The following is a 113,776-nucleotide window of genomic DNA, read 5'->3' on the forward strand; positions in this document are numbered from 1 at the left end:
GCGCGGGGTGTGCATATTACGCTTTCCCGCTTCAGAGTCAAGCGTTTGTTTTGCTTTTCTCTGCTGACCCGGCGGCTTGCGTGCCGTTGTTCCGTGTCAGTGGAGGCGCATTATAGGGAGTAATTCCGAACCTGCAAGGATAAAGTGAAAATTATTTACTGACCGCTCATTTTCCAGGCAAATCACATCCCAGACCTCAATTTTCGCCTGGTTTTTAAACAAAAACGAGCCGCAAGCGGCCCGTTTTTGCGTTTTGTGACTTACTGCACTGCCACAATGCGATCGTCGTTGGCTTCCAGACGAATAACTTTGCCCGGAACCAGCTCCCCAGAGAGGATTTGCTGTGCCAGCGGGTTTTCGATCTGCTGCTGGATAGCACGTTTTAACGGACGCGCACCATAAACAGGATCGTAACCATTCTCGCTCAGCAGTTTCAGCGCATCGTCGGAAATGTGGATTTCATACCCACGCTCTTCCAGACGTTTGTACAGACGCTGCAACTGGATCTGCGCAATCGACGCGATGTGTTTCTCGCCCAGCGGATGGAACACGACCACTTCATCAATACGGTTGATGAACTCCGGACGGAAGTTTTGGCTGACCACACCCAGCACCAGATCTTTCATATGGCTGTAATCCAGCTCACCGAAGCGTTCCTGAATCAAATCGGAACCCAGGTTCGAGGTCATGATCACCACCGTGTTACGGAAGTCGACCGTTCTTCCCTGCCCGTCCGTCAGACGCCCATCATCCAGCACCTGCAACAGAATGTTAAACACGTCAGGATGAGCCTTTTCCACTTCATCCAGCAGGATGACGGAATAAGGACGACGACGAACCGCTTCCGTCAGGTAACCGCCCTCTTCATAACCGACATATCCCGGAGGCGCACCGACCAGACGCGAGACGGAGTGTTTCTCCATAAACTCGGACATATCGATACGCACCATTGCGTCATCGCTGTCGAACAGAAAGTTAGCCAGCGCTTTACACAGCTCGGTTTTACCGACACCGGTTGGCCCCAGGAAAAGGAACGAGCCGATTGGACGATTCGGATCGGACAGCCCCGCACGGCTACGACGAATGGCGTTAGATACCGCTTCGACCGCTTCGTTCTGTCCAATGACGCGCTGATGCAGATCCTGCTCCATACGCAGCAGTTTCTCACGTTCGCTTTCCATCATGCGAGCCACAGGAATGCCCGTCCAGCGCGCCAGCACTTCGGCAATCTCGGCATCCGTCACTTTATTACGCAACAGACGCATGGTTTTGCCTTCCGACTGCGTGGCGATCTCAAGCTGTTTTTCCAGCTCAGGAATCTTGCCGTACTGTAGCTCGGACATCCGCGCCAGATCTCCTACGCGACGGGCCTGCTCAATGGCAATTTTCGCCTGCTCCAGCTCCGCCTTGATTGTCTGGGTGCCAGAGAGGGAGGCTTTCTCAGCTTTCCACTCTTCTTCCAGCTCAGAATACTGACGCTCTTTCTCGTCCAGTTCTTCGTTAAGCATATCGAGGCGTTTCTTACTCGCTTCGTCAGACTCTTTGTTCAGCGCCTGCTGTTCCAGCTTGAGCTGGATAATGCGGCGATCGAGTCGGTCCAGCTCTTCCGGTTTCGAGTCAATCTGCATACGGATGCTGGACGCCGCTTCATCGATAAGGTCGATGGCTTTATCCGGCAACTGACGGTCGGCAATGTAACGATGCGAAAGCGTCGCCGCCGCAACGATGGCCGGGTCAGTGATCTGCACGTGATGGTGCAGCTCATAACGCTCTTTCAGACCACGCAAAATAGCGATGGTATCTTCAACGCTTGGTTCAGCGACAAACACCTTCTGGAAGCGACGCTCCAGCGCGGCATCTTTTTCAATGTACTGACGATACTCGTCCAGCGTAGTGGCGCCGACGCAGTGAAGTTCACCACGCGCCAGCGCAGGTTTCAGCATGTTCCCGGCATCCATTGCGCCGTCAGCTTTACCCGCGCCCACCATGGTGTGCAGTTCGTCGATAAACAGGATGACGTTACCTTCCTGTTTCGCCAGATCGTTCAGCACGCCTTTCAGACGCTCTTCAAATTCACCGCGGTATTTCGCCCCGGCCACCAGCGCGCCCATATCCAGCGCCAGTACGCGACGGCCTTTCAGCCCTTCGGGCACTTCGCCATTAACGATACGCTGCGCCAGCCCTTCAACGATGGCGGTTTTACCGACGCCAGGCTCACCAATCAGCACCGGGTTGTTTTTGGTACGACGTTGCAGTACCTGGATAGTCCGACGAATTTCTTCGTCACGGCCGATTACCGGGTCAAGTTTGCCCTGCTCGGCACGTTCGGTCAGGTCGACCGTAAATTTCTTCAAAGCCTGACGTTGGTCTTCGGCTCCCTGGTCGTTCACGCTTTCACCTCCGCGCATTTTCTCAATCGCCTGGGTCACATTAGCGGTGGTTGCACCGGCGGATTTCAGCAGGTCGGTTAAGGTACCGCGTGATTCAAGCGCCGCCAGAACAAACAGCTCTGACGAAATAAAGTTGTCCCCACGTTTTTGCGCCAGCTTGTCGCAAAGGTTCAGCACGCGCACCAGATCCTGCGACGGCTGCACGTCGCCGCCGGTACCTTCTACCTGCGGTAAACGGCTCAGCGCCTGATCGATGGCGGTGCGTAACTGGCCGGCATTAATGCCAGCGGACGTTAATAAAGGACGTACCGATCCCCCTTCCTGATTCAGCAAGGCGCTCATTAAATGAAGAGGTTCGATAAATTGGTTGTCGTGCCCCAGTGCAAGGGACTGGGCATCGGCGAGAGCAAGCTGGAATTTATTAGTAAGACGATCCAGACGCATAACTCCTCCCATAACAGGTCAAATTTGCTACTGGAGATTAAATGAGGTCATCCCTCAATTATTCAAGGTTAATAACCTGAATTATGTGAAAAGAAAACGGCGCGTACCGGATCGTCTTGATTCTTTAGGTTATATCAGCCAAATGAAACTTGCCATACGACCTGTCGTCTTGTCGCGGCGATAGGAGAAAAAATCACCCTTTTCGGTGAAGGTACAGCGATCTCCGCCGAAGATGTGGGTCACGCCGACGTTATTCAGGCGCTGGCGGGCAAGCTGATAAATATCGGCCAGATATTTATCTCCGGAAGCCACAAACGCTTCGACCGCTTGCGGATCTTTTTCCATAAAGGCATCCCGCACTTCGGGCCCTACCTCAAACGCCTGCGGGCCAATCGCCGGGCCAAGCCAGGCGATGAGATTTGCAGAATCGTCATGGAAGCAGGCAACGGTCTCTTCCAGCACGCCTTCGCACAGGCCTCGCCATCCGGCGTGGGCAGCAGCCACTTCAGTCCCTGCCTGATTGCAGAACAACACCGGCAGGCAATCAGCAGTCATCACCGCGCAAACCGTTCCCGGCGTATTGCTGTACGAAGCATCGGCGCGCTTAGACGCATAGGGCTCCCCCGTCAGCTTCAGCACCGCTTTACCGTGCACCTGCTCAAGCCAGACCGGTTTTGAAGGAAGGTTTCCCGCAGCAAAGAGGCGTTTACGGTTCTCTTCAACGTGCTCCAGGTTATCACCACAGTGCGCACCGAGGTTCAGTGACTCCCACGCGCCCTGGCTCACGCCACCGATACGGGTTGAACTACAGGCGGCCACGCCTTCAGGCAGTGGCCACTCCGGGACAATCAGTTTGGTCATAACCAGTCCACGTGATCCTTATGTTCTTCGAAATCTGCGCGCATCGCGTCGATAAGTTCCACCATATCCTGTGGGATCGGCGCATGCCATTCCATCTGAATTCCGGTGATTGGGTGGTAAAGACGCAGCATCGTCGCATGCAGCGCCTGGCGATCGAATTTACGCAGCACGGAGATGAATTCATCCGATGCGCCCTTTGGTGGACGCGGACGACCGCCGTAAACCGGGTCACCCACCAGCGGATGGGTAATATGCGCCATGTGCACGCGGATCTGGTGAGTACGCCCGGTTTCCAGACGCAGACGCAGGCGCGTATGAATACGGAAATGTTCCATGATGCGGTAGTGGGTTACCGCCGGTTTACCCATCGGGTGTACGGACATATGCTTACGCTTGGTTGGGTGACGGCTGATAGGCTCTTCCACCGTGCCGCCAGAGGTCATATGACCAATCGCCACCGCTTCATACTCACGGGTAATTTCGCGCAATTGCAAAGATTCCACCAGGCGAGTCTGAGCTGGAACCGTCTTCGCCACCACCATCAGACCCGTGGTGTCTTTATCCAGACGGTGAACGATACCGGCACGCGGTACGTCGGCTATCGGTGGATAATAATGAAGGAGAGCGTTAAGTACCGTACCGTCAGGATTGCCCGCGCCCGGATGAACAACAAAGTCGCGCGGCTTGTTGATGACCAGAATATCGTCATCTTCGTAGACGATATCCAGCGGGATATCCTGCGGCTCGAAGCGGACTTCCTCTTCGATTTCAGCATTGATGGCGACAGCTTCCCCACCAAACACTTTCTCTTTTGGTTTGTCCCAGATCTTGCCGTTTACCAGCACGCGCTGGTCAAGGATCCATTCTTTTATGCGTGAACGCGAATAATCAGGGAACAATTCGGCCAAAGCCTGATCTAAGCGTTGACCGAGCTGATTTTCGGAGACTGTTGCGGTGAGTTCTACTCGTTGTGCCATAAACTGCTTCTTCGTTTAACGTTGGGTTTTACGGCTTTGCCGTTTAATATAGTGTGCTATTGTAGCTGGTCTTAATCGGGAGCAGGAACTGAGTTTCTCCCGGACAAACATTTGAGGAAAGTCAAAACGTCATGACGCGCATGAAATATCTGGTGGCAGCGGCCACGTTGAGCCTGGCTTTGGTGGGCTGCTCCGGTTCGAATGAACAGGTCCCTGACAATCCGCCGAATGAAATCTATGCGACTGCACAACAAAAGTTGCAGGACGGTAACTGGAAACAGGCGATAACGCAACTGGAAGCGTTGGATAATCGCTATCCGTTTGGCCCGTATTCGCAGCAGGTACAGTTAGATCTTATCTACGCCTACTACAAAAATGCCGATCTGCCGCTGGCTCAGGCAACCATCGATCGTTTCATGCGTCTGAACCCTACCCATCCTAACATCGATTACGTGATGTACATGCGCGGCCTGACTAACATGGCGCTGGATGATAGTGCATTGCAGGGCTTCTTCGGGGTGGATCGTTCCGACCGTGACCCGCAACATGCGCGTGATGCTTTCAATGACTTCTCCAAACTGGTGCGTAGCTACCCGAACAGCCAGTACATTACCGATGCCACTAAGCGTCTGGTATTCCTGAAAGATCGTCTGGCGAAATATGAGTACTCCGTTGCGGAATACTACACCCGCCGTGGCGCATGGGTTGCCGTGGTTAACCGTGTAGAAGGCATGCTGCGTGATTATCCGGATACCCAGGCCACGCGTGATGGCCTGAAGCTGATGGAAAATGCGTATCGCCAGATGCAGATGACGGCTCAGGCTGACAAAGTGGCGAAAATCATCGCCGCGAACAGCAGCAACACCTGATACCGCTACAACGCATAACGGCAGCCCGCGGGCTGCCGTTTTTTTATTCTTTCACACTTACGCTGAAGCGGTTTAGCTTCAACACATCCATTCAACTATGACCGCAATTGTTGGCTTCGACAAGGTAAATCTCACCTCTTCCTGCCCTGCCTCACAAAAAAGATTCCCTGACAAAAACCGACAAAATAACGTGATCTAAATCACACATTTTGACATTAGGTCGGGTATGCTGGAATCACCAAGACGGAAAGACAAGAGGTAAAATTTATGACAATGAACATTACCAGTAAACAAATGGAAATTACTCCGGCAATCCGCCAGCACGTCGCAGACCGTCTCGCCAAACTGGATAAATGGCAAACACATTTGATTAATCCACATATCATCCTGTCCAAGGAGCCGCAGGGTTTCATCGCTGATGCAACTATCAATACTCCAAACGGCCATCTGGTCGCCAGCGCAAAACACGAGGATATGTACACCGCAATTAACGATTTGATCAACAAGCTGGAACGGCAGCTCAATAAAGTGCAACACAAAGGTGAAGCACGTCGCGCCGCAACCTCGGTGAAAGACGCCAGCTTCGCGGAAGAAGTTGAAGAAGAGTAATCCTCTAAAATTGAGTGTACCGACAACGCGCCTTCGGGCGCGTTTTTTATTGACAGGATCAAAACAGTGCAGGTACTTTAACCCTATCAATTTCAGGATGACCTTATGAAACAGACGCCGTTTTTCTTCGCATTCTTTTTTACCTTCCCCTGACCGGGAGGCGTTTCGTCGTGTGATAAAGAATGCGAAGACGAACAACAAGGCCTCCCACACCGGGAGGCCTTTTTTATTGATAACGATAAAATGAGACAGACAACACTATGACACCGGAAAACCCGCTCCTGGATTTACGCGTAAAAATCAGTGCACTCGACGAAAAATTACTGGCCCTGCTGGCAGAACGCCGCGCGCTCGCCGTTGAAGTGGGCAAAGCCAAGCTCGAGTCCCATCGGCCGGTGCGCGATATCGATCGCGAACGTGATTTACTGGAACGGTTGATTCAACTCGGCAAAGCGCATCATCTGGATGCGCACTACATCACCCGCCTGTTCCAGCTCATCATCGAAGACTCCGTTCTGACGCAACAAGCCCTGCTCCAGCAGCATCTGAACAAAACCAACCCGCACTCTGCTCGTATCGCTTTCCTCGGCCCGAAAGGGTCCTATTCTCACCTGGCAGCTCGCCAGTACGCAGCCCGCCATTTCGAAGAGTTTATTGAGAGCGGCTGCGCGAAATTTGCAGACATTTTCAACCAAGTCGAAACCGGCCAGGCAGATTACGCCGTAGTGCCTATTGAGAACACCAGTTCCGGTGCCATCAATGATGTTTACGATCTGCTCCAGCACACCAGCCTGTCGTTAGTCGGCGAGTTGACTATCCCTATCGATCACTGCGTGCTGGTCTCTGGCTCAACCGATCTGAGTCAGATCGAAACGGTGTACAGCCACCCGCAGCCGTTCCAGCAGTGCAGCCAGTTCCTGAACCGTTATCCGCACTGGAAAATTGAATACACCGAAAGCACCTCGGCGGCGATGGAAAAAGTGGCGCAGGCAAACTCTTCTGCCGTCGCGGCTCTCGGTAGCGAAGCGGGCGGCGCGCTGTATGGCTTACAGGTGCTGGAACGCAATCTGGCCAACCAGACGCAGAATATCACCCGTTTCGTGGTTCTGGCCCGCAAGGCCATCAACGTGTCGGACCAGGTCCCGGCGAAAACCACCCTGCTGATGGCGACCGGCCAGCAGGCGGGTGCGCTGGTTGAAGCGCTGCTGGTGCTGCGTAATCACAACCTGATCATGACGAAGCTGGAATCCCGCCCAATACATGGCAACCCGTGGGAAGAAATGTTTTATCTCGACGTTCAGGCCAACCTGGAGTCTGCGTCCATGCAGAAAGCCCTGCGCGAACTGGGCGAGATCACACGCTCCATGAAAGTGCTGGGCTGCTATCCGAGCGAAAACGTGGTCCCGGTCGATCCGGCTTAACGTTCGATAAAGCGGCTTTTCTTCATCCCTGCCACATTTACAGGCAGGGTGAAGATGGCACCGGAAAGCGGATATTTCGCCAGCTCCTCCGCCTCCATATTTTCCCGCGTGGTGGTGATAAACAGCGTTTTCATATCGTCGCCGCCAAAGCAGACCATTGTCGGGCAGCGTACCGGCAGCCGATACTCTTCCAGCTGTTCGCCTTGCGGTGAAAACCGTGCGATACGCCAGCCGTCAAACAGTGCGCTCCAGTAGCAGCCTTCCTCATCCATTGCCGCACCGTCGGGTATACCTTCTCCCTCGCTAAACCGGCGAAACTCTTCGCGCTTACCGGGTTCTCCCTGCTCATCAAGCGGCGTACGGTAGATCACGCCGTTCGGCGTATCAGAAGTAAACATCCACCGTTTATCAGGACTAAACGCTAAACCGTTATGCCCGTGAATATCGCACTGGATCACTTGCGGCGTCAGGTCGTTGTCGATACGCATCAGCATGGCGCCGTTATAATCTCCCGGCCCCCAGAACGTGCCCGCATAAAACCGTCCCTGATGATCGGTACCGCCATCGTTAAAGCGTGCAAGCTGCGGGTTGGACGGGTTATCGCAAACCTTACGCTGGAGCAGGCCGTGTTTATCGGTCAGCCAGATGGCGTTTCGCATCGCGACGATAAATCCGCCGCGTTCACGCAGGGCAAAACACCCAACTTCTTCATGGAATGAGAGCACCGAGTGCTCTGCGGTGGGCAGATGGTACCGATGGATCTCCCCTTCCAGGATATCCGCCCAGTAGAGCGCCTTCTCTTCTGCACTCCACGTCGGGCATTCGGGCAGATGCCCGGTATAGTTCAACAGCAGCTGCGGTTCAGCCATGACAGTTCCCCAAAATGAAAAAAGCCAGCAATGCTGGCTTTCAGTATATACATCATCGCATTACTGGCGACTGTCATTTGCCTGGCGCAACAGCGTGCGGCTTTCACTCTGGAATCGCGTGGCGTAATCACCGAACCAGTGCTCCACTTTACGGAAACTGTCGATAAAGGCTTGTTTATCGCCGTGTTCCAGCAAGGTGATCGCTTCGCCAAAACGCTGATAATAGCGCTTGATCAGCGCCAGATTATTTTCAGACGACATGATGATGTCGGCGTAAAGCTGCGGATCCTGGGCAAACAGTCGCCCGACCATCGCCAGCTCCAGACGATAGATTGGCGAGGAAAGCGCCAGCAATTGTTCAAGCTGAACGTTCTCTTCCGCCAGGTGCAGCCCATAGGCGAAGGTTGCAAAGTGGCGCAGCGCCTGAATAAACGCCATGTTCTGGTCATGCTCTACCGCGCTAATGCGGTGCAAACGTGCTCCCCAGACCTGGATCTGTTCCAGGAACCACTGGTAGGCTTCCGGCTGCCGTCCGTCACAGTAAACCACTACCTGCTTCGCCAGGCTTCCGCTGTCCGGGCCAAACATCGGGTGTAACCCAAGCACGGGGCCAGTGTGCGCCGCCAGCATTGCCTGTAGCGGACCATTTTTAACGGAGGCCAGGTCCACCAGTATGCAATCTTCCGGCAGCGGAGGAAGTTTCGCGATTATTTGCTCCGTCACATGGATCGGCACGCTGACGATAACCATTCCGGCGTCTTTCATCAGCTCCGGCGCGTGCGACCAGTCCTCTTTCTCCAGAATACGCACCTGATAGCCAGAAAGCGTCAGCATTTTCTCAAACAGACGCCCCATCTGCCCGCCACCACCGACGATAACCACCGGGCGCAGCGACGGACAGAGGGTTTTGAAGCCCTTGTCGTTTTCGCTGGAATAGGACTCCCGCATCACGCGACGCAGGACGTCCTCAATCAAATCAGGTGATACGCCCAGGGCCTGCGCCTCTTTACGGCGGGAGGCGAGCATAGAGGCCTCACGCTCCGGAACGTAAATCGGCAGTCCGTATTTACTTTTAACCTCGCCGACCTCAGCAACCAGTGCCATGCGGCGCGCCAGAAGATCCAGCAACGCCTTATCCACTTCATCAATTTGATCGCGTAATGCGGTCAATTCAGCAACCATAACTACCCTCTTATGCCAGACGCGTCGCCAGCTGGCCGTTCAAATCTTTGTGGATCTCACGCAGCAGCGCATCGGTGGTTTCCCAGCTAATGCAGGCATCGGTGACCGAGACGCCGGGCTTCATCGCGCTACGCGGCTGTTCCGATGACTGATTGCCTTCATGAATATTACTTTCAATCATCAGGCCGATAATTGAACGGTTGCCATCTTTAATCTGAGCAATCACAGATTCTGCAACCGCAGGCTGGCGACGGTAATCTTTATTCGAATTACCATGACTGCAATCTACCATCAGCGCCGGACGCAGTCCCGCCTGTTCCATCTCTTTTTCACACTGCGCGACATCCGCCGGGCTGTAGTTTGGCGCTTTACCACCGCGCAGGATCACATGCCCGTCCGGGTTGCCCTGCGTTTGCAGCAGGCATACCTGGCCCGCCTGGTTGATCCCGACAAAACGATGGGGCATGGCGGCGGCGCGCATGGCGTTAATCGCCGTGGCCAGGCTGCCGTCGGTACCGTTTTTAAAACCAACCGGCATAGACAGGCCAGACGCCATCTCGCGGTGGGTTTGTGACTCGGTGGTGCGCGCCCCAATCGCAGACCAGCTAAACAGATCGCCGAGGTACTGCGGGCTGTTCGGATCCAGCGCCTCGGTTGCCAGCGGCAGCCCCATGCTGACCAGCTCTACCAGCAGGCGACGCGCAATCTTCAGGCCGGCTTCCACATCAAACGAGCCATCCATGTGCGGATCGTTGATCAACCCTTTCCAGCCAACGGTCGTACGTGGCTTCTCAAAATAGACGCGCATCACCAGATAGAGGCTATCGCTGACCTCCTCCGCTAATGCTTTAAATCGACGAGCGTACTCAATGGCGGTTTCAGGATCGTGAATAGAGCAAGGACCACATACCACCAGCAGGCGCGGATCGCGGCCAGCGATAATGTCAGAAATGGTCTGGCGCGAGTGCTCAATCTGAGCTTCCTGCGCGACGCTCAGCGGGAATTCCGCCTTCAGTTGATCCGGGGTGATTAACACCTGTTCGTCAGTGATATGTACGTTGTTCAGCGCGTCTTTTTGCATGATTGCGATCCTGTCAAACTCGTTTGCGATAGTGGTTTTCCTCGAAGAGGTGACACAACGATATCACATTAAGTAAAGATTTCAATCCAAAATACGTACATATTACTTTACACCAACCCTTTAATTGCAAAAATAATGGCCTAAAATCGTAAAGTTAAAATTACACACGCACGCCTGTAAGCCAGGCTATGCTCACAAAAAGGAGAATAGCCATGCGTTCAATTGCTTTTATGTTGTTGTCGCTGATTTTGTCGGGTTGCCAGATCAATCCTTATACTTTTCAGCCTGACTGGACCAGACCGGACTGGTTCACGGCCGGTAAAGAAGACGCTATGAATGGTGTTCCGGTTAAAGATAACCAGGCTCTGGCCGATAGTTTTAATGACCCTCAGGTTGATCGAGCGGAATATCTTCGTGGCTACGCTGACGGACAGAAAAAAATATGCGAAGAGGGCTTTATTCACGCCTGGGGATTAGCGGGCAAATCATTTCCTGCCAGCTGCGATGCAACTGAAAATGCAGTAAAACTGCATGAATCCTGGCAACAAGGATTGGATGAAAGTATGCGTTCCAGCAGGCTTAATTGAGCCTGCCTTAATTCCTCTGAATATAGCTCACTGTAAGATTTAGCTTAGGTCAAAACAGGGATATTTCTGACATAATGACGGCTTTGATAAACAATGGTATTCTGCCGACAATTCTTAAGGACATCTATTTCCGGGGCGGTTTGGCGGATTCTGATGAGAAATGCAATCTTGATCGCTTTGCTCCGACTCCCCCTGGCGCTAATACTGTTCATTTTAGTAGCCCCTGCAACGGCAGGCTCGTTCACGGAAACGGATAAATCAGTACGTTCGATTGTTTCTGGCATTGTGAGCTACACCCGATGGCCAGCACTGTCCGGCCAGCCTAAGCTCTGTATTTATGCCTCTTCCCATTACAGACAGGCGCTCAGCAGTGAAGATGAACACAACCCGTTGCCCTATAGTCCTGTCATTGTGCACAGCGATCGGGAAGCACTCGCAGCAAGGTGTGATGCCCTCTATTTCGGGAGCGAGTCGCCGGCAAAACAACAGGAAATAATAAATCAATATCAGGGCCAGGCGTTGCTATTAATGTCAGAACAAAATCCTGAATGCGTTATTGGCAGCGCATTTTGTCTGATAATAGAGCACAACCTCGTCAGGTTTTCCGTAAATCTGGATGCGCTGGCGCGCAGTGGCGTAAGAGTCAATCCGGATGTATTAATGCTCGCACGGAATAAGAAGCATGAATAAGGAAGTCGCACCAACACCGCGTCCGACGTTTAAAAGAACGTTGCGACGAATCAGCATGATAAGCGTCATTATAACGATGACGTTTATATGGTTGCTGCTGTGTTTCGCTTCCGTGGTGACATTAAAGCAATACGCGCAAAAAAACCTCGAACTTACCGGCGCCACCATGAGCCACAGCCTTGAAGCCTCTCTGGTGTTCAACGATGCCGTGGCGGCAAATGAAACGCTGGCGACCCTCGGCAAGCAGGGGCAGTTCGCCGTGGCGGAAGTGCTTAACGCACATCATAAACGGTTTGCCTGGTGGTCATGGAACCCGGCGGATAATACCGACACGCTGGGCGCGCTGGTCAACCGGTGGTTGTTCCCTGTTCCTGTCGCACAGCCCATCATACATAATGGCAATGTGATTGGCGAAATTCGTCTGACCGCGCGAGACAGCCTGATTAGCCACTTTATCTGGCTCTCATTTGCGGTCCTCACCGGCTGCATTCTTTTTGCCTCTGCCGTCGCATTGACCATCACCCGCTCGCTACATCATGGCATGGTTGTTGAAATGCAAAACATCACTGACGTTGTGCATGACGTTCGCACTAACCGCAACTTCTCTCGCCGGGTAACGGAAGGCCGCATTGAAGAGTTCCACCAGTTTGGTGAAGACTTCAACAGCCTGCTGGATGAAATGGAAGAGTGGCAGCTCAAGCTACAGGCGAAAAACGCTCAACTGTTGCGTACCGCTATGCACGATCCGCTCACGGGGCTTGCAAACCGCGCCGCGTTTCGCAACAACATTGCGGCATTAATGAACGACGCTTCAGCAAAAACCAATTCTGCCCTGCTCTTCCTGGACGGTGATAACTTCAAGGTTATCAATGACACCTGGGGTCATGCCGCGGGTGACTGCGTACTGATCGAAGCCGCCAAAAGGATGGTCGAGTTTGGCGAAAAACGTCATCAGTCTTACCGTCTTGGCGGCGATGAATTTGCCATGATCCTTTACGGGGTCCACACCGCACGTGAGGTCGAATTTATTTGCGCTGCGCTGTCGCAGCAATTTATCCGTCCGTTTGATCTGCATAACGGGCACACAGCATCAATGTCCCTCAGCATTGGCTTTGCTCTGGCGTGGGAAAATGCCTCCGTTGAAGCATTACTGGAGCAAGCCGATCGCAATATGTATCTGGTCAAAAACCAGCGTTCGAAAACAATATCCTGAAAGGAAGACGATATGTTAAAGCGATACTTTGCGCCGTTAATACTGGCATCACTGGTAATGTCCGGATGCCAGTCATCCCCTGAAGGGAAATTCACGCCAGAGCAAATTGCGGCCATGAAATCCTACGGCTTTAACGAACTGAATGGCGACTGGTCTCTGGGCCTGTCGGATAAGATCCTGTTTGATAAAAATGACGCCAGGCTGCGCCCGGAAAGTGAAACGCAGATCCAGACTATGGCCTCACGCCTGGCGGCAACCGGTCTGAACCACGCCAGGATGGATGGCCATACGGATAATTATGGCGAAGAGAGCTACAACGAAGCGCTTTCGTTAAAACGTGCCAATGTTGTGGCGGATGCCTGGGCGAAGGGCGCGAACATCCCGCGCAGCAATCTCACTACGCGGGGCTTAGGCAAAAAATACCCTGTCAGCAGCAACCGCACTGCGCAGGGGCGCGCTGAAAACCGCCGGGTTGCGGTAGTCATCAGCACGCCTTAAGGCTATTTAACGGATGTTCCGGCGAGCGACACGCCTGAAACCGCTCGCCAGCGCAGCCAGTCAATCACAATAAAGACCGCCAGACTGACGCCCATTACCGGCAACGCCAGCCCCAGCAGGAGGCTTATCAGGAACGACACTCCCCTTCCCCACAGCGGCAATGCCAGCCAGCTTTGACAGAGCGTCTGTACCGGGTTCGCGGCTGACGTTGCAGGGCGACGCATCCACCACATCCGGTATCCCCAGATAATCAACACACACAGCGCAACGCCAAACGCGATGAGCAGCAGCTGATTTGCCAGACCAAACAGGATCCCCATATGGAAATCCACGCCCCAGCGGGTGAGTTTAGCCATCAGCGGGAAATCCCCGAAGCGAGTGCTGTCCAGCACCTTCAGTGAGTGGGGATCCACGGCAACGGCATCAACCTGCGTAGGCCAGCGGCGATCGATTTCCGTCACCGTCCAGGCCTGGTCGACCCTGCTTGCCGGACGGATCTCAACGTTGTTCGCATCAATCCCTGACTGGCGGGCGACCTGCAATACGTTGTCAAAAAGCGACAGTTTGACTGGCATTTCAGGCATCGTCATTCCCCCGTGATGACCACGATGTTCGGCGTGTTCATCCCTCATTTCCGGCGCACCGGAAAGGGTGGTGTTTACCTGCGGCGTCAGCCAGTTCATCTCTGCACGCAGCTTATCGACGTTGCCACCGGCCCATTGTGACCAGGTTAACCCGGTGACTGAGAACAGCAGCATTCCCGCCAGTAACGTCCAGCCTAAGATCACATGCAGGCGACGACGATTCTGGAAACGATTGTTAATACGGCGCTTCGGTCGGGTGTAGAACCACAGCGCGATCCCGCCCAGGGCAGCAACCCACATCCACGAGGCGGCTAACTCGCTATAGAGGCGCCCGATGTTGCCCAGCATCAGCGAGGTATGCAGATAATCGATAGTCTGACGCAGCGGTAAAATCCCGCTGGTGCCGTACACGGTCATATCCCCTCGAATCTCAAGGCTGGTGGGATCAATAAAAATAGCCCGATGCTCGGAGGGACCCAGCGCCGGGTCGGCAAACATCACGCGGGTCGTTTCGCCCTCTTCCAGCCCCGGACGAACAGCATGTAAACGCAGCGCTGAACCCACGGCCTTTTCCGCCACGGCAATTTGTTCAGCAAGAGGCTGCGCCTCACCCACGGCCTCCGTGTGGAGTGCATGATGGTACAGCGCATGTTCAAGCTGCGGCGTGGCGACGTACAGCGTTCCGGTCAGCGCTGCGAAGAAGATAAACGGACCGACAAACAGCCCGATATAGAAATGGAGGCGACGCAGCAGGTTTCCCCATGCCGCGCGCGGAGTGCAGGTAGTCATACTTTTCCTTTTTAAGGCAAAAAGTGAGTGATTTTGTTTTAAAGGGAGAAAGCAGACCGACGCGGCGGCGCGCGGGTATCGGGGTAAAGCCAGGGGAAAAAGTGCCAGTGGCTGACCGCCTGACGAGGCGGCTTCACGCGCAGCCGCTGCAACACCACGCTGAGCAGAACGATAAGCGCCAGCATCACGCCCGGCACATGCGCTAACAGCACGCAGTAGCCGCATGCTTCCGCATGGTCAACTGGCATGGAATGCGGCATATCACCATGATGCTCGTCCATCGACATCATGCTCATGTCGTGGTGCATGCCCGGCATGGCGCTCATGGGATCTTTTTGCAGCGAGACGGAGATCAGCGGCGCCACGACGATCAGCAGGATCGCAAACAGCGCGGTCAATGCCGCTGCGCGTTTCCAGCTATGCTGATGTAGTACGTTATCCACTTACCCTCCACCCAAGAGGCGAACATTGTAAATGATTTATGACGGAAGGGTTAACGCGAGAGGTGCGATGGGATAAAAAAAGGGCCAGCCTTTCGGCCAGCCCTTTCTAACAGGATGTCGCTTAAGCGAATCTTAGTTCAGACGCTCTTTAATACGAGCAGACTTACCAGTACGCTCACGCAGGTAGTACAGTTTAGCTTTACGTACAGCACCACGACGTTTAACAGCAATGCTGTCAACTACCGGAGAGTGAGTCTGGAAGACACGCTCAACGCCTTCGCCGTTGGAAATTTTACGAACAGTGAATGCAGAGTGCAGACCGCGGTTACGAATAGCGATAACCACGCCCTCGAATGCCTGCAGACGTTTTTTGGAACCTTCAACAACCCATACTTTCACTTCCACGGTGTCACCTGGACGGAAGGAAGGTACGTCCTGCTTCATCTGCTCTTGTTCAAGTTGCTTAATAATGTTGCTCATAATTTAATCTCTTATCCTGGGTAAACTGATATTCGGGTGCGTATTACGCATTCCCATCATGTTCATGCTGCTGGTGCACGTGTTCAGTTTTGAACTCGGCCAGCAACTTTGCTTGCTCTTCAGTCAGAGCCAGGTTTTCCAGAAGTTCAGGTCTTCTAAGCCAGGTTCGGCCCAGCGACTGCTTCAAACGCCAGCGACGTATCTCGGCATGGTTTCCAGACAGTAACACTGCCGGGACCTCCATCCCTTCTAACACTTCAGGACGAGTATAGTGTGGACAGTCCAGCAATCCATCGGCAAAGGAATCTTCCGTTGCCGAAGCTTCATGGCCCAGAACCCCCGGAATAAACCGGGCGACGGAGTCAATCAGCGTCATTGCCGGTAACTCACCACCGCTGAGAACGTAATCGCCGATAGACCATTCTTCGTCAATCTCGGTTTGAATTACACGCTCATCTATCCCTTCGTAGCGACCACAGACCAGAATCAGCTTTTGATTCGTCGCCAGTTCGCTCACGCCCGCTTGATCAAGCTTGCGTCCCTGAGGTGAAAGATAAATCACCTTCGCGCCTTCACCTGCCGCGGCTTTTGCTGTGTGAATGGCGTCCCGTAAGGGTTGCACCATCATCAACATCCCCGGTCCGCCGCCGTAAGGACGATCGTCCACGGTACGGTGCCGGTCGTGCGTGAAGTCACGAGGACTCCAGCTCTGGATGCTCAGCAGGCCATTCTTTACTGCCCGGCCAGTTACCCCGTAATCGGTAATCGCGCGGAACATTTCAGGAAACAGGCTAATTATGCCAATCCACATAGCGCCGTCTTTTACCGTTTATCCGGAGAATTTAAAAACCAGGATCCCAATCTACTTCAATGGTTTGAGTAGTGAGATCGACTTTCTTGATAACCTGTCCATCGAGGAACGGAACCAACCGCTCCTTGATGCCAAATGCATCTTTCAGGTTTGCCTTAATGACGAGAACGTCATTTGACCCGGTTTCCATCATGTCGATGACTTTCCCCAGGCTGTAGCCTTCAGTGGTCACTACCTGGCAACCCATAAGGTCTTTCCAGTAGTAGTCACCCTCTTCCAGCTGTGGCAACTGCGACGAATCCACGACAATTTCACAATTAGTCAGCGCATTCGCGGCATCACGATCGTCAATGCCTTTCAGCTTGATGATGATGTCCTGATTGTGGTGACGCCAGCTTTCCAGCTCGACCTCTTCCCACTTACCGGCTTTCTGGATAAACCAGGGCTGGTAATTAAAAATGCTATCAGCGTCTTCAGTGGAGGAAAACACTCTGAGCCAACCACGGATACCGTAGCAAGAACCCATTTTTCCCAATACGATCGGTTCAACAGGTGCTTTATTGCTCATCATGACCACCGTGACAGATTAAGCTGCTTTGTTTGCTGCTTTGATCAGCGTAGCAACGCGATCGGAAACAGTAGCGCCCTGGCCAACCCAGTGAGCGATACGATCCAGATCCAGACGAGTTTCTTCTTCTGCGCCAGCGGCCAGTGGGTTGAAGAAACCAACGCGCTCGATGAAGCGACCGTTGCGTGCATTACGGCTGTCAGTCACAACAACCTGGTAGAACGGACGCTTTTTAGCGCCGTGACGAGCTAAACGAATAGTTACCATAACATCCTCTTGTGTGAATAAAACAACCGGGCCCCATCGAGGAACGGAGCCCGGGTGTCATATTAAAAGCCCGAAAATTTTACTCATTTTCGGGCAAAAAGCAATCTCAAAAGCGATTAACGCCCAGGAAAACCGGGCGGCATCATGCCTTTCATGCCGCGCATCATCTTCGCCATGCCGCCTTTCTTCATTTTCTTCATCATGCGCTGCATGTCGTCGAACTGTTTCAGAAGGCGGTTAACGTCCTGCACCTGCATGCCGCAACCGGCTGCGATACGGCGTTTACGGGAACCTTTGATGATTTCTGGCTTCGCGCGCTCTTTCAGCGTCATCGAGTTGATGATGGCCTCCATACGCACCAGCACTTTGTCATCCATCTGGGATTTGACGTTGTCCGGGATCTGGCCCATGCCTGGCAGTTTGCCCATCAGGCTTGCCATGCCGCCCATGTTTTTCATCTGACGCAGCTGCTCAAGGAAGTCGGTCAGATCGAAACCGTCGCCCTTTTTCAGCTTGCTGGCGAGTTTTTCCGCCTGCGCGCGGTCAACCTTGCTTTCAATATCTTCGATCAGCGACAGCACGTCGCCCATGCCGAGGATACGGGAGGCAATACGATCCGGATGGAACGGCTCCAGCGCTTCGGTTTTCTCGCCCACGCCGAGGAACTTAATTGGCTTACCGGTAATATGGCGAATAGACAGCGCCGCACCGCCGCGGGCATCGCCGTCGACTTTGGTCAGCACCACGCCGGTTAACGGCAGGGCTTCGTTAAACGCCTTTGCGGTGTTCGCCGCATCCTGACCGGTCATGGCGTCAACAACAAACAGGGTCTCTACCGGATTGATAGAGGCATGCACCTGCTTGATTTCGTCCATCATCGCTTCGTCAACGTGCAGTCGACCGGCGGTATCCACCAGCAGCACGTCGTAGAATTTCAGCTTCGCCTCTTTCAGCGCCGCGTTAACGATATCGACAGGCTTCTGCGCCACGTCGGACGGGAAGAAGTCTACGCCAACCTGCTCGGCCAACGTTTCCAGCTGTTTGATCGCCGCCGGGCGATACACGTCCGCCGACACCACCAGCACCTTTTTCTTGTGCTTTTCGCGCAGGAATTTCCCCAGCTTACCGACACTGGTGGTTTTACCCGCACCTTGCAGACCCGCCATCAGCACGACGGCCGGCGGCTGAGCCGCCAGGTTAAGCACCTGGTTCTCTTCGCCCATCGCCGAAACCAGCTCGTTACGGACGATTTTGACGAACTCCTGACCCGGAGTCAGGCTCTTGTTCACTTCATGGCCAACCGCTTTCTCTTTCACGCGGTTGATAAAATCACGCACGACCGGCAACGCGACGTCTGCTTCCAGCAGCGCCATGCGCACTTCGCGCAGCGTTTCCTTGATGTTCTCTTCGGTGAGGCGTCCACGGCCGCTGATGTTGCGCAGCGTGCGCGACAAACGATCGGTTAAATTATCAAACATTGTCTCTCGCCTGGGGTAGAAACGTTAGGTCGCTTAAGCGACACATACACAGAATTTTGCCGGAGTATAACATGAAGGCGCCTTTGTTGTTATGCAACGGTTGGAGCAGGCGTCACGTAACGTTATACTGCTTCTCTTTCTTATTAAGACAACTGTCGACGCCTATATGCCTGTTTTCGCACTGATCGCCCTTGTTGCCTACTCTGTCAGCCTCGCGCTGATCATTCCTGGCCTGCTGCAAAAAAACAGCGGCTGGCGGCGCATGGCTATTCTTTCGGCAGTGATCGCACTGATTAGCCATGCGTTTGCGCTGGAATCACGCATCATTCCCGGCGACGGCAGCGTGCAAAATCTGAGCGTACTGAACGTCGGCTCGCTGGTCAGCCTGATGATCTGTACGGTCATGACCATTGTCGCGTCTAAAAACCGTGGCTGGCTGCTGCTGCCGATAGTCTACGCCTTTGCGCTGATCAACCTGGCGTTAGCCACGTTCATGCCCAATGAGTTTATTACTCACCTGGAAGCCACGCCGGGGATGCTGGTGCATATTGGCCTGTCGCTGTTCTCCTACGCGACGCTGATCATCGCCGCCCTTTACGCCATGCAGCTCGCCTGGATTGACTACCAGCTGAAAAATAAAAAGCTGGCGTTTAACCATGAAATGCCGCCGCTGATGGTGATTGAGCGTAAGATGTTCCACATCACCCAGGTCGGTGTGGTTCTGCTGACACTGACGCTGTGCACGGGCTTGTTTTATATGAAGAACCTGTTCAGCGTGGAGAATATCGATAAAGCGGTCCTCTCCATCATCGCGTGGTTTGTCTATATTGTCCTGTTATGGGGCCATTATCATGAAGGCTGGCGCGGTCGCCGCGTGGTCTGGTTCAACGTAGCGGGTGCGGGCATTCTCACGCTTGCCTATTTTGGTAGCCGCTTCATACAGCAATTTGCTGGCTAAGTAACAAAAGGAGTTCCCCCTGGAACACATCTCTACCACCACGCTGATCGTCATTCTGGTCATCATGGTGGTCATCTCCGCTTATTTCTCTGGCTCTGAAACCGGCATGATGACGCTGAACCGCTACCGGTTACGTCATCGCGCCAAGCAGGGTAACCGTGCCGCGCGTCGTGTCGAAAAGCTTCTGCGTAAGCCGGACCGGCTGATTAGCCTGGTGCTTATCGGTAACAACCTGGTCAATATTCTCGCCTCTGCACTGGGCACCATCGTCGGGATGCGTCTGTACGGCAACGCAGGCGTGGCGATTGCCACAGGTGTGCTCACGTTTGTGGTGCTGGTGTTTGCGGAAGTGCTGCCCAAAACCATCGCCGCGCTTTACCCGGAAAAAGTCGCCTACCCGAGCAGCTTCCTGTTAGCACCGCTGCTTATTCTGATGATGCCGCTGGTCTGGCTGCTGAATATGGTGACACGGGTGCTGATGCGCATGGTGGGTATAAAGGCAGACGTCACCATTAGTAGCGCGCTCAGCAAAGACGAACTGCGTACCATCGTGAATGAATCCCGCTCGCAGATCTCCCGCCGCAATCAGGACATGCTCCTGTCGGTGCTGGATCTGGAAAAGGTCAGCGTTGACGACATAATGGTGCCGCGCAATGAAATCGTCGGGATTGATATCAACGACGACTGGAAGGCCATTGTCCGCCAGCTGACGCACTCCCCGCACGGGCGTATCGTCCTCTATCGCGATTCCCTCGACGATGCCATCAGCATGCTGCGCGTGCGCGAAGCCTATCGTCTGATGACTGAGAAAAACGAGTTCACCAAAGAGGTGATGCTGCGCGCCGCCGACGAAATTTACTACGTGCCGGAAGGCACCCCACTCAGCACGCAGCTGGTGAAGTTCCAGCGAAACAAGAAGAAAGTCGGCCTGGTGGTGGATGAATACGGCGACATACAGGGGCTGGTGACGGTCGAAGATATTCTGGAAGAGATTGTCGGGGACTTTACCACGTCAATGTCGCCTTCCCTTGCGGAAGAGGTCACCCCGCAAAACGACGGGTCAGTGCTTATCGACGGCAGCGCCAACATTCGTGAAATCAATAAAGCGTTCAACTGGCATTTGCCGGAAGACGAAGCGCGGACGATGAACGGTATGATCCTGGAAGCGCTGGAAGAGATCCCGGCGGCAGGCACGCGCGTGCGCATTGAACAGTATGATATTGATATTCTGGACGTTCAGGACAACATGATTAAGCAGGTGAAGGTCCTGCCCGTTAAGCCTCTACGCGAAAGTATTGCCGAATAAAATGTAGGCCGGGTAAGGCGAACGCCGCCACCCGGCACTACAGGCAGCACGTTATGCTTTCGCTTTCGCCACGGTCACCATCGCAGCGCGAATAGTACGACCGTTCAGGGTATACCCTTTTTGCATCACGCCCAGCACGTTACCCGCGGTAACGTCTTCGGATTCAACCATCGCAATGGCCTGGTGAACGTTTGGATCCAGCGGTACATCCGTATCGGCAATCACTTCAACACCGAACTTACGCACCACATCCAGCATGGATTTCAGCGTCAGCTCAATGCCTTCAATCATCGCCGCGTTATCCGGGTTAGCTTTATCCGCCACTTCCAGCGCGCGATCCAGGCTGTCGATCACCGGAAGCAGTTCGTTGACGAATTTCTCCAGCGCAAATTTGTGCGCCTTTTCAACGTCCAGCTCGGTACGACGGCGCAGGTTTTCCATTTCCGCTTTGATACGCAGTACGCCATCGCGTTCGCGATTCTGCGCTTCTACCAACTGAGCTTCCAGGGTGGCAATTTTTTCATCGCGCGGGTCCACCTGCTCAGCAGACGTGTCTGGCTCTACTGCCTCAACTTCATCGTGCTGTTCCGTGATAATTTCTTCAGGGGCTTGCCCCTCAGGCGTTTTCTGTTCTTTACTACTCATGAATTTCTCCGCGTTTTTCTGCATTCATCTCGCTAACTTCGCTTATTATGGGGATCAGTTTCCTGGATTCAAGGGAACAAGGCAGATTGTCATCATTCATCAGGCACAAGGACCTCCAGAAAATGAATAATCATTTCAGGTGTATTGGGATCGTCGGCCATCCGCGTCACCCTACCGCATTGACGACACATGAAATGTTGTATCGCTGGCTGTGTGGTAAAGGCTATGAAGTGATGGTCGAGCAGCAGATCGCCCAGGAGTTGCAACTTAAAAGCGTCAGAACCGGCACGCTGGCGGAAATTGGCCAGCAGGCGGATCTCGCCGTGGTGGTCGGTGGCGACGGCAATATGCTGGGCGCGGCGCGAACGCTGGCTCGCTATGATATTAAGGTTATTGGTATTAACCGTGGCAATCTCGGTTTCCTGACCGACCTCGACCCGGACAATGCGCAGCAGCAGCTGGCGGACGTGCTGGAAGGCCACTATATCAGTGAAAAACGGTTTTTACTGGAAGCCCAGGTGTGTCAGCAAGACTGCCAGAAGCGCATCAGCACCGCCATTAACGAGGTGGTTCTCCATCCCGGTAAAGTGGCGCACATGATCGAGTTCGAAGTCTATATCGACGAAATATTCGCTTTCTCGCAGCGTTCTGACGGGCTGATTATTTCAACCCCGACGGGGTCAACTGCCTACTCGCTTTCAGCCGGAGGCCCAATCCTGACGCCATCGCTGGATGCCATTACTCTGGTGCCGATGTTCCCGCATACGCTCTCGGCGCGTCCGCTGGTGATCAACGGCGACAGTACCATCCGCCTGCGTTTTTCCCATCGCCGTAACGACCTGGAGATCAGCTGCGACAGTCAGATTGCGCTCCCCATTCAGGAAGGTGAAGATGTCCTCATTCGCCGCTGCGATTACCATCTGAACCTGATTCACCCGAAAGATTACAGCTATTTCAACACATTAAGCTCCAAGCTCGGCTGGTCAAAAAAATTGTTCTGATTTTGCATCCAGCACTTTACTGTATATAAAACCAGTTTATACTGTATACAAACACAGTTATGGTTTTTCATACAGGAAAACAATTATGCTGGCACAACTGACCATCAGCAACTTTGCCATTGTTCGTGAGCTTGAGATCGACTTCCATAGCGGAATGACGGCGATTACCGGTGAAACCGGTGCAGGTAAATCCATTGCCATTGATGCCCTCGGCTTGTGCCTCGGCGGTCGTGCAGAGGGGGATATGGTGCGCACAGGCGCCGCCCGTGCCGATCTCTGCGCCCGCTTCTCGTTGAAAGACACACCTGCCGCCCTGCGCTGGCTGGAAGCGAACCAGCTCGAAGACGGACGTGAGTGTTTACTTCGCCGCGTCATCAGCAGCGATGGCCGCTCCCGCGGTTTTATCAATGGTACAGCGGTTCCCCTCTCCCAGCTTCGCGAGCTGGGCCAGCTGCTCATCCAGATCCATGGTCAGCATGCGCACCAGCAGTTAATCAAACCCGAACAACAGAAAGCCCTGCTTGATGGCTACGCAGGTGAGTACGCGCTTACTCAACTCATGGCGGAGCACTATCGCCAGTGGCATCAAAGCTGCCGCGAACTTGCGCAGCATCAGCAGCAAAGCCAGGAGCGTACCGCGCGCGCCGAGCTGCTGGAATATCAGTTGAAAGAGCTGAACGAATTTAACCCACAGGTGGGTGAATTTGAGCAAATCGACGAAGAGTACAAGCGTCTGGCCAACAGCGGTCAGCTGCTTTCCACCAGCCAGACTGCCCTTAACATGCTGGCGGATGGCGAAGACGTGAATTTGCAGAGCCAACTGTATAACGTGCGTCAGCTTGTGACCGAACTGACCGGCATGGACAATAAACTTTCTGGCGTACTGGAAATGCTGGAAGAAGCCGCGATTCAGATTTCAGAAGCCGGGGATGAGCTGCGCCACTACTGTGAACGTCTGGATCTCGACCCGAACCGTCTGTTCGAGCTTGAGCAACGCATCTCCCGTCAGATTTCACTGGCGCGTAAGCATCACGTAACCCCGGAAGAGCTGCCGAATTACTATCAGTCTCTGCTGGAGGAACAGCAGCAGCTGGACGATCAGGCCGATTCCCTTGAAACCTTGTCTCTGGCGGTCAATCTGCATCATCAGCAGGCGCTGGAAACGGCGAAACGGCTGCATGACGTGCGGCAACACTATGCGCTGGAGCTTAGCCAGCACATTACCGACAGCATGCATACGCTGGCGATGCCGCATGGGGTGTTCACCATAGATGTTCGCTTTGAAGAGAATCACCTGACGGCGGAAGGCGCAGACCGCGTAGAATTCCGCGTCACCACCAACCCGGGCCAGCCTTTGCAGGCGATTTCGAAAGTGGCTTCCGGCGGTGAACTGTCGCGTATCGCCCTGGCCATTCAGGTGATTACCGCCCGTAAAATGGAAACCCCGGCGTTGATTTTCGATGAAGTGGATGTGGGGATCAGCGGCCCGACCGCGGCCGTTGTCGGCAAACTGCTGCGTCAGTTGGGTGAATCGACACAGGTCATGTGTGTGACTCACCTGCCGCAGGTCGCCGGTTGTGGTCATCACCACTTTATCGTCAGCAAGGAAACCGATGGCGAAATGACGGAAACGCACATGAAGCCGCTGGATAAACGCTCACGCTTGCAGGAGCTGGCACGCCTGCTCGGCGGCAGTGAAGTCACCCGCAATACGCTTGCGAATGCGAAAGAACTGCTGGCGGCATAAACTTTTTCGGGATCTCAGGGTCATACAGAACAACAAAAACGCCGCCAGACCGGTTTCAAAGTGGGGCAAGGTCTATTATCATCGGCATATTACATATGAGCCGCGTACTGCTCGGGCCCGAAAAGGAATCAAATCACTATGCGCTGTAAAACGCTGACCGCTGCCGCAGCGGTTCTTCTGATGTTGACCGCAGGCTGTTCCACTCTGGAGAAAGTGGTTTACCGTCCTGACATCAACCAGGGGAACTACCTTACCCCTAACGATGTGTCCAAAATCCGCGTGGGTATGACACAACAGCAGGTCGCTTATGCCCTGGGAACCCCGATGATGTCCGATCCGTTCGGCACAAACACCTGGTTCTATGTATTCCGCCAGCAGCCTGGTCATGAAGATGTGACCCAGCAAACCCTGACGCTGACCTTCAGCAGTGCCGGCGTGCTGACCAACATCGACAACAAGCCTGCCCTGACCAAATAATCAGGCGTCAGCAACGCAAAAAGGTGCTCATTGAGCACCTTTTTTGTATCTGAATTCTTACGCAGAATCGTAGTCCCGGTAAGCGAAGCGCCACCGGGGGAGAAAGCGCTACTTACCCGATTTCTCCGCTCGCTGACGGCGCAGCTCTTTCGGGTCAGCAATCAGCGGGCGATAAATCTCAACCCGATCGCCATCCTTCAGCGCATCAGCAAGCTTTACCGGACGGCTATAAATGCCGACTTTATTCTTCGCCAGGTCAATATCACGGCGAAGTTCAAGGATGCCGGAGGCCCGGATAGCCGCCTCAACGGTGGCGCCCTCTTCAAGCGTCACGCGCTGCAAATACTGCTTCTCCGGCAGCGCATACACCACCTCAACAGCAATCTTATGCGACACTGTAAACCTCTTTGGCGCGGGTGGTGAACGCCTGAACCATATTCGAGGCCAGCTCTTTAAAAATACGGCCAAACGCCAGTTCGATCAGCTTATTGGTAAATTCAAAATCCAGATGAAACTCAATGCGGCAGGCGTCAGCGCTCAGTGGCGTAAACTTCCACCCACCCATCAGTTTTTTAAACGGACCATCCACCAGATGCATCAAAATACTCTGATTGCTCGTCAGGGTATTGCGCGTGGTGAACGTTTTGCTGATCCCCGCTTTGGAGACATCCACGGCCGCAGTCATCTGCGTCGGGCCGGATTCCAGCACCCGGCTACCGGTGCATCCCGGAATAAATTCCGGATAGGACTGAACGTCGTTCACTAACTGATACATTTGTTCCGCGCTGTAGGGAACAAGCGCGGTACGGCTAATCTGAGGCATAGCATTTTCCATGGTCACACAACAGACAAATAATAACATTTATCACCTGTTAAAAAAACGCTAAGCCTTATCTCGTGCTAAGATAGCGCGTTAGACCTCACAGGACGCAATGAGGTGACTTTTTAAAATCAGATTACCGACGGCTTTACGACACTTATGACGAAGAAAAAAGCACATAAACCTGGTTCGGCGACCATTGCGCTTAACAAGCGTGCTCGCCACGAGTATTTCATCGAAGAAGAATTCGAGGCCGGCCTTGCGTTGCAGGGCTGGGAAGTAAAATCGCTGCGTGCCGGGAAAGCCAATATCGGCGACAGCTACGTGATCCTGAAAGACGGTGAGGCCTTCCTGTTCGGCGCGAACTTTACGCCGCTGACCGTCGCCTCTTCACATTACGTCTGCGATCCTACCCGCACCCGTAAGCTGCTGCTGAACAAGCGCGAACTGGAATCCCTCTACGGACGCATCAACCGCGAAGGCTTCACCGTGGTGGCGCTCTCTTTGTACTGGAAAAATGCCTGGTGCAAAGTGAAAATCGGCGTGGCGAAAGGTAAGAAGCAGCACGACAAGCGTACTGACCTGAAAGCACGCGAGTGGCAGCTCGACAAAGCACGTATCATGAAAAACGCAGGACGTTGATTCTGCGCACTTATTGTACTATTCAATAAGTTAGCGTTTCGGGCTGGTGTCGAGGAAGTAAAATCTGGTATACTGAGTTCAACACTATTGGGGCTGATTCTGGATTCGACGGGATTTGCGAAACCCAAGGTGCATGCCGAGGGGCGGTTTGCCTCGTTAAAAGCCGCAAAAAAATAGTCGCAAACGACGAAAACTACGCTTTAGCAGCTTAATAACCTGCTAAGAGCCCTCTCTCCCTAGCTTCCGCTCTTAAGACGGGGATCAAAGAGAGGTCAAACCCAAAAGAGATCGCGTGGAAACCCTGCCTGGGGTTGAAGCGTTAAAACTAATCAGGCTAGTTCGTCAGTGGCGTGTTTGTCCGCAGCTGGCGTGCGAATGTAAAGACAAACTAAGCATGTAGTACCGAGGATGTAGAAATTTCGGACGCGGGTTCAACTCCCGCCAGCTCCACCAAAATTCTCCATCGGTGATTACCAGAGTCATCCGATGAAGTCCTAAGAGCCCGCACGGCGCAAGCCCTGCGGGCTTTTTTGTGTCTGCAATTTGTCCCGCGAAGTCCGAAGTGAACTAATTAAATCCGAACCTTTTAGGCACCTTGTTAGGCACCTCATAAAGCTATATTGTTTTTGAGGTGCCTAAAACTATGGAAACCCGGCAATGGCAAGACAAACTAAACCTCTCTCCGTTAAGGAAATCGAATCTGCCAAACCCAAGGAAGCGGACTATGTGCTCTATGATGGCGATGGCCTTGAGCTACTGATCAAATCCAGCGGGAGTAAAATCTGGCAATTTCGCTACATTCGCCCCATTACCAAAAAGCGAGCGAAAAAGAGTATTGGACCCTACCCGTCAGTTACGCTTGCCGATGCGCGAAGCTATCGGGCAGAATCACGTTCTCTCCTTGCGAAACAAATCGATCCTCAGGAACATCAGCAAGAACAACTGCGTAGTTCGCTTGAAGCCAAAACCAATACTTTCCAGCTCGTTGCGGAACGTTGGTGGAATGTGAAGAAAGCCAGTGTTACCGAGGACTATGCAGCGGACATTTGGCGATCTCTTGAAAGAGATGTTTTTCCTGCGATTGGTGACGTCAGCGTTACAGATATCAAAGCTCATACTTTGGTTCAGGCCGTGCAACCGGTTCAGGCCAGAGGAGCACTGGAAACTGTTCGCCGCCTGTGCCAGCGCATTAATGAGGTCATGATCTATGCCCAAAACACGGGGCTAATTGATGCGGTTCCTAGTGTCAATATTGGAAAGGCATTCGAGAAGCCGCAGAAGAAAAACATGCCCAGCATTCGTCCCGATCAGTTGCCTCAGCTGATGCAGACAATGCGAACAGCTAGCATTAGCCTTTCAACACGATGCCTGTTCATGTGGCAACTTCTTACCATTACCCGCCCTGCCGAAGCGGCTGAAGCCCGTTGGGAAGAGGTAGACATGGAAGCACGAGAATGGAAGATCCCTGCATCACGTATGAAAATGAACCGTGACCATACAGTTCCTTTGTCAGATGAGGCAATAGCTGTTTTAGAAATGATGAAGCCGTTAAGTGGCAATCGGGAATTCATATTTCCCAGCCGTATCAAACCTAACCAGCCAATGAATAGTCAGACGGTTAACGCATCACTCAAGCGTGCGGGCTTTGGCGGAGTGCTGGTTTCGCATGGCCTGCGATCTATCGCCAGTACGGCCCTTAACGAGCAAGGCTTCCCACCAGATGTGATTGAAGCAGCACTTGCTCATGTGGACAAGAATGAGGTGCGTCGTGCGTATAACCGCAGCGACTATCTTGAACAACGTCGCCCCATGATGCAATGGTGGGCGGATTTTGTAAAAGCCGCAGATAAAGGTATTTTATCCACAAATGGCGTTCAAAACCTGCGATTGGTTATTTAACTTTCAATCGATTGCGCCTGATAGGGCGCAAAACTTATAATTTTTTTGGCTTAAGAACTTTTTCATTCAAAGCTGTACCAAGCTCAACATTTTTCTTACCCCATAGCTGTATCTTACTTACTAGATTTTCTTCTTTTAAATCAATAAAGTTATTGTGTTTTTTTTGTTCCTCAATGAACAACCAAAGTGGTCGCTCAATTGCTTCTGCGGCATCAGTCCAGCGCTTCCATCCTCCCACGGCTTGAGGAGTAATTTGCAGTAATCGAATAGCCTCTTCTATTATTGGATTATAGACTTCCGCCTTGGTAGCCCCACCTTTCGCTGCGGCCTTAACTCTCACTTTATGGATTTTTCTCTCTTCATCAATAAGCTCACAGCACATACATGCGCCAGAACACTCATGCAGCAACGTGAGAGCGACATTTAGAGCCTGAATCGATCGCCGTTTGTCATAATTCCAGGCTGCTTTAGCCCATTGATACTCAATACCTGCCAGCAAGAGATTCAATCTGAAATTTTCATTCAGCCCTTTGATCCACCCATTAGCACGCAAGTGCGAAAGCTCAATATCTAACCGAGGCCTACACTTAACAATCGCATCGTCGCACATTGAGTAGTTACTCAACGCCTGACTCAAGAAATCACTAACTATCTGATTGTTATCATCTAATAAAGAAAGCTCATCTAGAATTTTATCACCAGCAGGCCATTTGTCTGATTTAATTTCTTGCTGCAAGCCATCACGCATTCTTACGTATTGCTCACAAATCATACCAAAACACCAGTTCAAATCATCCATATATTAATCAACCAGTTATCTGCATATGCCGTAAAAAAACTTTTTTATGGCAGCTATATTTTTTCACATGTTCGTAGAAGTTAACCTCAATCTCGTTCAAAACCAAACGATAAAGAGGAAGCCAAGATGATCACATCCAATGTAAGAATTTTACGTTTAAACACGATTGTCATTAAAACTGGCATAGCCAGATCCACCATTTACGACTGGCTAAACCCAAAATCACCAAGATACGACTCTTCTTTTCCTAAGCCACGGAGGCTTGGAAAGCAGTCTGTAGGCTGGCTTGAGTCAGAAATTGACGAATGGATCATTGAACGCGCTCAGGCCTCAAATGAAGCTTAATTTTTTATTACTCACAGGTTAAGAGGGAAAGTTATGTCACAGCGTATCACATACAGTACACCTAACAATACAACGGTTGAAACTCTCAGAAAATACAGCCGTTTAAAAAAATGCTCATTATCAGCTGTAATTTCATTGGCAACGGATGCCGTCGCGCCAGTTTTAGAAAAAATAATATCACATTATGATGAAGCTAATGAAATTGAAAACAATCTCTTTCAAGCTTGTTTCTTTTCCAAGAATAGACCAGTACGTAGCATACCTGTCAGGTCGCAAGAAGAGTATTACCTTGCCATTTGGAATACTTACATCAAATATAACATCGACAACCTTGACCACAATCTTTATAAACACAACTTGCCTAACAGAAGGATTGGGGAGAATGAGAAAAAAAAGATAATTGAAAATCAAGAAGGAATCATAGACAAATACAATGCTAAGAAAGGAATATTCATTTATTTAGACAGAAGGATCAACTATGCTCACAAGTTATCAGCTGGGTACTCAAACCTAATATTAATTAAAGAAACATCTTATGAAGATGTTTCCTTTGACTTCAGCAAAATGATTATCGCTCCTATATTAGACCTAATAACATTAGGAATAGATGAAACTGTCCGTCGAAAAAACGACAACAAACCTGTGCAGTGCATCTGCTGGATTCCAGTTTATTATATAAACAACAAGGCATTAATGATACCAGTAGTTCATGAGGACGATGTTTCTGCCTCAACGAAAAATGGAGGTAAAATCATTATTGTTGAACCATTCAAAGACGAAGTAAAAATGTAATTAATGATACCAATTTTATGTTTTTTTGGATAAATACATAACCCTACTAAATCGCTAAACTTAATAATGACACCAATATTAAGCAAAGCAGGGTACATTGCATAATGAAACACTAAGAACCCAACTTTCAATCACCTATGAGATTTTTATAGAAAACATGAAACTTCACATAAACAAATTGGTTAAAGCAGCAGGTCGCCCACAAGGTAGTAAATATTATAATTATATCCAACTAGCAAAGAAACGGGGTCTCACGCAGTCACAGACTGCAAAACATTTATGCATAAGTATTTCGACAGTGAAAAGAAATTGGGATGGTGCCGTAATAGATTAGCTTATTCTAACTAATTGCAGAGTAACTTCCACACAGTCATCACAGGCTGGGACTAACTTCATCTCAATTTTAGGTGTAGGTAAAGGTATTATAAGGGCCATATACCCTTGCTACTTATTAAGAGTTAGATAAGAGATATATTACGTGTCAGAACAGGATAGTATGTCCGTACTAATGTCTGATACCAGAATATACTCTTAACTCAGAATAAGTATAGCCCTGCATGTGTGACAACAACCAATACGGCCCCTGACAGACCGTAGGATCAACCACATAGGTTTATATTATGAACACATACTTAGGATCTCATGGATTACATAACGCAGACAATCTGGATAGAATACTTGAGGTGCTCGGCTATGCCACCGAACAATATACCAGCATTATGGCTGTGCGTGTTGATTTCCATTATCCTCCGATACTTGATAACGGAGATACCATCGGCTGTTTCATTAATCGTGAGCCTGGGGCAATATCTCGATCCATCAACTCACTAAAAGAGATACTTAAAAACAGTGAGCGTCGTAGGAGGCGTAACGGTGTCAGAGTTCATCCCAATACTCTGCGTGATGTATGGGCTAAGGAATTCAGCCAATCAGGGAAATGCCACTTCCACGTTTGCTTTTTATTCAACGAACAGGCTTACAACAAACTAGGCGATTATAATATCGACACCAGCTTACGCATGATGATCACCAGAGCCTGGTACAGTGCATTAGGATTGGAGCTGGAGGACTACCCAGGGCTGGTTCACTTCCCTGATAACTGCCGGTATATCTTGGACCGAAACTCAGCAGATTATATCTATGAGTACGGGGAGCTGATCCAACGTCTGGGCTATCTGACCAAACTTGACAGCAAAATTTACGAAGAAGGTGAACGCAATTTCGGCGGTAGTCACAAATAGTCATATGGGCAAGCCTTCCCAATCGGGAAGGCCTTTTTCACGTTAGGGATAAGTGATATGTCCTACAATCGCGCAGATGAGTCGATAATCGCTAACGTAGAAGATCTCCGGATTTTCAGTATCTTGCTCGCCGATAAAGAATACCCATGCTTTATCTTTCAGCCCCTTGCCTTTGGCTTCTATTGCCTCGGTACGGGCAGCCTCCAGCTCTTTACGAACCACGGTACGCTTGGCTTTTGACCAGCTAGCCCAATTGATGTAGATCTGGTAGCTTCGGGTAGGTTTAGGTTTACCTGACTCATCTTCCCCCCATTCACCAGACAAGGGAATGATGAGGTTTTCATCATTTTCAGTAAATTTATTCCAGAGCAGTGGTGCATAAAAGACCTTCGGCTCAGGGTAAGGTTGAACCTCATTCCGGAGCTTTTTAAATGCCGTCATGTAGATTTGGCCACTGATTCCGGGAACGTTAAGCGACATTCCCCGGTCATGCGGGAAACGGATGAAGGCACGGCAAATATTGCGAATAGCATTCACTTGACGCCGGGATTGTCGTTCGGGTGAATTACCTTCACCAGATTGTGAGGATGCTGAACGTGTCGAACTGGATTTACTTTCATCACCAGCGATACCTGGTTCAACAACCGGGCGCTGTTCAATCAACTTTAATCCTGAAGGCATTAAACCCGGAGCACTATCCAGTATGTTGCGGACACTCGCCTTCTGGCCTTGGCGAATTACTGTACTTTCAGCATCAGCATCACATTCATGATGATGTTGAATATGTCGTTTCTTTTTAAAATAGGCTCTGACTTTTTTATCTTTTTCCCATGCAGCAGGATGCATGGTTATACCACACCCCCAGCACACATAGCCTTCAGTATCAACGCTATCAAGCAACCACAGGTCCTCTGCTTCTACAATCTCACGGGTATGTTTATCACGTGCAGACTCCATTACTTTCTCCTTGTTAGGCTTTTAACCGTCATTCAAACCTCTGTTCCCTCTCACTATCTTCCCGTAACTCGCGTTCTTTTTGACGTTTCACCCACTTCTTCATTTTTTCGCAAACTACTTTCGCAGCCTTGGCGATATCTGGACGCTCATGTTGGCTCAGTGTACTGATAGTCCTTGATCTAGCTTGCATTATGTTCGCAAGGCTACCAGTCCAGGATGATGGAGTAATGCGCTCAGCAAAAGACTCCAGTACAGCTAGTGGCTCAGGTGACGCCTCTAGAAGTTCTATAGCCGTTTCGTGTATGGTCAGTGCACTCTGCTCATCATTTTTTGACCAAAGATTTATTCCACCAGCTACAACAGGCCAAACAAAGGGATCATTTCTGGCGCGGCACCATGCAATTAGAACGCTTGTATTTATTTTTGCCAGGGGATAAGTACGTAAGCCACCACGATCAATAAAGAATTGTCTTCTTTGCCGCTGTTCCTCAGTACCTTCAAAAATGCGATTGAGAAATGCTTCTGGCATCAATGCAGCAGTTGTAGCTATAGTTTTATGAAATCCAGACACATATCCATAATGTTTATCAATGACGCTGAATATTGTGTCCAACCACTCTATTTTTCTTGCGTCATTACCATCGAAACGCAATGCAGCATGGATAACTTGTTCCATGCGATAATCGATTTTTCCCCCTTGGTCTCTATCGCTGTTTTGAATCCTCTGGATAGCTGCTGCAAGACCGATTAATCGAAAGTCTGCACCGAGCGTATCTGTAGATTCATCTTTACCATGAAGCTTCATGGATAGTGCATCCAAAATAACATCGTCGCCGCTAACTTTATTTAGAAGGCACTTAGCAAGATCAAGTATACGGACTCTCGGTAAATTGGCGTATTGGTCTCGCCAGAGAATTGACTCATACATAAAAGGGCGAATGTCTGGATCGTCCAAATGCTTCATGCAGCGATCCAAATCATTTACTGTAAATTTTCCCCAAGGATGCAAGCCAACCAATACCTGTCGAAGTTCAGGATGCTGCGCACATTGGTCGAGAAACTTCTGTGCTAATGATGGATCGACAGAGTCAACTTCTTCGATGAATCCTCCAATAACTGCAAAGTCTTTGTTAGCATCTGGCTGTTTTTCAATTTGTTCAACAAGTCGCTGCCAGCCAATACGTAGATCATGTGCCCCTCGAGCAAGTCCTCGACCAAAGACAGCACGATAAGGCATTCCACCAATAGAGAACAGCTCTGCTCCTAACTCCTCAATCACATGATTTGATAAGGCAAAGTCTTGTCCTAATTGAAATGCTTTGTCTTCAAGGCGTTTTCGGGCTGCGGAATATCTATTGGTGTCCTCATGATCAAAATCTGCATCCAGTGCCCAATAATCATGATTTGTACTCAACACGTATGTCTGTATTGTTGGAATTAACGCAATGGGCTCCAACTCCTTCTCTAAGGCAGCAAGATTATCAGGCAACGGCTCAATATCATCTCCATCGCTACGCTTGGTATAGTCAAAATAGACCGTTGAACGAACTGCTTTCCAACCTTCCCCCCAAGGACTTAAAGCATTTAATGTACGGGCAGCATCGACGAGTTTGTCTCGCATTGCTTCTTGAAACCAAATTCCCCTGAATTTGTCAGCCAGGATTGATCTTGCAGGCCTTTCAAGCTCAGGATCTCCGGATGCCGCTAATTCGATAATGACGTCAATAAAGGCGCTGCGCCATTCGACAAGTTCGTCATAGTTGGGTTCATATCCATAGTCTCTTGGTCGAGCTCCAAACTCACCAACTCCAAACCCTGACCACGGTGGGCCATCCAGGGCAGTTGACAGCATCTTTAAGCCCAAAGATCTACGCGTAATAATGCTTGATGCAATGCATTCGTTCATTAAAGCAATACGCTGGCTTAGGGATGCATGAGTACCAGACAAATACGTCTGGAAAAACCTTGGGACCATGTTTCGAGCAGAATCCAGGTCATTGTTATCAGCTTCGTTCTCAGCCATTCGAATGAGAAGCCTGCCACATCGTTCAAAGGCGTTCGGTTCGTATGCCATCAATTGTAAAAGACGCAGAATACTACGTCGCTGCGGATTGTAGCCCGGTTCCATACCTTTGAAATCAGATGATGAGAGTACGACCTCAATTCTGTTGAGCAATGCTTCAGGTGCAACCGGTCCGATATACCCAAGTATTCGTAAAGAAATATCATTTAACTCGGCTATTCTTCCTAACATCCCTTTAGGCTGAAGCCAGGCTTCTACAATTTCTTTCGCAACAGGATGGTCATGCAACAACCCCAAGCGATGCGAAAAAGACATTAATAAACGCTCACAACCCGGAGCTTCAAAAGTCGCCCTAAGTTGATCGACGGGAATACTGTCGAGTGCGGATGCTGCCAATCTGTTAGCAATGGCATGAGGTAAGATAGCTCTCCAGTGAGATCTTTTCTGAACGATATGACGTTCCATCAGCTTCGTAACGGCTTTAAATAACTGGGTTCTGGAATACCCAAAGAGCGCCCCTAATATTTCCAGTTCGTCGGTAGCAGCATCTGGACTAGATACCGAGAATGAATACACCATTGACAATATTTCAGCTTGCTCCCGTAAATTACCATCAGGATGATTACGCTGTTCAAACAAGCGATTAAACAACTGCGCATCAGAAAGTAGAGCCAAACTCTCGCCTTCCTCCCCTCTCTCAGCTATAGCCAAAGCAACTCTTGCATTCCCATCTGCAAACTCAGCAATACGACGGGCATTATTCTGACCAATAGAAGGGAAGCGACGGATAAGAAGTTGCTCTGCCACCTCTGGACCATCTGTCTCAATATGGATGACCTCAGTTGTCTGTGGTTTGTCATCCCTAATGTCGTACTCGATTGTGATGAGGCTTACTTCTTTTCCTGCGGCTGATACCTTGCTGGCAAGCGAAGCATGGAGTTCTGATGGACAATTATCAAGGATCATAATTGCTCGTCGGTCCTCAGCGATCAGCTTATCAAGCATTGCTGTAGCCGACGGTACTGGCTCAGAGCCAGTATCAACATAAATAGCTACTGTCCGGTCAAGCGCATCTGTTCCAACAGTTTCATCAAAGAGCGCCTGAACGATCCGAGTCTTCCCAACACCGGACAATCCTGTAATACGAACCGCTTTATTCGTCGAACGGATAAGTGCTCGCATTGGGCTAATTGCTTCATCAATTTTGAGTTTTTGCCCCTTTCCCGACGGTAAAGTAATGGTTACACCTGAGGCTGAGATTAAAGTGTCTGTAACACCTTGTGGCGGATTGCTCCAAGCTCCGTAGGGTTGCCAGCCGGAATACCCTTGCCCAAGCTTCCCTTTTACCCACAGCATGACTGATGGATGTTGGCGCAGCCATTGAATGAGTTTGGAACGGTCGTAGAAATCAACATGAAGATTGCTTTTGTTAGGATCATCTTTTACTGCATCCCTCATCGCATTAAGACGATCTCTCTTTCCAGACGGAGAGCAATCATCACCCAGGCTGACAATGATGTAGCTGCCTTGTTTTCTGGCTTGTTCAGATATGATGGGTGAAAGCGTTTGGCAGGTGCTCATTTCCTTCTCAATTGTAGCCTTTGGCATTTTATGTTTCTTTGCCTGAAAGACCGTATTAGGCCTTACAAGAAAGCCTGGTTTCAGTTGTTCAACTGGAACTTGAACATGGATATCAATCCCTCCGTCAGGGGCTGTAATTGAACCAGACCAATTTACACATGCTGGGCTATAGCCATGCATTGCCACTTCAGCTTCTGCTAGCCGAGCTATCAGCTCTTCCAGCTGGATATCGGAGAGCCGAAGTAATTCGTCCTTTTCAATGTCAAAGATTGCCACGCCTTCACCTTAGTAAAAAATTTTTGCCATTATTCATACTTTGAGTTCACCAAAAACCGAGTAACCTCTATCCATTCTCCAAATATTCAGCTTTCATGCATCGTTCGTTTAGGTTGACATCCTGTGAGTAAGATTAAAATACAACTGACGTCATCTTCGTTTCCCAGATTTTATTCAAAATTATCAGCTTCACCTTTCTTGATTAGGGCATCAGATGCGGCAATAACTTCTTCTTTCAACTTCTCATGCCACAACCAGAGCACGGAGCTATATAGCAAACGTTGATCGTTTGGTGAAACTGAGATTATCGCCTGAGTGGCCTGTATTAAGGACAAGCTGGTGCACTGAATCGGCTCTAACAGCCCTTCATTAGATGGTCCGCATAGCAAGAGATCTTTATTTGAAAGCGATGTACCGAGCTTGAAGCCAATGCTGTCAATTCCTGCATGAATATACTGGTTGGCAAAGCCGTAGTGCGGTCGCAAAAAGTCCAGCTCGACAAATTCCTCAATATCACTAAAGCGAACCTTAGTTCTGGCACTGGGTTCTTTTCCTAAAGCTTTTGCGGCCCAACCTAATTCGTTGCCGAAACCCGCTTCATACTTACCAACGATATCATTTCTTTCGAGATCAAACCGACTTAAATCTTCTGGGGAGAAAGAAGTAAAACCCAACTCTTCACTATATTTATTATAGCGATTAGCAGCTTTTCGCCTCTGTATGCTCTGAAAATCCGTGAATCTTTTCGCCAGGTCTTCGTCGCCTTCTGCAATAAATATCAATATGGCCGTGGTTTCATGGAGCGTTCTCCAACGGGCCATTGCACCGTCTGCAAAGCCACCCTTTAGAAGATGAGATATCTCGCAGGAAACCTGGACAGCACGTGCGTGCAGTCGGGTGGTTATGTTCAGTTTTGCGGACCTTTCTCCAGAACCGGTGCGATACTCACTGTTTACCTCATTACTGATTTCAGTACACCCATAAATTAATGCATCCAGCCGCTTTAAAGGGGACTCCCATGTTGTAAATAGTCTTCCTGTAAATGCATCTAAATTTTCGTAGTGATCCTTTAATACCTCCCCTTTAGCCTCATCCAAATACTCGAACATTTTCAACGCAACTAAATGCTCTATGTCTTCAGAATGAGTATCTAACCACTCAGCCATCTCTGCGGGAGACATATTGCCGCTACCAGCCACATCCTGTATCTGAGAAAGTACTTTTTTGTTTAACAAGTTCAGTTCCTTAGAGAGGGTCAGCACTCCGTCGACGTAGTAAGTGGGCTTTACGTCGACACTAGCGGGGCATCAATACGGGAGTAAACGAGCAGACAACCAGCTTCTTCGATCCGCGAGTGAAGGCTACGTAGAGATGTCGGGCATCCATCTCCTCAGTGGCGGTTATAACGGCCACTTCCGCCTCTAGTCCCTTCAGCAACAGAGTACTACCAATGGCACGTTGCGCAAGGGGCCGAATCTCGTGTCGGTTTCGTTCGCGCTCCCGCACCGTGGCCTCGGCAAAGCTGCAACTCCCCTCCGCAGCTATTTGCATCGCGCGCAGACAGCAATACAACACATCCGGACGATAGACTCGGGCATTGTTTTGCCTGGTCAATGCGCGTAGTGCCTCGATGGCCAAGGGAAAACTTGGGGCATTAGTGAAAGCGAGCAGTGCGGCTTCTGCTTCAGTCGCTGGATTGTGTGCAGTCCCCCTGCGTAAGCTCTCCAGTCGGCGCTGCAAAACAGCTACTCCGACCTGCGTCATAACCTCTGCGGCAAACTCCACTAAACAAATCAGTGCGTCAGCAGACTGCAGGTTGAATGTCGTTCCAAACAACGTGAGGTCGGCGAGGTCGACGGGCTCTACTGCAGCAGCACCCGGTGTCTGACTGGCCATTTGCCGGCGGCCACGAGGGTTACGGCTATCGCCAATCACCAGAACGTCTCCTTCCCGCGTAACAGCCTGTGTTAACGCAGCGGTGAGCCGCTGCTGAATGGCAGTAGCCGGTTGCAACTCGACCCAGACAACCTCCGGCGGGGCCTGGCGTAAATCAATGCCACCTCCTGCTAGGAGTATTCGCCGACACTCCAGAAGCCATTGGCCAAATTCGGGCTTGCCTGCGTTCGTCCAGCGCCAGGGCTGGTTAAGCTCGCCGATAGCAGGAAAATGCGGAAGCACGTGGGTATTCCAGTCCACAAGCTGATTACCGCGAAAGCCGAAGATAGCCTGCATCGGGTCGCCAAGAACACATGTTGGAAGTACCATGGAAAGTGCTGTAACCAGATCGTGTTGCACTAAATTGCAGTCCTGGTACTCATCGACAATCAGATGGGCATAGCTTGCTGCGAGGACCTCATTGAGGTGCCCGCTTTGAAGTAAATGCCTGGCAGCCATGCGTATTGCTGGGTAGTCGGCTCCGGGATTCTGGAGCAGAAGGACAGCAGCAGCAACAGCGCTTCGCTGCGGAAACATCGCCACCAGCCGCATGGAAAAACCATCAATTGTGGCAATGTGGTAAGCCGAAGCGGGCACTCCGGCTTTTTGCATGCGCAGACGCAGTGTTGTAACACCCGCATTGGTATGAGTGAGGATGAGAACCGGCTTTGCCCCAGTATGTTGGGACAGTGTATCGGCGATCAGTTGCGTCTTGCCACAACCAGCAGGGGCCGTGATCGCGCCTCGACGAAAAGCGAATAAATTGTACTCAGGCGGCATGAGCCCACCGGTAGAGGCGAGTGATCATAGCGACAAATTCTGGCTCTGAGATTTGGCAATAGGGACCAAGAATATCGCGTGCCACATCCTCGAATTTGGTGACCGATTTAAACCAACCGTTTTTACGGTTACGCGCTGCCAGCCCCAGTAGTTGTCGCGTTGCGAGGGGATATGGCATACCTAGCTGTTGTCGCTGCAGCCGGATTTGGGCGAGAGCCAGTTGTCCGTTTGACTGAGTCTGGATATGCGCAGCCACCAAATCTTCTTCCACAAGGTCTATGGCTCGCTGAAGCAGAGCATCCACACCCGCATCCGGCAGACTCAGAAACAGTTCGTCTTCCAGAGCACGTCCTTCTCGCCAAGTGATGTACTCCCCACCAGCATCCACGTAGGCCTGTACGGTCGCCGCAGTGGGCGGCTTATCTGCATCAACCATGACCAATACCCGATAGCCAAGCTGGCGCAATGCGAGTCCGCGAACAAAGCACCGGTCAGGCTCTCCGCCGCCGACATTCACATATGCAGTCCCAGCGGCTAGCATCGACGCTCCGTTTATGTTCGTCCAGAAATGGTCTAGGCCACGAATTAGACCAACTTCACTGGCACCCTCGCAGACTATGACGCTACGAGCGAGAAACGCTTCCGGATCAGCCCTAACGGTGCTTTGAATATCATCAGCGACACCTACCTGGAGAACCTGATGTGCACCATCCGGAGACTTACGTACCACGAAGAGCTGATTGCCGTTAAGCTCGCGGACAGCGACCGGGGAATGGGTGGTTAGAAATACCTGGAGGGGTGGGGAATTTTCCTTCGCACCAAGGGAGTTCAACAATCGGGTAAGGCGATGCGGTTCCAGTCCGTACTCTACTTCGTCGACCAGAGCGACAGACGCCTGCTGTGTTGCTGCACTCTGCATTCCTGCGACCAGTAGACGAGATGAGCCTGTTCCCAGTGAGCGCAAGGGCACTCCTGTAGCATCGTGTAGCGCAATGGCTCCGTCGCCGATCGATACAGCGTGCGCGTCCAGCAATGCCTGGGTGCCGGCACCCACTGGCACGCCAAGTTCATTGGCTTTCTGGTTCACGATTTGCAGTGTTGCGGCCAGCTGTACACCAGCCTGACCGCCGAAACCGTTTCGGGCCTGGCGTGCCGCATTGGCCAATTCAGCGCCAAGATTTGGTCGTTCTGCGGTCAGTCGATTGAGTACCGAACCGCGTGTCCATGACAGGTTGGAACTAGCATAAGTCCCGAGCCGGGCTGGGGCTAACAGTAACCGATCCTTCCAAGCAATATTGCGCTCCTGCCCTTGTGCCTGAGCGCGCTGTGATACTAGCGACCAGACAGGCTCTAGCTCGCTATCCACTGTCAAACGTAAGCAAAGAACCGTTTCCAGACCCTGTTCAGGTTCTTCAGTGACTAACCCGTTTGCACGGTCGAAGGCCTGTAAATAATTTCCGTACGAATCCAAGCGCATCAGAGCATCGGGCAACGAACCAAGCGTCAGAGTGATGCTGATGGGCTGGGTGACATCCAGCCCATAAAAATCAGTATCGGCAAAACTGATATTGCGGCGGGCACCAAGGCAAAGGTCAATCGCATCGAGAATAGTAGTCTTACCGCTGTCTCCTGGGCCAATCAGGCAGTTGAGGCCTGGTGAAGGTAGCCAGTTCAATAAACGGATAGTTCGGAAATTCTGGATCTCGACTTTACAAATTCTGGTCACGGAGTTGCTCCTTAATTCTCATTTTCTTCATCTGCAACGTGATCGCGAAAGACATCCGTGAAGAAAATATACAGCGCAAAAAATATATTACGCTCACAACGAGAAAGGATCTAAACAGAGATATCTACCTTACTGTTTTATCTGATCGTTTCTTGATCTACACCTCAATCTTGTGGCATGTGCGAGGAACACGCGGTCCGTATTTTGCTCGTTAAGTGTGCGAGTAATGAAGAAACTCTAGTATTAGCCTTGCCTGCTTCTGGCATACAGCAGATAAACACGCAACTCTAAAGCGTCTACTGAGAGCGAAAAGCAAACCTTACGCAATCTTTTTAAAGGGATTTCTCGCTATGATGTTAAATACTATTACTTTGGTAGGTTTTAATCAGCGGGGAACTTGGTGTTATGAAGTCCAGAATCGGGCCAAACGGAGTGCATTTCTTCGATCGATATACAGGTTTGAACATCCTCTTAGACGAATTACACCCTCAGGGGACAGTTTGGTCGATGTCTCCCCGTCAAGTCTCAATAGCACTCACCAATCTTTGTGACCTCCACTGCGCACATTGTTTTGCGCCCAAGCACAAGGCATTGCTACATACTGACCAAGTGCTTACTTGGTTAAAAGAACTGGATACTGAAGGATGCCTCGGTATCGGATTTGGTGGCGGAGAACCAACACTACATCCTGATTTCGTCGAAATATGCAAACGTGCTGCTGGGGAAACTCATCTTGCAGTCACATTTACGACTCATGGTCACCGTCTGACCCAGCCATTGTTTCAAAACCTCAAAGGTTCGATCCACTTTGCGCGCATTAGCGTTGACGGGATAGGTCATACCTACGAAGAACAGCGTGGAAGGCAGTTTTCAAGTTTACTCAGAGGCATTGAGTCGATTGCGAAATTGTCGCCCTTTGGGATCAATATCGTGATAAATGAGCGTACCATTTTTGAGCTTGACGCAGTGGCTGAGCTGGCGCAACAGTTTGGAGCTAGTGAATTGCTGTTGTTACCTCAGCAAGCAACTAATGCAGTCGCAAGTATGGACGAATTGGTCGGCCGAGAGCTTCAAAACTGGGTCTCTAACTATAGAGGAAAGGTTCGACTTGCAGTAAGTGAGGCGGGAGCGTCAGGGCTCCCCATATGCGACCCTCTACCTAATGAGATAGGCCTTCAAGCCTACGCGCATATAGACGCTTCCGGGATATTGCGCACGAGTTCTTATTCAACCACAGGTATGTATATTGAAGAAACTGGTGTTATGTCCGCGCTTAAACGGCTTAGAAATACCTTAGAGATTGGACAAGGGACACAATCATGAAAATTTGGAACGGATACGGATCTGAACATTCGATGAACTTAGTTCTCATCGGAAAATTCAAGCAAGAGCAAGATGCAGAGAAGGTCGAGAAGGATATTAAAACGCTCAGTACTCAGGCGGAGAAAGATGAATGTTACTCGATCCCTTTTGATAAGCCAGAGAATCATCGGTTTTCAGATGAAATGCTCTCATTACTATGCAGCCTAAAACTCCACACTTTAGGACCAACCGATCTTGGTCAATTGGTGTCAGATCATCATCTAGATCGTGAAGGCGATAGAATAACAATAACGACTGATGAGGCAGAGGTATCCGCGTTCGTGAAGCTGTTTGTCGAGGCTGGAGCAAAGGTCGAGATTTTCTCAGCGCATGACTATCCGTCCGATTCCAGCGATGCCAGTTGACAGAGGATGCATTGATGCCTGAAGTAAATTGGAAAGTATTCAACGAACTGCCCGGTGCAGCAGATGTGAACTTCGAAAACCTTTGCCGCGCTCTGGTTCGCCGACACTATGGTCGTTTCGGTCGCTTTAAGCAACTCGCAAATCAGCCTGGGGTGGAGTTTCACCTCGAGCTGACGGAGCCTTGTGATCTCGGTGCGCCACCAGGCTGGATTGGTTGGCAATGCAAGTGGTATGAGCTGGTGAATGGACAAGATTTGGGAGCCTCCCGCCGCAACAAGATCATCGAAGGTATCGAAAAGACGCGTAAGCATGTCCCTGGAGTAACCAATTGGAAGCTTTGGACTCATCACACGTTAACAAAAGGTGATCAAGAGTGGTTTTTCGCGCTAGAGCGAGACCGCTTCCCCGAATTGAAGTTAGAACTGCTCACTGCTACTGATATCGAAGATCTTTTGGTCGGACCGGGAGCGCTTTTACGGGAAACCTACTTTGGTGAACTGGTTCTAACCCCAGAGCTAATTGCTGAGCAGTATAAGCTTGCCGTGGCTCCATTTAAGAACCGCTACCAGCCAGACGTTCATGTAGCGGTGGGGGCTGAGGAGAATATATTCAGGCATCTGTGCAGCCAAAACGCATGGGAATCTCTGGAAGAACTCTCAAACGCTTTAAAAAAGAATTATACGAGCATTGCTTCGGTTACTGAGCAACTCAAAATTGAGCTCAGGACTGAAGTTGAATTACTCCTGTCCCGGGTTATTGGGTTGACTGAGTTTATTGATGGTTTACACACAGCGCTCGGCAAAGGTGACTTTAACTCTGTACATCAAGCGTTGGTTTCAAATCCTCGTCAGCCGGTACGTTATGACAGGCTACTTTCGAAATTGCGTGGAGTTCGCTTTGACGGGGCTCCGTTAACCGCTAATTTGGTTGCAGATATTCACATGGTTTCGTCTGTTCTCCGCAGTCTGGAGCAGTCAATTGGTGCTCGGGCAGTTGCTGTACTTGCGGCGGCAGGTGAAGGTAAATCTGAACTTGCAGTCAAGGTAACCCAGCCAGAAGGGGAATTCCCAGGGGGAATCCTCCTATTGGGTAAGAATCTTCATTCAGGTCAAGGGCTTGATGATCTCGTAACTGCCTTCAAGATTTCTGGGAGGCCAGCAGAAAGTTTCGACCGCCTGATTGAGGCCGTAGATGCGGCAGGCCAGCGTGCAGGCAAACGCATACCTATTGTTATTGACGGTCTGAATGAGGCGGAAGATCCGAGAAATTGGAGGGATGAATTATCCCGAGCGGATGAGCTTCTAAAGAATTTTCCTTATGTCTTGTTAGTTGTCACTCTTCGCAATGAATTCGCCCAGATGTGTCTGCCTGAGGGGTTTCCCCAAGTTGAACATAACGGGTTTCAGGAAGATCCGAAGACAGCATTTGACAAGTACTTTGAGTACTACAAGATCGATGCTACCGATGCGGATCTACCAGTCGAACTCTTGCAGCACCCCTTAACACTGAGAATTTTTTGCGAAGTAGCAAATTCTCCTCGTCAGCATATTGTCGGAGTGGAAGCATTGCCCCGTTCGCTTGCAAGCCTGTTCGAAGCACATTTTAACAAGGTTGCCGCACGAGTCGCTGAGCTTTCACCGGCGATGCATCGCATTTATCAAGATGACGTTCAGGATGCACTACTGACGATCGCGGGTCTTCTTTGGGATAACAATGCGAGAAGTGTGGATTTTCAAGCTACACGGGCGGCAGTTCGGGATATGGGGTGGAACGATAGTATTATTCGTGCATTGGAGTCTGAAGGCATACTAGTTAGGACTATTTCTCAAGAAGGTAGGCAAGGAGTTGCGTTTGCATACGACCTAATGGCCGGACATATGATGGCGCACCACCTGCTCAGGAAGCCTGAGTTGGTCCAATGGTTAAAAAGCGATGAAGGGAGCGCGAAATTTAAATCTCATGGACCTGATTCGCATACCTTCGCTTATGACGTATTCCGGGCTCTGGTTGATCTGTATCCGCAACACTCTGGTAGGCGGCAGCTTTGGCAAGACTTGTCGGATGATATACTCGTTATGAACGCTCTGTTATTGACGACGCAATCGGACCCAAGATATATCGGGCGAGCTACTGTTGAACGATTTGCTCAAGCTATGCAGGAGTCGAAGCGATTTGCACAATTTGCCTTCGAGAAGCTACGGAGCATCAGGGCTGCACTAGCACATCCGTTTGATATGAGCTTTTTGCATGATGTGCTAATGGCGATGTCCAATACTCAGCGCGATCTTTTTTGGTCCGAGTGGATTCGTCAAAAATCTGAACAAGTTAAAGATGACTTAAAATTCTTGTCGACGAGATGGAAATTGGGTCATCTGGATGAGCGTGAACTTCGGAGAGTTCGCTGGGTGATGTGGACATTGACGACGACATCCAGAGCTTTGCGGGATATGGCTACCAAAGCCCTGTATGAATTTGCCATCAGGCGGCCAGAAGAGTTTTTCCGGTTGGCGATGGAGACAAATGCAGTTTCAGACCCATATGTCCCCGAGCGAGTGTTCGCCGCAGCCTACGGTGCAGTCCTGACCACTTGGTCGGATATCAATGCAGTAGAGTTACATGATGCGTTGCCACGGTTCGCTCGTGAGATTTACCAAACCATGTTTGTACCTGATGCTACAGCTCCTACTTGGCATGCGTTATATCAACAGTACTGCCTGGGAATCATTGCCATTGCAAGGATGGTAGATCCAAATTGTTTTTCAGAGGATGAAGCTGCTCATCTTGTTCCGCCTTTTAGCCATCTGCCTAACGTATTTAAAAGCATTCGTCAGTACGATACAGCAGTCATCAAGCAAGCGCAGAGCGCAGCGATTCGAATGGACTTCGGCAACTATACGATTGGGAGACTTATTCCACATAGATCGAACTACGATGACAGCAACCCAGAATACCAACAGGTGTTGAAGGCAATTATTTCTCGAATGCTGGTGCTTGGTTATGACCCTGAGCAGTTCGAAGCTATTGATCGGCAAATGTATTCCGGCTCTCGAATGGGAGAAGACAAACACAAAATTGATCGATATGGCAAAAAGTACGGCTGGATAGCTTACTTCGAGATGTGGGGACTGCGATACGCGCAGGGCCTCCTTTCCGAAGAACGCAGCGCTCGTCCATCGGACGCAGATATCGACCCGACGTTCCCGCTAGACGCTGTGAGCATTGATTTGCCACTTCCAGCCTTGTTCAGCGAACAGTCGTCGGATGATGGGGATTGGATTATGAGGGGTCCGCAACCTGACTACCGTAGCATCCTTGAGATTACGGAAATTGATGGTCTGACGGGGCCATGGATCCTACTTGACGGTTTTGTTGAGCAAAATGCTACCTCGGATGACCGGCAGATTTTCACTTTCCTGCGAGGAGTATTCGTAGATAGCCAAGAAGTTGACAATCTATGTAGGTTGTTCACTGATCTTGAATATCCTGGCAACAGCGCCATCCCTGATTCTCCTGGCTACTATTACACCTATGCTGGTGAGATGCCTTTCTCGTCGATTCCGGGGCTGCTAGTCGCAAATGAACAAGAGGATGATAGTGATGAAAATTTGGTGTCCGCAGACAGATGGTCAGGCAATGGCGTTGCGGTAGATATCACTGTGCAGGAATACAACTGGGAGAGTTACCATAGCGTGGAGAACCAAAGCAGCGGTGCGAGCCTACCCTCAAAGCAACTTTGTGAGGCTTTGAATCTCAGATACCGTGCAAACACATGGGATTTGCATGATGCAGCAGGTGTGGCATCACTGTACCGCAAAGTTGGCGAGTATGATTCGGCTGTCAGTGGCTCAGTCAGTTATCTGCGCCGTGATCTACTTGATCGTTACTTGATGCAATCCGGCAAGGTATTGGTATGGCTTATGTGGGGGGAGCGTGGTTTTCATTACCGCTCCAACAAGACGCACAATTTGCACAGGTATTACGTGAATCACCAACATATTCACAAGCGTATTCATATCCATCAGGTAGCTTCTGAGTGCTAGTAACCAAAATATTGCGGGCGGAGTCGCTATATGAGTTACGAATTCAGAAATCTTTCACCCGTAAACTTTGAGGATCTTATTCGGTATCTCATCTGAAAGTAGAAGGCTTCACTTCGAAGCCTTCTGAATCGTTACGGGTAATCTAGACACTTTCGAGCCGTTGATAATACTGCTGTTCATATTCATTCGGCGATACCTGATTGCTCGAACCATGTCGACGCCTGCTGTTATAAAACATTTCGATGTAATCAAAAATATCGCTTCGGGCTTCTTCCCGCGTTCCGTAGATCCTTTTCTTTATCCGCTCACATTTGAGAAGCTGGAAAAAAACTTTCGGCAACGGCATTATCATGACAGTTGCCACGTCTACTCATACTCCCTTCCAGACCATGTGACTTCAGGAATGACTGCCACTCGTGGCTTGTATATTGACTGCCTTGGTCCGAATGTATCAGCACCTGTTTTTGTGGATTACGTCTCCACAGCGCCATCAGCAGTGCATTCAGCACAATAAGGTCAGACCTACTACCAATTGTTTAACTCATTGAGAAAGCCGTATTGTGCGAATAACTCTGCTCATCAAAATAATTTCAGATAGATATTATCTCCATGAATCCCCCCTGACGCCTTCTTGCCTCAGGGGTTTTGTTTTTCTACTGAGGTCGTATCGTGAAAAAATCAGAAGGTCTGCAGGCCATCGAAAAGCCACTGGCATCACTTCCCCACGCCATTGGCAAACATATTTTTGACCATATTCAAAAGCTCACTCACTACGAACCGGTCATCGGCATTATGGGAAAAACAGGCGCAGGGAAATCGTCGCTCTGCAATGCTCTGTTCCAAAGTGAGGTTACGCCCATCAGCGATATCAGTGCCTGTACCCGCGACGTGCTGCGATTCCGGCTGCGCAGTGTTCACCACAGCCTAATACTCGTAGATTTACCCGGTGTAGGTGAGAGTGAGCAACGGGATAAAGAATATGAATCTTTATATCGCCGAATCCTCCCTGGGCTGGATTTAATCCTGTGGGTAATCAAAGCCGATGATCGTGCTTTCTCCGTCGATGAACGCTTCTACAAGCGAGTGATGACTGACCACCAGCATCGGACACTTTTTATCGTTAACCAGGCTGACAAAATAGAGCCCAGCCATGAGTGGAATGTCACCGGCAATGCGCCATCACCGGACCAGTCGGTTAATATCGAGGCCAAGCTGGAGTCCATTCGTCAGCTATTTTCACCACACCATCCTGTGTGCGTTGTCTCAGCGAGAACAGAATGGAATCTGCCATCAACGGTAGAAACGATGATGCGTTGCCTGCCGGATCGTGCCACCAGCCCATTGGCGGTACAACTGCATGGGAGGTTATGCAGTGAACTGGTAAAAAAGCAGGCTCGTGAGGGCTTTGGTAATGCGGTCGGAGAAGTGTTTGATTCTGCGGAAGCGGCATCATTTGTACCCTCGCCACTAAAAGCGGTCATCCGTACTGTCCGTGAGACGGTGGTGTCCGTTGCTCGAGCCGTTTGGGACTGGATTTTCTTCTGAGCTGGCCTACCTGCCATTATCCTCGGGACATATCCTGTCCGTTCTGGCGTTTTATAAGGCGCTGAATTTCGACTGTTTCTCCTTGACGCCCCGTCACAGTTGATTTTGGCAACTGTAAAAAATACGTCGTCTGGTGTCCATTCCCTGTCCCACACCCTCGCTAAGATATTCTTTTTATTTTCAGCTAATTATCTCACTGGAGAACCTGCCTCATGGCTCAGGTTGAACGTCGTCATGATCGGCTTGCCGTCCGACTGTCGTTAATTATCAGCCGTCTGGTGGCTGGCGAAACACTGGATTTGCAAGCGCTGGCAACTGAATTTGGTGTGTCGGTTCGAACCCTGCGCCGGGACTTTCGGGAAAGACTGATGTATCTGGACCTGGAGTATCGTAAAGGCCGATGCCGTTTGTTATCCGGTAGCCGACAGAGAGAGCTGGCGGTAATGACATTTGCTCGCCAGTCAGGCGTTGAAGCACTGTTTCCAGATATGGATAACCATCTGGTCAGTTCACTGTTGAGCGGACCAGGGGAGTCTCCTTGCCTTATCTGGCAGGGAGCAGCTCAGGCTTCATCACCAGACTCAGGCGTGTTTACTCGGTTGGTGAGCGCGGTATCTGAACATCGAAAGGTGACGCTGCTCGGTAAAGGTTGCCGCTGTACAGGTCTCGCTCCCTACCGGCTGGTTCTGCGTGAAGGCGAGTGGTATCTGACGGGAGAGCATCAGGCACGGATTGTCGTCTTTCCTTTGACGGATATTCGGGCAATCACGCTCCATAAAGACAGTTTTTCCCCGGATATCACTGTGCGTGACATCCTCTCACGCCCGGATTTTCTTCAGGCTTTACCCCTCTTTCGCTTTTTCAATTCAATGCTAGTCGCAACCAACTGCGGCCTTATACATCAAAAGGAATAATCATTATGAAACTGCTTACTACTACAGCGCTGGCTGCCAGCTTTTTCTTGGGGGCTGTTTTCCCAACTGAAGCTGGAAATATTGTCGGAACTGTTAAAGCCTGGCAATACATGCAGGCTGAAGGCTGGAAATCTGCCGATGGTATGGATGACAACATACTGCACAACATGCTCTATCAGGCCAGTGTGATTGATAACTATCCGTGGACGAAACAGTTTCTGTTACGTGTCCGTGGTGGTGGTGCGCTTTTTCTTGCCGATAAAAAGACGCACACGATTCGCCAACTGAAAATAGAGCCTGTAGGTGAAACCTACAATGACATTGAAACGGTCTATCAGGGAAAAGACAAAGGTGAAGGATGCTATTTCGCTATTATCGACAATCAATCTTCAGCACGACAAAAAGCGATTGATGATCTTCTTAGCTACCCGCCAGTTGATGATATCGATGCTAAAGCAAAAAAGATCAGACAGCAGATGACCCCGAAAGTCGTTATGGTCATGCCGGATAATTGTGTGAACAAGCAGCAGCAGGCTGCTCTGGCAGCTAAACGTTCGGAAGAAGATCGGAAGTTACAACAATGGGTAGCACAACAAAGTTTGACGGAGCTATGCCGTCGTACTGGCAACTGCTAAGGGCCTTCCAACAACAGCAAAGCGATCCCTTACCAAAATCAGGAGCATCATTTTTGAACCAATTTCTTAAAGCCCTACCTTTCATCGCTGGTTTGACGTGGTGCCATTTGCAACCCGCACAGGCCGACGAACAACGCTACATCAGTATCCGTAACACCGATACTGTCTGGACTCCCGGCAATATTTGTGTTTATCAGTTTCGCCTCGATAACGGCGGAAGTGGGACAGGTTTCGGCCAACTGAATGTGTCACTGGATTTGAAAGACAAGGCTGGCAAAACGCTCGCGCAGGGCGTCATGGAAGTTGGTCCCTTTGGAAAAAGCGACGCAACACGTTCACAGGACGCTTTTCTGGAGCATGAATGTGTTGAAGGTGTCAGTACCGTTGAAATTTTGAAGGTAACTGAATTACGTGCAGGTCATCAGACTGATCTGCCACTGTCCATCTTCGATCCGCAGTATTACCAGCCATTGTCAGTATCAGTTGCCGTGAATTAATCGTCGCGGTTGGCTGAGACGGGCATCTGCCACACCTCAGCTACCACTCACTTAAAACATGCCAGGCCATGCCTCCTACGGGAAGCATGGCCTTTTTGTTTTCAAACTACTCATACGGAATCACCATGAATCAAATCACATCACCCGTCACCGCATCACCTGTACCCGACAGGCAGCGTCTTAACTTCTGGCCCAAGCACTTCGGCAAAATCTCCCAGTGGATGCTGCTGGAGCCCCGCGCCTTCGCCTGGATGGATCGCCTGTGTGAAGCCTACAACGGCGGATACTGGAATTATTACACGCTCAGCAACGGTGGTGCCTTCATCGCACCCGACAGTGAGGATAACCGGGCCATGTTCAACAAACTGAATGGCAACTGCGCGGAGATGAGCAGCGAAGCCGCTGGCATCGCAGTCTGCCTGCTGAACTGGAGCCACCACGCCTGCAGAACCGACAGTCCCGCCATGAGCGAACACTACTATCGCCTGCGCGAATTTGCGCTGAGCCATCCTGAAAGCAGCGTCATCATGCACATAATCGACTGATGCCGGAGGACGTTATGGAAACGACTGCATTATCTCTTCCTCTTTCATCACACCGCACCATAAAACGCGCCCTGACGCTGATCGAAAATCACCTGCGTGAACCGGGCGTGTCGTTTACCTCAGCATCACTTACCCGCGACTGGCTGCGGCTGAACCTCGCAGGGCTGGAGCGTGAAGTGTTCATGGTGGTGTTCCTGGACAATCAGAACCGGCTACTGGCATACGAAACGCTGTTTCACGGCTCCATCGCGAGCACGGAAATTCATCCCCGCGAAGTGGTTAAAGCCGCACTGCGGCACAACGCCGCTGCGGTCATCTTTGCCCACAACCATCCCTCCGGGTATGCCGAGCCCAGTGACGCAGACCGACGCATCACTGAACGGCTGAAAAAAGCGCTGGCGCTGGTTGAGGTGCGCGTGCTGGACCATCTGATTATCGGCAGCAAAGAGATTGTCTCGTTCGCCGAACGCGGCTTGTCCTGAAGGAGGACAAATGCATTCTCAACAATGGGGGCTTACGTGCAGTAAAACGCCGAGCTTCGATGCTAGGCTGGTGCAGGAAGGCAACCGACTGCACTTTCTGGCTGACCGGGCAGGATTTACCGGCGACTTCAGCGACGATGAAGCACTACGCCTTGACCAAGCTTTTCCGCTGATAATGAAACAGCTGGAGCAGATGCTTACAACCGGTGAGCTGAATCCTCGCCTTCAGCAACGTGTTACCCTGAATCACATTGGACTGACCTGCGAAGCCGACACGCTTGGCTCACACGGTTATGTTTACATCGCGATTTATCCCTCTTCGACTGTAACCGGCTGACCGGCCACCTCCCAAAACAGGACACACCCAATGCAAACTTTACCGTTATCCGAGCCACGGGCGGCTGAGCCATGCCCGTCGCCCGTGCAGGTCTGGCAGCTGCTGCTCACACATCTGCTAGATAAACATTATGGCCTTACGCTCAACGATACGCCTTTTGGCGATGACAGCGTAATTCAGGCGCACATCAACGCCCGTATCTCTCTGTGTGATGCTGTCAATTTCATTGTGCAAAGGTATGAACTGGTGCGCACCGACAACAGCAGTTTTAACCTCAGCGAGCGCTCATCGCTAATTGGTGCCATCGACATTCTGCATGCCCGTCGTGCAACCGGACTGATAGTAAGAAGCGGCTATAGCAACATAACCCGCATCACAACGGGCCGGTATCAGGGAGGAGAAGCACAGTGAAAATCGGCCTGAACCTTAACGCTAACAGCATCAATGTGCTGGCGCTGAACATGGGGAAAATCGCGGTCGATGTTGACGGTATCGAGATCGCTGAGCTGATAGCTGCCGTTAATGCTCAAGGGCTTAGACTTCGTATCGCGGAGGAACCCGGCGAAGTGATTGTCGAAACCAGCTCTCGCCTTCTTCTAAGCAGCTTTGTAAGATAACGCCAAGCGGACCGATAAAATGAAAATTAGTTTTAGGCACCTTCTTAGGCACCAAAGAATAATTGAATTGAATAATTAATTTTTTAATTCATATGGTTATCGGATCAATTCAGACTCCGCCAGCCCACCAAAATTCTCCATCGGTGAATACCAGAGTCATCCGATGAAGTCCTGAAAGCCCGCACGGCGCAAGCCCTGCGGGCTTTTTTGTGTCTGTCGTTCTCCGAGCCATTCGACTTAGTCCGGCGATTATCGCTATACGTTCAGGTATTCCGGTTCATGCCGGATCAGCCACAGCCCCCAGACCTACACCAATGTTCTGCGTGCTAAAGCGCCCGAGAAAGATCTAACGTTGCGTCATGGCCCATGCCATCGTTGTAATCCCCGCACTGCAAATCAAAGCCCAACCCCCCTTCACGCAATCAACATAACCAATTGATATTAAATAGTTATCACCTCATTTATTTCCGTTTCCTTTTGTTTTATCGAACGATCTGTGAACAACACCAAAACATTAACAACAAGGAAACAATAATATAACTACCGAGGTGACCTTATGCTCAATAAAGAACGGCATTATGCAATTTTGACCTGGCTTAACAGGTACGAACGGGCGACGGTGAATCAGCTTGCGAAAGTATTTAACGTCACCAGGGAAACGATTCGCAGCGACCTGAACTTATTAGCGCAGGAAGGCGGCATTGAGCGATGCCACGGTGGGGCAATTATCAAACGCCGTATTTTTCATACCCAATCAGTCAATAATTTAGATAGCAATATCATTCATTTTTTTGACTCCGCGCAGTCAAGAAAAACGATCAAATCCCGACATAAAGGGCGAAAGATGAAAGGTAAAGTCTGTATTCTGGGTTCATTCAACGTTGATATTATTGCTAATGTCGATCGTTTCCCGCAAAGCGGAGAATCTATTTTTTCCGAAAATACCATTATTGGACCCGGCGGCAAAGGCGCCAATCAGGCGCTGGCCGTAAGCAAATGCAATGTTAAAACCCATTTTGTCGGTAAGGTGGGTAACGATCAGTTTAGTCAGATGGCCTTTGAACATCTTTCATCTTCTGCTATCGACAGCTTCACGCTTTATCAGGATAAAGATCAGAAAACCGGCACCGCGCTTATTTATGTTTGTCAAAGTGATGGTGAAAATATGATTGCCATCAGCCCTGGGGCCAATCGGTCCATTACTGCCGATGAAGTTGAAGCGATTACCCCTGAAGTGAAAAACGCAGATATTTTTTTAACCCAGCTGGAAAATAATCTACCAGCTACCTTTCGGGCCATTGAAATTGCCCGCCGTAACGGGATTAAGGTGGTTTTGAACCCTGCCCCCTGGTCATCTGATGTGGTTAGCTGCCTGAAGAACGTGGACTTTCTGACCCCAAACGAGACTGAGGCCTCATTGCTGTCCGGCATTCATATCGTGGACCTTGCCAGCGCGAAGGAAGCCGCCAGAGCCATTAAAGCGAAAGGGGTTGGTCGCGTCATCATCACCATGGGAGCGAAAGGCGCGCTTATTTATGACGGTGAGCAATTTATTCATATCCCGGCGCTGAAAGCCGTATGTGTGGATACCACCGGTGCTGGCGATGCCTTCAACGGCGCATTCGCCGCCGCGATGGCGAAAGGGGAATCCATTATTCATGCAGCAAAATTTGCCTGTGCTTTCGCGTCTTTGGCCGTCGAAAAAGAAGGCGCATCAAATATGCCCGAATATAAAGATGTCCTGACCCGCCTCGCGCAATATAACGATAAAAAAATTCTCACCGAGAAAATTTAACGCACGCATATTTCTGCAAACACAGATTATATTCACGACAACCATTTCAGTAATGGGAGTATGTCCGATGAAAGCCCTGACAGAATCTAAACCCGGCGACGCGATACCGCAGGTAAATAACATGCCTCACCAGCAAACACTATCCCGCATGGCACGTTGCCGCCAGACGTTACGCCGGTGGTGGCCGTTCTACGTGATGGCCCTGCCTGGAGTTATCTATTATTTTATCTGGCACTATTTACCCATTTGGGAAACCAAAATTGCGTTTGAGCAGTACCGTATTATCCCGCCGAATATCTGGGTCGGGATGCAGTATTTTGCCACGCTGATGTCATCCCCTGTTTTCTGGCAGGTGATACAGAACACCGTGATTATCGGCGCAATGAAGCTGATTTTTATTTTTCCGGTTCCCATTATCGTGGCGCTCTTGCTCAATGAAGTGCGCTCATCCGGTTACCGTAAATTTGTCCAGTCGGTGATTTATCTGCCGCACTATCTCTCCTGGGTAGTGATCGCCAGCATCGCGATTGCCACGCTCTCGCCGGTTGATGGCGCGGTTAACGACATTATTAAATCGATGGGCTATGACCCGATCCCCTTTATGACCGACAGCGGCTCTATCCGCTGGGTACTGGTGTTCACTGAAATGTGGCGCAGCGCGGGCTGGGACTCATTACTTTACATCGCGGCGATCCTCGCCATCGATCCACAACTGTATGAAGCCGCGGAAATGGATGGTGCCGGGCGCTGGCGCAAAATCTGGCACATCACCCTGCCCGCTATCACCCCGACCATCGCCACGCTGTTTATCCTCAACGTCGGGCTGTTCCTGAGCCAGGGTTTTGATCAGGTCTTCAACATGACCAACGACGTGGTGAACGGTCAGATAGACATCATCGACACCTACGTCTACCGCATGGGCCTGCGCACCGGGGAGTTCTCGCTGGCGACCGCCGCAGGGTTATTCAAAGGCGTGATCGGCATGATCCTTATCGTGCTGGCACATAACGTTTCAAAACGCCTGACGGGTAAAGGAGTCTGGTAATGCGCATCTCATCACGAAGCACCCCTTTTGAGCGCATCGAATACGTGCTTATTCTCTCGGTACTGATGCTGCTGGTTGTCGTGACGCTACAACCGATCCTCAACCTGGTGGCGATATCCTTCTCCAGCCCGGCAAACGTGCCCGGCATGAGCGGCCTGGAAATTATTCCGCAGGGCTTTTCGCTGGACGTCTGGAAGCTGCTGCTGACCAACGAAGCCGTGCTGCGCGGGTTTGGCAATGCGATGCTGATTACCGTGGTGGGCACCATCATCAACGTAGTTTTCACCGTGCTGCTGGCCTGGGCGCTGGCGCAAAAACGCCTGCCGGGACGCCGCTGGCTGTTTATGTTTGTCCTGTTCACCATCGTCTTTGAGCCGGGCATCATCCCCGATTTTCTGGTGATGAAAAAGCTGGGGCTACTGAACAGCTACTGGTCCGTCATCCTGTATCGCGCCGTCTTCGCCTTGTACCTGATTATTCTGGTTCGCCTGTTCGAAGAGATCCCGGAGGAGCTGCTGGAAGCCGCCGAACTCGATGGCGCGAACCCGTTCCAGACGCTGTGGTACGTCATTATGCCGGTCGCCAAATCGTCCATTGCCATGATCACGTTATTTTACATGGTGCTGCACTGGAACGAGTTTTTCCGCGCCATGGTGTACCTCAACGACCCGGACAAATGGCCGTTGCAGGTGGTGCTGCGTCAGTTTGTCGTCGAGGGCGATAAGCTGGCGATGGTAGGCGTCGAAAGCATGTCGAACTACACCGATGCCAGCCAGATCAGCATCAAGGCGCTGAAAGCCGGGATGATCACCTTAACCATCGCCCCGCTGATTGCCATCTACCCGATTATTTTGCGCTTCTTCACCAAAGGGACCATGTCCGGCGCGGTGAAGGGTTAACAGGAGATGACGATGAAATTATTCACAGCAATCGCCTGCGGCCTGCTGTTATGCCAGGCCGCCTGGGCCGAGCCGGTCACTATCCGGATTGTGGAAAAAGATCTGCTGACCACCAACCGCGAAGATGTCGCGCATATTCAGCGAATCGAGCAGGCGCTGGCACGCCAGGGACACGATATCCACATTGAGATCGTCAACCTGTCGTCTTCCGGCTACTCCGACGTGCTGAACGTGATGCTGCTCTCCGGCACCATCCCTGATCTGATCTATTTCAACGGCAGCGACCAGAAGATGGTTGAACAGGGCATTCTTGAAGACTGGCGTCCGTGGATTGCGCAAACCCGCTATCTGAAAGAGGCGCTGTGGCCGCACAACCGGCTTCGCCTGCAAAACCATCCGACCCTGCTGTATGTCTTTCCCCTGCGCGCGCGCCAGCCGGTGATCCGTGAGGACTGGTTACAGAAGAGCGGATTCAGCGCATCACCCAAAACGCTGGCGGAGTACGTCACGCTGTTCAATGCGATCCACGCCGGCGACTACAACGGCGACAGTAAGACGGATAGCTGGGGGATCACCTCCGAGAAAGACCTGCGCGATCTCGACGGTTTTATGAACCCGGCGTTTGGCATTCACGCCACCTGGCTCAAGGACGACCAGGGCAAGCTGATCAACGCCCAGATAAGCCCGCAGGAGCGGAGCAAGCTGGAGTTCTACCATTCTCTGTATCAGAAAGGACTGCTCTCCTCCCAATACATCACCACCAACTGGGAGCTAAAAGAAGATGAGTTTTATACCGGCAAGGTTGGCGTGGTATCCGTCTCATCGCCAGGCAACGTCGGCGTGTACCAGGAAAAGATGCGTCAGATCCATCCTGACGCCACCCTCACCCTGCTCGACCCACCCGAAGGCCCGGCAGGTAAAGGGCTGGCGGCGACAGATGTTTCCATGGAAACGCGCGGCTTTGCCATGTCCTCGCTCTCGAAACATAAAAAGGAAGTGATGATCCTGCTCGATTTTCTGGCAAGCCCGGAAGGGCAAATGATGGAGCAGATGGGCTTCGAGAACACGCACTACGTTCGTAAGGGCAACACGATAAACGTGACGCCAAAAATTAATGCCTGGTATCCGCGGTTTATCCAGGCCGCCAACTGGAAGCCGCCGGTGGAGTGGCGGACGCCCGCGATGCTGCGCTATATCGACAATTCACAACGTTATTTTACGGCGGATAACGCCTTTATCTTCCCGGCGTCGTTTGCCGCCGCCATCGACTCAACCAGCAGTATTTATAACCAGTGGGCGTACCAGTTTGTCTCTGGCAAAGCGTCATTTGATCAGTGGGATCAGTATGTCAGCGCCTGGAAAGCCGCAGGTGGAAACGCCATGACCGAATATGCAGAGGAAAAATTAAAATGACCGTTACTCAAGCCGCTGATTTATCGTTCACGTCCCGCATTCTGGGCATGCTGTATGGCGTGGCGTTCGGTGATGCCTTAGGCGGACCGGTTGAGAAACTCTCCGCCCGGCAAATCGCGGAGAAATATGGCCGCGTCACCTCCATCCACCAGCGCTGGCACCGGATGGACGAGCCGTCCGCACGGCGCAACAACCGCGTACGCGGCAACGGTATCATCACCGACGATACGCTGATGACGCTCTGCCTGATGGAGGTTTACAGCGAGCTGGGCCGTCACGTTGATGCGTGGGATATGGGGGAGTCTTTTGTGCGGAAGATTGCCTGGGAACCGCGCTGGGTGCCGGAACTCGATCGGGAAGCGCTGGTTATTGAGCGCCTGTTTTATCCGGAAAAATGGATCTTCCATCGTCTGCAACTGGCCGCCTGCGATCCGCGCCAGGGCGGCGTGGGCAATATGGTGAACTGCGGCGCAGCCATGTATGCCGCCCCCATCGGAGCTATTAATGCCTGCAACCCTGAGGCAGCTTACCAGGAAGCCATTAATTTCACCCAGGGGCATCAGCAGAGCTATGGGCTGGAGGCCGCCGGGGTCTTCGCCGCCTGCGTTGCAGCGGCATTTATTCCTGGCATCACCATTGAGGCTATCACCAACATCGCATTGAAACTGGCTAAAGACGGCACCCGCCAGGCCATTGCGGCAACGCTTGAGGTCGCGCATCGCTACCGTGGAACCGCATGGGATTATCAACAGGTCGTTGACGCCCTGCACGATGCGCTTTTGCCCTTCTCACCGATGGGTGATGACCTGATGCACGGCCCGGAAAAAGCGGGCGTCCCGACCATGGCCTACCAGCCCTCGCGTCTGATGTCGATTGAGGAACTGCCGATGGCGCTGGCCTTCTGCCTGCTGCGCGAAGGCGAGTTTCGCGGGGCGGTGGAAGACGCTATCAATTCAGGCCGTGATACCGACTCTATCGGGGTGATGAGCGGCGCGATTTTAGGCGCGCTGCACGGGGAAGCCATTGTCGAACCTGAGGTGCTGGCGGGTATTGATAGCGCCAACCGCCTGGATCTGCGTACGGCCGCGCTGCGCTTCAGCGAATCAGCACAAAGCATTATCCAGCAGGATCTCGCTGCGGCGGCGCTTTACCGCCAGCACGTCATGCCATTATTGCAGCCAGGCCACACCGCCGGGCGAGGAGAGTAACATGAGCCAAATCGTTTTAAATAATCTCGGCAAATCCTACGGCAACGTCAGCATCATTAAAGGGATCTCGCTGAGCATTCACGAAGGCGAATTTATTGTGCTGGTCGGCCCGTCCGGGTGTGGGAAATCCACCCTGCTGCGCATGATTGCGGGTCTGGAAGACATCACCTCCGGTGAACTGCTGATGCACGGCGAGGTGGTCAACACTCTGCCCGCCAAAAAACGCGATATCGCCATGGTGTTCCAGAGCTATGCGCTCTATCCACACATGAAGGTGCGGGACAACATGAGTTTTGCCCTGAAGCTTGCCAGCGTCTCAAAAGCGGAACGGATGGCGCGCGTGGAAGAGGCAGCGGAAATCCTCGGCCTGACGCATCTGCTCGATCGCCTCCCGCGGGATCTTTCCGGCGGCCAGCGTCAGCGCGTGGCGATGGGACGCGCGCTGGTGCGTGACCCGAAGGCCTTTTTGTTTGATGAACCGCTCTCCAACCTGGACGCCAAACTGCGCCATAAAATGCGCGGAGAAATTCGTAAGATCCACCAGCGGATGGGGCGCACCACCATCTACGTCACGCACGATCAGACGGAGGCGATGACCATGGCGGACAGGATTGTGGTGCTGAATGCCGGACATATTGAGCAGGTCGGCACCCCGGAAGAGCTGTACCGTAACCCGGATAACCTGTTTGTCGCGGGCTTTATCGGCACGCCGGAAATTAACACCCTTAAAGGCGTGATTCAGCACGGCGAGATTGTGCTCAACAACGGCTACCGCTTCCCCTGCCCCCTCCGCTCACATATTGAAGGGATGGAGATCATCTGCGCCACCCGGCCGCACTATATCCGGATCGGCGAGTCAGGGATGCCTGCGGAAATCGTGCTGATAGAAATGACCGGGGAAGGACAGGAGATCCGGGTGCGTATCAACGATCAGGAGCTGATCGTGGTGTCCCATGAAAAGCTGGATATCAACGTGGGTCAGAAGGTCTTCCTCACCGTAGACGCGGAAAAAATGTTCTTGTTTGATGCCCAGACCGGTAAGCGCCTGCGGTCATAGAATGCTTAATCAATCCCTCCTGCAATCGCAGGGGGATTTTATAATGGCGGTGGGTATATATCAGGCTAGGCCAGGCTAGTTTCCAGCATCGAATCCACCATATCCATCTCTTCACGGCTGAGCAGCATTTCGATATTGACCAGGATGATCATTCTGTTTTCCATCACGCCAAGCCCAAGAAGATAGCGGCTTGATAGCATGGACGCGAAGTCCGGCGTCGGTTTAATCTGATCCATGTCCATCGACAGCACGTCAACCACACCGTCTACCACGATTCCTACAACGCGATTATTGAGGTTAAGGATGATCACCACCGTACTGTCATCCTGCTGAACGTCAGGGAGACTGAAGCGCACGCGAAGGTCAACTATTGGCACTATCACACCGCGCAGGTTGGTCACGCCGGTGATAAAACCTGGCGCGTTCGGGATACGAGTAACGCTATCGCATCCACGTATCTCTTGTACCTTCAGAATGTCGATCCCATATTCTTCGTTACCGAGACGAAAAACCAGATACTCCTGCGCAATAGCGTCCGCGCCCGCAGGCTTTGTCGTTGTTTGGGTCATGCTGTTACTCCTTGCTTGCCGAACGTCGGCCTGACATGGTTTTCCTTTTGTCCGTTCATCGTCGACAGTTCAACCACGTCGAGGATTAGCGCAACGCTGCCATCACCGAGAATGGTCGCGGCTGAAACGCCCGGTACTTTGCGATAGTTCTGTTCGAGGTTTTTTACCACAACCTGTTGCTGACCAATGAGCTGATCGACCCACAGGGCGTAGCGGCATCCAGCGCTTTGGACGATCACTACAATGCCATCTTCAGGTGCGGTCTCGCCGGGCACCGATAGGCGCTGACGCAGCATCACCAGCGGAAGATATTCGCCACGAATTTGCAGCAGGCGTTCCTCCCCGACGAAGCGGCAGAGCATATCCTCGCCGGGCCTCAGCGATTCCATTACCGCGCCGAGCGGCAGAACATAGATCTCCTGTCCAACTTTCACCAGCATGCCATCAAGGATTGCCAGCGTCAGCGGCAGAATAATGCGTATCGTCGTGCCTTCTCCCGGCTTTGAAAGGACTTCGACATGGCCGCCCATGGCCATAATGTTACGACGGACCACGTCCATACCCACGCCGCGCCCGGAAACATCCGTCACGCTTTCTGCGGTGGAAAATCCCGCGGCGAAAATCAGCATCCATACGTCCTCATCGCTGAGGGTGTCGCTGATATTCATTCCCTGGGAGCGGGCTTTCGCGAGGATTTTCTCCCGGTTCAGTCCGGCACCATCATCAGTCACCTCAATGATGATATTGCCGCCATGATGTTCCGCCGAGAGGATAAGATTGCCCACTACCGACTTCCCCTTACGGGCACGTTCTTCTTTCTGCTCAATGCCGTGATCGAGACTGTTACGCACCAGATGAGTCAGTGGGTCGATAATGCGTTCGATCAGGCTCTTATCCAGCTCGGCCGAGCCGCCACGAAGAGTTAGCTCTACCTCTTTGTTCAGGCGTGAACCCAGATCGTGCACCAGCCGCGGGAAGCGGCTAAACACATAATCCATTGGCATCATTCGAATTGACATGACTGATGACTGAAGCTCGCGTGTATTACGCTCCATTTGCGCCACGCAGCTGGAGAGCATGTCGTAGCTCGCTGGATCAAGTTTTTTGGAAAGCTGAGATAGCATCGCCTGGGTGATGATGAGCTCACCCACCTGGTTAATGATCTGATCGACTTTACTGACCGCCACGCGGATGCTGCCCGATTCCTGACTATTACTGCGGGCTGGCACCGGCGCGGCAGGTCGTGAAGGCGGTTCTGAATGGTCCGCGACTACAGAAGCCTTGTCCGTAACAGGAGAAGTCACTTCAACCGACGCTGGTTGAACGACATGCTCGATAAGTATTTGCGACTCTTCAAGCACAAAACACAGCACCGCGGAGATATCGTCGGCAGAGGCGCTCGTGCGCAGCTGAACCACCATGCCATCATCAGCCTTCTCCGTAGCGACAATCTCTCCCATGTGGGATAACTCTTCCTGAAGCATTGCCCGCTCGCTTTCAGGAATTTTCTTCAACGTCACGCAGAGTAAAGGCTCACCATCAGCTGCCCCCTGCTGCGTCGCGGCTTTGTCTTGCAACTCGACTGCCGTCTGGGCATGTTTGTCTTCCAGAGCAATCTTGCGCAGGGCTTCACAAATATAGCGATAACTCGCTTCATCAGGTTCCTGCGAAGACTGATAGGCTTCCAGTTGCGCTTGCATAATGTCTTTACATTCCAGAAATAGATTAACGGTCGTTCGGTTAAGCGAGCGTTCTCCGGCTCGCACCTGGTCAAACAGGTTCTCAAGTAAATGCGTGGTCTCTTGCAGGGCATTAAAGCCAAAAGTCCCTGCCCCGCCTTTCAAAGAATGCGCTGCGCGAAAAATGGCATTTACCTGTTCAGGATTCGGCGATGCGGCATCAATCTCCAGCAAATGCTTCTCCATCTCGGCCAGCAGCTCTTCCGCTTCGGTAAAAAAGATCTCGGTGAAATCATTCATGTCCATCGCTATACCCCCTTACCTCCTGCTGCGTAGTGTTGTTCAGGACGTTTTCTGGGCGATGCATGCGCGTGTCTTCCAGACGGATATCCTGTTCTTTGGTTTTACTTAATACCAAAATGCTAATACGGCGATTCGCCGGACTTGAGGGATCACTGTTTTCTAAAGGCATACGGCTTCCCGTGCCGATCACGCGAAGAAAACGCTCATCGTCAAGACCTGCTTTAACCAGCACGCGGCGCGCGGCGTTGGCGCGTCCGGAAGAAAGTTCCCAGTTACTGTATCCGGAGGTGCCGCCCACATAGGGAAGCGAGTCGGTATGGCCGGTGAGACTGATTTTATTGGGCAACTCCTGCAACAGCGGCACAAGCGCCTGCAAAATGCCGTTCATATAGGATTCCGGCAGCTCGCTGCCTACTCTAAACATCGGGCGATCCTGGCTGTCGGTGATCTGAATGAGCAGGCCGTCGTTGGTAAGACGCAGCATTATGTTGGATTTAAAGTTATTGAGCCGGGGATCGGTTTCGATCATCTGCTGCAATTTATCTCTGGCCTGTTTCAGGCTCTCCATCCAGCGCTGCCGCTCGCTCTGTACCCGCTTATGATTCGCCACTTCTCCGTCCTGCTTCATCAGATCGTCACCGCCGCCGGGGATGATGCTGTCGCTCAGGCTGGTTTTGTCGCCATTGGCCATAGATGGCTTAAGCGGCATGCGGAAGTAATCGGCGATCATCTCCCGCTGCACCGTGCTGGACTGAGAAATCAGCCACATTACCAGGAAGAACGCCATCATCGCGGTCATAAAATCGGCGTAGGCGATTTTCCACGTACCACCGTGATGAGCATGCTTTTTCTTCTTTCGCTTGCGCGAAATGATTATCGGGGAATCGTTTTTCATGCCGTGGCATCCGCAGACTTAGACTTAAGGCTGGCGCTGGATTTCACTTCCCGCACATGCTCTTCAAGCTCCTCAAAGGAAGGCCGTTCGCTGGTAAAAATGGTTTTTCGGCCAAACTCCACGGCAATTTGTGGCGCATAGCCGTTTAGACTGGAGAGCAGCGTGACTTTTATACACTGAAGGATTTTGACCTGATCGGAACTCATCTGACGCAGCAAGGTTGCAAGCGGTAAAACAAACCCGTAGGCAATCAAAATTCCGAGGAACGTGCCCACCAGCGCGTGGCCAATCAGCATTCCGAGCTCAGCTGCGGGTCGGTCCGCGGCACCGAGCGCGTTCACTACCCCCATGACGGCAGCCACAATACCAAAGGCCGGAAAGGCATCGCCGACGGTATTCAGACTGTGGGCCGGAACCTCAAGCTCCTCTTCGCAGGTTTCAATTTCCTCATCCATTAACGCTTCGATTTCATGCGAGTTCATACTTCCGCCAATCATTAGGCGGAAGTAATCGAGGATAAAGTTGCTTAACATCGGATCACTCATCAGACGAGGATAAGCGCTGAAAATTTCGCTGCCCGCCGGATCTTCAATGTCTTTCTCAAGTGACATGAGTCCCTGAACACGACTTTTTGACAGCAGCAAAAACATAAGCGCCATCAGGTCCATATAAACCGTTTTGTTGTAGCGTTTCCCCACGAACAGCTTCACGATAGCTTTACCCGTCGCCTTAAGGGATTTCATGTTATTACCAACAATAAAAGCGCCGACCCCGGCACCGCCGATAATTAACAACTCCAAAGGCTGGAACAGCGCGAGCAGATTACCACCAGACAGTACGAACCCACCAAATACGGTAGCAATAACAACAAGATAGCCAAAGATAACTAACACACTCTCTCCTTTTTACTCGCTGACCGATGTCGAGTGCCGTGGCATCGAATAAAACGCCATCCTGTGCATTGCCATCGAACATCCGTCAGGCTGTCATAATTTCCGGCGTGGCATAATTGCCTGCGATTCCGCTGAGGTTGACCTGCGATTTCTTAAATGCCCGCGAAGGAGGGCTACACAAACTACAGGTGAACGGGTTTTTGATGAATTCCGTCGTGACCACAAAACCACCGGAACAAACGCTACAGGCCTTACGGGAAATAATACCGCAGTCGATAAAGCGTAATAATGTCCAGGCACGCGTTAGCCCCAGGACAGGTTTATCGTCGCAGCAAGAACCACACTGCTCCAGATAAAGACGGTAGGTTTTCATCAATATTTCAATAGGACGCCCGCCCCCAGTTTTCTGAAGATAAAGGTAAATGTTATAGAACATGGAAGAGTGAATATTCTGCTCCCATGACATGAACCAGTCTTCAGAAAAAGGGAGCATCCCTTTTGGAGGCGGACAGCCGCGTAACTCTTTATACAAGCGCAGTAAACGCCGACGACTTAAAGAAGTTTCAGATTCCAGAACCTGCATTCTTGCCCCAAGGTTAATTAACCCCATGGCAATATTTACCTCTTCAATTTCTTGCAATAAACTTTTCTCGCACATTTTATGCTTCTCCCGTCACAGCAGCATCGGACTCGCTTAATGAATTAAGTAAGTTTGTCGATAAAATGATGCCGGTATGAATTTGCTGAAGAGCTTCAATACGCGAATCTTTCGTCAAATTTTCGATGACCACTTCGTCATCGACGCGTAAACGACAAATCAACTGATTGGTCGCAGCCAGTTTCATCAACTGTGGTAAAGACAACTCTTTTAAATTATCAATCGTGCCTTCGGATAAGCCGAGACGAAAACTGGCAGCAAACTTGTCCTGTCTGATCAGCTGCTGTGCCAGTAATAAATAAGAAAGATTAATATCGTGAATGTTTTGCAGATACTCGTCAAAATTGGACACAAAAAGCTCCCACTGTTTTTCAACCACAAACAAGGCTAAATAGTTAAGGCAAAATGTTTACCCGGTCGATGCAGAGAGTCTTTTGGCATTGATAATCGCTGAATTCAGTCAAGCTGATTCAATAAATTATCGAAAAACTTTTCAATGCCAAAGGATGGCTACATCACAAATCTGACGAAATCATATTCATTAAGAATTTTCCTAGCAAGCTTTAAGAAAACAACGCGCACCCAAAAATTATCATAACTAAATGATTTACTTATAAAAACACGCATTGTTAAACATTCTTAATTATCACGCAACGTAATTAACTTTACTTAGGAAATATTGTTAATCTTGTTAATGTTATCGCTATGTTATTCTTTCCTTAACCGATCCATTCTGCTTCGTAAACGTTTTATCGCTAAACTGTGCAACTGGCTAACGCGCGTTTCGGTAACGCCCAAAATTAATCCAATCTCTTTCATGTTCAGATCCTGCTGATAATAAAACTGCAATATCTGCTGTTCACGCTTGGGGATCATTCGGATATGCTCAGCAATGTTGGCTATCAAGTTCTCCTGAATGGCCTCATTTAACGGATTAAGCTGTGCATTTTCGCCGTCATTACTCTCCCAACTGTCAGAATAGTTTTCCTGAAGCTCATCAATAGAGTACATCTGGCTGCTATTATTATCAGCCAGCATTTGCTGAAATTCCTTTAGCGAAACGCCCATCCGTTCAGCAATATCAGCTTCGGTCGCTTCTCCCCCCTTTTCCTGTTCGATCTGCTGAATAAGTGACACAATTTCCCGCGAATGCGATCGCACGCGCCGTGGAACCCAATCACTTTCCCGAAGCTCATCCATTAATGCCCATTTCACACGCTGTGAGATCCAGGCATTAAGGGCCACCCCTTTTTTAGGGTCAAAGCTATCAATGGCACTCAAAAAACCCATGGAGCCCGCCTGAATGAGATCGTCTAATTCGACATTGGCAGGCAATCTCTTATGCAAACGCAGCGCTTCTTGCCTGACGATAAAATGGTATTTTGACCACAATGCCGTTTTATTCTCCAGCCCTTCAGCTGTGTATATACCGTCCACGCATTTCTTCCACCTAATCTTCACATTCTCAATTATCAGTTGAAACCACATAATCAAAAAGTGCGATAAGCTTTTATAAAAATGCGCATTCTGTTAATTTAATCATCTCCCTGCCTGACAGGAATAATTGGCGGCACTCTTGACGCCAATTATTCCCTTTCCGCAGATGTCAGAACGTTTCCCACTGCGCATTATCATTTTCAACGTGACGCAACGTCATTTTTTCCGGCGCGGGCGTATGGCGTTTTTCAACTTTTTCATCTCGCAGGGTAAACTGGGCAACAAGCTGCTCAAGCTCGTCCGACTGAGATTCCAGTTTGCCTGCCGCCATGGCCGCTTCTTCCACCATCGCCGCGTTCTGCTGAGTCACCAGATCCATCTCGTTCACGGCCTGCGAAATCTGATTGATACCCGCACTTTGCTCGTCAGAGGCCGAACTGATTTCGCCCATAATCTGCGTCACCTCAGCAACCGAAGTCACGATGTCCTGCATGACGCCGCTCGCCTGGCTTACCTGGCGCGAACCTGTATCAATATTGTTAACGCTGGTATTAATCAGCTGATTAATCTCTTTCGCTGCATCGGCGCTGCGCTTGGCGAGGTTACGCACTTCTTCCGCAACTACCGCAAAGCCACGCCCCTGCTCTCCCGCTCGAGCGGCTTCAACCGCCGCGTTCAAGGCCAGAATGTTGGTCTGATTGGCGATACTGTCGATGACGCCGTTAATATCAGCAATCTGACGGGAGCTTTCGGTAATCTGCGCCATGATAGCTTCCAGGTTTACCATCACCTCACCGCCATTTTGGGCATTCATGCTTGCCCCTTCTGCCAGACTGCGCGCCGCATGTGCGTTATCCGCATTCTGGCGTACGGTGGTTTTAATTTGCTCCATGCTGGCAGCCGTCTCCTGAAGGGCCGCAGCCTGTTCTTCGGTACGGGAGGAAAGGTCGCTGTTGCCCTGAGCAATCTCCTGGGCGTTAGAATGGATATTCACTACCCCTTCACGGATACCGGTAATGGTGTTGGTCAGGGAGACACGCATCTTCTCAAGCTCTCTGAGCATTTTGCCAATTTCGTTATCAGCGCCAGTCTCTATGGCATGACTCAGATCGCCTGCCGCTACGCGCTGAAGCATCTCAACGGTAGTTTCCATCCGGCGCACCAGCGCAATACGCAACCAGTAGCGAACGGCTAACAATACGCAAATCGCGATGGCCATCATCACCACGCTGACCCAAATCATCATCTTGTAGCTGCTTTCAGCTACTGATACATATTCGTACCCCCGGTCAGATGAGATTTCTGAATACTTCTCAATTTTTTGACGCAGCTCGGTACGCAGTTCCATATCACCGTTCATCGAGCCCGGGTATCCTTCCGGTCGCTCAAGATAGCCGAGCTTGGTTTGGACGGTGTTATAAACCAGGTCAAATTTGGCGCGAAGCTCCTCAGCAGCCCTTGTCTCTGCCAGGCTGTTGAACTTCACCTGCGCGAAAGCATCCATCTCCTTGCGCGCCTCTTTCAGCAGGTTGTGGGTATGTTTGATCATCTCTGGCGACAGCGGTTTATGCAGCGACGTCTGAAGCATCATCCCGTTCGTATTCGCCACCACCGAGTTAATGTTATATGCGGCGTTAGTCATGTAGGCGTTGCTGTCATTAACGTCCACAACGCGTTTAAAATTTTTATTAATCGTCACCGAGTTATAAACGGAAAAAGCCGTAACGCCAAACAGCATGCAAGAGATCATGCCGATAATCAGGCTGATTACGGTATAGATTTTAAGTTTATTTAACATAGGTCCTCATAAGCCGCACATAATATGCGGCTAAAACTTTCAGAAATAAGATGGAAAGATAATGTTATTTATTAAATAAATTCATTTTTTGCATTGACTGAAATACCATCATGGATGCGTTCAGCGCAAATTCTGACATTTTAGAATCCATAATGAGCGAGGTCATCGTGCTATAGTCAGCGCCAATGGCCGTCTGAACCTTGGTTATGGTGTCGTTGATCATGACGTCGCCACTCATATCAAGCGCGTCCAGTTGCTGAAGGTTGGTCCCCAGTTCCGCCTGCGCCTTACCCAGACGATCGATGCCGCCGGAAACCGCTTCGCTGGCGGCGCTCAACGCAGCATTCAGCGCATCACGGTCGATGGGATCGCGAGAAAGTTCTTCTACCGCTTTATCAAGAACAGAGAATATATCCCCGAAAACATCGCTGCCCAGGTGGCCCGTCTGCATATCCGTACCATCGGCAACGGTTTGTCGACGAGCGGTATCACCGCCGACATAGTTACCCGCATCGTCAAACGGCGCCGTATCGCTTTTAAATCCGCCAAAAATATAGCGCCCGCTCCCGTCGCGATTATTCGCGAGATCCATCAGATTGCCGCGAATACCTTTAATCTCTGCACCCAGCGCCCGACGATCTTCATCAGAGTAGCTTTCCGTTTTCGCCGCTACGATTTTTTCGGTGAGGGTGGTGGTCAGCAAATTGCCCACACCATTCAGGATATTATCTTCATGCTCAAGTGAACTCCGCACCGTTGAACGTACGTTGCTGTAAAGCTCAAGCTTCGCCAGTGCATCCTGATAATTTACCGCATCGGTAGCGGACTTTGGATCATCCGAGGCTCGCAGCAACGATTTTCCAGCAGAGAGTTGAAGATAAATATTATTATTATCACTCACGCGCTTTGACATGCTCTCGGCGCTCTGTTTAAACATATACAGCGTACTTAATCGCATCGGATAGCTCCTTATTTAATCGAAAGCAGCGAATCAAACATGGTGGTTGCGGTCTGTAGAATTTGCGCATTGGCCTGGTAATATTGAATAAACATCTGCATATTGACGGTTTCTTCGTTCATATCCACACCTGAAAGCGCCTGCTTCGCATCATATTTAGTTTGCAGGTCGATCTCAGCCGAGGAAATGCCCGATTTTACCGCCCGCGCGTTAGAACCAATGGTCCCCACCAGGCTTGAATAAGCCTCCGTCAGCGTGCTGCCGCCAATCAGTTTCTCATTCTGGATCTTAAGCATCTCTTCCAGATTAAGATTATTTCCCACCCCGCCCCCGGAGGCATCCGCTGCGGCAAAATCCTGTGCGCTGTTGATCGCGCGGCCAATACCCTCCGCAGCCCCAGTCATAGGATTAAAGGAAAAACTGTCGCCGGCGCTTGCGGTCACACCGGAGAGATCAATCTCAATGCCGTCAAACTCTAGCGTGGCGGAACCGGCCGGCACCTGCTTCACCAGGCGTCCGTCCTCCCCCATTACGTTCCAGTTTGTTCCATCAAAGTCGATGCTGTAATTTTCAGATTTTACGTTGGTGTAGTCCGTCACGCTGATAGCGTCGAGCGTTCCCCCACCGGCATTGCCTGCATTTGCCACCGCCTTCATAGGTGGCAGAGAGAAAAGATCGCCCCCCGGCACACCCGCTGGCGTCTCACCCAAACGGTGCTGCTCGTTCATGCGGCTCGCCATCATAAAGGCGATCTGGTTTAGCTCGTTTTTAGCGAGCTCAAGATCTTCGCTGCGGAACTTAAACAACCCGGCCAGGCGGCCTTTGGTAATGCTCGCTTCGTTAACTGGCGTGGTAGTACCGTTGCTATCAACGTAAGAGACAACGATTCTGTCAGGATCGCTTTCAGACGCTGTGGCCTGTAGCTTGCTGGCGTTTTCGCCAAAGACAAGGGGGCGACCATCCTGAAGCGTTACGTCGACGCGGCCAGATACGCTATTCTCGGTTACATCTATACCGATCTGCTCACTCAGTTTTTCCAGTAATGCATCACGTTGATCCAGCAGGTCCGCAGGCGGCGTACCGTTCTGCGCCTGTACGCGTTCCAGCTGTTTATTCACTTCTGCCAGCTGGTCGCTGATGCTATTAATTTCTTTAACGCTGGTTTCGATATTGGTGTTGGTGCTCTTTTCCAGCGCGGTGAGGCGCTTGCCGCTGTCATTGAAGCGCTGGGTCAATACGCCGAGTGAGCTGAATACTGCGGAACGGGCCGGGCCGTCATCTGGGGTTGCGCTCAGCGTCGCCATCGACTTGAACAGGTTATTGATAGAGACAGAGACGTTGTCGGATTCATCGCCCAACATATTATCAATGTCGCTCAATTGCTCCATGCGGCCGTTAAGCGAGGCCCAGTTTGAGACGGAGCCGCGTAGCTGCTTGTTGGCAAAAGCATCGTAAGCGCGATCGACGCCAGTTACCGTCGCACCGTAGCCATAAAATCCGTTTCCCGTGGTCATGCCACCGAGCTCACCAATCACAAGGCTGCGGCGGCTATAGGTATCGCTCATGCCATTGGTCAGGTTGCTGCCTACCACACTAAGAGCGGATTGCGCTACGCTAAGGCCACTTTTCGCGAGACTAAAGAGGTTGTTCATAAGGCACCTGGATATTCCGTTATTTCCAGCCCGATATTCGGGCAGGGTCAAATTTATTGCTCTGCTTTATTCATCGGTGATTGCGAATTTATCTAAAAACTTTTTTAAAATATTTTCGCGAGGTCGTTTTTATAGGCTTCTACACCCTGCTTAATATCACCTTTTACTTTCTGAATAATGGTGATCAGTTTTTTCGCATAGGCAGGATCGGTTGCGTATCCCCCCGCCTGAAGCGCTTTGGCCGCCTGCTCCGGCGAACGGGAATGCGCAACGCCCGCATAGCGCGGGTTCTTAGTGAGTAGCTTCGTATAATCGGCGAGCGCATGTTCATAGGAATCGTAAACGCGAAACGAGGCCTTTATCTTTTGCTTCACGCCGTTGATGTATTCGGTGGTCATCACCTCTGTGGTCTTGCCTTGCCAGTCACCTCCGGCCTTAATACCGAACAGGTTATGGCTGGGGCGGCCGTCAGCGGTGGGGATTTCACGCTGCCCCCATCCTGACTCCAGCGCCGCCTGCGCGAGGATCAGTTGCGGATGAACCCCGCTCTGCCTGGCGGCGATCTGTGCTGGACGCAGCAGACGAGAAATAAAGGATTGAGCCCCCTGCGCTACTTTGCTGAAGGAGACCGACGCAGACGGCGCCAGCGGACCGGTGGCGGATCTGACGGAGGAGGAAAGTCCCGGCAAATTAAGCGGACCGCTGCCGGGCGTCGACACCGATGGGCTATCGATCTCCCCGCCTGACTGGCGCACAATCATATCCGCAAACCCAAGCTGTCCGCTCCCGGCAATATTTTGCGCCACCTGCTGGTCGTGCATCGCGGTAAACATATCGGTGGACTGGCTGTGCATGAGGTCATCTTTGATGGTGGCATCGCGCATGCTCTTCATCATCATCTGCACGAAGATCCCCTCCATCTGCTGCGCCGCCGCCCTGAGCGCCCCGGGTTCAGCGCGGCGTGCATCGCGCTTTAGCGCGTCGAGAGAGCGAACGTCAAAGGCTGGCTTATCCAGACGATCGAAAGCATTCATCACTCCACCTCCAGCTTCGCACGCAGGCAGCCTGCATTTTTCATTGACTGCAAAATGGACATCAGCTCATTTGGCGTCGCGCCAAGCGTATTGAGTGCCCTGATCACCGCGTTCAGATCCGTGCTGCTGCGCACGCTTTGCAGCGAGCCGCCGCGGTCGCGTACTGAGATATCGGTTTGTGGCACCACGACGGTCTGCCCTCCCCCGAGGGGAGTATCCGGCTGGCTCACAACATTATTCTGTGTAACCTCTACCGTCAGCGATCCATAAGCTACGGCACAGGCATCGAGGGAAACATGGCGGTTCATCACCACGGCGCCGGTACGAGAGTTAACAATGACCTTCGCATCCTGTATCCCCACCCGCAGCGGAATATCCTGGATATTGGCGAGGAAACGCACCCGGGAAGGACCATCCGGCGGTGCAAACAAACGTACAGTACGGGCATCTTCAGGGATTGCCGCCCCACCGCTATAGCGACGATTAATCTCGTCGCTGATCTGCTGCGCCAGCGAGAAATCTGACTCGTTAAGCTGTAGGCGCAGCGTGTTTTGCGTGGCGAAGTCATTCGGGACTTCGCGTTCAACCGTCGCCCCACCGCTAATGCGACCGCCGTTAAGCTGGTTAACCTGCACGCGACTGCCGCCAGCCTGCGCGCCAGCCCCGGAGATCAGCACATTGCCCTGCGCCATCGCGTAGATCTGGTTGTCCGCCCCTTTAAGTGGCGTCATCAGCAGCGTACCGCCACGCAGGCTCTTCGCATTCCCCAGAGAAGAGACCACGATGTCGATCTTATCCCCTGAGCGGGCGAACGGCGGCAGTTCGGCCGTCACCATCACCGCGGCAATATTTTTCAGCTGCATGTTGGTGCCCGCCGGTACGGTGATCCCAAGCTGGGACAACATATTATTGAGGCTCTGGCCCGTAAACGGCGCCTGCATCGTCTGGTCGCCCGTGCCATCAAGCCCTACCACCAGCCCGTAGCCCATTAGCGAGTTGGAGCGCACCCCCTGCACCGTGGCCAGATCGCGAATTCGCTCGGCCTGCGCCGGCGTGTACAGCATCGGAATGCTGAGCAGCAGGCCGAGAAATAACAGAATGGATTTTGTATTCATCGTCGTATCAAAAAGGAGAAAGGTTCAGGAACAGGCGTTGCAGCCAGCCCATCGTCTGCGCTTCGTTGATGTAGCCGTTGCCGACATACTCAATGCGCGCATCCGCCACCTGAGTTGAGGGCACGGTGTTGGCCCCGCTGATGGTGCGAGGGTTCACCACACCCGAGAAGCGTATAAACTCGGTCCCCTGGTTTATGGCTATCTGCTTCTCACCAACCACCTGTAAATTGCCGTTCGGCAGGAGTTTATTTACCGTCACCGTGATGGTGCCGGTAAAGGTGTTGCGCGCTGCCGCCCCGCCCTTGCCGGAGAAGTCGCTTTTGCCCTCCGCGTTAAAGTCAGCTTTGCCGTTACCCAGCCAGCTGTTCGAGCTGCCCGGCATGGCCAGTAATCCCATTCCGGCCGATCCATTACGGTTGGCACTGGCGGAGGAGCTCTTGCTGGCGCTAACGTTTTCCTGAAGCAGGATCGTCAACGTGTCGCCCACGCTGCGCGGCCTGCGGTCTTCAAACATCGGCTGATAGCCATAGTTCATGGCCTGTCCTGCCTGGAACAGCGAGCCGCCGGTTGTGACCGGTGCCATCGGTAATGGTTCTGCCGACGTTGGTCCGTCCACGAGCGGTTTTTGCAAAATATGCGCGCAGCCGCTTAGCAGCAGCACGCCCGCCAGCAGTGCAGGACGCGATAGCCCTGTTGGACTGTATGTAAAAAGTGTTTTCATTTACGTGTCGATAAACCATCTATCCGCCCGAGCCTGCGCCCGGAGCGGTAAGAGAGAGGAAATTAAAGCTGGGTAAGCCTCTGCAACATCTGATCGGATGCAGAAACGGCCTTACTGTTGATCTCGTAGGCGCGCTGGACCTGGATCATATTGACCAGCTCCTCAGCCACGTTGACGTTAGACGTCTCAATGTACTTCTGCTTGAGCGTACCCGCATCTTCAAGGCCCGGATTCAGTTCATTCGGTGCGCCGGAGGATTGCGTTTCACGATAGAGGTTGCCGCCAATGCTTTCGAGACCGGCATCGTTGACAAAGGTCGCCAGGGTCAACTGCCCCACCTGCTGCGGCTGAGCCTGACCCGGGAGCGTCACGCTGACGATACCATCAGGGCTTATCTGCATCTCTTTGGAGTCCTGCGGTACTACGACGCCCGGCAGAATGGGATGGCCTTCTGCATTTACCAACTGACCGTTTTCATTTTTATCGAAATGTCCGTCACGGGTGTACGCGGTGCTGCCGTCGGGCAACTGCACCTGGAAGAAGCCTTTGCCTTCGATAGCGACATCGGTATCGTTGCCGGTCATGTTCAGGCCGCCCTGAGTATGCACGCGCTGGGTAGAGACCGGACGCACGCCGGTACCCAGCTGGAGGCCGCTTGGCAGCGTTGTCTGTTCGGAAGCCTGTGCACCGGGCTGGCGCATGGTTTGATAAAGCAAATCCTGGAACACCGCTCGCTGGCGCTTAAAGCCGTTGGTATTGACGTTCGCCAGGTTGTTTGAAATCACGTCCATATTGGTCTGCTGTGCTTCCAGACCGGTTTTTGCGATCCATAATGACCGAATCATCTGTACTCCTTGCGCGGGTTAGCCCACGCTTAATAGCTGGTTGGCCTTTTGCGCGTTTTCATCCGCGGTGCGGATCACCTTCATGTTCATCTCGAAGCTGCGTGCGGTGGCGATCATCTCCGTCATGGCCTTCACCGGGCTCACGTTACTTCCCTCAAGGGATTCAGGACTCAGACGCATGGCGTCATCCTGGGGCAACGCATTGCCCGCCGCCGGGCGAAACAGCCCATCGTCGCCGTGGAGCAGGGTGCTCATGGGAGCATTAACCATTTTCAGTCTTCCGACCGGCACGACGGCCGTTGGCTCATCACCCGCGCCAAGTGCAGAGACGGTACCGTCCTCCGCAATGGTGATCTGCGAATGGGGAGGAACCACCAGCGGTGCGCCATCGCCCATCAGCGGCTTCCCGCCAACCTGCAATGCGCCGTCCCGATCGATCTCAATGCCGCCGTTACGGGTGTACCCTTCACTACCGTCTGGCAAGGCTACCGCCAGCCAGCCGTTCTGCGGAAGTGCAACGTCGAGACTGCGTCCGGTGTGGGTAATCGGTCCCATGGTGTCGTCGTTATACGGCGTCGATTCCGCTACCAGCGCGCGAGTTTTCAGGGTCTGCCCCTCAACCGGCACAGCGCGAAACGCGGCCAGTTGAGCACGAAAGCCCGCCGTGGCGCTGTTAGCCATATTGTTCGACGTCACGGCCTGGCGGTTGAGCGCCGCGTTGGCAGCACTCAATGCGGTATATATTGCGCGATCCATCCGCCGCCCTTATCGCAGGTTAACCAGCGTCTGGAGTAGCTCAGACTGGGTTTTGATGGTTTGCGAATTCGACTGGTAGTTACGCTGGTAGACAATCATATTGACCATCTCCTGACCCAGATCGACGTTAGACTGCTCAAGCATATTCCCGTTAATCGTACCGAAGCTGCCGGAGCCGGAAGTACCAAGGAAAGGCTGGCCGGACTGCGGCGTTTCGCTCCAGACGTTATTACCTTCAGCCGCCAGCCCACCGCTGTTGGCGAAATCAGCCAGTACGATTTGTGCCACGGTCTGACGCTGACCGTTACTGTAGGTCGCGACCACTTCTCCGCTGTCGCCAATAACAAAGCTCTGATATTTACCCGGGGCCTGACCGTCGATGGTGTCAACTTTCACGAGGCTATCGGTGGCCCGGCGGGTCAAGCTGGAAAGATCCATGTCGATACTCAGCGGCGCGGAGCCATTAAACGCGGCCCCGTTAATGGTCATTTTGGTACTGGCCATCGCCGCCGTGTCCATATTGCCGTTGCTATCGAACTTTAAATCCAGGGAGGTCACATCAGGCGTGCCGGGCGCGGTTTCATCGCGCGCGTAAGCTTTCCACTCGCCTGCCGCGGTCTGCACGAAGTAGACCTTTACGGTGTGTTTATTGCCCAGCGTGTCGGTCGCCTCAATCTGGCTCTGGTAGTTGTAGGTTTTCGGATCGCTATAATCGAACGAGTCGGTGATGATGGTGGTGTCATCTGACTTCAGGTTACCCGTAAGGGATCCGGCGGTGGACGCCGCGGGGGGCATGTCTTCCGTCGGTATACGAATGGGTCCTACCGGTGCGCCAGGGGCGATTGTCGGCGGCGTACCGGTCGCCTGGTAGCCGGTCAGGTACAATCCATTGGTGCTGTTGATGATATTGCCGTTCTGATCCTGCTTAAACTGGCCGTTACGTCCGTAATAGACGGCGCCACCTTCGCTTACCATGCGGAAAAATCCTTTTCCCTGTAAGCCCATATCCAGCGAGCTATTGCCCGCCGTGAGGCCACCGTCGCCGAAGTTCTGGGTCACGCCCGCAACCTGAACCCCGAGACCCGTCGTTCCGGCGAAGATGTCGGCGAAGGCCACGGAGCCTGCTTTAAAACCTGCTGTCTGGGAGTTGGCGATATTGTTTCCAACCACGTCCAGCGCTTTGGCGGCTGCATTGAGGCCGCTAAGACCTTGTGAAAAGCTCATATTGAAGTTCCAGAGAGTAAATTATTCGCTATTTTTGGATAACAACCACGTCGCCCATGGTGATGGGGTCATGTTTGAGCAGGTGCAGTACCGCGCCGTTGGCCGTCATCGTGACGCCAGACACCTGCTCCTGAATCAGGCCGGATATTTCCGGGTTATCGCCTTCCGGATTTTTCGCCTCAAAGGAGAGCGTGTATTCCCTGTCCTGAGGCGGCCCCGGCTCCGGCTGGAAGTTTTCCAGATCGTCGAGGGTGTAAGTCTTCACACCGGATTTCACGTCCTTCAGCTGCGCCGTATAGGCATTGCCTTCATCATCCGTCAGCGTGACGGTGACCGTTTCTGCATCCCCCGATAACAGGAAACTAAAGCTGTCTGATGGCTTCTCCTCCCCGTCCAGTGGCTGCGTGGCGTCACCAAAGGCGACTTTCGGATCGCCCTCGATCAGTACCCCACGGCCAACCCAGGAGGCGGCGCTCATACTGCCCAACTGCGCCATAAGCGCCTGAACGTTGCCGACAGATGCGTTGAGTTTTTCCACTCCCGCGGCGGTATTGAACTGTGCCAGCTGGGAGGTCAGCTGGTTGTTATCCATCGGGTTAGTCGGGTCCTGGTTTTGCATCTGTGCAACCAGCAGCTTCATAAACTGCTCGGAGAGGTCGGCTGCACTGCTGCCCGTGCCGTAGGTGCTGGTATTGCCGCTGGTGTCGTTTACCGTTGAAACTGTCATATCCTGCCTTACTGACCGAGGGTTAAGGTTTTCTGCATCAGGGCCCTGGCGGAGTTCATCACCTCCACATTTGCCTGATAACTGCGTGAGGCGGAAATGGTATTGACCATCTCATTGACCACGTTGACGTTAGGCATACGTACATATCCCTGTTCGTCCGCCAGCGGATTACCGGGCTCATAGACCAGGCGATCGGGCGCTGTACTTTCCACTACGTCGCTGACTCTGACGCCGCCGATGCCCTGGCCGGCAGAGGTGTCCGCTTCAAACATGACCTGACGGGCGCGGTAAGGCTGTCCGTCCGGTCCGGCAACGCTGTCTGCGTTCGCCATATTGCTGGCACTCACGTTGAGACGTTTTGACTGCGCGGCCATCGCCGAGCCTGAAATATCAAATACGCTAAATAACGACATTTATTTACCCCTGACTGACTACCGTCATCATTTTCTTAATATCTGCACCGAGGAATGTCAGGCTCGATTGATATTTCATGGCGTTATCCGCGAAATTAACTCGCTCGCGGTCCATATCCACGGTGTTACCATCAGCACTTGGTTGATCCGGTACGCGATATAGCAACTGAGCATCATCAAAAGGCATTTTTTTACCCTGCATATGCTTGCTGGACGTTAAAGCCATTGTGACAGGCCCTGATGCAGGTTTATTCCCTAACGCATTTTTAAGTTGCTGAGAAAAATCAATATCTCGCGCCTGATAGCCTGGCGTATCGGCATTCGCAATATTCGATGCCAGGACTTCCTGCCGACGCGAGAGCAGACCTAACGCTTGCTGTTGGAAGCGAAACGCATCGTCAAGTTTATTCATCATGCACTCTGGCCTCTGCCTTGCTTTATATAAACCGCGATAGTGTAGACAGCGCTGATGAAATATCACACTGCAAAGACCTGACAGAAATAGGCGCTATTAGCGAAATTAAGATAGATATTTAAAACATGCGGAACTGATTCATGAAAACGGCAGCAGAAGTGTCGTTATTTAACGCAATAAAAGCGTTTCTATCACGTATATAATTTAGTCAGAATAAGCATACCCGTTTACTTTACTGGTTTTACAATAAGGCAACAAGATGAAGCTTCCATTATTACGCGTAACGCTGGTAACGCTCCTTTTCGCGAGCCCGCTGTATGCCAGCGTGCCATCCGCGACAACGGCGAAACTTCGATTAGTGCAGAAACTGGAGGCGCTGGTTAAGCTCACGGAAAATCCAGGCAATATCGTTCGTACCGTTACGCTGCTGGCCTCGCCCGGACAGCTATCAGCGGTGTGCGAAAATCCTGACCTGAGCCTGGCCGGGCATGATGACCGCCTCACCGGCAAACGCACCGCAGTGGCGCGCTGCGGCATGCGTAAGTTCTATCTGCCGTTTAGCATTAGCGCCCAGGGAACCTTCTGGGTCGCCAGTCATAGTCTGAAGGGCGGGGAAATTGTGCAGCAGGGCGATATTACTCCCATGACCGGCAGCATAGACGATTTGCCCGTTGGGCTAATGTTTGAGGCGAGGGACATTGTCGGCCAACGCCTTTTGCGCCCCCTTTCCGCGGGCAAACCGGTGCTGCAAAACCAGCTGCGCCAGCAGTGGCGTCTTCGCGCCGGGCAGACGGTAGAGCTGGTCATGTCGGGACCGGGTTTCTTTATCCGCAGCCAGGGCAAAGCGCTAAACAACGCTGCGGTTGACGATACGCTGCGCGTGAAAACTACGGGTGGACGTAACGTTACGGGAAAAGTGGGTCGTGACGGAGCCGTGACAATTTTTTTAGAACAATAATTTTAGTTTTTTCGTGTATTTCCGAAGACTAGTGTATAGGCAAGAGCAGTAACGATTACTGGCGAGGATAAACATGAGCATCGAAAGCACCCAACCCACCGCACCGATTGGCAATCTGGCTGGCGGACAGGAACTGCGTACACGCGGCACTACTCAGGAAAATAGTGTCGCGACGGGCGAAGCGCGCGGAAACAAAACCGAAGTGACCCTGAGCGCGCTGACAAAAAAAATTCAGACCGATGACAGCCGTGACGTGGATTATGCACGGGTGGATAAAATCCGTGCCGCAATGGCCTCCGGGGAACTCACTATCGAGCCAGAGAAAATTGCTCAGGCGCTGGTGCGACATATTTTTGAGTATTAATAACGGCAGGATTTTTTAACATTATGGATAAGCTGTACCCGATACTGACGCAAATGAAAACGTCCCTGGACGAGCTGGAAGCCATCATGATTGAAGAGGTCAATCAGCTCAGCCGCGTACAAATAAATCCCGTTTCGCTACAGGTATTATCGGATAATAAAAGCCAATTGCTTTCGTCGATTCAGTACTATGATGAAATGCGTCTCCAGCAGGAACAGCTTTCCGCCCTTCAGGCGCCCTATCACCATCACAGCAGGCTGTTCACCAGCTGGAAGCTGATCAGAGAACGGGTGCAAAGCACCAAAACGCTGAACGCGCAGGTCGAAACGCTTCTGCAAAACCATATGAAGAAGAATCAATATATGCAGAAGGTGGTAGACCGCGTGGGTCACGCCAACGCGCTCTACGGCCCCGCCGGGGAATCCAGCCAGGCTCCTGCGGGTCGTAAATACAATATCAGCATCTGATTCGCCTCTTGCTTACCCGTAACCGAGCTCGCCCATGGCGGGCTTTTTTTACGCGCTAACGTCATCTTGCAGAGGGATTGAGGCGGGACACGCTCCCGCCTTCAGGGGCGGGAGCGTCAGACAGTGTGGTATGCCTGGGCAGACGCGTTTGATTTAAGTAGAGCAGAAATGTTATTGCTGAGATGACCTAGCCGGACAGACATCCGCTGGCGCAGACGTTCGTCCTGGGCAAGAAGCTGCGCAAGCTGTGCGCGGGCGTCTTCAGCAAGCGGCGAGAGATTGAACTCACAGAGCGCCTGCATACCCCGGGCGTAGGCTGCAACCTCTACGTTAAAGTACTCCCACGCCTCCTCGTCTGCTAACTGCTGTAGACGTTCGTTACTCTGCAACATCAGGGCGATTTGCCGCGTGAGTTTATCAGCCATGCTTCACCTGACGCGCCTGTGGGTCGATGGCTTTCCACGTCTCGGCCATATCCACCATCAGTGAGATAAGATGTGGGAGCATTTCCCCGGACTTATTAAGGTTCGCTTCCAGCAGAGAGCGCGAAATATACTCGTACAGTCGCTCCAGATCGGCGGCAATCTGTCCCCCAACCTCATGGTTAAGCCCGGCGCGCAGGCCATTATCAATAATGTTGATTGCACGGGAGATCATCTCACCCCGGCGAGCGATGTTTCCGGACTGGAAGTAGATCTCGGCGCGACGCATGGCATTGATTGCTCCGTCGTAGAGCAAAACGATGAGCTGGTGCGGGGTGGCGCCAGCAATCTGGCTGTCCAGAGAGACGGAGGAATAGGCGCTGTTGCCCGTTTTGGTGTACATCTTCGGTTCCTGCCGGGCAGTTGGCCTGCCCGGATGCGTTAAGTTTAACCCATGATCCCAAGCAGCGCGGACTGAAGCTGCTGGCTCGTACTGTTCATTTGCGTCAGGGCCTGGTCGAGACGCTGGAATTCCTTACGGCTGCGGTCAAGGCTGTCCTGAATGCGTTCCTGCATGCGGGCTATCTGTTTTTCAACGCGGGTATTTTGTTCCTTTACCCCCTTGAGAGCGGTGGAGATCGCCCCTTCAACCTTCGGGATCGAATCGTTATCGCCCAGATAGGTGGTGAACACCTCCTCCATGCGATCCTTGATCCCGCCCGTTGAGCCGGTGCCTAAAAATAGAGCTTCCACTTCCTTTGGATTTTTCTTCAGCGCTTCGTCGAGCTTTTTATTGTCGATGGTGAGTATGCCCAGGGTCCCGGTACGCTCCTCGCCGGGTTTGGTTTCGTTGAACTTCACCTCAATACCGAGCGCACCCAGAGATTTGTACAGATCGTCGGCATCGCCATAGCTCCCGGCGACAGCGGACTTCATCTGGCTGGTCAAACGGCGCAGGGTACCGTCACCGAAAAGCGCGCCGTTTGACGCATTGGCCTGCGGCAGTTCATCGCCGGTCGTCTTTTCCGGTTCGTTGTATGCACTGGCGCTGGATGCTGCGCTAAGATAGGCGTTATAGACATTCACAAACTCTTCAATCAGGCTTTTAACCTTAGAGGTATCGGCGGTGATCGACAGTGTTTCTGATTTCAGTTTTGATGCGTCGTCAGGATCTTTTTCTGAGACCTCGCGCAGATCGAGGGTGATCCCGTCAATGGCGTCAGAAATGGTATTGGAGCTGCGTTCAATCTTCGTACCATCAACGTAGACAATGGCATTCTGCGCCGGCGTAATCTCCCGGGCATTATCTGCCCCCGGCGTGACTGCCGGGTCGTAATCCAGCACTTTTGCCAGCTTACTGTCGCCGCTTACGCTGATGCTAATTTCGCCATCTTCGCCGGTCTTTTTCGACGTCACGACCAGCTGATATTTGCCATCTTCGGCAGGCATTACCGTCGCGGTAACATCGCCATTTTTAGCATTAATTTTTTTAGCAATCTGTACCAGAGAGGTTTCATCATCTTTCAGCTCCACCTCCATCGGCTTGCCTTTGCCTGCGGTGATGGTCACCGTACGCGGACCGGCGCCGTCACCCAGCTGGGTGTCGTTCGCATTTTGCGGTGCCGTCCCCACTTTATTGGCTTTTGCTAACTGCTCAACCTGGACCGAGTAACTATTCGGGATCGCTCCCTTACCTGCCGTTGCGTTAAATGCCTTGTTGGTGCCAATGCTGACCCCGTTGAACCCTTCATCCTCCAGTTTTTTCAGCGCCGTTTTCACCGCATCCAGACTGCTGGAGATTTTACCCCAGGAGGAAGTTTGTCCTTCATAATTGCTCTGCTTCTGCAAATAGGGGTTTAATTTTTTATTCTCAGCTACCTGGAGCTGCGAAATCATACTTTCAATATCTAACCCGGAGCCGCCGAGGCCTGACATAGAGAACGAAGCCATGATTTGTATTCCTGTTACAGTGAAGATAGATATAGCGATATCATCGGGGTTTCGGCCATAAAGTTTAATTTTTTACAGTTCAGGCGACAACGAAACCACCACATTAATACACTCTTACACGCTTATCAGGCTATTGACTGAGGTAATCGGGAGAATTGCCGTCACTTGTGAATGCTTTTTCTGGAATATAAAAAATTATGAAAAAATAATTTAGTCATTTCCTTTTCATCCGATTAATTCAGTATGCGCAACAGACATCGCATATTTAACTGGCGAATGCCGTCGTTACTTTATTTAAAAGGATATTGATATGGCCCAGGTCATTAATACTAACGCATTGAGCTTGATGGCTCAGAACAACCTGAACAAATCTCAGACTTCTCTGGGTACTGCAATTCAGCGTCTCTCTTCCGGTCTGCGTATCAACAGTGCGAAAGACGATGCAGCAGGTATGGCGATCTCTAACCGCTTCACCTCTTCTATCCGCGGCCTGACCCAGGCAGCACGTAACGCCAACGATGGTATCTCCCTGGCGCAGACCACCGAGGGCGCGCTGGAAGAAGTAACCGAGAACTTACAGCGTATCCGTGAACTGACCGTTCAGGCAAAAAACGGTACTAACTCCTCTGACGACCGTGACTCCATTAAAAAAGAGATCTCTGCACGTCTGGACGAAATCAAACGTATTTCTGAAACCACCAACTTCAACGGCGTTAACGTTCTCGATGGCTCCAAAGATAAACTGACCATCCAGATTGGCGACAAAGATGGCCAGACCATCGACATCGATCTGAAGAAACTGGACATCGACTCTCTGGGTCTGGACGGCTTCACTGCTGCATTCGATAAAATTGCCGGCTCTGCGGGCGCCACCAGTCAGTACACCAAGAAAGCTGACCTTAAGGCTGATGGTGATGACATGGGTATCGATACCGGTGCTACCGGTATGTGGAAATACAACGAAGCTGATGATGGCGCTGCGCTGGCAACCGCAATTGGCGCAGGTGCTGCTGCGGATGTTGAAGTTTACAGCACTGGCGGTGAAGTGTTCGCCTACGACACCGTGAACGAAAAGATGTTTAAACTTGATACAGCCGCAATGACCTTCAAGGATGATGGTTCCGGTACTACTGCTCAAATCGACGCCGTCACTGCCGCTAACGTAACGGAAGTCAGCGCGCTGGATGCCGATATCCTGGTAAACGGTCCATCAACACTGAGCGATGCCACCAAGCTGAAAGAAGGCGCGACCTTCAAAGCTCAGGATGGTTCTGAAGTGACGCTGGATCAGGCTAAACTGGACGAGATCTCCAACGCGGCCTTTGGCGCTGACGCTGCTGACAGCAACATGCAGCTGTTCTCCGTGAAAGACGGTGCAAACACCAAATACTTCGCGCAGAGCACCGACGCAAGCGGTAACACTGTGGTGAAAGAGCTGACCTTCGCAGATAACGCAACTGCCCCTACCGTTGCGGATGCAGGCGCAGCGAACTCCGCGTTCATCAACACCGCCGCTAACGCTGCCGCAGCCGACGACCTGCTGGGTAACCTGGATGCAGCCCTGACTGAAGTGACTAACTTCCAGGCTGACCTGGGTGCGATTCAGAACCGTTTCAGCTCTATCATCGCGAACCTGAACACCACTGTTATCAACACCACCGAAGCCCGCTCCCGTATCCAGGATGCTGACTTCTCCGTGGAAGTGTCCGCAATGAGCCGTTCTAACATCCTGCAACAGGCCGGTGTATCCGTTCTGAGCCAGGCTAACCAGGTACCTCAGAACGTTCTGAGCCTGCTGCGCTAATCCCGAAAAGCCTCAACATTTTACGCGTATTTATTGCGCGTTAGCCCTCCCTGTCGGAGGGCTTTTTTCGTTTTGAACCTCGCTAATCGTCCTCAATCCTTCTCCGCTGCCCTGACCGTCTGTCAGGCAAGTTACAACCAACCAAAAACATTACAAACAATATGGTTAAAAAGGTCTCGCAAAACAATATAAAAACGCGTTTACCCTATTTGGAGACAAACGGTAATCGACCATAAATAGCATGCGTAAAGGGCCATTGAATACGAAATGAAAGAACGAACGCATCTCGTTTATTTATTATGAACGCAACCTTCCGCTAAACAACTCATCTCAAAATTGTTTAAATGATATGACCAGTGAGATAAAATTAACCAACTCATTTATAGCGACAGCCGATATTTAATGTTAAAATCGTTTTCGCTGCACAGCGTGCAAAAGGAGAAATTCCCTCCTGTTACTTATACATTTTTAAGCGTTTAGCTTATCTAACTTGAGCAGTCAGCAAATGCCCGTCAGTCATTGCCCTTCACGTACTAAGCCTCAGAAAAATAGGAATATAAGCGTCACCCCACTGCTATCGTGCCGCCAGGTTCAGCGAGAGGAATCACCGCATGCGCATCAAAATGGGAGGGCATTTACTTTATTTATCACACAAATACGCCAACCGAGGCCTGGCCATTTTTAACATCGGCATTAATAACATTAATATCGTTGAAATTTACCTTTAGCGATCCGCGAATAGTTGCGATATAAGCCTTAGGTAGCCCGAAATTGTTGCGCATTGTTAACGAAAAGACTTTACCCAATTAACATAAATACCCATTCAATTCACCTTATCTTTCATTACGAAGTATCAAGATATTATGGTCAATTACATTGCGATTGGATCGTTAGTGACGCTGGATTTACACACGAGGTTACTAACACGAACGCGCGACGGCGAGTGCGTGACGCTGCCTGCCAGCGCCTGCCTCTGCCTTGCCGCCCTGGTGGAAGCGCAGGGACAAATTTTGTCTCAGGAACAGTTAATGGATATCGGCTGGCGTAGCGCTGGCGTTGAGGTCACGGATAATAGCGTGCGCGTTATGGTGAACAAGCTTCGACGAGCGCTGGCCTCGCTAGAGATGCAGGATGCTATTGCGCTGGTTGCCGTAACGCGAAGCGGCTATCGCCTGATTATTCGTGAAGAGAGCCCGCCGGAACCCTCGGCTGAAAGCGTTGAGATCCTCCCCCCACCACAGCCGCCTGAAATGCCGGTGGAGGCTACGCCTTCTCCCCCCTCCGCTACGCCAGCACCGCGTCGAAAAAGGCTTTTGCGAAGCGCTGCGTTCGCGGTCTGCGGCATGCTGATCGGTATTCTTATTGCCTTGTCCGTCAAAAATGCGTTTGTCCCCAGCCCGCAGAGTATCGAGTTTATCCTCTGGCAGGGAGAAGGGATTCCCCCCGGCCATATCGTGATGGTGCAAAAAAACCGAATAAGCCAAACAGAACTTATCCAGGCAACGCTGCACACCTATAGCGAATATGTGCTGGAAAGACGCGTCCATTACAGACCGGGTAAAATTTTATACATCACTACCGGCACGGGAAAGATAGATAAATATCAGGCAGTTATTGCCTGCCAAAAACCCATTCAGGAGCAAAAGAATGACTGTGAATCGTTCTATTTTCATCTTTATTAAACGCCCGCAGATCCTCTTTGCTGGCGGTCTGATGACAGGTTTAGCGTTAACAATCGGGTACACGATCGCCACGTCGCCACTGAGACAGACGTGCTTTGCCCCAGCCTCGTTTTACACTATCAAGGACGAAAACAACGTGACGCTGGCGCGAGGAATTTATCGCTCATACCGCGATGGACTTCATGAGGGACACACGACCTATATCGGTAATATCCGCCATTTTCAGGACGGAAAACGCGTAGGGCAAGCTTCACCCGTGCAGCGCAGCGTGAATTATACCATGTCCTTCTCCGGCAACCTGCTGCATCTGACGATGCTTAGCCACGCCCGTCGACTGGGCGATCAAAGCAACGAAAAAGAGGTGACGGATTATATTTTTCCGCAGCTTAAGAGCGGCGATACCTCCACCAGTTCCCTCTATTTGCTGGAAAACAGCATCCTGGCATCGGGAACGGAGACGGTAGTACGGATAGCCTGCACGAATTAAGCCCTCAAACCAGCGCCTGTAGTAACCCGCTCAGGATCTCGAAGCCGTGGCTCATAAGACGTTCAAAAAATGGAGCCAGCGTTTCGTCGATGAGCAACAGTGCCAGCATGCCAAAGGTCAGCGTGAGCGGGAACCCTACTACAAAGATCGAGAGCTGCGGGGTAAGTCGGTTTAGCAGCGCAAGCACCATGTTTATGCTCAGCAGCAGGGCTATCACCGGGAGGCCCAGGATCAGTCCCTGACTGAAGATGAGTCCGGCATGATTAACGAGGTAAAACATCCCCCCAGCATGCAGCGGTTCTGAGTTAATGGGGAGAGCCTCGAATGTCTCTGCAAGCAGCGAAAGCAACCACAGATGGCCGTTAAACACCAGAAAGAGCAGCATCGCCAGCATGTTTAGCAGGCGAGCGATCACCGGGCTGTTACCGCTGCCCGGGTCGAAGAAGGTGGCAAACGAGAGTCCCATCTGCATCCCAATGATCTCGCCCGCCAGGCGAACGGCGGCAAACAGCAGTTGCATCGTCAGCCCCATCGCGGCGCCGATGAGCACCTGCTTAGCCATCGTCCAGACGCCCGCCCAGGAGTAAAGTCCTATATCCGCGTCAGAAACCAGCCCGCCCAGCAGCAGCGCGAGGGTTAAGGCCAATGCCGCACGCAGGCGGGCGCTTATCGCTTTTTCGCTAAATACTGGCGCAACATGCAGAAGCGCCGAGATACGCACCATGACCAAAAAGTAATGGCTTATCAGGGCGTAAAGCTGCTCAAGGGGAAGATTAAAAATCATTAGCCGATGGCGTAAGGAATGCTGGCGAACAACATGCGCGTGTATTCAATAAAGATTTTCATCATCCACGGACCGAGCAGTACGCCGACACCCACGATCATCAGGATTTTAGGGATAAAGGTCATGGTCATTTCGTTCACCTGCGTCGCGGCCTGAAGAATACTGATAATCAGACCGGTTGCCAGCGCGACCAGCAACAGCGGCCCCGCAATCATTAGCCCAACCTTGATAGCTTCCATGCCCAATACCATGACGCTTTCGGGGGTCATATCAGGCTCCTATGAGTAAAAGCTTTGTGCAAGCGAACCGACCAGCAGCTGCCAGCCATCCACGAGTACGAACAGCATCAGCTTAAAAGGCAGCGCTATTGTCGCTGGCGGAACCATCATCATCCCCAGCGCCATCAGAATGCTGGCCACCACCAAATCAATAATCAAAAACGGAATAAAGATGGTAAAACCAATCTGGAAGGCGGTTTTCAGCTCGCTGGTGACGAAGGAAGGCACCAGAATACTCAACGGCACGTCCTCCGGGCCGGTAAGGGTCGGCGTTTTAGCAATGCGGGCAAACATCGCCAGATCGGCTTCACGCGTCTGCTCAAGCATAAAGGCCCGCAGCGGTTTTACGCCTTCCTTCAGGGCCGTTTCCATGGTGATTTTATTGGCCTGCAACGGCTGCCATGCCTGTTCATAGATCTGGTTGAGCACTGGCGACATCACAAAAAAGGTCAAAAACAGGGCCAGTCCCACTAATACCTGATTTGGCGGTGCGGTCGGCGTACCAAGCGCGTTGCGCATCAATCCCAGCACGATAACGATACGCGTAAAGCCAGTCATCATCAGCAGTACCGCAGGGATGAACGTGAATCCACTGAGCAACAATAGCGTCTGGATGGGTAGCGTCCAGCCAGCGCTCCCCGGCGAACTGGCCAGCATAATGTCGCCGTTAGCGGCGAGCGCAGAGGCGACGGGCAGCAGCAGACCAACCCCCGTCGCAGCACGGGCAATCAACAGACGGTTCATTTTTGCTCACCACCCGAACGGTATTTATGAAGAAAGTTATCCAGCATGGCGGGGAAAGCCGCTGAAGGAGTCGCCTGCTCAGGCACCTCTGGCCTAACCTGTACGGTAAGACAGCTAATGTGGGTTGGGGTAACACCCAGCACCAGACGCTGTTCGCCCACGTCAACCACCACCAGCCGTTCGCGCGAGCCGAGAGGTTTACTTGCCACCAGCGATACCGCAGCCTGGCTTTCGCGGGTGCAACGCGCCAACCCGCTGCGGCGAGCGATCCACGCCAGCAGTACCATCAGCATAATAATGAGCATGAGCGTACCGATAACCGATAGCGCGATTGCCCCGCCAGAGAGCACGTTCGTGCTCCCTGCGGCAAAAGGAGGTTGTACTGCGTTCATTAGCGGCTCAGGCGATGCATTCGCTCGGATGGGGTAATGATATCGGTAATACGAATCCCGAATTTATCGGACACGACCACCACTTCGCCCTGGGCAATAAGGTAACCATTGATCAGAATATCAAGCGGCTCACCCGCCAGACCGTCAAGCGAAACCACCGAGCCCTGGCTTAAGCGCAGCAGCTCCTTGATAGTCATTTTTGTGCGGCCCAGCTCAACGGTCATTTTGACAGGGATATCCAGAATCAGGTTCATCTCTTCAGAAAACTGAGGAACCGCCGTTTGCTCTGTACTTCCCGCAGCGTTCTGCTCGTTCAGCGCCTCACCCCAAAGATTGTCCATAGACTTATCTTCAGATCCCGACGAGTTATTCATGTCGCTCATGGGGAAATCACTCCTTATTGAAAGATTTTAATGCTGGCTGATTCATCCGATCGACCTTCAGAGCATATTGATTATTTACAGAGCCATATTTCGCGGTAAATACCGGCACGCTGCCGACGTTCGCTTCTATAAACTCCTGCTTATCCAGTGGGATAATGTCGCCTTTTTTCATCTTCATGACGTTTGACAACCGCGTGTTGATGTCGGCAAATTGCGCCACCAGCTCCAGCTCGGTTTCACGCATCTGGCTTGCCAGCATGCTGCGCCACTCAGAATCCTCATGGCGCGAATTATCCATTGGCGGATTGCTTAACAGTTCACGCAGAGGCTCTATCGTGCTGAAGGGAATACAAATATTGAACTCCCCGCGATGCGAGCCGATTTCCACGGAGAAAGGCGTGGTGACAACAACATCGTTTGGTGAAGAGGTAATATTGGTAAATTTCACCTGTATCTCTGAACGGATGTATTCCGTCTTAATTTTATAAATAGAGCCCCAGGCAAACTCATACGCCTCGCGTGCCATTGTCAGCATACGGTGGATCACCCGCTGCTCGGTCGGGGTAAATTCCCGCCCGTCTGCCTTCGTCGGGAAACGCCCGTCTCCGCCGAACAGGTTATCCACGGCCATAAATACCAGACCGGAGGAGAATGCCATCAGCGCGGTCCCACGCAGGGGATTAAGGTGCAGCAGGTTCAGGTTAGTTGGCACCGGTAAATTGCGGGCAAACTCATGATACGGCTGGATCTTGATATTTCCCGCCGTAATATCTGAACTGCGGCGCAGCAGGTTAAATAGCCCCATCCTGAACTGACGGGCAAAGCGTTCGTTAATAATTTCCAGAGAATGAAGCCGCTCGCGAATCACGCGTCGCTGAGTATTTGGATCGTAAGGTTTTATCCCCGCATCTCCCATGCTTCCATGGAGGTCATCGGGACTCTCCGTATCAGCATTGAGCAGGCGATCGATCTCATCCTGTGATAAAAAACTATCAGCCATTGTGTTTACCGCAGAATAAATTCATTAATCAAAACGTCAGTGACGTTAATCTTTTTGTTGAACGCCAGCGGTTTTTTAAGCTCATTATTGATGTTGCTAATCAGCTGGCGTTTACCTTCATCCGTTGAGAGCGTTTCATACGTTTGCTGAGAAAGCAGCATAAACAATCGGCTGCGATATTCCGGCAGGAATTTCTCAAGCACCTGTACGGACGACGTATCGCCAAGTCGTACGGACAGACCAATGTAGAGCACGCGATCCGACTCGTGCTGTGTCGGGGTCAGGCTAACGGTAAAGGTATTCATCGACACGTATAACGGTTCAACTTGCTGTACCGCCGGGGCTTCGTGCTCACTTCTCGAATTGTTGTCCGTCTGCACGTGTGCATATTTCATCGACCAGAACAGATAGCCTGAAAAACCGCAGGCTGCGAGGGCAATCAGAAACATTAGTATTAACAGAAGCGAGCGCGACCCTCCGCGAGCCGCAGCATTTTTATTTTTGTTACCCATTACGTAAACCCAATAAAATAAGAGAGGCAGCAACCTGCCCCTCGATAAATACGGCGGACATTGTAGTCCATTTAATCAGCAGAATAATCAGGAGATAAAATTTCATTCCTGTCGGCAATTCAGCAATTCAGGCAAAAGTGTTAATGCCGTATATATTTCCTTGCGTCGATGTTAATAATTCCGCCACAGCGTCTTCGTCCACGAACACGTTATCTGCACCTTGAGCGGTATGCTGCTCTCCGGAAGGATGACGTCCCTGCTCGCCACCGCCAGTATGTGGTCGATCGGGGCTCACGCTCGCTTGGCCCAACTGAAGCCCGGTTTCCGCTAAAGCCGCCCGCAGGTGCGGTAGAGCAGTCTCCATCATCTGCCGCACCTGGGCATGTTCGCTGACGATATGGATCTGCGCCTGGTCCTGCTGCACGCGCAAAGAGATATGCAATGAGCCCAGCTCCTGAGGATGCAGGCGGATCTCCGCATTGTGCAAATTGTCGCGGCTGAACAGGGCAATATGTTGGCTCACCGACTGTTTCCATTCGGGCGACTCCAGCGGATAACGGACGTTGACCACCTGCTGTGAGACAGGCTGACTGACCAGTCGCGCCGTTGATGGCTCCATCACGACGCTCTGAACCGTGGGATCGCACGTAGCGTGCTGCGATGCGTCTCCCTGATGAGCCGTTAAGCCTGGCATCACGGCGCTGGCGTCCGGGGCTTTCCCCCCTAACGCCTGTGCCTGCATCTGGAGAGGGGTATCTTCGCGTCGGGCGGGCTTCAGCTTAATATCGTCAACAGGGATCGTTAAAGGCGCCTTTTCGCCAGCTACCTCTTCACGTGGCAGAGTCGCATCAGCAAGGGTCGAAGCCTCTGTAGCGCCCCTCGCCTGGCGGGTGACTATCTGCTGAAGCTGCCATTGCGGGCTTTCATCACCGGGAGAGGCGCTGATTCTGACCTCCGCCAGCGTGTCGTCACTCTCCCCCGGCTCAGCTACCGGCGGCAAAACCGGCTGCGGAAGAGGGTATCCTTCATGACTCAACAGCTGCGCCGGAACGTCCAGCCCAGGTAACAACAGTCCCATCTGCGCCAACCTGTCGTCGAGCGTGAGAGCAAAATCCTCGCCGATGAGTTTTCCTTTGCCTGCTCTCGTCGGCGCTCCGCCGGACAGCAGAGCCGTAATATCAATATTCATAGCCTTTCTCTTTTCTGTCCGGCACGCTGGGCGAATTCGTCCATCATTTTTTGCTCCTGGCGGCTCTGTGCCATAGCCAGTGCCGCTTCGCGGCGATCGATGAGCGTCTCAAACGCATTAAGGCGCTGCTTTTTCTGTAGCCACTTCTCTTTGACCCGATCCACGGCTTGTTCGCAGGTGGAAACATGTGATTCGTGCTGCTTCACCACCTGGTTAAGTGACAAAATGAAAGACTGTTGATTAACCAGATCCGCCATCGACATACCGCTGCCCAGCAGGCCCTGACGCAAAGATTGCTGATACTCGCGCTCATAGTGCTGAAGCTGTTCATGCTGGGCCACGGCTGCCATAAGCGTCTGCTGGACGCTGCCGAGGGCGCGAGTGGTCTCCGTAAGCTTTTCCTGAGCCATATCACGCAGCATGACCATTGGATTATTCACTTTCACGTTTTATCCCGCCTGTTCATCGATGTCAGGGAAAAGTTGGCTCAGTGCGGCAATAGCCTCGTCATAACCGCTCCGCTCGTGTATTGCCTGATGCAGGAAGGCTTCCAGCGCAGGATACTGGTCTATCGCTCTGTCGAGCAGCGGATCGCTGCCCTTCACGTAAGCGCCTACGCTGACCAGATCCCGGTTACGCTGGTAGGTCGACAACAGCTGCTTAAAACGCTGAACCTTGCGGTACTGGACATGCGGAATTAGCTCCGTCATCGCGCGGCTAATAGAGGCTTCAATATCAATAGCAGGATAATGGCCCGCCTCAGCCAGGCGACGAGAAAGCACGATATGGCCATCGAGGATCGCGCGCGCCGAATCGGCGATCGGATCCTGCTGATCGTCCCCTTCGGTCAGAACCGTATAAAAGGCGGTTATCGATCCGCCGCCGCGCATACCGTTACCCGCACGCTCTACCAGTGCGGGCAGACGCGCGAAGACGGACGGTGGATAACCTTTCGTTGCCGGCGGTTCACCGATAGCCAGCGCCACTTCACGCTGCGCCATGGCATAGCGCGTAAGAGAGTCCATTATCAGCAGGACATTCATCCCACGATCGCGGTAATCCTCAGCAATTCGGGTGGCGTAAACCGCACCCTGCATACGCAGGATCGGTGAGACGTCAGCAGGTGCGGCGATCACGACCGCGCGTGAGAGCCCCTCTTCGCCAAGAATGTTCTCGATAAAATCTTTTACTTCACGTCCGCGCTCGCCAATCAGCCCGACGACGATGACGTCGGCGGTGGTGAAACGGGCCATCATGCCGAGCAGCACCGACTTACCGACGCCCGAGCCGGCAAAAAGGCCCATACGCTGTCCCCTGCCAACCGTCAGCAGGCCATTTATTGCCCTCACGCCCACATCGAGCACGGACTTGATGGGATCGCGGTGAAGCGGGTTAAACGAGGGGGTAAACAGGCCGGCTACGGGTTTTCCCGCCGGTGGACGACCATCCAGGGGGCGGCCCTGAGCGTCAAGCACGCGCCCCAGCAGGTGTAACCCCACCGGCAGCTGTTTACCCGCTCCCTTATCGGCCTCTGGCGCGTACACGCGCGCGCCGGGAAGAATACCGTCAACATGTTCAAGCGGCATAAGATAGAGCGTCTGACCGTTAAACCCGACCACCTCACACTCGACCGGTAAAATAGCCTGCCCGGTCTGACGTTCAACAATGCACAACGCGCCTATCGGCAGCTTCAGGCCAACGGCCTCCATCACCAGCCCGGTAGCACGCGTCAGCTTGCCGTACTGACGAAAGCGCGGGAGCTCTCCGAGCTTCTCTTCCACCCGATCCATGACCGAGAGCCAGTTTTTTAACTGCTGGCTCATTGGGACAATTCCTCTCGGGCGAGCTGACAGAGAGACTGCCAGCGCGTTTCCATGGTGGCGTCATACTCCACGTCCGGCGTGACAACACGACATCCCCCTGCGGCCAATTGGGGATCGCTTTGTAAGGACCACCCCATTGAGGAGAGCGTCTCACCGATCGCCTGGGAGACCATGGGCAGATCCTGCGGGTTCACATGCAGTTCTGTCGGGCCGTTGAGCAGGGTATCCTGCTTCATTAACTGGCGGATCTGCGCAAGCAGAGCATGGTTATCCGCCACGCTCAGGGTGCCGTACAGCTGCTGTACCGCCGTCAGCGCCAGCTGAACCAGACGTCCGGGAATAAGGCTATCGAGATTCGAAAGCGCAAGCTTGCACTGCGTCACCCATTCTCCAGCCTGGAGCAGTAAAGCCTGCCGTTCGTCACGAGCCTGTTCCAGCCCCTGCGCCAGACCCGCCTCACGCCCCTCCTTCAGCCCGGCCTCATAGCCTTCGCGACGACCTTCCTCTTTGCCTTGCGCCAATCCCTGAGCAATACCCTGCTGCTCAGCCTGCTTACGCAGGCGTGCCAGCTCGGCCTTAAACTGCGCGTCAGAATGGCCGGTATCCTGCGTCTGCAACGGTACTTCAACCGTTTCGTTTAACAGATCCTCAGGCTGCCAGCTGCGCCACTGAGCGGCGCTATTGGCATCAAACGTAGGCATCGTCGCTGCCTCCAATGATGATTTCCCCTGTCTCCGCAAGGCGACGAACGATGTTCAGAATAGTCTTCTGCTCGGCTTCCACCTGTGACAAACGTACCGGACCGCGCGATGCCAGATCTTCGGTCATCAGATCCGACTGACGGCGCGACATGTTACGGAAGAACTTGGCCCGCAGCGCTTCGTCTGCTCCTTTGAGGGCGATGATAAGGGTTTCACTTTCCACCTCCTGCAACAGACGCTGGATGCTGCGATCCTCGACATCCACCAGGTTTTCGAACAAGAACATTTCGTCGATAATTTTCTGTGCCAGCTCACTGTCGAAATCGCGAACCGCCTCAATGGCGGCCTCTTCCTGCTGGGATTTCATCAGGTTTAAAATCTCCGCAGCCGGGCGCACCCCACCCATTTTGCTGCGCTTAAGATTCTGACCGTGGAGCAGGCCGTTGAGTACCTCCGTCAGTTCCTGCAACGCGGCGGGCTGAACCCCGCCGAAGGTGGCGATACGCAGCATAATGTCGTTACGTTCACGATCGTCGAATTTGCTCAGGACGTCCGCCGCCTGGTTACGCTTTAAGTGGACCAGGATCGTGGCGATAATTTGCGGGTGTTCTTCACGAATCAGATCGAATACCGCCAGCGGATCCATAAAGTTGAGCGTTTCGATCCCGTTTCCACCCTGGTGGGTATCCAGCAAATCCTCAAGCAGCGTTGACGCACGCTCTTCACCCAGCGCCTTGACCAGCACGCTGCGCAGATACTCGTTCGTGTTAAGGCTCAGCGCGGCATACTCGCTTGAGTCATTTTTAAAGTCGCGCAGCACGGAGGCCATTTGATCGTGGGTAAACCCCGCCATGTTGACCATAGAACTGCTGATGGTCTTCACCTCATGCGCGTTTAGGTGCTTAAAGACTTCGGCGGCCAGGACATCGCCCAGCGTCAACATAACGATGGCGCTTTTCTCTGCGGCATTCATGATTTGAGCTCCTGATTCATCCACTGACGAATAACCAGCGCAATAACCCGCGGCTCTTGTTCCGCCAGTTCGCGCAGCTGCTGACTGTTAAGTTCCGTATCCACACGCTGCTGAGCGCGGTCACGCGCATCCTTTTCGGACGCTTTCTTGCGGGCGGCCAGCTCTTCCTGACGCGCCTCTTTTTCCATTTCCATGCGGCGCAGGCTGGTTTCCTGATGGCGGATCCAGGCCGGATGAACAAGCTTACGCCACATAACCCAGGCGATAATCGCAATAACCAGATAACGCGCAATCGCCATCATCAACTGATAAAACTTATCCTGTTTCCAGAATGGCGGGAGTTCCTCTTCCTCAACCCCGTTAAACGGCGAGTTCAAAATATTGACGCTATCGCCGCGTGAGGCCGTATAGCCGACAGCCTCTTTAACCAGAGCATTAATACGGTTCAGTTCAGCCTCACTCAGCGGACCCGGCTTGCCCTCCGCGCCTTGCGGCAGATGGTTTATCACCACCGCGACTGAAAGACGATCGATGCGCCCCATGGCATTTTTAATGTGGGTTAGCGTGCGATCGACCTCAAAATTGGTGGTCTCATCGTTGTGATTGTTGTAGGGCTGTGAGCGGTCATTTCCGGTACCAGCGGTACTGGTTTGAGCGGCAGGCTTGTCAAGCGGCTGCGTAAGTGGCGCAGTGGCAGGCGCTGGCGGCTGATTCGTCAGCGCGCCCGGTACGCCGCCATTGCCGCGTCCATTACCCTGCTCGGACTGGCTCGTCTGGCGGCTTCGAATCACCATTTTTTGCGGATCGGCGTTGGGCTGATACTGCTCCTGCGTCTGCTCCTGCTGGGTAAAATCAATCTGCGCCGTGACCTGGGCGCGAATATTTTTGCTGCCCACCAGCGGCGCCAGGATTCGCTGGATGCGCTGCTGGTAATCACTTTCGATCTCACTGGTGTACTTCAGCTGTGACGTTTGCAGGCCGCGCAAACCACTTTGGGTGAGCAGCTCACCCCGCTGATCGACGATAGTGACATTTTCTGCCGTCAGCCCCGTCACGGCGCTGGAAATCAGATGGGTAATGGCAATGACCTGTCCTTCATCCAGGGTACGCCCCTGAATCAGGTTGACGGTAACGGAAGCCGTTGGCTGTTTTTGCTCACGCACAAACATCGTCTGCTTGGGTGTGGCAAGATGAACGCGCGCCGATCTGATCGGCCCCAGGTTTTCAATAGTACGCGCCAGCTCTCCCTCAAGCGCCCGCTGATAATTAACCTGTTCGCTAAACTGGCTAATACCAAACTTTTCCTTATCCAGCAGTTCAAACCCTACGGAGCCGCCTTTTGGCAACCCCTGTTGGGCCAGCTTCATACGCACTTCATGGACCTGCCCTTCAGGAACCAGAATAGCGCCACCCGGCGCGTCGATGCGGTAAGGGACATTCATCTGCGACAGCTGGGCAACAATGGCCCCACCGTCTTCATCACTGATATTGCTAAACAACACGCGATAGCCTGGCTCTTTTGCCCAGAACATAAGCGCAATTAATACCGATACGGCAGCCGCGGCGCAAATGACCAGCGATAGCTTCGGGCTGGCGCGAAGCCATGACAGAGCCGATTTAATTCGGTCAGCCGGATTATTCGTTAAATCATTTAATGTGGCACTCATGCCGTGATCCTGTAAGAAATAGCACGCACAATAATGCGCGTCAGCGCCTGTGATATCGCAGGGCTGATAACGACGATTTCAAATTAAGAGAAATTTTCAGGCGGGCATTATCGTCTGAAAGGCCGATTTTTTAAGGATAAATAAGCTTAAAGTAATGTTCGCTTATTGGATTTTATGGCCATTTTGCCTACGTGTTAAACTATCAACGTTTAAAAGATATGTAATAAATGTGTGCTTTTCCCTTATTAATTCAGGAAGTCAACAATGTCAGCAACTTTAATGCGTGGCGTACTCGATCAAATTAACACTCAGTCACAGCAAATAGCCGGCATGAGCCGAAACCAGCCTGCCGCGCTGAAAAACACGCCGTCGTTCTCTGACATTTTATTCAACAGTATCAATGAAATTAATGAAACTCAGGTTAACGCGAAAGAAATGACGCAGCAGTGGATGTCTGGCAGTAGCGATATTGGATTAAATGACGTAATGCTGGCAATGCAGAAGTCCTCAATTTCTTTTAGCTTCGGTGTGCAAGCGCGCAATAAAATGCTCAGTGCCTACCAGGAAATCATGAATACCCCGGTATAAGGCCTCGCCCTGTCTATGAGTGAATTTAAAGACATTCCCGTGCGCTTATCGCCAAATAAGCTTACGTTATCCGATTCTGAATTACAGCGTATTGGGCAACTGATCTATCGCCGCGCCGGGATTGTAGTCAACGCACAAAAACGAGAGATGATTTTTAATCGTTTATCACGGCGGCTACGGGCGCTGGGGATTGACACATTTCTTGAGTACATCAGCATTCTGGAATCCCACAGCGAGCATCCGGAATGGCAGAACTTTGTCAACGCGCTGACAACCAATCTGACCTCTTTCTTTCGCGAAACCTACCACTTCCCGGTGCTCGCAGAACACGCCCGTCAGCGGCCCAACGGCTACCGCGTCTGGTGTACCGCCGCTTCCACCGGGGAAGAACCTTGCTCCATCGCCATGACGCTGGACGAGACTCTGGGGAGCGCGACGGGAGGGCCACGCGTCTGGGCCTCTGACATCGATACCGAGGTGCTGGCCAAAGCGGAGGCAGGGGTATACCGCATGTCCGACCTACACTCGCTGACCCTGGTGCAAAAACGCCACTATTTTTTGCGCGGCTCGGGTGAGAACAGCGATCGGGTGAAGGTAAAGCCAGAACTGCTGGCCGCTATTCACTATCAGCGGCTCAACTTGCTGGACAACAGCTGGCCGCTGCCCGGACCGTTTGACGCCATCTTTTGCCGCAACGTGATGATCTATTTCGATGCGCCGACGCAGAAGCGTCTGCTTGAGCGCTTTGCCCGCATGCTGAAGCCAGACGGCCTGCTGTTTGTTGGTCACTCTGAACATTTTAATCATCCGCACATTCCACTCAGGCTTCGCGGCCAGTCGGTGTATGAACTTACGGAGGCCTTACGGTGAAACGGATACGGGTGCTGACAGTTGATGATTCTGCGCTCATGCGCAACATCCTGAGCGCAGTGATCAATCAACAGCCAGATATGGAGATGGTCGGCACCGCGCCAGACCCGCTGATCGCACGCGAGATGATTAAGCAGTTGAACCCCGACGTGCTGACGCTGGATATCGACATGCCGAAAATGGATGGGCTGGAGTTTCTCTCCCGTTTGATGCGCCTTCGTCCAATGCCGGTGGTGATGATCTCCTCGATGACCACCCGAGGCTCGAAGGCGACAATGGCCGCGCTGGAACACGGCGCCGTCGATTTTCTGGCCAAACCCGATCAGCGTATCGCCGGAAATCTGGAACTGTGGGGTGTGCAGGTCGCAGAGAAGATCCGCATTGCCGCGAAGGCAAAACTGGGACGTCAGGCTGAAGTGGCCTCGCCGATACTGCGGGGCATTACCGTGGATCCGCAAAGCATTGTGGCGATTGGCTCCTCGACCGGCGGGACGGAGGCGCTGCGCCAGGTATTAACGCCGCTGCCAGCCAGCGTCCCCGGCATCGTCATCGCCCAGCATATGCCTGCTGGATTTACCCGCTCCTTCGCCCAGCGTCTTGATTCACTTTGCCAGATAAAGGTGCATGAAGCGGATGACGGCGATCCGGTACTTCCGGGTACGGCATTGATCGCCCCCGGCGACAAGCATATGGAGATCGTCCGTCACGGAAAAGGGTACGCCGTCAGGCTGACCGACGCGCCCCCCGTCAACCGTCATCGCCCGTCTGTAGACGTTCTCTTTAACTCCGTTGCACAGCTGGTGGGCGCACATGCCAGCGCCGCCATCCTTACCGGAATGGGAGCCGACGGCGCACGTGGGTTGCTGGCGTTGCGGGAGTCGGGCGCGTTTACCCTCGCTCAGAGCGAAGCGAGCTGCGTGGTGTTCGGTATGCCTCGCGAAGCGATTGCCCTTGGCGCTGCCCGAGAAATCGTCGATCTCAATAAAATTAGCCAGCGTCTGCTGGAAAGTTTCAGCCATAAACCACGACGTTCAGGAGAGAACACACATGTCGGATAAAAACCTGCGTTTTTTGGTGGTGGACGATTTTGCCACCATGAGACGTATCGTACGTAACCTGCTTCAGGATCTGGGCTATTCAAATATTGAAGAGGCGGAAGATGGCCAGGACGCGCTGAACAAGCTGCGCGCCGGTGAGTTTGATTTCGTTGTGAGCGACTGGAATATGCCCAACCTTGATGGCCTTGAGCTGCTGAAAACCATTCGCCTCGACCCGGCGATGTCAAAGCTGCCGGTACTGATGGTTACTGCGGAAGCAAAGCGCGAAAACATTATCGCCGCCGCGCAGGCGGGTGCCAACGGTTACATCGTTAAACCGTTTACTGCCGCCACGCTGGAAGAAAAGCTTGGCAAAATTTTTGAAAAACTCGGGTGAATACTATGACCACTCAGCCTGGCGAGATCGCGGAACCGCCAAAGGATCTCTTTTTGCGTATCGGTCAATTAACCCGGCTGCTGCGCGACAGTATGGCAAATCTTGGCCTGGAGCAGGCCATTAAAGAAGTCGCGGACGCGTTCCCCAACACGCGTGACCGTCTCAACTACGTTGTTGGCAAAACGTCTCAGGCCGCCGATCGCGCGCTGACGGCCGTCGAGGTGGCACGACCGCTCCAGGAAAGATTAGGTGAAAATGCCGGTAAGCTTACTGAACGGTGGGACGCCTGGTTTGAAGAGCCACAGCCGCTTGACGAGGCGCGAGAACTGGTGAAAGAGACACGTACCTTTCTGCTGGACGTGCCGGCCACCGCTCAGCAAACCAACCAACAGCTCACCGAAATAATGATGGCGCAAGACTTCCAGGATCTCACCGGCCAGGTGCTGCAAAGCCTGATGCAGGTGATTCAGACCGTCGAAACCGAGCTGATCAGCGTGCTGGTTGAAAACATGCGCGAACGTGACGCGGGTATCGAACAGAGCGGTGACGCCCATCTCAAGAACGGCCCGCAGATTGATACCAGCGTCGCCGGGATTGTCGCCTCTCAGGAACAGGTGGATGACCTGCTGGAGTCGCTGGGCTTTTGATGACCCCAGGCCAACACTATGTCTGAAGAGAGCGAGAGCGACAAAACAGAAGACCCCACACCCCACCGAAAACAGAAAGCGCGGGAGGAAGGTCAGGTTCCGCGTTCGCGCGAGCTGACCACCCTTGCCATGCTTCTGGTGGGCTGGGGGCTTATCGTCGGCGCAGGTAGCCATCTGGCGACGCAGCTTGAATCTATTCTGCACAACGGGCTGACCTTTGATCGACTGCTGATCCGCGACCCGCAGAATATGTTACATCGTGCAGCCTCGCTGTTGAGCATGGCTTTTCTCGCCATTCTGCCCTTCGCCGGCGGGCTGTACGTGACCGCAATAACGGCACCGTCGATTATCGGCGGCCTGAACGCAAGCAGTAAGGCGCTAAAGGTTAATCTTAAAAAACTTAATCCCGTCACCGGTATCAAGCGTCTTTTCTCTGCCCAAATGGTATCAGAGATGATCAAAAGCATCCTCAAGGTGCTGTTGGCCGCCACGGGGGGAGGACTGTTTTTACTGCTCAATAAAAACAGGTTCATCAATCTAATGTATGAACCGTTGGGCGGCGCGCTAAACGACATCAGCAACCTGCTGATTGGCTGCATGCTGTACGTGATTTTGTCACTGATCCCCATGGTGGCCTTCGACGTGATTTATCAGCTCTGGAGCAACTTTAAGAAGCTGAGAATGAGCCGCCAGGAGATAAAGGATGAATTTAAAAACCAGGAAGGTGACCCGCACATTAAGGGTCGCGTCAGGCAGATTCAGCGCCAGATGGCACAAAGCCGCATGATGGCCGAGGTGCCCACCGCCGATGTGGTCGTCAACAACCCGACCCACTATTCCGTGGCGCTGAAGTACCAGGAAGGCACCATGGGCGCACCGATCGTCGTCGCAAGCGGCAGTGGACTTATTGCCCTGCGCATCCGCGAGATGGCTGAAGAAAATCGGGTTCCGATGCTGGAAGCGCCACCGCTGGCGCGTGCGCTTTACCGGCACTGCGAGCCGGGTCAGCCGGTGCCCGGAGAATTATATAACGCTGTTGCCGAAGTCCTGGCCTGGGTATATAGCCTGCGCCGGTGGCGTAAAGGCTTTGGCTTGCGCCCAACAGAACCTAAAGATTTGCCGGTTCCCCCGGCGCTCGATTTTGCACAAGAGAGTAAAGAGTAATGGCTAATATCGCCACCAAATTACGTTTGCCCGGCATCAAGGAGACCCAGTGGCAGGTACTGGCCGGTCCAGTCCTGATCATGACGATCCTTGCGATGATGATCCTGCCGCTGCCAACCTTCGTGTTGGACTTGCTGTTTACCTTTAATATTGTACTGGCGATCATGATCCTCCTGGTCGCCATGTTTACCCAGAATACGCTGGAGTTTTCCGCCTTCCCGACGGTACTGCTCTTCTCAACGCTGCTTCGCCTGGCGCTAAACGTCGCCTCAACGCGCGTTATCCTGATGCACGGCCATAACGGCGCTGACGCCGCGGGCCAGGTCATCGAGGCGTTCGGCCACTTCCTGGTAGGCGGCAACTTTGCCATCGGCATTGTCGTTTTTATCATATTGATAATTATAAACTTTATGGTCATCACCAAGGGGGCCGGGCGTATTGCAGAAGTGGGCGCTCGCTTTACCCTTGACGGTATGCCCGGTAAACAAATGGCAATCGATGCCGACCTGAACGCCGGTCTGATCGGCGAGGAGGAGGCCAAACGCCGTCGAAAAGAGGTGACTCAGGAGGCAGATTTTTACGGCTCCATGGACGGTGCGAGCAAATTTGTGCGTGGCGATGCCATCGCAGGCCTGCTGATCATGGCAATAAACATTATCGGTGGCCTGATTATCGGCGTAATGCAGCATGATATGACCCTCAGCGCAGCGGGAGAAGCCTACACGCTGTTGACCATCGGTGATGGCCTGGTTGCGCAGATCCCTGGTCTTGTGATCTCCACCGCGGCAGGTGTCGTTGTAACGCGTGTGGTCAACGAGCAGGACGTAGGCGAGCAGATGGTCGGCCAGCTGTTTACCTCGCCTCGCGTGCTTGCCCTCTCTGCGGCCGTAATTGGTTTGCTGGGGCTAATCCCAGGCATGCCCAATCTGGTCTTTTTACTCTTTACCTCCTCACTTTTAGGCATTGCATGGTGGCTGCGGGGCCAGGAAGGTAAGGCGAAAAAAACGGGCGCCGCCCCCTCCGCCCCTACCCGAGCTGAAGCTGACGTGGCGCAGGTTAATGAAGCGACATGGTCTGACGTACAGATGGAAGATGTACTGGGGCTGGAGGTTGGCTATCGACTGATCCCTATGGTCGATCATGAACAGCAGGGCCAGCTGTTAACCCGCGTACGGGGTATTCGTAAGAAGTTCGCGCAGCAGATGGGCTTTCTGCCGCCAGCAGTTCATATTCGCGATAATCTCGACCTGCCGCCGACTCACTATCGTATTCTGCTAAAAGGGGTGACGATTGGTAAAGGCGAGGTCCAGCCCGATCGCTGGATGGCGATCGATCCAGGCTGTGCTGAGGGAGAAGTGCCCGGTACGCCCTGTAAAGAACCAACCTTTGGACTTCCCGCTCTATGGATCGATGAAGTCCATCGCGAGCTGGCGCAGACGCTGGGCTATACCGTAGTCGATCCATGTTCCGTCGTCGCTACGCACCTGAACCACCTTATCAGCACCCACACGGACGAACTTTTCGGTCGCCAGGAGGCGCAGCAGCTGCTTGACCAGCTCACCAAACAGTCGCCGAAGCTGATAGAGGATTTGATCCCCGGGGTAATCAGCCTGACCACGCTGCACAAAGTACTGCAAAATCTGCTCTCCGAGCGCGTGCCGATCCGCGATATGCGGACCATCATCGACACGCTGGCTGAGTATGCCACTCCTCAGTCTGACGCTGACGAGCTGACGGCCCGCGTGCGCGCTCGCCTCTCCCGGGCGATTACGCAGCAGTGGTTCCCTGGCGACGACGATATCCAAATAATCGGCCTTGATATGTCACTTGAGCAGTTGCTGGTACAGGCAACCCAGAGCGGAAGCGCTATCGAGCCGGGAATTGCCGAGAATTTAATGAAACAGACCGAGCAGGCGTTGCAGCATCAGGAAGCGCTGGGTGCGCCGCCGGTTCTGCTGGTGAACCCGGCGCTGCGTTTGATGCTGTCCCGCTATCTTCGTCGCATCTTCCCTCAGCTTGCAGTGCTCTCCAGCCAGGAGATAAACACTCAGCGCAACGTGAGAATGACGTATCTCATTGGAGGTAAATCGTGATAAGAGCCGCCTTGCTTGTTCTGCTGCTTGCGCCACCGGCGTTTGCTGCGGACGGTTCATGGAGCAGCCATAGTTTTGGCGGCACGCTGTCGCGCGGCAAGCAGGTACTGAAAAGTCGTCCAGTTCAGCCCGCCGCCCCCCTTCCGAAAGGGGTTACGCCGACGCATCTGCTGTGGAAGATTACACCGGACGGCCCCACGCCGCCGGGCTTTCGCATTCGCGTCTGTAGCAGCCTGCGCTGTCTGATGCTCAGGGAACTGGCGGGCGAAATCCCGTTGCCAGCGGGTTTCCCGGCCGCGGGCCCCTTTCGCTTTGAGTATCAGTCGGTAGCGCGCGGCGAAATGACGCCGCCGCTGACAATACTGAAAAATGAAATCACAATAAGGTATCGCGGCAAGGGGCCATCGGCGCCTTAAGAGAGGTTCTGACAAACGGTACCGCTCTGGCGATATCCTGCCTTAAACCTCTGCACCTCATTTATCCCGCCCAGCGCCCCCTCACATGCCAGCGCCAGCGTCATCAGCATCGTCTCATCCTCCTGCGCCGATAACATCTCCATCCCTACCGGCAGCCCGATACGGCTTACGCCACAGGGCAACGTAATGGCAGGCAGGCCGCTGATGGCGGCCAGTTCCGGCGCGCAGCCTGGCGGCATCTTCGCCATACTTTCTGGTAAACGTTGTACGGTGGGATACACAAATCCGTCGATGCGCTGCACCTCCGCCACCTGGCAAAGGTTCTGCCGCAACAGGCGCTGAAAGCGACGCCCCGCCAGCCAGAGCGGGGTTTTCAGCGTGTTACTCGCCAGCATCTGACGTAGAAACGGCGCAAACTCTGGCAGGAAAGCGCCGGAGTCCACAATGCTTGTCAGTCCGGAGGGAGCGCCAGGCTGTTTGCTAAGCCAGTCGTCAATCGCCACGCGAAATTCATACAGACTGAGGCAGGTGGCCTGCCTCACCTCTTCAAGAAAGGGGAGTGAAACCTCCACCAGCGTCGCTCCGGCACGGCGCAACGTGTGCAGCGCCGACTGCCAGACCTCCAGCTGTACCTCATCCTCTCCCTGTAACGCGGTCACCACGCCAAAGCGAACGCCTTTCAGCGAACGCACAGGAAGCGCAACCGGCGGCAGGCCATGGATCACCGCATGCAGCAAGGCGGCATCCTCAACGCTATGTACCATTGGCCCAACGGTATCTTTGCTGGGCGAGAGCGGCGCCACGCCGTCCAGCTGTGAACGGCGAAAGGCAGGCCGTAGCCCCACCAGCCCGGTATAGCTACAGGGAATGCGGATAGAGCCGCCGGTATCGGTACCCAATGCGCCATCCGCCATTCCAGCCGCCACCGCCGCGGCGCATCCTCCGCTGGAACCTCCGGCGGTGAGTGTCGGGCAAAGTGGATTCGCCACATCACCCCCCAGCGAGCTACGCGAGCGCACATCGAACGCGAACTCGGACATATTGGCCCTGGCAAGAATAATCGCCCCCGCTCTGCGCAATCGCTGCACGACCCGAGCATCCGCTGTCGCGTTAAGTGAGGCCAGCGCACGGCAGCCAAGGGTGATCGGCATCGGCGCGCAGGCAATATTATCTTTGACGATCAGCGGCACGCCGTGCAGGGGGCCGATCGGCTCTCCACGCCGACGCTGCTGCTGATGCTGTTCCGCCTGAGACATGGCGTCAGGGTTAACCCCGAGGATCGCGTTGAGCGCCCGGTGCTGCTGTATGACGTCGAGACGGCGGGCAATTTCCTCCGGACAGTCGTCTGGCGGTATCAGGCGCTTCATAGTCTCAGGCTCCCCGTGCTGAAAACCGGGCAGAAGGCTGCCCGGGATACGTTTTAGTCCCGCATGCCGGTAGTAATGGCATCAATGTCCTGCGGACGCAGACGAATTTCCGCCGCCCGTCGGTGCCCCTGCATCCCCTCGGTACGGCTCTGGCGGATCGCCGGTTGTGCGATTGCCGGGATACCCTGCTCGTCAATCCACTGATGGGTACAGATTTTGACGTATGCCCCTACCCACAGACCGCCGGTATAGCGTGCCGCCGCCATCGTCGGTAACGTATGGTTGGTGCCGCAGCATTTATCGGAGAACACCACGCTGGCGTTCTGACCAATAAACAGCGAGCCATAGTTGCGGATCTTCGCTGCCGTCGCGTGCGGATCGCGGGTATGCACCTGCAAATGCTCCGTCGCCATATGGTCAGCAAACGCAATCAGCTGCGCTTCATCTTCGCAGAGCACGATTTCACCCTGCCGACGCCACGCCTCGCCCGCCGTGGCGGCCGTTGGCAGAGTCGCAAGCTGACGCTCAACCTCCGCCAGGGTACGCTCAGCGATATCCCGGCTGGTTGTCGCCAGCCCGACGCGGGTATGAATATCGTGCTCTGCCTGCGCCAGCATATCGGCGGCCAGAATGCGCGGATCGGCGCTGTCGTCGGCGATAGTGAAAATCTCGCTCGGCCCGGCGAGGGCATCAATGCCGACTCGACCAAACACCTGGCGTTTCGCTTCGTTAACGAAGGCGTTGCCTGGCCCAACGATTTTGTCCACCGACGGGATGCTCTCCGTTCCCCAGGCCATAGCCGCAATGGCCTGCGCGCCGCCAACTTTGAAAATGCGGTGCGCGCCCGCCAGATGGCAAACTGCAATCATCGCCGGATGCGCGCCCGGGGGCAGACAGGCGATAATCTGTTCACAGCCCGCCACCGTCGCAGGAACAATCGACATCACGGGTGCGGAGAGAATCGGATACCGTCCGCCCGGCACGTAGCAGCCCACCGTCTGCACCGGGATGATCCGGTGACCGAGATGCACGCCAGGCAGCGTCTCTACCTCCAGTGGCAGCATGGTCGCCAGCTGCGCCCGCGCAAAACGACGCACCTGATTAATGGCAAACTCACTGTCGTGGCGAGTCTGGGCATCCATCCCCTCCAGTGCTTCGGCAATCTCCTGCTCGCTCACCTCAAACTGCGCCGGCACGACATGATCAAACTGCTGCGAAAAGGCTCTTAGCGCAGTATCGCCCTCGGTTTTCACGCGCTCGATAATGGCGCTGACCTTCTCCGTCAGGGAACGATCGGCCTGCGCATCCTGCCCCTGCGGGCGCTTAATCCAGCTCACCTGATTTAACATTTACGCGTCCTCCATCTGGCCGAGTTTGATCTGCGCCAGCAGCGCCAGATGGTCATAAACCACCCACTCATCAACAATTTTTCCGTTGACGATGTGGTAGTGCGACATGCCCATCACGAACAGTCGTTCTCCGGTCGGCTTGCCGAGTTCGCCGTAACCCAGGTGATGTCCTTCGATAATCCAGCGTACGGCCACTTTGACGCCGCCTTCATCGCACGGGTTGGAACAAATATGCTGCGGCAGCCACGCGCCGTCAGGGATCATCCCCACCAGCGCCAGCGTCTGATGGGTTACCGCCGCGGTGCCGTACAGCTCTTTCATCAGCGGACCGTGCCACTGTACGTTAGGCGCATACACTTCTTTGATCTTGCCAAACATCCGGCGGTTGTAGATCTCATGCAGCCAGCGCAGGCACTGCTCCTCCGTATCGGTGTGCGCAATGGAAACATCGCACTCCATCTCCGGCGGATATTGCCCCAGCATGCGGCCGTTTTCGCCGATGTCCATCACGCGGAAGCCTTTATCGAACTGCTCCTTTGCCATATTAAATGCGATTTGATCGGTATTCAGGCCAAGCTGTTTCATCAGTGACATATTGTCGCTGACTACCCACTCCCGATAAATTTTATTCTCGTGGATCATGCAATCCGCCACGGTACGCGTCACAAACGTACGGTTCGTCGGTTTGCCTAAATGGCTGTACTGTGTATGCCGCCCGCTTCCCGTCACCAGGTGAGAGGTATAAAAACCGTCAACATCATTTCCGTTCCAGATAACCTGGGTTGCCATTCCGCGCCGTTCCGGGAAGGCAATTAAGCGTTGCAGCGTATCCTGCACCACCTGTTCGCGGTTATAGAGTGTCCCCAGCGCGTTATACAGCACGCAGTTATGGGTATAGTGAGAATAAATTAAGCCGACATCGCGCTCGTCCCATATTTTATGGGTGCAGCGAACGATATAATCGACAATATCGGTATAGCAGTCATCAAAGCCGCGTAATGATTGCACGCGCGGTCTTTTTTCCGGTACCAGATCGACAAAATCACGACGCTCCACCTGTAATACAGGTTCCTCTTTCAGCGATTTCACGCTGCTTTTTTCGGGTACGGCTGGTGCTTTATTTGTTGCTTCGGTGGAAGACATATAAACTCCTGCTCTGTTTTCAGACAATAAGAACCCGCACCCGTAAGTGAGGGTGAATCAAACACGGTTATTTTTTGCAGCCGGAATAAGGGGGCTGCCGCCCCATTAATTAAATATTTGCGACCAAATCGCTAATTCATCGATCCCCAGATATTCACGGAAAATTAAACCATCACGTAATTCAAGCTGGCTGATACCGGTAATTGATATGGGTTTACGGGTCGGCGCACCAAATTTGCCGTAACCGTCATGCCAGGTTAACAACGACCAGCGCAATGAAAGTCGAATCGGCTCATTAGGATCTTTACGCACAATCAGGTGATGAAGCTGCGTTTCGCTGTCGGCAAATGAAGCGCGATAACCGGAAAGCTGTGCGCCAATTTCCTGTTCGCCGGTGCAGAGGCAGTGCCCCGGCGCGTACAGCGTCGCCGCCGGGTGATAGAGACCGGGCACCACGCCGCTGTTACCGCCCGCCCACATCGTTAAGTAGCGCTCAACGACCCCGGCCAGCGCCCCTTCCACGTCGTCGCCCTCAGGCCCACCCGCCCAGCGGGCGTCCAGCGTCTCAGCAGACACAGATTCCAGCCCAAGCTGCTGGCGCATGGTCGCCAGGTTAAAAGCAAAGTCGCGGACATCCAGCCCCAGTTGCGCCACAATCGCGGCACGATCCTGAAGCAGCCACTCCTGGCGTACGGCACCATCAACACAGATGCGATCGGCCCAGGTGCGGACCCAGACATTTTTCCCGGTCGGCGGGCCAAAAAATCCCTCCCCCTGGTGCTGAATGCGGGCTACGGTACGCTGCGCCGCATAGTACTCGTCCCCCGGGTTCTGGCTGCACAGAATATCCTCCGTCAGCACCGCTCGCTGCGGGAAGCTGTGCATCGCCTCAAGCGTCAGGCGCATAAACTGGGAAAGCTCATGCAGCTGTTTTTCGGGGGTAGTGAAAACCACCGGCGTGGCGTAAAAATCCGCCAGCTGGCCGATATCTTTCTGCTCCCACACCACGTGCGTCAGCGTCAAAATGAACTGCTGGATAGAGTCGAATTGAGGGCTGAAGCCCCGCAATCTGGTCATGTGCGCTCCTTAGACTGGAATAGCGTTAAACCATTGGTTTCGATAACGCCGCTGCGTGGGCGACGCGCCGAGTGGCGTATCACCAGCGTACCGGGCACCGTAATCTGTTCAGGCTCTATGGTTCCGCTGTCAATTTGCTTCATTAACAGTTCCACCGTGGCATCCACCATCGCGCCGACCGGCTGCGACGCCGAGGTCAACGCATAAGAGGGCCAGCCGGAAGGGCCGATGTCGTCATAGCCGACAACGGAGACCTCCTCCGGAATGCGCAAACCAAACTCATAGCGCGCCACATCCATTACCGTGACGGCCATATGATCGTTGGCGACAAAGACCGCATCCGGCGCTGGCGACGTCGAAAACAGGGTATAGGCTGCCCGGGTGGTTTGCTGAGCGTCGTAATTCCCGTGCACCACCCGGACATCGGTGATGCCATGTTCTTCCAGCGTGGAAATGAACCCGCGCTGGCGGGCGATATTGACCGGGGAATCGGCCACGCCGCCCACGTAGGCAAAACGCTTGTGCTCCCCCGCCAGCAGAAACTCGGCAATCTGCCGCGCGGCCGCTTCGTTATTACTGTTGACGCTGGAGGCCATGCCACTCTCTTCGCTGCGGTTAAACAGCACTACCGGGATCCCGGCGGCAAGGCACTCCTCGGATAACTCCAGCGACAGCGTCACCGAGGCCAGCACAATGCCATCCACCCGGTACTGCATAATCTGGTCAAAAATACGGTCTACGTTACCTTCCCGATCGCCAACGAACAGCAGCAGGTGATAGTTCAGCGTATCCAGCTTTTGCGCCAGCGCCTCCAGCACCTGCGAGTAAAAGGGGTTATCAAAGTAAGAAATGACGACACCGATAATGCGCGAACGAGCCGTGTTGAGCGAACGGGCGATCGCATTCGGGCGATAGCCCAGCTCGCGCGCTGCCTTCAGCACTTTTTCACGCGTTGCCGGTGAAATGCTGGCCCCCGGCGTGAACGTTCGCGACACCGCAGATTGCGATACCCCCGCCAGCTGAGCGACCTGTTGGGATGTGACTGCTGCAAAAGTCTTACGTTTCATTACCCCTGATTCCTTATCAACGTCCTGCCCATTTGCGCGTACTTCAAACGCCTCAGCAAGTGGGTGTTTTTTATACTTACACCACCTTTGCATGCGTATGCAACACAAAAAATTAAAATTCTCACAACAAGATCGAGATCACTTTACAAATGTGAAACCTTTTCGTAACTTCAAATATTGAATACGTATGCAAAGAGTTTTCATACCGTCAATGGTACCGGAGAGAACAGGAGTCGCCCAAAGGATTGAACCGGTAAACGTCGTCCCTGACTGGTTATAACCCATTAATTCTTAAGAGGTTCAAAACCATGTTTCAAGCACTGTTACGCCGTCGGGAAGCCCGGCTCTTTTTCATCATCAGCATCCTGTTCTTTATCTGCATTCATAGCATTGATGCATTCCTGGCCCCCATGATGATCAACCAGGGCATTGAACCACAGATCATGGGCATCATCATGGGCGCGTCCGGTCTGGCAACCCTTCTGATACGCTTCCCGTTAGGCATTATTTCCGACGTGGTTAAAAGCCGCAGGATCTTCATCCAGATTGGCCTGCTGCTGCCAATTATCGCCTGGCCGATTGCCTGGCTTGAACCCAACGCCATTACGCTGTATCTGGCGAAAGCGGCAGACGGTGTCACGGCGGCGACCTGGGTGCTGTACAACATCCTGTTCATGCGTTACTTCGGTCGCAACGAAGCGCCTGCCGCCGTCGCGCTGCTGGCGCTGGCAGGGCCCATCGGCGTGTTTCTCGGTAACTGTATTGGCGCGGTGCTGATTCACTATTTCGCCAATAACATCGCCTTTTTTGTCTCCTGCATCTCCGCCCTGGTGGCGTTATTCCTGACGACCCGCATTCAGGACGTGCACGACCCGGTTCAGGCCCCCACGCTTAAAGCCTGCATTACCGGCGCGCGCCAGCAGCTGGCCGACCGTTCCGTCTGGCTGATTGGCATCCTGGCGACCGTCGTCATTCTGGTGCCCTTCGCCACCCGCGACACGCTGACGCCGGTCTATGCCGAGCAGCTTGGCGCCCGGGCGGGGATCCTCGCGCTGCTGGGTAACATTCACCTTCTTTTTTACGGGCTGGCCATCGCCCTGTGCAGCTCGGTGTTTTATCAGCGCCTTGGGCTGGTAAAAACCGCCGTGCTCGGCATCGTTTTACAGGTGATTTCCACTTTCGGCATTCCCTTTACCAGCAATATCTATGTGATTTACCTGTGGCAGGCGCTGGCGGGGTTCTCGTTTGGTATGGCCTTTGCCGCATTCATGTCGCTCAGCGTAGTGAATACCTCGTCTGATGAACAATCCACGCGAATGGGACTATTCCAGACCATTTATTCCTGCGGCATGTTTGTCGGGCCGGTAATGATGGGCGTAATGATGCAACATATTAACCTGTCGTCCGGTTATATATTGATTGCCGCCCTTTCCGTTGTGGCCGCTATTGCCACGCCGCTGTCCGCTCGATGGGTATATGCCCGTAAAACGCAAACCTCAGCCCAATTATTAAAAAACGGTGCGTACGCTGCCGCGCCGGATCAATAACTCTTTCTGAAGTAAACACCCTTTCCCGGCTCGCCGGGAGGATAACTGACATCTGAAAAAGGTAAGGAGAAGCGAGTGTCCTGGAAATTAAAAACCGGTAAATCTACCGAAGAGCGCCAGCAAGCCAACCAGCAAATAAGAGAAACGGTTGAACAAATACTTGCGGATATTGAAAAACGCGGAAATAAAGCCATTCGCGAATTATCCATTAAATTCGATCGTTATGACCGTCAGGATTATCGTCTGACGTCCGCGGAGATTGACCGCTGCATAAAACAGTTAAGCCGCCAGGATATTCAGGATATTGAATTTGCCCAACAGCAGGTGGCGAATTTTGCCCGCGCGCAGAAAGAATGTCTGCGGGACCTGGAAATTGAAACGCGTCCCGGGGTGATCCTCGGACATAAAAATATTCCGATTAACGCCGTAGGATGTTACGTGCCTGGCGGAAAATATCCCCTGCTCGCCTCCGCGCACATGTCGATCATCACTGCCAGCGTGGCGGGGTGTTCAAGAATCATCAGCTGTGCCCCGCCGTTTAACGGTCAGCCCGCCCCGGCGATTGTCGCGGCGCAAAAAATGGCTGGCGCAACGGAAATCTATGCCCTTGGCGGCATTCAGGCGATAGGCGCCATGGCGCTGGGCACGGACTCGCTGGCACCGGTCGACATGCTGGTCGGGCCCGGTAACGCCTTCGTCGCGGAGGCCAAACGCCAGCTGTTCGGCCGGGTAGGTATCGATCTGTTTGCCGGTCCGACGGAAACGCTGGTGATTGCCGATGACACTGTTGACGCGGAAATGTGCGCCACGGATCTGCTGGGCCAGGCCGAACACGGCGTCACCACCCCTGCCATCCTGCTGACGAACTCGCTTCAACTTGCCAAAGAGACGCTCAGCGAAGTGGAACGGCTGCTGGAAAAGCTCCCTACCGCCGACATTGCCCGCCAGTCGTGGCAGGACTACGGGGAAATCATCGTCTGCGACAGCCACGAAGAGATGCTGCTGGAGGCAGATCGTATCGCTTCCGAACATGTTCAGGTGATGACCGACCGGGACGACTGGTTCCTGGCTAACCTGACCAATTACGGCGCGCTGTTCCTTGGACCGCGTACTAACGTAGCCTACGGCGATAAGGTGATCGGCACCAACCACACCCTGCCCACGCAGAAAGCCGCACGTTATACCGGCGGCCTGTGGGTGGGCAAGTTCATGAAAACCTGCACCTTCCAGAAAGTCCTCAGCGACGAAGCCACTGCCGAAATCGGCAGCTATTGTTCCCGTCTGTCGCTGCTGGAAGGGTTCGCCGGACATGCCGAGCAGGCCAATATTCGCGTGCGCCGTTATGGCCAGACGGAAGTTCCCTACGCTACACCGGCCCCGGTCAGGGAAAAGGTGTAAGTCATGACGCTTTTGCAAACGCCCTCTTTCACCCTGCACGGCAAACGCGCGCTGGTGACCGGCGGGTCAAGAGGGATTGGCTTCGCCGCCGCCGTCGCCCTCGCACAGGCGGGAGCAGAGGTATGGATCGCCGCCCGGGGCCGCGAGGCGCTGGCGCATGCCACAGGTCTGGCAGCGGAACACAGTCTCGCATTTCACCCGCTGGAACTGGATATTACCGACACTCAGGAGGTGGCGCGTGTGCTGGCGACGTTGCCCACGCCCGACATTCTGGTGAACAGTGCCGGGCTGGCCCGCCACCAGCCGTTTCTTGAGGTGAACGAGGATAATTTCGATGCGGTGATGGCGCTTAACCTGCGCGCCACCTTTTTTATCAGCCAGCACGTGGCGCGCAGAATGCGGGCGGGCGGTAAGGGGGGATCGATTATTCACATCTCATCGCAAATGGGACACGTTGGTGGCCCCGAGCGTAGCGTGTACTGTGCCTCCAAATTCGCGCTTGAAGGGTTAACCCGAACGATGGCGCTGGAGTTGGGCGATGCGGGGATCCGCGTCAATACGCTGTGCCCGACCTTCATTGAAACCGACCTGACGCGTTCGTCGCTCGCCGACCCGGCATTTCGCCGCTATGTGCTGGACAACATCAAACTGCGCCGGCCAGGCAGGCTGGAGGACATTATGGGGCCGGTGGTGTTCCTCGCCTCTGAGGCCGCCGGGCTGATCACCGGCAGCGCCCTGATGGTTGACGGCGGCTGGACGGCTACGTGAGGGATGCAATGGAATATCCGCTTCTGGACAATACCGATCTGCCGCTGGTTCTGCTTGGCGGCACGCTGTGTAACGCCCGGCTCTGGCAGCCCGTCATTGAACGGCTGAACGTCTCAGCGGTGCTGTGCATCACGCTGACGGGCGCAGAGTCCGCGCCGCAGGCGTCACGGCGGTTGTTAAAGGTTCTGCCGCCGCGCTTTCTGCTGGCGGGCTTTTCGCTCGGCGCGATTGTCGCGCTGCAAATGGCCGCCGACGCGCCAGAAAGAGTGAACGGGCTGACGCTGATTTCCGTTAATCCGTTGCCCGTTGCGCCAGACACCCTTGCTTCACGCCGGGAAGCGGTACACACCGCACAGGCG

General features: G+C 52.7%; 116 protein-coding genes, 1 other RNA gene, 1 pseudogene and 1 other annotated feature (1 of these 119 cut by a window edge). Of the genes and pseudogenes, 55 read left to right on the plus strand and 63 right to left on the minus strand.

Going from position 1 to position 113,776, the window contains the following annotated elements:
• Positions 1-260: 260 nt before the first annotated feature.
• The 3 genes from clpB to rluD all read right to left on the minus strand — a co-directional run bounded on the left by clpB (position 261) and on the right by rluD (position 4,672).
• Entirely contained in the window at positions 261-2,834 is a 2,574-nt protein-coding gene (gene clpB, locus ACJTMZ_RS08430) for an ATP-dependent chaperone ClpB (protein WP_047055904.1), read from the minus strand.
• A 129-nt stretch (positions 2,835-2,963) separates the two neighbouring features.
• Entirely contained in the window at positions 2,964-3,695 is a 732-nt protein-coding gene (gene yfiH / locus ACJTMZ_RS08435) for a purine nucleoside phosphorylase YfiH (RefSeq protein ID WP_015571565.1), read from the minus strand.
• A complete protein-coding gene (gene rluD, locus ACJTMZ_RS08440; RefSeq protein WP_047055907.1) occupies positions 3,692-4,672 on the minus strand; it encodes a 23S rRNA pseudouridine(1911/1915/1917) synthase RluD in 981 nt (326 codons plus the stop codon). Before rluD ends, yfiH begins: the two co-directional genes overlap by 4 nt.
• 131 nt (positions 4,673-4,803) lie before the next feature.
• Here rluD and bamD point away from each other — a divergent pair, with 131 nt between their 5' ends.
• The 4 genes from bamD to pheA all read left to right on the plus strand — a co-directional run bounded on the left by bamD (position 4,804) and on the right by pheA (position 7,571).
• Positions 4,804-5,541 (plus strand): outer membrane protein assembly factor BamD, encoded by a 738-nt coding sequence (gene bamD / locus ACJTMZ_RS08445; protein WP_003863164.1) that lies wholly within the window; start codon positions 4,804-4,806, stop codon positions 5,539-5,541.
• A 267-nt stretch (positions 5,542-5,808) separates the two neighbouring features.
• Positions 5,809-6,150 carry a ribosome-associated translation inhibitor RaiA gene (gene raiA / locus ACJTMZ_RS08450; protein ID WP_003863162.1) on the plus strand — a complete coding sequence of 114 codons (342 nt, stop codon included), beginning with the start codon at positions 5,809-5,811 and terminating at the stop codon, positions 6,148-6,150.
• Between the two features lie 104 nt (positions 6,151-6,254).
• Positions 6,255-6,380: a sequence feature (Phe leader region), on the plus strand.
• Entirely contained in the window at positions 6,256-6,303 is a 48-nt protein-coding gene (pheL, locus tag ACJTMZ_RS08455) for a pheA operon leader peptide PheL (protein WP_100229775.1), read from the plus strand. It overlaps the preceding feature by 48 nt.
• 30 nt (positions 6,381-6,410) lie before the next feature.
• Complete coding sequence (gene pheA / locus ACJTMZ_RS08460; RefSeq protein ID WP_015571567.1) at positions 6,411-7,571, plus strand: bifunctional chorismate mutase/prephenate dehydratase; 1,161 nt, start codon at positions 6,411-6,413, stop codon at positions 7,569-7,571.
• Here pheA and ACJTMZ_RS08465 read toward each other — a convergent pair.
• From ACJTMZ_RS08465 to aroF, 3 genes are read right to left on the minus strand one after another with little or no spacing between them, the layout of a single operon-like run.
• Positions 7,568-8,440 carry an SMP-30/gluconolactonase/LRE family protein gene (locus ACJTMZ_RS08465; protein ID WP_045340486.1) on the minus strand — a complete coding sequence of 291 codons (873 nt, stop codon included), beginning with the start codon at positions 8,438-8,440 and terminating at the stop codon, positions 7,568-7,570. The two genes, pheA and ACJTMZ_RS08465, sit on opposite strands and share 4 nt — an antisense overlap.
• A 60-nt stretch (positions 8,441-8,500) precedes the next feature.
• On the minus strand, positions 8,501-9,622 hold the full coding sequence (tyrA, locus tag ACJTMZ_RS08470) for a bifunctional chorismate mutase/prephenate dehydrogenase (RefSeq protein ID WP_006811631.1): 1,122 nt from the start codon (positions 9,620-9,622) through the stop codon (positions 8,501-8,503).
• 10 nt (positions 9,623-9,632) lie between these two features.
• Positions 9,633-10,703 (minus strand): 3-deoxy-7-phosphoheptulonate synthase AroF, encoded by a 1,071-nt coding sequence (aroF, locus tag ACJTMZ_RS08475; RefSeq protein WP_006811632.1) that lies wholly within the window; start codon positions 10,701-10,703, stop codon positions 9,633-9,635.
• Between the two features lie 212 nt (positions 10,704-10,915).
• Between aroF and ACJTMZ_RS08480 the strand changes: the two genes are divergently transcribed.
• The 4 genes from ACJTMZ_RS08480 to ACJTMZ_RS08495 all read left to right on the plus strand — a co-directional run bounded on the left by ACJTMZ_RS08480 (position 10,916) and on the right by ACJTMZ_RS08495 (position 13,691).
• Positions 10,916-11,290, plus strand: coding sequence for a DUF2799 domain-containing protein (locus ACJTMZ_RS08480; RefSeq protein WP_032649145.1), 375 nt, complete (start codon positions 10,916-10,918; stop codon positions 11,288-11,290).
• A gap of 153 nt (positions 11,291-11,443) precedes the next feature.
• Positions 11,444-11,980, plus strand: a complete 537-nt coding sequence (locus tag ACJTMZ_RS08485) for a YfiR family protein (RefSeq protein ID WP_032619208.1) — start codon at positions 11,444-11,446, stop codon at positions 11,978-11,980.
• Positions 11,973-13,193, plus strand: coding sequence for a diguanylate cyclase DgcN (gene dgcN / locus ACJTMZ_RS08490; protein ID WP_017692859.1), 1,221 nt, complete (start codon positions 11,973-11,975; stop codon positions 13,191-13,193). The genes ACJTMZ_RS08485 and dgcN overlap by 8 nt, the downstream gene beginning before the upstream one ends.
• Before the next feature lie 12 nt (positions 13,194-13,205).
• Entirely contained in the window at positions 13,206-13,691 is a 486-nt protein-coding gene (locus tag ACJTMZ_RS08495) for an OmpA family protein (protein ID WP_017382956.1), read from the plus strand.
• A 2-nt stretch (positions 13,692-13,693) separates the two neighbouring features.
• Here the strand turns inward: ACJTMZ_RS08495 and ACJTMZ_RS08500 are convergent, their stop codons facing one another.
• From ACJTMZ_RS08500 to ffh, 7 genes are all read right to left on the minus strand, one after another.
• Entirely contained in the window at positions 13,694-15,064 is a 1,371-nt protein-coding gene (locus ACJTMZ_RS08500; protein ID WP_017382957.1) for a PepSY domain-containing protein, read from the minus strand.
• Positions 15,065-15,102: 38 nt separating this feature from the next.
• On the minus strand, positions 15,103-15,507 hold the full coding sequence (locus ACJTMZ_RS08505) for a DUF2946 domain-containing protein (RefSeq protein WP_017382958.1): 405 nt from the start codon (positions 15,505-15,507) through the stop codon (positions 15,103-15,105).
• Between the two features lie 132 nt (positions 15,508-15,639).
• Entirely contained in the window at positions 15,640-15,987 is a 348-nt protein-coding gene (gene rplS, locus ACJTMZ_RS08510) for a 50S ribosomal protein L19 (RefSeq protein ID WP_002914145.1), read from the minus strand.
• Between the two features lie 43 nt (positions 15,988-16,030).
• Positions 16,031-16,798, minus strand: a complete 768-nt coding sequence (gene trmD / locus ACJTMZ_RS08515) for a tRNA (guanosine(37)-N1)-methyltransferase TrmD (protein ID WP_015571574.1) — start codon at positions 16,796-16,798, stop codon at positions 16,031-16,033.
• Positions 16,799-16,829: 31 nt separating this feature from the next.
• Positions 16,830-17,369: a ribosome maturation factor RimM gene (rimM, locus tag ACJTMZ_RS08520; protein WP_015571575.1), complete on the minus strand. Its 540-nt coding sequence runs from the start codon at positions 17,367-17,369 to the stop codon at positions 16,830-16,832.
• Positions 17,370-17,384: 15 nt separating this feature from the next.
• On the minus strand, positions 17,385-17,633 hold the full coding sequence (gene rpsP / locus ACJTMZ_RS08525) for a 30S ribosomal protein S16 (protein ID WP_003863133.1): 249 nt from the start codon (positions 17,631-17,633) through the stop codon (positions 17,385-17,387).
• A 116-nt stretch (positions 17,634-17,749) separates the two neighbouring features.
• Positions 17,750-19,111, minus strand: coding sequence for a signal recognition particle protein (ffh, locus tag ACJTMZ_RS08530; RefSeq protein WP_003863132.1), 1,362 nt, complete (start codon positions 19,109-19,111; stop codon positions 17,750-17,752).
• 166 nt (positions 19,112-19,277) lie between these two features.
• Here ffh and ACJTMZ_RS08535 point away from each other — a divergent pair, with 166 nt between their 5' ends.
• Entirely contained in the window at positions 19,278-20,069 is a 792-nt protein-coding gene (locus ACJTMZ_RS08535) for an inner membrane protein YpjD (RefSeq protein ID WP_014832951.1), read from the plus strand.
• Positions 20,070-20,088: 19 nt separating this feature from the next.
• The gene (locus ACJTMZ_RS08540; protein ID WP_026094274.1) at positions 20,089-21,375 is read left to right on the plus strand and encodes an HlyC/CorC family transporter; all 1,287 of its coding nucleotides are present in this window, start codon (positions 20,089-20,091) and stop codon (positions 21,373-21,375) included.
• A 51-nt stretch (positions 21,376-21,426) separates the two neighbouring features.
• On the opposite strand, the gene grpE is transcribed toward ACJTMZ_RS08540, so the two are convergent.
• Entirely contained in the window at positions 21,427-22,020 is a 594-nt protein-coding gene (gene grpE, locus ACJTMZ_RS08545; RefSeq protein WP_252010932.1) for a nucleotide exchange factor GrpE, read from the minus strand.
• Positions 22,021-22,142: 122 nt separating this feature from the next.
• Here grpE and nadK point away from each other — a divergent pair, with 122 nt between their 5' ends.
• The 3 genes from nadK to bamE all read left to right on the plus strand — a co-directional run bounded on the left by nadK (position 22,143) and on the right by bamE (position 25,245).
• On the plus strand, positions 22,143-23,021 hold the full coding sequence (nadK, locus tag ACJTMZ_RS08550; RefSeq protein WP_017383004.1) for an NAD(+) kinase: 879 nt from the start codon (positions 22,143-22,145) through the stop codon (positions 23,019-23,021).
• Between the two features lie 85 nt (positions 23,022-23,106).
• Positions 23,107-24,768 carry a DNA repair protein RecN gene (gene recN / locus ACJTMZ_RS08555; RefSeq protein ID WP_086523996.1) on the plus strand — a complete coding sequence of 554 codons (1,662 nt, stop codon included), beginning with the start codon at positions 23,107-23,109 and terminating at the stop codon, positions 24,766-24,768.
• Between the two features lie 138 nt (positions 24,769-24,906).
• Entirely contained in the window at positions 24,907-25,245 is a 339-nt protein-coding gene (gene bamE, locus ACJTMZ_RS08560) for an outer membrane protein assembly factor BamE (protein ID WP_003863121.1), read from the plus strand.
• A gap of 108 nt (positions 25,246-25,353) precedes the next feature.
• Here bamE and ACJTMZ_RS08565 read toward each other — a convergent pair whose 3' ends face one another.
• On the minus strand, positions 25,354-25,641 hold the full coding sequence (locus ACJTMZ_RS08565; RefSeq protein ID WP_045340478.1) for an RnfH family protein: 288 nt from the start codon (positions 25,639-25,641) through the stop codon (positions 25,354-25,356).
• A complete protein-coding gene (locus ACJTMZ_RS08570; RefSeq protein ID WP_003863117.1) occupies positions 25,631-26,068 on the minus strand; it encodes a type II toxin-antitoxin system RatA family toxin in 438 nt (145 codons plus the stop codon). The genes ACJTMZ_RS08565 and ACJTMZ_RS08570 overlap by 11 nt, the downstream gene beginning before the upstream one ends.
• 156 nt (positions 26,069-26,224) lie before the next feature.
• On the opposite strand from ACJTMZ_RS08570, the gene smpB reads away from it, so the two are divergent.
• The 3 genes from smpB (at position 26,225) to ACJTMZ_RS08585 (ending at position 28,606) form a co-directional block, all read left to right on the plus strand.
• Complete coding sequence (gene smpB, locus ACJTMZ_RS08575; protein WP_003863115.1) at positions 26,225-26,707, plus strand: SsrA-binding protein SmpB; 483 nt, start codon at positions 26,225-26,227, stop codon at positions 26,705-26,707.
• An 89-nt stretch (positions 26,708-26,796) separates the two neighbouring features.
• Positions 26,797-27,160: a transfer-messenger RNA gene (gene ssrA, locus ACJTMZ_RS08580) on the plus strand.
• 204 nt (positions 27,161-27,364) lie between these two features.
• The gene (locus ACJTMZ_RS08585) at positions 27,365-28,606 is read left to right on the plus strand and encodes an integrase (RefSeq protein WP_338319426.1); all 1,242 of its coding nucleotides are present in this window, start codon (positions 27,365-27,367) and stop codon (positions 28,604-28,606) included.
• 34 nt (positions 28,607-28,640) lie between these two features.
• On the opposite strand, the gene ACJTMZ_RS08590 is transcribed toward ACJTMZ_RS08585, so the two are convergent.
• Positions 28,641-29,405, minus strand: coding sequence for a hypothetical protein (locus ACJTMZ_RS08590; protein WP_338319425.1), 765 nt, complete (start codon positions 29,403-29,405; stop codon positions 28,641-28,643).
• A 126-nt stretch (positions 29,406-29,531) separates the two neighbouring features.
• On the opposite strand from ACJTMZ_RS08590, the gene ACJTMZ_RS08595 reads away from it, so the two are divergent.
• From ACJTMZ_RS08595 to ACJTMZ_RS08605, 3 genes are all read left to right on the plus strand, one after another.
• A complete protein-coding gene (locus ACJTMZ_RS08595) occupies positions 29,532-29,750 on the plus strand; it encodes an AlpA family phage regulatory protein (protein ID WP_338319424.1) in 219 nt (72 codons plus the stop codon).
• A gap of 33 nt (positions 29,751-29,783) precedes the next feature.
• Complete coding sequence (locus ACJTMZ_RS08600; RefSeq protein ID WP_408626901.1) at positions 29,784-30,542, plus strand: hypothetical protein; 759 nt, start codon at positions 29,784-29,786, stop codon at positions 30,540-30,542.
• Between the two features lie 620 nt (positions 30,543-31,162).
• On the plus strand, positions 31,163-31,783 hold the full coding sequence (locus ACJTMZ_RS08605) for an inovirus Gp2 family protein (protein ID WP_408626902.1): 621 nt from the start codon (positions 31,163-31,165) through the stop codon (positions 31,781-31,783).
• Positions 31,784-31,825: 42 nt separating this feature from the next.
• On the opposite strand, the gene ACJTMZ_RS08610 is transcribed toward ACJTMZ_RS08605, so the two are convergent.
• The 5 genes from ACJTMZ_RS08610 to ACJTMZ_RS08630 form a co-directional block, all read right to left on the minus strand.
• Positions 31,826-32,740, minus strand: a complete 915-nt coding sequence (locus tag ACJTMZ_RS08610; RefSeq protein WP_408626903.1) for a hypothetical protein — start codon at positions 32,738-32,740, stop codon at positions 31,826-31,828.
• 28 nt (positions 32,741-32,768) lie between these two features.
• Positions 32,769-36,620, minus strand: a complete 3,852-nt coding sequence (locus ACJTMZ_RS08615; RefSeq protein WP_408626904.1) for a hypothetical protein — start codon at positions 36,618-36,620, stop codon at positions 32,769-32,771.
• Positions 36,621-36,790: 170 nt separating this feature from the next.
• On the minus strand, positions 36,791-37,855 hold the full coding sequence (locus ACJTMZ_RS08620) for a DUF5677 domain-containing protein (protein ID WP_114191412.1): 1,065 nt from the start codon (positions 37,853-37,855) through the stop codon (positions 36,791-36,793).
• A 61-nt stretch (positions 37,856-37,916) separates the two neighbouring features.
• Positions 37,917-39,335: a UvrD-helicase domain-containing protein gene (locus ACJTMZ_RS08625; RefSeq protein WP_338319418.1), complete on the minus strand. Its 1,419-nt coding sequence runs from the start codon at positions 39,333-39,335 to the stop codon at positions 37,917-37,919.
• A complete protein-coding gene (locus tag ACJTMZ_RS08630) occupies positions 39,325-41,061 on the minus strand; it encodes an ATP-dependent nuclease (protein WP_408626905.1) in 1,737 nt (578 codons plus the stop codon). The genes ACJTMZ_RS08625 and ACJTMZ_RS08630 overlap by 11 nt, the downstream gene beginning before the upstream one ends.
• Before the next feature lie 405 nt (positions 41,062-41,466).
• On the opposite strand from ACJTMZ_RS08630, the gene ACJTMZ_RS08635 reads away from it, so the two are divergent.
• The 3 genes from ACJTMZ_RS08635 to ACJTMZ_RS08645 are packed head-to-tail and all read left to right on the plus strand — an operon-like array spanning position 41,467 to position 46,828.
• A complete protein-coding gene (locus ACJTMZ_RS08635; protein ID WP_029570505.1) occupies positions 41,467-42,384 on the plus strand; it encodes a radical SAM protein in 918 nt (305 codons plus the stop codon).
• Complete coding sequence (locus ACJTMZ_RS08640; protein WP_338319416.1) at positions 42,381-42,788, plus strand: DUF6375 family protein; 408 nt, start codon at positions 42,381-42,383, stop codon at positions 42,786-42,788. Before ACJTMZ_RS08635 ends, ACJTMZ_RS08640 begins: the two co-directional genes overlap by 4 nt.
• A gap of 14 nt (positions 42,789-42,802) precedes the next feature.
• Complete coding sequence (locus ACJTMZ_RS08645) at positions 42,803-46,828, plus strand: hypothetical protein (protein WP_408626906.1); 4,026 nt, start codon at positions 42,803-42,805, stop codon at positions 46,826-46,828.
• 142 nt (positions 46,829-46,970) lie between these two features.
• Here the strand turns inward: ACJTMZ_RS08645 and ACJTMZ_RS08650 are convergent.
• Positions 46,971-47,340: pseudogene (locus tag ACJTMZ_RS08650) on the minus strand (IS3 family transposase); the annotation flags it as partial.
• Positions 47,341-47,497: 157 nt separating this feature from the next.
• On the opposite strand from ACJTMZ_RS08650, the gene ACJTMZ_RS08655 reads away from it, so the two are divergent.
• The 15 genes from ACJTMZ_RS08655 (at position 47,498) to ACJTMZ_RS08725 (ending at position 59,817) form a co-directional block, all read left to right on the plus strand.
• A complete protein-coding gene (locus ACJTMZ_RS08655; RefSeq protein ID WP_338319414.1) occupies positions 47,498-48,373 on the plus strand; it encodes a GTPase family protein in 876 nt (291 codons plus the stop codon).
• A 212-nt stretch (positions 48,374-48,585) separates the two neighbouring features.
• A complete protein-coding gene (locus ACJTMZ_RS08660) occupies positions 48,586-49,287 on the plus strand; it encodes a WYL domain-containing protein (RefSeq protein ID WP_039270018.1) in 702 nt (233 codons plus the stop codon).
• A gap of 5 nt (positions 49,288-49,292) precedes the next feature.
• The gene (locus ACJTMZ_RS08665) at positions 49,293-49,922 is read left to right on the plus strand and encodes a hypothetical protein (RefSeq protein ID WP_408626907.1); all 630 of its coding nucleotides are present in this window, start codon (positions 49,293-49,295) and stop codon (positions 49,920-49,922) included.
• 53 nt (positions 49,923-49,975) lie between these two features.
• Positions 49,976-50,419 carry an IrmA family protein gene (locus ACJTMZ_RS08670; RefSeq protein ID WP_408626908.1) on the plus strand — a complete coding sequence of 148 codons (444 nt, stop codon included), beginning with the start codon at positions 49,976-49,978 and terminating at the stop codon, positions 50,417-50,419.
• 125 nt (positions 50,420-50,544) lie between these two features.
• Positions 50,545-50,964, plus strand: a complete 420-nt coding sequence (locus tag ACJTMZ_RS08675; RefSeq protein ID WP_338319411.1) for an antirestriction protein — start codon at positions 50,545-50,547, stop codon at positions 50,962-50,964.
• Between the two features lie 14 nt (positions 50,965-50,978).
• On the plus strand, positions 50,979-51,446 hold the full coding sequence (gene radC / locus ACJTMZ_RS08680) for a RadC family protein (RefSeq protein WP_338319410.1): 468 nt from the start codon (positions 50,979-50,981) through the stop codon (positions 51,444-51,446).
• A 10-nt stretch (positions 51,447-51,456) separates the two neighbouring features.
• On the plus strand, positions 51,457-51,783 hold the full coding sequence (locus tag ACJTMZ_RS08685; protein WP_338319409.1) for a type IV toxin-antitoxin system YeeU family antitoxin: 327 nt from the start codon (positions 51,457-51,459) through the stop codon (positions 51,781-51,783).
• Positions 51,784-51,813: 30 nt separating this feature from the next.
• On the plus strand, positions 51,814-52,194 hold the full coding sequence (locus ACJTMZ_RS08690) for a TA system toxin CbtA family protein (protein ID WP_338319408.1): 381 nt from the start codon (positions 51,814-51,816) through the stop codon (positions 52,192-52,194).
• Complete coding sequence (locus ACJTMZ_RS08695) at positions 52,191-52,400, plus strand: DUF5983 family protein (RefSeq protein WP_338319407.1); 210 nt, start codon at positions 52,191-52,193, stop codon at positions 52,398-52,400. Before ACJTMZ_RS08690 ends, ACJTMZ_RS08695 begins: the two co-directional genes overlap by 4 nt.
• A 556-nt stretch (positions 52,401-52,956) precedes the next feature.
• Positions 52,957-54,195 (plus strand): ribokinase, encoded by a 1,239-nt coding sequence (gene rbsK, locus ACJTMZ_RS08700; protein ID WP_323618206.1) that lies wholly within the window; start codon positions 52,957-52,959, stop codon positions 54,193-54,195.
• A gap of 121 nt (positions 54,196-54,316) precedes the next feature.
• Complete coding sequence (locus tag ACJTMZ_RS08705) at positions 54,317-55,240, plus strand: ABC transporter permease subunit (protein ID WP_252010948.1); 924 nt, start codon at positions 54,317-54,319, stop codon at positions 55,238-55,240.
• The gene (locus tag ACJTMZ_RS08710; protein WP_408626909.1) at positions 55,240-56,139 is read left to right on the plus strand and encodes a carbohydrate ABC transporter permease; all 900 of its coding nucleotides are present in this window, start codon (positions 55,240-55,242) and stop codon (positions 56,137-56,139) included. Before ACJTMZ_RS08705 ends, ACJTMZ_RS08710 begins: the two co-directional genes overlap by 1 nt.
• A 12-nt stretch (positions 56,140-56,151) precedes the next feature.
• A complete protein-coding gene (locus ACJTMZ_RS08715) occupies positions 56,152-57,552 on the plus strand; it encodes an extracellular solute-binding protein (protein ID WP_252010949.1) in 1,401 nt (466 codons plus the stop codon).
• Positions 57,549-58,760 (plus strand): ADP-ribosylglycohydrolase family protein, encoded by a 1,212-nt coding sequence (locus ACJTMZ_RS08720; RefSeq protein WP_033487530.1) that lies wholly within the window; start codon positions 57,549-57,551, stop codon positions 58,758-58,760. The genes ACJTMZ_RS08715 and ACJTMZ_RS08720 overlap by 4 nt, the downstream gene beginning before the upstream one ends.
• A 1-nt stretch (position 58,761) precedes the next feature.
• Positions 58,762-59,817: an ABC transporter ATP-binding protein gene (locus ACJTMZ_RS08725; RefSeq protein WP_045349524.1), complete on the plus strand. Its 1,056-nt coding sequence runs from the start codon at positions 58,762-58,764 to the stop codon at positions 59,815-59,817.
• 65 nt (positions 59,818-59,882) lie between these two features.
• Here ACJTMZ_RS08725 and ACJTMZ_RS08730 read toward each other — a convergent pair whose 3' ends face one another.
• From ACJTMZ_RS08730 to flgB, 19 genes are all read right to left on the minus strand, one after another.
• Positions 59,883-60,386 carry a chemotaxis protein CheW gene (locus tag ACJTMZ_RS08730; RefSeq protein ID WP_015571587.1) on the minus strand — a complete coding sequence of 168 codons (504 nt, stop codon included), beginning with the start codon at positions 60,384-60,386 and terminating at the stop codon, positions 59,883-59,885.
• The gene (gene cheA / locus ACJTMZ_RS08735) at positions 60,383-62,371 is read right to left on the minus strand and encodes a chemotaxis protein CheA (protein ID WP_032649208.1); all 1,989 of its coding nucleotides are present in this window, start codon (positions 62,369-62,371) and stop codon (positions 60,383-60,385) included. The genes ACJTMZ_RS08730 and cheA overlap by 4 nt, the downstream gene beginning before the upstream one ends.
• The gene (motB, locus tag ACJTMZ_RS08740) at positions 62,358-63,263 is read right to left on the minus strand and encodes a flagellar motor protein MotB (RefSeq protein ID WP_408626910.1); all 906 of its coding nucleotides are present in this window, start codon (positions 63,261-63,263) and stop codon (positions 62,358-62,360) included. Before motB ends, cheA begins: the two co-directional genes overlap by 14 nt.
• Positions 63,260-64,156, minus strand: a complete 897-nt coding sequence (gene motA / locus ACJTMZ_RS08745; protein ID WP_017692837.1) for a flagellar motor stator protein MotA — start codon at positions 64,154-64,156, stop codon at positions 63,260-63,262. Before motA ends, motB begins: the two co-directional genes overlap by 4 nt.
• An 85-nt stretch (positions 64,157-64,241) precedes the next feature.
• Positions 64,242-64,814 carry a flagellar transcriptional regulator FlhC gene (gene flhC / locus ACJTMZ_RS08750; protein WP_015571589.1) on the minus strand — a complete coding sequence of 191 codons (573 nt, stop codon included), beginning with the start codon at positions 64,812-64,814 and terminating at the stop codon, positions 64,242-64,244.
• A 1-nt stretch (position 64,815) separates the two neighbouring features.
• Positions 64,816-65,166, minus strand: coding sequence for a flagellar transcriptional regulator FlhD (gene flhD / locus ACJTMZ_RS08755; RefSeq protein ID WP_023295279.1), 351 nt, complete (start codon positions 65,164-65,166; stop codon positions 64,816-64,818).
• Between the two features lie 356 nt (positions 65,167-65,522).
• Positions 65,523-66,251 carry an RNA polymerase sigma factor FliA gene (fliA, locus tag ACJTMZ_RS08760; protein ID WP_026094273.1) on the minus strand — a complete coding sequence of 243 codons (729 nt, stop codon included), beginning with the start codon at positions 66,249-66,251 and terminating at the stop codon, positions 65,523-65,525.
• 169 nt (positions 66,252-66,420) lie between these two features.
• Positions 66,421-68,049 carry a methyl-accepting chemotaxis protein gene (locus tag ACJTMZ_RS08765; RefSeq protein WP_032649212.1) on the minus strand — a complete coding sequence of 543 codons (1,629 nt, stop codon included), beginning with the start codon at positions 68,047-68,049 and terminating at the stop codon, positions 66,421-66,423.
• Between the two features lie 64 nt (positions 68,050-68,113).
• Complete coding sequence (flgL, locus tag ACJTMZ_RS08770; RefSeq protein ID WP_017692833.1) at positions 68,114-69,007, minus strand: flagellar hook-associated protein FlgL; 894 nt, start codon at positions 69,005-69,007, stop codon at positions 68,114-68,116.
• Between the two features lie 11 nt (positions 69,008-69,018).
• Positions 69,019-70,659, minus strand: a complete 1,641-nt coding sequence (gene flgK / locus ACJTMZ_RS08775) for a flagellar hook-associated protein FlgK (RefSeq protein WP_252010950.1) — start codon at positions 70,657-70,659, stop codon at positions 69,019-69,021.
• Between the two features lie 104 nt (positions 70,660-70,763).
• The gene (flgJ, locus tag ACJTMZ_RS08780; RefSeq protein WP_045349520.1) at positions 70,764-71,693 is read right to left on the minus strand and encodes a flagellar assembly peptidoglycan hydrolase FlgJ; all 930 of its coding nucleotides are present in this window, start codon (positions 71,691-71,693) and stop codon (positions 70,764-70,766) included.
• Entirely contained in the window at positions 71,693-72,757 is a 1,065-nt protein-coding gene (locus ACJTMZ_RS08785; RefSeq protein WP_045324746.1) for a flagellar basal body P-ring protein FlgI, read from the minus strand. Before ACJTMZ_RS08785 ends, flgJ begins: the two co-directional genes overlap by 1 nt.
• A 58-nt stretch (positions 72,758-72,815) precedes the next feature.
• On the minus strand, positions 72,816-73,529 hold the full coding sequence (locus ACJTMZ_RS08790) for a flagellar basal body L-ring protein FlgH (RefSeq protein ID WP_015571594.1): 714 nt from the start codon (positions 73,527-73,529) through the stop codon (positions 72,816-72,818).
• Between the two features lie 62 nt (positions 73,530-73,591).
• Positions 73,592-74,374 (minus strand): flagellar basal-body rod protein FlgG, encoded by a 783-nt coding sequence (gene flgG, locus ACJTMZ_RS08795; RefSeq protein ID WP_408626911.1) that lies wholly within the window; start codon positions 74,372-74,374, stop codon positions 73,592-73,594.
• 18 nt (positions 74,375-74,392) lie between these two features.
• Entirely contained in the window at positions 74,393-75,130 is a 738-nt protein-coding gene (locus ACJTMZ_RS08800; RefSeq protein ID WP_017692829.1) for a flagellar basal body rod protein FlgF, read from the minus strand.
• Between the two features lie 9 nt (positions 75,131-75,139).
• Positions 75,140-76,354 (minus strand): flagellar hook protein FlgE, encoded by a 1,215-nt coding sequence (gene flgE, locus ACJTMZ_RS08805; RefSeq protein ID WP_015571597.1) that lies wholly within the window; start codon positions 76,352-76,354, stop codon positions 75,140-75,142.
• 28 nt (positions 76,355-76,382) lie between these two features.
• A complete protein-coding gene (locus ACJTMZ_RS08810) occupies positions 76,383-77,081 on the minus strand; it encodes a flagellar hook capping FlgD N-terminal domain-containing protein (protein WP_252010951.1) in 699 nt (232 codons plus the stop codon).
• An 8-nt stretch (positions 77,082-77,089) separates the two neighbouring features.
• Complete coding sequence (flgC, locus tag ACJTMZ_RS08815; RefSeq protein ID WP_015571599.1) at positions 77,090-77,494, minus strand: flagellar basal body rod protein FlgC; 405 nt, start codon at positions 77,492-77,494, stop codon at positions 77,090-77,092.
• A gap of 4 nt (positions 77,495-77,498) precedes the next feature.
• Positions 77,499-77,909, minus strand: coding sequence for a flagellar basal body rod protein FlgB (gene flgB, locus ACJTMZ_RS08820; RefSeq protein WP_015571600.1), 411 nt, complete (start codon positions 77,907-77,909; stop codon positions 77,499-77,501).
• A 259-nt stretch (positions 77,910-78,168) separates the two neighbouring features.
• Here flgB and flgA point away from each other — a divergent pair, with 259 nt between their 5' ends.
• From flgA to ACJTMZ_RS08835, 3 genes are all read left to right on the plus strand, one after another.
• Positions 78,169-78,867, plus strand: a complete 699-nt coding sequence (gene flgA, locus ACJTMZ_RS08825) for a flagellar basal body P-ring formation chaperone FlgA (protein WP_015571601.1) — start codon at positions 78,169-78,171, stop codon at positions 78,865-78,867.
• A gap of 73 nt (positions 78,868-78,940) precedes the next feature.
• The gene (gene flgM, locus ACJTMZ_RS08830) at positions 78,941-79,231 is read left to right on the plus strand and encodes a flagellar biosynthesis anti-sigma factor FlgM (protein ID WP_017692828.1); all 291 of its coding nucleotides are present in this window, start codon (positions 78,941-78,943) and stop codon (positions 79,229-79,231) included.
• 23 nt (positions 79,232-79,254) lie between these two features.
• A complete protein-coding gene (locus ACJTMZ_RS08835; protein WP_032654668.1) occupies positions 79,255-79,698 on the plus strand; it encodes a flagella synthesis protein FlgN in 444 nt (147 codons plus the stop codon).
• Between the two features lie 116 nt (positions 79,699-79,814).
• On the opposite strand, the gene ACJTMZ_RS08840 is transcribed toward ACJTMZ_RS08835, so the two are convergent.
• The 3 genes from ACJTMZ_RS08840 to fliD are packed head-to-tail and all read right to left on the minus strand — an operon-like array spanning position 79,815 to position 82,070.
• Positions 79,815-80,123, minus strand: a complete 309-nt coding sequence (locus ACJTMZ_RS08840) for a flagellar protein FliT (RefSeq protein WP_252010952.1) — start codon at positions 80,121-80,123, stop codon at positions 79,815-79,817.
• Entirely contained in the window at positions 80,116-80,523 is a 408-nt protein-coding gene (gene fliS / locus ACJTMZ_RS08845; RefSeq protein ID WP_017692827.1) for a flagellar export chaperone FliS, read from the minus strand. The genes ACJTMZ_RS08840 and fliS overlap by 8 nt, the downstream gene beginning before the upstream one ends.
• Positions 80,524-80,567: 44 nt before the next feature.
• Positions 80,568-82,070: a flagellar filament capping protein FliD gene (gene fliD, locus ACJTMZ_RS08850; RefSeq protein ID WP_017692826.1), complete on the minus strand. Its 1,503-nt coding sequence runs from the start codon at positions 82,068-82,070 to the stop codon at positions 80,568-80,570.
• Positions 82,071-82,380: 310 nt separating this feature from the next.
• On the opposite strand from fliD, the gene ACJTMZ_RS08855 reads away from it, so the two are divergent.
• The 3 genes from ACJTMZ_RS08855 to ACJTMZ_RS08865 all read left to right on the plus strand — a co-directional run bounded on the left by ACJTMZ_RS08855 (position 82,381) and on the right by ACJTMZ_RS08865 (position 86,043).
• Positions 82,381-83,874 carry a flagellin gene (locus ACJTMZ_RS08855; protein ID WP_047365816.1) on the plus strand — a complete coding sequence of 498 codons (1,494 nt, stop codon included), beginning with the start codon at positions 82,381-82,383 and terminating at the stop codon, positions 83,872-83,874.
• A gap of 863 nt (positions 83,875-84,737) precedes the next feature.
• Positions 84,738-85,556, plus strand: coding sequence for a winged helix-turn-helix domain-containing protein (locus ACJTMZ_RS08860; protein WP_026094272.1), 819 nt, complete (start codon positions 84,738-84,740; stop codon positions 85,554-85,556).
• Positions 85,522-86,043, plus strand: a complete 522-nt coding sequence (locus tag ACJTMZ_RS08865; protein WP_023295288.1) for a hypothetical protein — start codon at positions 85,522-85,524, stop codon at positions 86,041-86,043. The genes ACJTMZ_RS08860 and ACJTMZ_RS08865 overlap by 35 nt, the downstream gene beginning before the upstream one ends.
• Positions 86,044-86,047: 4 nt before the next feature.
• Here the strand turns inward: ACJTMZ_RS08865 and fliR are convergent, their stop codons facing one another.
• From fliR to fliF, 13 genes are all read right to left on the minus strand, one after another.
• On the minus strand, positions 86,048-86,827 hold the full coding sequence (gene fliR / locus ACJTMZ_RS08870; protein WP_017692823.1) for a flagellar biosynthetic protein FliR: 780 nt from the start codon (positions 86,825-86,827) through the stop codon (positions 86,048-86,050).
• Positions 86,827-87,096, minus strand: coding sequence for a flagellar biosynthesis protein FliQ (gene fliQ / locus ACJTMZ_RS08875; protein WP_017692822.1), 270 nt, complete (start codon positions 87,094-87,096; stop codon positions 86,827-86,829). Before fliQ ends, fliR begins: the two co-directional genes overlap by 1 nt.
• A 9-nt stretch (positions 87,097-87,105) precedes the next feature.
• Positions 87,106-87,849 (minus strand): flagellar type III secretion system pore protein FliP, encoded by a 744-nt coding sequence (gene fliP / locus ACJTMZ_RS08880; protein WP_045340156.1) that lies wholly within the window; start codon positions 87,847-87,849, stop codon positions 87,106-87,108.
• Positions 87,846-88,241 (minus strand): flagellar biosynthetic protein FliO, encoded by a 396-nt coding sequence (gene fliO / locus ACJTMZ_RS08885; RefSeq protein WP_015571611.1) that lies wholly within the window; start codon positions 88,239-88,241, stop codon positions 87,846-87,848. The genes fliP and fliO overlap by 4 nt, the downstream gene beginning before the upstream one ends.
• Entirely contained in the window at positions 88,241-88,624 is a 384-nt protein-coding gene (gene fliN / locus ACJTMZ_RS08890; RefSeq protein WP_015571612.1) for a flagellar motor switch protein FliN, read from the minus strand. The genes fliO and fliN overlap by 1 nt, the downstream gene beginning before the upstream one ends.
• Positions 88,625-88,631: 7 nt before the next feature.
• Positions 88,632-89,624, minus strand: coding sequence for a flagellar motor switch protein FliM (fliM, locus tag ACJTMZ_RS08895; protein ID WP_015571613.1), 993 nt, complete (start codon positions 89,622-89,624; stop codon positions 88,632-88,634).
• 5 nt (positions 89,625-89,629) lie between these two features.
• Positions 89,630-90,136, minus strand: a complete 507-nt coding sequence (gene fliL / locus ACJTMZ_RS08900; protein ID WP_032669358.1) for a flagellar basal body-associated protein FliL — start codon at positions 90,134-90,136, stop codon at positions 89,630-89,632.
• A gap of 127 nt (positions 90,137-90,263) precedes the next feature.
• Positions 90,264-91,325 carry a flagellar hook-length control protein FliK gene (locus tag ACJTMZ_RS08905; RefSeq protein WP_015571616.1) on the minus strand — a complete coding sequence of 354 codons (1,062 nt, stop codon included), beginning with the start codon at positions 91,323-91,325 and terminating at the stop codon, positions 90,264-90,266.
• Positions 91,322-91,753: a flagellar export protein FliJ gene (fliJ, locus tag ACJTMZ_RS08910; protein WP_015571617.1), complete on the minus strand. Its 432-nt coding sequence runs from the start codon at positions 91,751-91,753 to the stop codon at positions 91,322-91,324. Before fliJ ends, ACJTMZ_RS08905 begins: the two co-directional genes overlap by 4 nt.
• Before the next feature lie 21 nt (positions 91,754-91,774).
• The gene (gene fliI / locus ACJTMZ_RS08915; protein ID WP_032654688.1) at positions 91,775-93,148 is read right to left on the minus strand and encodes a flagellar protein export ATPase FliI; all 1,374 of its coding nucleotides are present in this window, start codon (positions 93,146-93,148) and stop codon (positions 91,775-91,777) included.
• The gene (locus ACJTMZ_RS08920; RefSeq protein ID WP_017692817.1) at positions 93,145-93,849 is read right to left on the minus strand and encodes a flagellar assembly protein FliH; all 705 of its coding nucleotides are present in this window, start codon (positions 93,847-93,849) and stop codon (positions 93,145-93,147) included. The genes fliI and ACJTMZ_RS08920 overlap by 4 nt, the downstream gene beginning before the upstream one ends.
• On the minus strand, positions 93,836-94,822 hold the full coding sequence (gene fliG / locus ACJTMZ_RS08925; protein WP_015571619.1) for a flagellar motor switch protein FliG: 987 nt from the start codon (positions 94,820-94,822) through the stop codon (positions 93,836-93,838). Before fliG ends, ACJTMZ_RS08920 begins: the two co-directional genes overlap by 14 nt.
• A complete protein-coding gene (fliF, locus tag ACJTMZ_RS08930) occupies positions 94,819-96,489 on the minus strand; it encodes a flagellar basal-body MS-ring/collar protein FliF (RefSeq protein ID WP_045333244.1) in 1,671 nt (556 codons plus the stop codon). The genes fliG and fliF overlap by 4 nt, the downstream gene beginning before the upstream one ends.
• A gap of 264 nt (positions 96,490-96,753) precedes the next feature.
• Here fliF and fliE point away from each other — a divergent pair, with 264 nt between their 5' ends.
• Genes fliE through ACJTMZ_RS08970 form a run of 8 tightly spaced genes read left to right on the plus strand, consistent with a single transcriptional unit; the run spans position 96,754 to position 103,701 of the window.
• Positions 96,754-97,077 (plus strand): flagellar hook-basal body complex protein FliE, encoded by a 324-nt coding sequence (gene fliE, locus ACJTMZ_RS08935; RefSeq protein ID WP_020480519.1) that lies wholly within the window; start codon positions 96,754-96,756, stop codon positions 97,075-97,077.
• Between the two features lie 15 nt (positions 97,078-97,092).
• Positions 97,093-97,947 (plus strand): CheR family methyltransferase, encoded by an 855-nt coding sequence (locus ACJTMZ_RS08940; RefSeq protein ID WP_015571622.1) that lies wholly within the window; start codon positions 97,093-97,095, stop codon positions 97,945-97,947.
• Entirely contained in the window at positions 97,944-99,005 is a 1,062-nt protein-coding gene (locus ACJTMZ_RS08945) for a chemotaxis response regulator protein-glutamate methylesterase (protein ID WP_017692814.1), read from the plus strand. Before ACJTMZ_RS08940 ends, ACJTMZ_RS08945 begins: the two co-directional genes overlap by 4 nt.
• Positions 98,995-99,381 (plus strand): chemotaxis response regulator CheY, encoded by a 387-nt coding sequence (cheY, locus tag ACJTMZ_RS08950; protein WP_015571623.1) that lies wholly within the window; start codon positions 98,995-98,997, stop codon positions 99,379-99,381. The genes ACJTMZ_RS08945 and cheY overlap by 11 nt, the downstream gene beginning before the upstream one ends.
• Positions 99,382-99,386: 5 nt before the next feature.
• Positions 99,387-100,028, plus strand: a complete 642-nt coding sequence (cheZ, locus tag ACJTMZ_RS08955) for a protein phosphatase CheZ (RefSeq protein WP_015571624.1) — start codon at positions 99,387-99,389, stop codon at positions 100,026-100,028.
• Positions 100,029-100,046: 18 nt separating this feature from the next.
• Positions 100,047-101,192 (plus strand): flagellar biosynthesis protein FlhB, encoded by a 1,146-nt coding sequence (flhB, locus tag ACJTMZ_RS08960; RefSeq protein WP_252010953.1) that lies wholly within the window; start codon positions 100,047-100,049, stop codon positions 101,190-101,192.
• Complete coding sequence (flhA, locus tag ACJTMZ_RS08965) at positions 101,192-103,285, plus strand: flagellar biosynthesis protein FlhA (protein WP_015571626.1); 2,094 nt, start codon at positions 101,192-101,194, stop codon at positions 103,283-103,285. The genes flhB and flhA overlap by 1 nt, the downstream gene beginning before the upstream one ends.
• Positions 103,282-103,701 (plus strand): flagellar protein FlhE, encoded by a 420-nt coding sequence (locus ACJTMZ_RS08970; RefSeq protein ID WP_370533558.1) that lies wholly within the window; start codon positions 103,282-103,284, stop codon positions 103,699-103,701. The genes flhA and ACJTMZ_RS08970 overlap by 4 nt, the downstream gene beginning before the upstream one ends.
• Here the strand turns inward: ACJTMZ_RS08970 and ACJTMZ_RS08975 are convergent.
• The 5 genes from ACJTMZ_RS08975 to ACJTMZ_RS08995 all read right to left on the minus strand — a co-directional run bounded on the left by ACJTMZ_RS08975 (position 103,698) and on the right by ACJTMZ_RS08995 (position 109,704).
• Entirely contained in the window at positions 103,698-105,068 is a 1,371-nt protein-coding gene (locus ACJTMZ_RS08975) for an amidase family protein (RefSeq protein ID WP_252010954.1), read from the minus strand. The genes ACJTMZ_RS08970 and ACJTMZ_RS08975 overlap by 4 nt on opposite strands.
• A 53-nt stretch (positions 105,069-105,121) precedes the next feature.
• Positions 105,122-106,417: a histidinol dehydrogenase gene (gene hisD / locus ACJTMZ_RS08980; RefSeq protein WP_252010955.1), complete on the minus strand. Its 1,296-nt coding sequence runs from the start codon at positions 106,415-106,417 to the stop codon at positions 105,122-105,124.
• On the minus strand, positions 106,418-107,560 hold the full coding sequence (locus ACJTMZ_RS08985; protein WP_033487538.1) for an ester cyclase: 1,143 nt from the start codon (positions 107,558-107,560) through the stop codon (positions 106,418-106,420).
• A 105-nt stretch (positions 107,561-107,665) separates the two neighbouring features.
• Complete coding sequence (locus ACJTMZ_RS08990) at positions 107,666-108,637, minus strand: nuclear transport factor 2 family protein (RefSeq protein WP_015571630.1); 972 nt, start codon at positions 108,635-108,637, stop codon at positions 107,666-107,668.
• On the minus strand, positions 108,634-109,704 hold the full coding sequence (locus tag ACJTMZ_RS08995; protein ID WP_003862277.1) for a LacI family DNA-binding transcriptional regulator: 1,071 nt from the start codon (positions 109,702-109,704) through the stop codon (positions 108,634-108,636). Before ACJTMZ_RS08995 ends, ACJTMZ_RS08990 begins: the two co-directional genes overlap by 4 nt.
• 308 nt (positions 109,705-110,012) lie before the next feature.
• On the opposite strand from ACJTMZ_RS08995, the gene ACJTMZ_RS09000 reads away from it, so the two are divergent.
• The 4 genes from ACJTMZ_RS09000 to ACJTMZ_RS09015 form a co-directional block, all read left to right on the plus strand.
• The gene (locus tag ACJTMZ_RS09000; RefSeq protein ID WP_023295299.1) at positions 110,013-111,251 is read left to right on the plus strand and encodes an MFS transporter; all 1,239 of its coding nucleotides are present in this window, start codon (positions 110,013-110,015) and stop codon (positions 111,249-111,251) included.
• A gap of 75 nt (positions 111,252-111,326) precedes the next feature.
• Entirely contained in the window at positions 111,327-112,649 is a 1,323-nt protein-coding gene (gene hisD, locus ACJTMZ_RS09005; protein ID WP_017692807.1) for a histidinol dehydrogenase, read from the plus strand.
• A 3-nt stretch (positions 112,650-112,652) separates the two neighbouring features.
• The gene (locus tag ACJTMZ_RS09010) at positions 112,653-113,417 is read left to right on the plus strand and encodes an SDR family NAD(P)-dependent oxidoreductase (RefSeq protein WP_015571632.1); all 765 of its coding nucleotides are present in this window, start codon (positions 112,653-112,655) and stop codon (positions 113,415-113,417) included.
• Between the two features lie 8 nt (positions 113,418-113,425).
• On the plus strand, positions 113,426-113,776 hold the beginning of the coding sequence (locus ACJTMZ_RS09015; RefSeq protein ID WP_063137301.1) for an alpha/beta fold hydrolase. The gene runs 393 nt beyond the window's last position; 351 of the gene's 744 nt are visible here — the first part of the coding sequence; it begins with the start codon at positions 113,426-113,428; the stop codon falls past the right edge of the window.

It is taken from the genome of Enterobacter sp. DN (assembly GCF_046054285.1).
Lineage (GTDB): Bacteria > Pseudomonadota > Gammaproteobacteria > Enterobacterales > Enterobacteriaceae > Enterobacter > Enterobacter hormaechei_C.

Bases quoted from the DNA above. Each gene is read 5' to 3' on its own strand.
- ACJTMZ_RS08995 (WP_003862277.1), bottom strand. From the start codon at position 109,704: ATGAAACGTAAGACTTTTGCAGCAGTCACATCCCAACAGGTCGCTCAG.
- fliJ (WP_015571617.1), bottom strand. From the start codon at position 91,753: ATGGTCATGCTGCGTGATATGGCTCAGGAAAAGCTTACGGAGACCACT.
- ACJTMZ_RS09000 (WP_023295299.1), top strand. From the start codon at position 110,013: ATGTTTCAAGCACTGTTACGCCGTCGGGAAGCCCGGCTCTTTTTCATC.
- ACJTMZ_RS08790 (WP_015571594.1), bottom strand. From the start codon at position 73,529: ATGAAAACACTTTTTACATACAGTCCAACAGGGCTATCGCGTCCTGCA.
- ACJTMZ_RS08535 (WP_014832951.1), top strand. From the start codon at position 19,278: ATGCCTGTTTTCGCACTGATCGCCCTTGTTGCCTACTCTGTCAGCCTC.
- ACJTMZ_RS08480 (WP_032649145.1), top strand. From the start codon at position 10,916: ATGCGTTCAATTGCTTTTATGTTGTTGTCGCTGATTTTGTCGGGTTGC.
- ACJTMZ_RS08570 (WP_003863117.1), bottom strand. From the start codon at position 26,068: ATGCCTCAGATTAGCCGTACCGCGCTTGTTCCCTACAGCGCGGAACAA.
- ACJTMZ_RS08625 (WP_338319418.1), bottom strand. From the start codon at position 39,335: ATGCCGCCTGAGTACAATTTATTCGCTTTTCGTCGAGGCGCGATCACG.
- ACJTMZ_RS08710 (WP_408626909.1), top strand. From the start codon at position 55,240: ATGCGCATCTCATCACGAAGCACCCCTTTTGAGCGCATCGAATACGTG.
- ACJTMZ_RS08610 (WP_408626903.1), bottom strand. From the start codon at position 32,740: ATGGAGTCTGCACGTGATAAACATACCCGTGAGATTGTAGAAGCAGAG.
- ACJTMZ_RS08975 (WP_252010954.1), bottom strand. From the start codon at position 105,068: ATGAAGCGCCTGATACCGCCAGACGACTGTCCGGAGGAAATTGCCCGC.
- flgC (WP_015571599.1), bottom strand. From the start codon at position 77,494: ATGTCGTTATTTAGCGTATTTGATATTTCAGGCTCGGCGATGGCCGCG.
- ACJTMZ_RS08765 (WP_032649212.1), bottom strand. From the start codon at position 68,049: ATGTTAAATAAACTTAAAATCTATACCGTAATCAGCCTGATTATCGGC.
- recN (WP_086523996.1), top strand. From the start codon at position 23,107: ATGCTGGCACAACTGACCATCAGCAACTTTGCCATTGTTCGTGAGCTT.
- ACJTMZ_RS08865 (WP_023295288.1), top strand. From the start codon at position 85,522: ATGACTGTGAATCGTTCTATTTTCATCTTTATTAAACGCCCGCAGATC.
- ACJTMZ_RS08810 (WP_252010951.1), bottom strand. From the start codon at position 77,081: ATGACAGTTTCAACGGTAAACGACACCAGCGGCAATACCAGCACCTAC.
- yfiH (WP_015571565.1), bottom strand. From the start codon at position 3,695: ATGACCAAACTGATTGTCCCGGAGTGGCCACTGCCTGAAGGCGTGGCC.
- flhB (WP_252010953.1), top strand. From the start codon at position 100,047: ATGTCTGAAGAGAGCGAGAGCGACAAAACAGAAGACCCCACACCCCAC.
- ffh (WP_003863132.1), bottom strand. From the start codon at position 19,111: ATGTTTGATAATTTAACCGATCGTTTGTCGCGCACGCTGCGCAACATC.
- flgM (WP_017692828.1), top strand. From the start codon at position 78,941: ATGAGCATCGAAAGCACCCAACCCACCGCACCGATTGGCAATCTGGCT.
- tyrA (WP_006811631.1), bottom strand. From the start codon at position 9,622: ATGGTTGCTGAATTGACCGCATTACGCGATCAAATTGATGAAGTGGAT.
- ACJTMZ_RS08685 (WP_338319409.1), top strand. From the start codon at position 51,457: ATGCATTCTCAACAATGGGGGCTTACGTGCAGTAAAACGCCGAGCTTC.
- smpB (WP_003863115.1), top strand. From the start codon at position 26,225: ATGACGAAGAAAAAAGCACATAAACCTGGTTCGGCGACCATTGCGCTT.
- ACJTMZ_RS08835 (WP_032654668.1), top strand. From the start codon at position 79,255: ATGGATAAGCTGTACCCGATACTGACGCAAATGAAAACGTCCCTGGAC.
- bamE (WP_003863121.1), top strand. From the start codon at position 24,907: ATGCGCTGTAAAACGCTGACCGCTGCCGCAGCGGTTCTTCTGATGTTG.
- ACJTMZ_RS08485 (WP_032619208.1), top strand. From the start codon at position 11,444: ATGAGAAATGCAATCTTGATCGCTTTGCTCCGACTCCCCCTGGCGCTA.
- ACJTMZ_RS08855 (WP_047365816.1), top strand. From the start codon at position 82,381: ATGGCCCAGGTCATTAATACTAACGCATTGAGCTTGATGGCTCAGAAC.
- ACJTMZ_RS08465 (WP_045340486.1), bottom strand. From the start codon at position 8,440: ATGGCTGAACCGCAGCTGCTGTTGAACTATACCGGGCATCTGCCCGAA.
- ACJTMZ_RS08665 (WP_408626907.1), top strand. From the start codon at position 49,293: ATGAAACTGCTTACTACTACAGCGCTGGCTGCCAGCTTTTTCTTGGGG.
- flgA (WP_015571601.1), top strand. From the start codon at position 78,169: ATGAAGCTTCCATTATTACGCGTAACGCTGGTAACGCTCCTTTTCGCG.
- ACJTMZ_RS08690 (WP_338319408.1), top strand. From the start codon at position 51,814: ATGCAAACTTTACCGTTATCCGAGCCACGGGCGGCTGAGCCATGCCCG.
- ACJTMZ_RS08600 (WP_408626901.1), top strand. From the start codon at position 29,784: ATGTCACAGCGTATCACATACAGTACACCTAACAATACAACGGTTGAA.
- ACJTMZ_RS08785 (WP_045324746.1), bottom strand. From the start codon at position 72,757: ATGCTGTACACGCCGGCGCAGGCCGAGCGAATTCGCGATCTGGCCACG.
- flgL (WP_017692833.1), bottom strand. From the start codon at position 69,007: ATGCGATTAAGTACGCTGTATATGTTTAAACAGAGCGCCGAGAGCATG.
- fliQ (WP_017692822.1), bottom strand. From the start codon at position 87,096: ATGACCCCCGAAAGCGTCATGGTATTGGGCATGGAAGCTATCAAGGTT.
- ACJTMZ_RS08500 (WP_017382957.1), bottom strand. From the start codon at position 15,064: ATGACTACCTGCACTCCGCGCGCGGCATGGGGAAACCTGCTGCGTCGC.
- radC (WP_338319410.1), top strand. From the start codon at position 50,979: ATGGAAACGACTGCATTATCTCTTCCTCTTTCATCACACCGCACCATA.
- pheA (WP_015571567.1), top strand. From the start codon at position 6,411: ATGACACCGGAAAACCCGCTCCTGGATTTACGCGTAAAAATCAGTGCA.
- ACJTMZ_RS08840 (WP_252010952.1), bottom strand. From the start codon at position 80,123: ATGGCTGATAAACTCACGCGGCAAATCGCCCTGATGTTGCAGAGTAAC.
- ACJTMZ_RS08595 (WP_338319424.1), top strand. From the start codon at position 29,532: ATGATCACATCCAATGTAAGAATTTTACGTTTAAACACGATTGTCATT.
- ACJTMZ_RS08730 (WP_015571587.1), bottom strand. From the start codon at position 60,386: ATGACCCAAACAACGACAAAGCCTGCGGGCGCGGACGCTATTGCGCAG.
- fliD (WP_017692826.1), bottom strand. From the start codon at position 82,070: ATGGCTTCGTTCTCTATGTCAGGCCTCGGCGGCTCCGGGTTAGATATT.
- ACJTMZ_RS08645 (WP_408626906.1), top strand. From the start codon at position 42,803: ATGCCTGAAGTAAATTGGAAAGTATTCAACGAACTGCCCGGTGCAGCA.
- cheY (WP_015571623.1), top strand. From the start codon at position 98,995: ATGTCGGATAAAAACCTGCGTTTTTTGGTGGTGGACGATTTTGCCACC.
- ACJTMZ_RS08800 (WP_017692829.1), bottom strand. From the start codon at position 75,130: ATGGATCGCGCAATATATACCGCATTGAGTGCTGCCAACGCGGCGCTC.
- flgG (WP_408626911.1), bottom strand. From the start codon at position 74,374: ATGATTCGGTCATTATGGATCGCAAAAACCGGTCTGGAAGCACAGCAG.
- cheA (WP_032649208.1), bottom strand. From the start codon at position 62,371: ATGGACATGAATGATTTCACCGAGATCTTTTTTACCGAAGCGGAAGAG.
- motB (WP_408626910.1), bottom strand. From the start codon at position 63,263: ATGAAAAACGATTCCCCGATAATCATTTCGCGCAAGCGAAAGAAGAAA.
- ACJTMZ_RS08495 (WP_017382956.1), top strand. From the start codon at position 13,206: ATGTTAAAGCGATACTTTGCGCCGTTAATACTGGCATCACTGGTAATG.
- ACJTMZ_RS08725 (WP_045349524.1), top strand. From the start codon at position 58,762: ATGAGCCAAATCGTTTTAAATAATCTCGGCAAATCCTACGGCAACGTC.
- ACJTMZ_RS08590 (WP_338319425.1), bottom strand. From the start codon at position 29,405: ATGGATGATTTGAACTGGTGTTTTGGTATGATTTGTGAGCAATACGTA.
- fliP (WP_045340156.1), bottom strand. From the start codon at position 87,849: ATGAACCGTCTGTTGATTGCCCGTGCTGCGACGGGGGTTGGTCTGCTG.
- rluD (WP_047055907.1), bottom strand. From the start codon at position 4,672: ATGGCACAACGAGTAGAACTCACCGCAACAGTCTCCGAAAATCAGCTC.
- flhA (WP_015571626.1), top strand. From the start codon at position 101,192: ATGGCTAATATCGCCACCAAATTACGTTTGCCCGGCATCAAGGAGACC.
- ACJTMZ_RS08940 (WP_015571622.1), top strand. From the start codon at position 97,093: ATGAGTGAATTTAAAGACATTCCCGTGCGCTTATCGCCAAATAAGCTT.
- ACJTMZ_RS08635 (WP_029570505.1), top strand. From the start codon at position 41,467: ATGAAGTCCAGAATCGGGCCAAACGGAGTGCATTTCTTCGATCGATAT.
- flgJ (WP_045349520.1), bottom strand. From the start codon at position 71,693: ATGAATGCTTTCGATCGTCTGGATAAGCCAGCCTTTGACGTTCGCTCT.
- ACJTMZ_RS08920 (WP_017692817.1), bottom strand. From the start codon at position 93,849: ATGCCTACGTTTGATGCCAATAGCGCCGCTCAGTGGCGCAGCTGGCAG.
- ACJTMZ_RS08985 (WP_033487538.1), bottom strand. From the start codon at position 107,560: ATGTCTTCCACCGAAGCAACAAATAAAGCACCAGCCGTACCCGAAAAA.
- ACJTMZ_RS08860 (WP_026094272.1), top strand. From the start codon at position 84,738: ATGGTCAATTACATTGCGATTGGATCGTTAGTGACGCTGGATTTACAC.
- clpB (WP_047055904.1), bottom strand. From the start codon at position 2,834: ATGCGTCTGGATCGTCTTACTAATAAATTCCAGCTTGCTCTCGCCGAT.
- raiA (WP_003863162.1), top strand. From the start codon at position 5,809: ATGACAATGAACATTACCAGTAAACAAATGGAAATTACTCCGGCAATC.
- flgB (WP_015571600.1), bottom strand. From the start codon at position 77,909: ATGATGAATAAACTTGACGATGCGTTTCGCTTCCAACAGCAAGCGTTA.
- ACJTMZ_RS08605 (WP_408626902.1), top strand. From the start codon at position 31,163: ATGAACACATACTTAGGATCTCATGGATTACATAACGCAGACAATCTG.
- rbsK (WP_323618206.1), top strand. From the start codon at position 52,957: ATGCTCAATAAAGAACGGCATTATGCAATTTTGACCTGGCTTAACAGG.
- fliN (WP_015571612.1), bottom strand. From the start codon at position 88,624: ATGAGCGACATGAATAACTCGTCGGGATCTGAAGATAAGTCTATGGAC.
- ACJTMZ_RS08660 (WP_039270018.1), top strand. From the start codon at position 48,586: ATGGCTCAGGTTGAACGTCGTCATGATCGGCTTGCCGTCCGACTGTCG.
- fliL (WP_032669358.1), bottom strand. From the start codon at position 90,136: ATGGGTAACAAAAATAAAAATGCTGCGGCTCGCGGAGGGTCGCGCTCG.
- ACJTMZ_RS08715 (WP_252010949.1), top strand. From the start codon at position 56,152: ATGAAATTATTCACAGCAATCGCCTGCGGCCTGCTGTTATGCCAGGCC.
- ACJTMZ_RS08990 (WP_015571630.1), bottom strand. From the start codon at position 108,637: ATGACCAGATTGCGGGGCTTCAGCCCTCAATTCGACTCTATCCAGCAG.
- flhC (WP_015571589.1), bottom strand. From the start codon at position 64,814: ATGTGCGAGAAAAGTTTATTGCAAGAAATTGAAGAGGTAAATATTGCC.
- ACJTMZ_RS08705 (WP_252010948.1), top strand. From the start codon at position 54,317: ATGCCTCACCAGCAAACACTATCCCGCATGGCACGTTGCCGCCAGACG.
- ACJTMZ_RS08905 (WP_015571616.1), bottom strand. From the start codon at position 91,325: ATGAATATTGATATTACGGCTCTGCTGTCCGGCGGAGCGCCGACGAGA.
- nadK (WP_017383004.1), top strand. From the start codon at position 22,143: ATGAATAATCATTTCAGGTGTATTGGGATCGTCGGCCATCCGCGTCAC.
- trmD (WP_015571574.1), bottom strand. From the start codon at position 16,798: ATGTGGATTGGCATAATTAGCCTGTTTCCTGAAATGTTCCGCGCGATT.
- bamD (WP_003863164.1), top strand. From the start codon at position 4,804: ATGACGCGCATGAAATATCTGGTGGCAGCGGCCACGTTGAGCCTGGCT.
- fliS (WP_017692827.1), bottom strand. From the start codon at position 80,523: ATGTACACCAAAACGGGCAACAGCGCCTATTCCTCCGTCTCTCTGGAC.
- rimM (WP_015571575.1), bottom strand. From the start codon at position 17,369: ATGATGAGCAATAAAGCACCTGTTGAACCGATCGTATTGGGAAAAATG.
- ACJTMZ_RS08720 (WP_033487530.1), top strand. From the start codon at position 57,549: ATGACCGTTACTCAAGCCGCTGATTTATCGTTCACGTCCCGCATTCTG.
- fliG (WP_015571619.1), bottom strand. From the start codon at position 94,822: ATGAATGCCGCAGAGAAAAGCGCCATCGTTATGTTGACGCTGGGCGAT.
- dgcN (WP_017692859.1), top strand. From the start codon at position 11,973: ATGAATAAGGAAGTCGCACCAACACCGCGTCCGACGTTTAAAAGAACG.
- fliO (WP_015571611.1), bottom strand. From the start codon at position 88,241: ATGAACGCAGTACAACCTCCTTTTGCCGCAGGGAGCACGAACGTGCTC.
- ACJTMZ_RS08585 (WP_338319426.1), top strand. From the start codon at position 27,365: ATGGCAAGACAAACTAAACCTCTCTCCGTTAAGGAAATCGAATCTGCC.
- aroF (WP_006811632.1), bottom strand. From the start codon at position 10,703: ATGCAAAAAGACGCGCTGAACAACGTACATATCACTGACGAACAGGTG.
- grpE (WP_252010932.1), bottom strand. From the start codon at position 22,020: ATGAGTAGTAAAGAACAGAAAACGCCTGAGGGGCAAGCCCCTGAAGAA.
- fliF (WP_045333244.1), bottom strand. From the start codon at position 96,489: ATGAGTGCCACATTAAATGATTTAACGAATAATCCGGCTGACCGAATT.
- rpsP (WP_003863133.1), bottom strand. From the start codon at position 17,633: ATGGTAACTATTCGTTTAGCTCGTCACGGCGCTAAAAAGCGTCCGTTC.
- cheZ (WP_015571624.1), top strand. From the start codon at position 99,387: ATGACCACTCAGCCTGGCGAGATCGCGGAACCGCCAAAGGATCTCTTT.
- fliM (WP_015571613.1), bottom strand. From the start codon at position 89,624: ATGGCTGATAGTTTTTTATCACAGGATGAGATCGATCGCCTGCTCAAT.
- ACJTMZ_RS08640 (WP_338319416.1), top strand. From the start codon at position 42,381: ATGAAAATTTGGAACGGATACGGATCTGAACATTCGATGAACTTAGTT.
- fliI (WP_032654688.1), bottom strand. From the start codon at position 93,148: ATGAGCCAGCAGTTAAAAAACTGGCTCTCGGTCATGGATCGGGTGGAA.
- flgK (WP_252010950.1), bottom strand. From the start codon at position 70,659: ATGAACAACCTCTTTAGTCTCGCGAAAAGTGGCCTTAGCGTAGCGCAA.
- ACJTMZ_RS09010 (WP_015571632.1), top strand. From the start codon at position 112,653: ATGACGCTTTTGCAAACGCCCTCTTTCACCCTGCACGGCAAACGCGCG.
- fliR (WP_017692823.1), bottom strand. From the start codon at position 86,827: ATGATTTTTAATCTTCCCCTTGAGCAGCTTTACGCCCTGATAAGCCAT.
- rplS (WP_002914145.1), bottom strand. From the start codon at position 15,987: ATGAGCAACATTATTAAGCAACTTGAACAAGAGCAGATGAAGCAGGAC.
- hisD (WP_252010955.1), bottom strand. From the start codon at position 106,417: ATGTTAAATCAGGTGAGCTGGATTAAGCGCCCGCAGGGGCAGGATGCG.
- flgE (WP_015571597.1), bottom strand. From the start codon at position 76,354: ATGAGCTTTTCACAAGGTCTTAGCGGCCTCAATGCAGCCGCCAAAGCG.
- fliE (WP_020480519.1), top strand. From the start codon at position 96,754: ATGTCAGCAACTTTAATGCGTGGCGTACTCGATCAAATTAACACTCAG.
- ACJTMZ_RS08675 (WP_338319411.1), top strand. From the start codon at position 50,545: ATGAATCAAATCACATCACCCGTCACCGCATCACCTGTACCCGACAGG.